This window comes from Nocardioides faecalis (assembly GCF_018388425.1).
Classification (GTDB): domain Bacteria; phylum Actinomycetota; class Actinomycetes; order Propionibacteriales; family Nocardioidaceae; genus Nocardioides; species Nocardioides faecalis.
In genome coordinates this window covers 3692842-3807743 of sequence record NZ_CP074406.1, presented here as the reverse complement: position 1 = coordinate 3807743, position 114902 = coordinate 3692842, and the positions used below count along the sequence as shown (strand labels likewise).

Annotated in this window: 102 protein-coding genes (2 of these 102 only partly in view); 51 read left to right on the top strand and 51 right to left on the bottom strand. The window is 73.3% G+C overall.

All coding sequences use genetic code 11. From position 1 onward, the window contains the following. From KG111_RS17855 to KG111_RS17830, 6 genes are all read right to left on the bottom strand, one after another. Positions 1-865 carry the 5' portion of an AtzH-like domain-containing protein gene (locus KG111_RS17855; protein WP_205291283.1) on the bottom strand. 638 nt of this gene lie to the left of the window's left edge, so only the first 865 of its 1503 coding nucleotides appear in the window; it begins with the start codon at positions 863-865; its stop codon lies beyond the left edge, outside the window. Further along, the gene (locus KG111_RS17850) at positions 865-1950 is read right to left on the bottom strand and encodes an acetamidase/formamidase family protein (protein ID WP_249666215.1); all 1086 of its coding nucleotides are present in this window, start codon (positions 1948-1950) and stop codon (positions 865-867) included. Before KG111_RS17850 ends, KG111_RS17855 begins: the two co-directional genes overlap by 1 nt. A 370-nt stretch (positions 1951-2320) precedes the next feature. Next, complete coding sequence (locus KG111_RS17845; protein ID WP_205291285.1) at positions 2321-3061, bottom strand: ABC transporter permease; 741 nt, start codon at positions 3059-3061, stop codon at positions 2321-2323. Beyond that, positions 3058-3888, bottom strand: a complete 831-nt coding sequence (locus tag KG111_RS17840) for an ABC transporter ATP-binding protein (protein ID WP_205291286.1) — start codon at positions 3886-3888, stop codon at positions 3058-3060. The genes KG111_RS17845 and KG111_RS17840 overlap by 4 nt, the downstream gene beginning before the upstream one ends. After that, positions 3888-5228 carry an NtaA/DmoA family FMN-dependent monooxygenase gene (locus tag KG111_RS17835; RefSeq protein ID WP_205291287.1) on the bottom strand — a complete coding sequence of 447 codons (1341 nt, stop codon included), beginning with the start codon at positions 5226-5228 and terminating at the stop codon, positions 3888-3890. Before KG111_RS17835 ends, KG111_RS17840 begins: the two co-directional genes overlap by 1 nt. Before the next feature lie 105 nt (positions 5229-5333). Beyond that, positions 5334-6431: an ABC transporter substrate-binding protein gene (locus tag KG111_RS17830; RefSeq protein WP_205291288.1), complete on the bottom strand. Its 1098-nt coding sequence runs from the start codon at positions 6429-6431 to the stop codon at positions 5334-5336. Between the two features lie 305 nt (positions 6432-6736). Here KG111_RS17830 and KG111_RS17825 point away from each other — a divergent pair, with 305 nt between their 5' ends. The 10 genes from KG111_RS17825 (at position 6737) to KG111_RS17780 (ending at position 16413) form a co-directional block, all read left to right on the top strand. Next, on the top strand, positions 6737-7522 hold the full coding sequence (locus KG111_RS17825) for a GntR family transcriptional regulator (protein WP_205291289.1): 786 nt from the start codon (positions 6737-6739) through the stop codon (positions 7520-7522). A gap of 93 nt (positions 7523-7615) precedes the next feature. Continuing rightward, positions 7616-8425, top strand: coding sequence for a creatininase family protein (locus tag KG111_RS17820; protein ID WP_205291290.1), 810 nt, complete (start codon positions 7616-7618; stop codon positions 8423-8425). Continuing rightward, positions 8422-9918, top strand: a complete 1497-nt coding sequence (locus KG111_RS17815) for a CocE/NonD family hydrolase (protein WP_205291291.1) — start codon at positions 8422-8424, stop codon at positions 9916-9918. The genes KG111_RS17820 and KG111_RS17815 overlap by 4 nt, the downstream gene beginning before the upstream one ends. Further along, entirely contained in the window at positions 9915-11144 is a 1230-nt protein-coding gene (locus KG111_RS17810) for an amidase (protein ID WP_205291292.1), read from the top strand. The genes KG111_RS17815 and KG111_RS17810 overlap by 4 nt, the downstream gene beginning before the upstream one ends. Next, the gene (locus tag KG111_RS17805; RefSeq protein WP_205291293.1) at positions 11141-11911 is read left to right on the top strand and encodes a cysteine hydrolase family protein; all 771 of its coding nucleotides are present in this window, start codon (positions 11141-11143) and stop codon (positions 11909-11911) included. Before KG111_RS17810 ends, KG111_RS17805 begins: the two co-directional genes overlap by 4 nt. Continuing rightward, a complete protein-coding gene (locus tag KG111_RS17800; RefSeq protein WP_205291294.1) occupies positions 11908-12342 on the top strand; it encodes a cupin domain-containing protein in 435 nt (144 codons plus the stop codon). Before KG111_RS17805 ends, KG111_RS17800 begins: the two co-directional genes overlap by 4 nt. Further along, positions 12339-13001, top strand: a complete 663-nt coding sequence (locus KG111_RS17795) for a pyridoxine/pyridoxamine 5'-phosphate oxidase (RefSeq protein WP_205291295.1) — start codon at positions 12339-12341, stop codon at positions 12999-13001. The genes KG111_RS17800 and KG111_RS17795 overlap by 4 nt, the downstream gene beginning before the upstream one ends. A gap of 60 nt (positions 13002-13061) precedes the next feature. After that, positions 13062-14015, top strand: coding sequence for a PDR/VanB family oxidoreductase (locus KG111_RS17790; RefSeq protein WP_205291296.1), 954 nt, complete (start codon positions 13062-13064; stop codon positions 14013-14015). Positions 14016-14034: 19 nt separating this feature from the next. Next, positions 14035-15366, top strand: a complete 1332-nt coding sequence (locus tag KG111_RS17785) for an FAD-binding oxidoreductase (RefSeq protein ID WP_205291297.1) — start codon at positions 14035-14037, stop codon at positions 15364-15366. 12 nt (positions 15367-15378) lie between these two features. Continuing rightward, a complete protein-coding gene (locus KG111_RS17780) occupies positions 15379-16413 on the top strand; it encodes an aldo/keto reductase (protein WP_205291298.1) in 1035 nt (344 codons plus the stop codon). 62 nt (positions 16414-16475) lie between these two features. Here the strand turns inward: KG111_RS17780 and KG111_RS17775 are convergent, their stop codons facing one another. Both KG111_RS17775 and KG111_RS17770 read right to left on the bottom strand, forming a co-directional pair. Then, the gene (locus KG111_RS17775) at positions 16476-17057 is read right to left on the bottom strand and encodes a dihydrofolate reductase family protein (RefSeq protein WP_205291299.1); all 582 of its coding nucleotides are present in this window, start codon (positions 17055-17057) and stop codon (positions 16476-16478) included. A 174-nt stretch (positions 17058-17231) separates the two neighbouring features. Continuing rightward, positions 17232-17636, bottom strand: a complete 405-nt coding sequence (locus KG111_RS17770) for a VOC family protein (RefSeq protein WP_205291300.1) — start codon at positions 17634-17636, stop codon at positions 17232-17234. A gap of 77 nt (positions 17637-17713) precedes the next feature. Here KG111_RS17770 and KG111_RS17765 point away from each other — a divergent pair, with 77 nt between their 5' ends. From KG111_RS17765 to KG111_RS17755, 3 genes are all read left to right on the top strand, one after another. Then, positions 17714-18427 (top strand): TetR/AcrR family transcriptional regulator, encoded by a 714-nt coding sequence (locus KG111_RS17765; protein WP_205291301.1) that lies wholly within the window; start codon positions 17714-17716, stop codon positions 18425-18427. 229 nt (positions 18428-18656) lie between these two features. Beyond that, on the top strand, positions 18657-19811 hold the full coding sequence (locus KG111_RS17760; RefSeq protein ID WP_249666214.1) for an SGNH/GDSL hydrolase family protein: 1155 nt from the start codon (positions 18657-18659) through the stop codon (positions 19809-19811). 143 nt (positions 19812-19954) lie between these two features. Further along, positions 19955-20989: a DUF2804 domain-containing protein gene (locus KG111_RS17755; protein WP_205291303.1), complete on the top strand. Its 1035-nt coding sequence runs from the start codon at positions 19955-19957 to the stop codon at positions 20987-20989. Here KG111_RS17755 and KG111_RS17750 read toward each other — a convergent pair. Further along, positions 20977-22764, bottom strand: a complete 1788-nt coding sequence (locus KG111_RS17750) for a DUF5671 domain-containing protein (RefSeq protein WP_205291304.1) — start codon at positions 22762-22764, stop codon at positions 20977-20979. The two genes, KG111_RS17755 and KG111_RS17750, sit on opposite strands and share 13 nt — an antisense overlap. Next, the gene (locus KG111_RS17745) at positions 22761-23240 is read right to left on the bottom strand and encodes a hypothetical protein (protein ID WP_205291305.1); all 480 of its coding nucleotides are present in this window, start codon (positions 23238-23240) and stop codon (positions 22761-22763) included. The genes KG111_RS17750 and KG111_RS17745 overlap by 4 nt, the downstream gene beginning before the upstream one ends. Positions 23241-23307: 67 nt before the next feature. On the opposite strand from KG111_RS17745, the gene KG111_RS17740 reads away from it, so the two are divergent. The 3 genes from KG111_RS17740 (at position 23308) to KG111_RS17730 (ending at position 26737) form a co-directional block, all read left to right on the top strand. Beyond that, positions 23308-24180, top strand: coding sequence for an oxygenase MpaB family protein (locus tag KG111_RS17740; protein ID WP_205291306.1), 873 nt, complete (start codon positions 23308-23310; stop codon positions 24178-24180). 167 nt (positions 24181-24347) lie between these two features. After that, positions 24348-25724, top strand: a complete 1377-nt coding sequence (locus KG111_RS17735; RefSeq protein ID WP_213450014.1) for a hemolysin family protein — start codon at positions 24348-24350, stop codon at positions 25722-25724. Beyond that, on the top strand, positions 25721-26737 hold the full coding sequence (locus tag KG111_RS17730; RefSeq protein WP_205291307.1) for a hemolysin family protein: 1017 nt from the start codon (positions 25721-25723) through the stop codon (positions 26735-26737). The genes KG111_RS17735 and KG111_RS17730 overlap by 4 nt, the downstream gene beginning before the upstream one ends. A gap of 6 nt (positions 26738-26743) precedes the next feature. Here KG111_RS17730 and KG111_RS17725 read toward each other — a convergent pair whose 3' ends face one another. The 4 genes from KG111_RS17725 to KG111_RS17710 all read right to left on the bottom strand — a co-directional run bounded on the left by KG111_RS17725 (position 26744) and on the right by KG111_RS17710 (position 31465). Further along, positions 26744-27214, bottom strand: coding sequence for a universal stress protein (locus tag KG111_RS17725; protein ID WP_205291308.1), 471 nt, complete (start codon positions 27212-27214; stop codon positions 26744-26746). Position 27215: 1 nt separating this feature from the next. Further along, entirely contained in the window at positions 27216-28685 is a 1470-nt protein-coding gene (locus KG111_RS17720; RefSeq protein ID WP_205291309.1) for an APC family permease, read from the bottom strand. Positions 28686-28833: 148 nt separating this feature from the next. Continuing rightward, a complete protein-coding gene (locus tag KG111_RS17715) occupies positions 28834-29508 on the bottom strand; it encodes a hypothetical protein (protein WP_205291310.1) in 675 nt (224 codons plus the stop codon). Positions 29509-29665: 157 nt separating this feature from the next. Beyond that, complete coding sequence (locus KG111_RS17710; RefSeq protein WP_205291311.1) at positions 29666-31465, bottom strand: AMP-dependent synthetase/ligase; 1800 nt, start codon at positions 31463-31465, stop codon at positions 29666-29668. A 118-nt stretch (positions 31466-31583) separates the two neighbouring features. On the opposite strand from KG111_RS17710, the gene KG111_RS17705 reads away from it, so the two are divergent. Next, positions 31584-32213 carry a TetR/AcrR family transcriptional regulator gene (locus KG111_RS17705; protein WP_205291312.1) on the top strand — a complete coding sequence of 210 codons (630 nt, stop codon included), beginning with the start codon at positions 31584-31586 and terminating at the stop codon, positions 32211-32213. Positions 32214-32499: 286 nt separating this feature from the next. Further along, complete coding sequence (locus KG111_RS17700) at positions 32500-33969, top strand: MFS transporter (protein ID WP_205291313.1); 1470 nt, start codon at positions 32500-32502, stop codon at positions 33967-33969. A gap of 91 nt (positions 33970-34060) precedes the next feature. On the opposite strand, the gene KG111_RS17695 is transcribed toward KG111_RS17700, so the two are convergent. Next, positions 34061-35899, bottom strand: coding sequence for a sensor domain-containing diguanylate cyclase (locus KG111_RS17695; RefSeq protein ID WP_205291314.1), 1839 nt, complete (start codon positions 35897-35899; stop codon positions 34061-34063). Positions 35900-36118: 219 nt separating this feature from the next. Beyond that, positions 36119-36808, bottom strand: a complete 690-nt coding sequence (leuE, locus tag KG111_RS17690) for a leucine efflux protein LeuE (RefSeq protein ID WP_205291315.1) — start codon at positions 36806-36808, stop codon at positions 36119-36121. Between the two features lie 240 nt (positions 36809-37048). Between leuE and KG111_RS17685 the strand changes: the two genes are divergently transcribed. Beyond that, the gene (locus tag KG111_RS17685) at positions 37049-37675 is read left to right on the top strand and encodes a dihydrofolate reductase family protein (RefSeq protein ID WP_205291316.1); all 627 of its coding nucleotides are present in this window, start codon (positions 37049-37051) and stop codon (positions 37673-37675) included. 74 nt (positions 37676-37749) lie between these two features. Here the strand turns inward: KG111_RS17685 and KG111_RS17680 are convergent, their stop codons facing one another. The 4 genes from KG111_RS17680 to KG111_RS17665 all read right to left on the bottom strand — a co-directional run bounded on the left by KG111_RS17680 (position 37750) and on the right by KG111_RS17665 (position 39977). Then, positions 37750-38163, bottom strand: coding sequence for a VOC family protein (locus tag KG111_RS17680; RefSeq protein ID WP_205291317.1), 414 nt, complete (start codon positions 38161-38163; stop codon positions 37750-37752). 115 nt (positions 38164-38278) lie between these two features. Beyond that, positions 38279-38740 (bottom strand): GNAT family N-acetyltransferase, encoded by a 462-nt coding sequence (locus KG111_RS17675; RefSeq protein WP_205291369.1) that lies wholly within the window; start codon positions 38738-38740, stop codon positions 38279-38281. A gap of 34 nt (positions 38741-38774) precedes the next feature. Next, positions 38775-39458, bottom strand: coding sequence for a TetR/AcrR family transcriptional regulator (locus KG111_RS17670; protein WP_205291318.1), 684 nt, complete (start codon positions 39456-39458; stop codon positions 38775-38777). A 48-nt stretch (positions 39459-39506) separates the two neighbouring features. Beyond that, complete coding sequence (locus KG111_RS17665; RefSeq protein ID WP_205291319.1) at positions 39507-39977, bottom strand: acyl-CoA thioesterase; 471 nt, start codon at positions 39975-39977, stop codon at positions 39507-39509. A gap of 79 nt (positions 39978-40056) precedes the next feature. On the opposite strand from KG111_RS17665, the gene KG111_RS17660 reads away from it, so the two are divergent. Then, positions 40057-40392 carry a 4a-hydroxytetrahydrobiopterin dehydratase gene (locus KG111_RS17660; RefSeq protein ID WP_205291320.1) on the top strand — a complete coding sequence of 112 codons (336 nt, stop codon included), beginning with the start codon at positions 40057-40059 and terminating at the stop codon, positions 40390-40392. Positions 40393-40426: 34 nt separating this feature from the next. Here the strand turns inward: KG111_RS17660 and KG111_RS17655 are convergent, their stop codons facing one another. Further along, a complete protein-coding gene (locus KG111_RS17655) occupies positions 40427-41053 on the bottom strand; it encodes a DUF2238 domain-containing protein (protein ID WP_205291321.1) in 627 nt (208 codons plus the stop codon). Between the two features lie 126 nt (positions 41054-41179). After that, positions 41180-42196, bottom strand: coding sequence for an oxygenase MpaB family protein (locus tag KG111_RS17650; protein ID WP_205291322.1), 1017 nt, complete (start codon positions 42194-42196; stop codon positions 41180-41182). A gap of 80 nt (positions 42197-42276) precedes the next feature. On the opposite strand from KG111_RS17650, the gene KG111_RS17645 reads away from it, so the two are divergent. Continuing rightward, on the top strand, positions 42277-42963 hold the full coding sequence (locus tag KG111_RS17645) for a TetR/AcrR family transcriptional regulator (protein WP_205291323.1): 687 nt from the start codon (positions 42277-42279) through the stop codon (positions 42961-42963). Positions 42964-43057: 94 nt separating this feature from the next. Here KG111_RS17645 and KG111_RS17640 read toward each other — a convergent pair whose 3' ends face one another. From KG111_RS17640 to KG111_RS17630, 3 genes are all read right to left on the bottom strand, one after another. After that, a complete protein-coding gene (locus KG111_RS17640) occupies positions 43058-44098 on the bottom strand; it encodes an LLM class flavin-dependent oxidoreductase (protein WP_205291324.1) in 1041 nt (346 codons plus the stop codon). Beyond that, positions 44091-44486, bottom strand: a complete 396-nt coding sequence (gene trxA / locus KG111_RS17635) for a thioredoxin (protein ID WP_205291325.1) — start codon at positions 44484-44486, stop codon at positions 44091-44093. The genes KG111_RS17640 and trxA overlap by 8 nt, the downstream gene beginning before the upstream one ends. A 128-nt stretch (positions 44487-44614) precedes the next feature. Further along, positions 44615-45454, bottom strand: coding sequence for a glycoside hydrolase family 25 protein (locus KG111_RS17630; RefSeq protein ID WP_205291326.1), 840 nt, complete (start codon positions 45452-45454; stop codon positions 44615-44617). A gap of 119 nt (positions 45455-45573) precedes the next feature. Between KG111_RS17630 and KG111_RS17625 the strand changes: the two genes are divergently transcribed. Next, the gene (locus KG111_RS17625) at positions 45574-46668 is read left to right on the top strand and encodes an NAD-dependent epimerase/dehydratase family protein (protein WP_205291327.1); all 1095 of its coding nucleotides are present in this window, start codon (positions 45574-45576) and stop codon (positions 46666-46668) included. Here the strand turns inward: KG111_RS17625 and KG111_RS17620 are convergent. From KG111_RS17620 to KG111_RS17610, 3 genes are all read right to left on the bottom strand, one after another. After that, complete coding sequence (locus KG111_RS17620) at positions 46628-47863, bottom strand: MFS transporter (protein ID WP_249666213.1); 1236 nt, start codon at positions 47861-47863, stop codon at positions 46628-46630. The genes KG111_RS17625 and KG111_RS17620 overlap by 41 nt on opposite strands. 242 nt (positions 47864-48105) lie before the next feature. Next, complete coding sequence (locus tag KG111_RS17615) at positions 48106-50571, bottom strand: glycoside hydrolase family 65 protein (RefSeq protein ID WP_240195684.1); 2466 nt, start codon at positions 50569-50571, stop codon at positions 48106-48108. A gap of 71 nt (positions 50572-50642) precedes the next feature. Next, the gene (locus KG111_RS17610; protein WP_249666212.1) at positions 50643-51416 is read right to left on the bottom strand and encodes an HAD family hydrolase; all 774 of its coding nucleotides are present in this window, start codon (positions 51414-51416) and stop codon (positions 50643-50645) included. A gap of 203 nt (positions 51417-51619) precedes the next feature. Between KG111_RS17610 and KG111_RS17605 the strand changes: the two genes are divergently transcribed. Further along, entirely contained in the window at positions 51620-52930 is a 1311-nt protein-coding gene (locus tag KG111_RS17605; protein WP_249666211.1) for a cytochrome P450, read from the top strand. 31 nt (positions 52931-52961) lie between these two features. Here KG111_RS17605 and KG111_RS17600 read toward each other — a convergent pair whose 3' ends face one another. Together KG111_RS17600 and KG111_RS17595 are read right to left on the bottom strand one after the other, a co-directional pair. Beyond that, a complete protein-coding gene (locus KG111_RS17600) occupies positions 52962-53765 on the bottom strand; it encodes an ABC transporter permease (RefSeq protein ID WP_205291330.1) in 804 nt (267 codons plus the stop codon). Further along, complete coding sequence (locus tag KG111_RS17595) at positions 53762-54847, bottom strand: ATP-binding cassette domain-containing protein (RefSeq protein ID WP_205291331.1); 1086 nt, start codon at positions 54845-54847, stop codon at positions 53762-53764. Before KG111_RS17595 ends, KG111_RS17600 begins: the two co-directional genes overlap by 4 nt. 156 nt (positions 54848-55003) lie before the next feature. Here KG111_RS17595 and KG111_RS17590 point away from each other — a divergent pair, with 156 nt between their 5' ends. Both KG111_RS17590 and KG111_RS17585 read left to right on the top strand, forming a co-directional pair. Then, positions 55004-55594, top strand: a complete 591-nt coding sequence (locus tag KG111_RS17590; RefSeq protein WP_205291332.1) for a Dps family protein — start codon at positions 55004-55006, stop codon at positions 55592-55594. Between the two features lie 122 nt (positions 55595-55716). Then, positions 55717-56226: a mycothiol transferase gene (locus KG111_RS17585; protein WP_205291333.1), complete on the top strand. Its 510-nt coding sequence runs from the start codon at positions 55717-55719 to the stop codon at positions 56224-56226. Positions 56227-56255: 29 nt separating this feature from the next. Here the strand turns inward: KG111_RS17585 and KG111_RS17580 are convergent, their stop codons facing one another. The 9 genes from KG111_RS17580 to KG111_RS17540 all read right to left on the bottom strand — a co-directional run bounded on the left by KG111_RS17580 (position 56256) and on the right by KG111_RS17540 (position 65608). Continuing rightward, positions 56256-57572, bottom strand: a complete 1317-nt coding sequence (locus KG111_RS17580; protein WP_249666209.1) for an MFS transporter — start codon at positions 57570-57572, stop codon at positions 56256-56258. Between the two features lie 78 nt (positions 57573-57650). Continuing rightward, positions 57651-58919, bottom strand: coding sequence for a sensor histidine kinase (locus tag KG111_RS17575; RefSeq protein ID WP_205291334.1), 1269 nt, complete (start codon positions 58917-58919; stop codon positions 57651-57653). Beyond that, positions 58912-59670: a response regulator transcription factor gene (locus tag KG111_RS17570; protein ID WP_249666208.1), complete on the bottom strand. Its 759-nt coding sequence runs from the start codon at positions 59668-59670 to the stop codon at positions 58912-58914. Before KG111_RS17570 ends, KG111_RS17575 begins: the two co-directional genes overlap by 8 nt. A 31-nt stretch (positions 59671-59701) precedes the next feature. Next, complete coding sequence (locus tag KG111_RS17565) at positions 59702-60061, bottom strand: hypothetical protein (protein WP_205291336.1); 360 nt, start codon at positions 60059-60061, stop codon at positions 59702-59704. Beyond that, a complete protein-coding gene (locus KG111_RS17560) occupies positions 60061-61875 on the bottom strand; it encodes an Ig-like domain-containing protein (RefSeq protein WP_205291337.1) in 1815 nt (604 codons plus the stop codon). The genes KG111_RS17565 and KG111_RS17560 overlap by 1 nt, the downstream gene beginning before the upstream one ends. 17 nt (positions 61876-61892) lie before the next feature. Further along, positions 61893-62753, bottom strand: coding sequence for a signal peptidase I (locus tag KG111_RS17555; RefSeq protein ID WP_205291338.1), 861 nt, complete (start codon positions 62751-62753; stop codon positions 61893-61895). Between the two features lie 75 nt (positions 62754-62828). After that, positions 62829-63353: a M73 family metallopeptidase gene (locus KG111_RS17550; protein ID WP_213450013.1), complete on the bottom strand. Its 525-nt coding sequence runs from the start codon at positions 63351-63353 to the stop codon at positions 62829-62831. A 406-nt stretch (positions 63354-63759) separates the two neighbouring features. After that, a complete protein-coding gene (locus tag KG111_RS17545) occupies positions 63760-64287 on the bottom strand; it encodes a M73 family metallopeptidase (protein WP_213450012.1) in 528 nt (175 codons plus the stop codon). 793 nt (positions 64288-65080) lie between these two features. Further along, positions 65081-65608 carry a M73 family metallopeptidase gene (locus KG111_RS17540; protein WP_213450011.1) on the bottom strand — a complete coding sequence of 176 codons (528 nt, stop codon included), beginning with the start codon at positions 65606-65608 and terminating at the stop codon, positions 65081-65083. Positions 65609-65804: 196 nt separating this feature from the next. Here KG111_RS17540 and KG111_RS17535 point away from each other — a divergent pair, with 196 nt between their 5' ends. The 3 genes from KG111_RS17535 (at position 65805) to KG111_RS17525 (ending at position 70218) form a co-directional block, all read left to right on the top strand. Continuing rightward, positions 65805-67823: a M3 family metallopeptidase gene (locus KG111_RS17535; RefSeq protein ID WP_205293119.1), complete on the top strand. Its 2019-nt coding sequence runs from the start codon at positions 65805-65807 to the stop codon at positions 67821-67823. Positions 67824-67948: 125 nt separating this feature from the next. Next, a complete protein-coding gene (locus tag KG111_RS17530; protein WP_213450010.1) occupies positions 67949-68770 on the top strand; it encodes a PadR family transcriptional regulator in 822 nt (273 codons plus the stop codon). Between the two features lie 104 nt (positions 68771-68874). Further along, positions 68875-70218 carry a hypothetical protein gene (locus tag KG111_RS17525; RefSeq protein ID WP_205290016.1) on the top strand — a complete coding sequence of 448 codons (1344 nt, stop codon included), beginning with the start codon at positions 68875-68877 and terminating at the stop codon, positions 70216-70218. A 61-nt stretch (positions 70219-70279) separates the two neighbouring features. Here the strand turns inward: KG111_RS17525 and KG111_RS17520 are convergent, their stop codons facing one another. The 3 genes from KG111_RS17520 to KG111_RS17510 form a co-directional block, all read right to left on the bottom strand. Further along, positions 70280-71398 (bottom strand): serine/threonine-protein kinase, encoded by a 1119-nt coding sequence (locus KG111_RS17520; protein ID WP_205290015.1) that lies wholly within the window; start codon positions 71396-71398, stop codon positions 70280-70282. Positions 71399-71550: 152 nt separating this feature from the next. Continuing rightward, positions 71551-72093 carry a YceI family protein gene (locus tag KG111_RS17515; RefSeq protein ID WP_205290014.1) on the bottom strand — a complete coding sequence of 181 codons (543 nt, stop codon included), beginning with the start codon at positions 72091-72093 and terminating at the stop codon, positions 71551-71553. A 185-nt stretch (positions 72094-72278) separates the two neighbouring features. Then, positions 72279-73892: an endonuclease/exonuclease/phosphatase family protein gene (locus KG111_RS17510; protein WP_205290013.1), complete on the bottom strand. Its 1614-nt coding sequence runs from the start codon at positions 73890-73892 to the stop codon at positions 72279-72281. A 180-nt stretch (positions 73893-74072) separates the two neighbouring features. Here KG111_RS17510 and KG111_RS17505 point away from each other — a divergent pair, with 180 nt between their 5' ends. The 4 genes from KG111_RS17505 to KG111_RS17490 all read left to right on the top strand — a co-directional run bounded on the left by KG111_RS17505 (position 74073) and on the right by KG111_RS17490 (position 80547). Beyond that, a complete protein-coding gene (locus tag KG111_RS17505) occupies positions 74073-75800 on the top strand; it encodes a DEAD/DEAH box helicase (protein WP_205290012.1) in 1728 nt (575 codons plus the stop codon). 246 nt (positions 75801-76046) lie between these two features. Then, complete coding sequence (locus tag KG111_RS17500) at positions 76047-78116, top strand: penicillin-binding transpeptidase domain-containing protein (protein ID WP_205290011.1); 2070 nt, start codon at positions 76047-76049, stop codon at positions 78114-78116. Positions 78117-78336: 220 nt separating this feature from the next. Continuing rightward, a complete protein-coding gene (locus KG111_RS17495; RefSeq protein WP_205290010.1) occupies positions 78337-79806 on the top strand; it encodes an NAD-dependent succinate-semialdehyde dehydrogenase in 1470 nt (489 codons plus the stop codon). Between the two features lie 78 nt (positions 79807-79884). After that, positions 79885-80547: a pentapeptide repeat-containing protein gene (locus KG111_RS17490; RefSeq protein ID WP_205290009.1), complete on the top strand. Its 663-nt coding sequence runs from the start codon at positions 79885-79887 to the stop codon at positions 80545-80547. Between the two features lie 36 nt (positions 80548-80583). Here the strand turns inward: KG111_RS17490 and KG111_RS17485 are convergent, their stop codons facing one another. The 3 genes from KG111_RS17485 to KG111_RS17475 all read right to left on the bottom strand — a co-directional run bounded on the left by KG111_RS17485 (position 80584) and on the right by KG111_RS17475 (position 83201). After that, positions 80584-81228 (bottom strand): maleylpyruvate isomerase N-terminal domain-containing protein, encoded by a 645-nt coding sequence (locus tag KG111_RS17485; RefSeq protein ID WP_205290008.1) that lies wholly within the window; start codon positions 81226-81228, stop codon positions 80584-80586. Positions 81229-81237: 9 nt separating this feature from the next. Further along, complete coding sequence (locus KG111_RS17480; protein ID WP_205290007.1) at positions 81238-82317, bottom strand: sigma-70 family RNA polymerase sigma factor; 1080 nt, start codon at positions 82315-82317, stop codon at positions 81238-81240. Positions 82318-82436: 119 nt separating this feature from the next. Then, positions 82437-83201 (bottom strand): pirin family protein, encoded by a 765-nt coding sequence (locus tag KG111_RS17475; RefSeq protein WP_205290006.1) that lies wholly within the window; start codon positions 83199-83201, stop codon positions 82437-82439. A gap of 71 nt (positions 83202-83272) precedes the next feature. Here KG111_RS17475 and KG111_RS17470 point away from each other — a divergent pair, with 71 nt between their 5' ends. Together KG111_RS17470 and KG111_RS17465 are read left to right on the top strand one after the other, a co-directional pair. Then, positions 83273-84601, top strand: a complete 1329-nt coding sequence (locus KG111_RS17470) for a glycoside hydrolase family 1 protein (protein WP_249666207.1) — start codon at positions 83273-83275, stop codon at positions 84599-84601. 58 nt (positions 84602-84659) lie between these two features. Beyond that, complete coding sequence (locus tag KG111_RS17465; protein WP_249666206.1) at positions 84660-86039, top strand: GH1 family beta-glucosidase; 1380 nt, start codon at positions 84660-84662, stop codon at positions 86037-86039. Positions 86040-86074: 35 nt separating this feature from the next. Here the strand turns inward: KG111_RS17465 and KG111_RS17460 are convergent, their stop codons facing one another. Further along, positions 86075-87676 (bottom strand): serine/threonine-protein kinase, encoded by a 1602-nt coding sequence (locus KG111_RS17460; RefSeq protein ID WP_205290004.1) that lies wholly within the window; start codon positions 87674-87676, stop codon positions 86075-86077. Between the two features lie 97 nt (positions 87677-87773). On the opposite strand from KG111_RS17460, the gene KG111_RS17455 reads away from it, so the two are divergent. Together KG111_RS17455 and KG111_RS17450 are read left to right on the top strand one after the other, a co-directional pair. Further along, positions 87774-88739: an NADPH:quinone oxidoreductase family protein gene (locus KG111_RS17455; RefSeq protein WP_205290003.1), complete on the top strand. Its 966-nt coding sequence runs from the start codon at positions 87774-87776 to the stop codon at positions 88737-88739. Between the two features lie 150 nt (positions 88740-88889). Then, positions 88890-90851, top strand: coding sequence for a M13 family metallopeptidase (locus KG111_RS17450; RefSeq protein WP_283770577.1), 1962 nt, complete (start codon positions 88890-88892; stop codon positions 90849-90851). A gap of 50 nt (positions 90852-90901) precedes the next feature. On the opposite strand, the gene KG111_RS17445 is transcribed toward KG111_RS17450, so the two are convergent. Next, positions 90902-91696: a hypothetical protein gene (locus KG111_RS17445; RefSeq protein ID WP_205290002.1), complete on the bottom strand. Its 795-nt coding sequence runs from the start codon at positions 91694-91696 to the stop codon at positions 90902-90904. Positions 91697-91850: 154 nt separating this feature from the next. On the opposite strand from KG111_RS17445, the gene KG111_RS17440 reads away from it, so the two are divergent. From KG111_RS17440 to KG111_RS17415, 5 genes are all read left to right on the top strand, one after another. After that, positions 91851-92156 carry a DUF2470 domain-containing protein gene (locus KG111_RS17440; RefSeq protein WP_205290001.1) on the top strand — a complete coding sequence of 102 codons (306 nt, stop codon included), beginning with the start codon at positions 91851-91853 and terminating at the stop codon, positions 92154-92156. 234 nt (positions 92157-92390) lie between these two features. Continuing rightward, entirely contained in the window at positions 92391-94586 is a 2196-nt protein-coding gene (locus KG111_RS17435) for a RecQ family ATP-dependent DNA helicase (protein WP_372440114.1), read from the top strand. Positions 94587-94843: 257 nt separating this feature from the next. Next, positions 94844-96436, top strand: a complete 1593-nt coding sequence (locus tag KG111_RS18385; protein WP_240195207.1) for a hypothetical protein — start codon at positions 94844-94846, stop codon at positions 96434-96436. Positions 96437-96617: 181 nt separating this feature from the next. Continuing rightward, positions 96618-99743, top strand: coding sequence for a DEAD/DEAH box helicase (locus tag KG111_RS18380; RefSeq protein WP_249666205.1), 3126 nt, complete (start codon positions 96618-96620; stop codon positions 99741-99743). Beyond that, a complete protein-coding gene (locus KG111_RS17415) occupies positions 99743-100495 on the top strand; it encodes an SWIM zinc finger family protein (protein WP_205289999.1) in 753 nt (250 codons plus the stop codon). The genes KG111_RS18380 and KG111_RS17415 overlap by 1 nt, the downstream gene beginning before the upstream one ends. 34 nt (positions 100496-100529) lie before the next feature. Here KG111_RS17415 and KG111_RS17410 read toward each other — a convergent pair whose 3' ends face one another. Beyond that, positions 100530-101246: a PaaX family transcriptional regulator C-terminal domain-containing protein gene (locus KG111_RS17410; RefSeq protein ID WP_249666204.1), complete on the bottom strand. Its 717-nt coding sequence runs from the start codon at positions 101244-101246 to the stop codon at positions 100530-100532. Between the two features lie 65 nt (positions 101247-101311). On the opposite strand from KG111_RS17410, the gene KG111_RS17405 reads away from it, so the two are divergent. Then, positions 101312-102949 (top strand): acyl-CoA dehydrogenase family protein, encoded by a 1638-nt coding sequence (locus tag KG111_RS17405; protein WP_205289998.1) that lies wholly within the window; start codon positions 101312-101314, stop codon positions 102947-102949. Between the two features lie 92 nt (positions 102950-103041). Here the strand turns inward: KG111_RS17405 and KG111_RS17400 are convergent, their stop codons facing one another. Then, positions 103042-103662, bottom strand: coding sequence for a hypothetical protein (locus KG111_RS17400; RefSeq protein WP_205289997.1), 621 nt, complete (start codon positions 103660-103662; stop codon positions 103042-103044). Between the two features lie 172 nt (positions 103663-103834). On the opposite strand from KG111_RS17400, the gene KG111_RS17395 reads away from it, so the two are divergent. After that, entirely contained in the window at positions 103835-104569 is a 735-nt protein-coding gene (locus KG111_RS17395) for a hypothetical protein (protein ID WP_205289996.1), read from the top strand. 13 nt (positions 104570-104582) lie between these two features. Here the strand turns inward: KG111_RS17395 and KG111_RS17390 are convergent, their stop codons facing one another. Beyond that, positions 104583-105167, bottom strand: coding sequence for a TetR/AcrR family transcriptional regulator (locus KG111_RS17390; protein WP_205289995.1), 585 nt, complete (start codon positions 105165-105167; stop codon positions 104583-104585). Positions 105168-105279: 112 nt separating this feature from the next. Between KG111_RS17390 and KG111_RS17385 the strand changes: the two genes are divergently transcribed. The 5 genes from KG111_RS17385 to KG111_RS17365 all read left to right on the top strand — a co-directional run bounded on the left by KG111_RS17385 (position 105280) and on the right by KG111_RS17365 (position 112553). After that, on the top strand, positions 105280-106869 hold the full coding sequence (locus KG111_RS17385) for an acyl-CoA carboxylase subunit beta (RefSeq protein ID WP_205289994.1): 1590 nt from the start codon (positions 105280-105282) through the stop codon (positions 106867-106869). Between the two features lie 5 nt (positions 106870-106874). Further along, on the top strand, positions 106875-108776 hold the full coding sequence (locus KG111_RS17380) for an acetyl/propionyl/methylcrotonyl-CoA carboxylase subunit alpha (RefSeq protein WP_205289993.1): 1902 nt from the start codon (positions 106875-106877) through the stop codon (positions 108774-108776). Between the two features lie 205 nt (positions 108777-108981). Continuing rightward, the gene (locus tag KG111_RS17375; RefSeq protein ID WP_240195206.1) at positions 108982-110031 is read left to right on the top strand and encodes a hydroxymethylglutaryl-CoA lyase; all 1050 of its coding nucleotides are present in this window, start codon (positions 108982-108984) and stop codon (positions 110029-110031) included. An 18-nt stretch (positions 110032-110049) separates the two neighbouring features. Continuing rightward, positions 110050-111330: a hypothetical protein gene (locus KG111_RS17370; RefSeq protein WP_205289992.1), complete on the top strand. Its 1281-nt coding sequence runs from the start codon at positions 110050-110052 to the stop codon at positions 111328-111330. Then, the gene (locus tag KG111_RS17365; RefSeq protein ID WP_205289991.1) at positions 111327-112553 is read left to right on the top strand and encodes a hypothetical protein; all 1227 of its coding nucleotides are present in this window, start codon (positions 111327-111329) and stop codon (positions 112551-112553) included. The genes KG111_RS17370 and KG111_RS17365 overlap by 4 nt, the downstream gene beginning before the upstream one ends. Here the strand turns inward: KG111_RS17365 and KG111_RS17360 are convergent. Beyond that, positions 112514-113227, bottom strand: a complete 714-nt coding sequence (locus KG111_RS17360) for an EcsC family protein (protein ID WP_205289990.1) — start codon at positions 113225-113227, stop codon at positions 112514-112516. The two genes, KG111_RS17365 and KG111_RS17360, sit on opposite strands and share 40 nt — an antisense overlap. 98 nt (positions 113228-113325) lie before the next feature. Between KG111_RS17360 and aat the strand changes: the two genes are divergently transcribed. The 3 genes from aat to KG111_RS17345 form a co-directional block, all read left to right on the top strand. Next, positions 113326-114102: a leucyl/phenylalanyl-tRNA--protein transferase gene (gene aat / locus KG111_RS17355; protein ID WP_249666203.1), complete on the top strand. Its 777-nt coding sequence runs from the start codon at positions 113326-113328 to the stop codon at positions 114100-114102. 74 nt (positions 114103-114176) lie between these two features. Then, positions 114177-114611, top strand: a complete 435-nt coding sequence (locus KG111_RS17350) for a hypothetical protein (RefSeq protein ID WP_205289989.1) — start codon at positions 114177-114179, stop codon at positions 114609-114611. A 168-nt stretch (positions 114612-114779) separates the two neighbouring features. After that, on the top strand, positions 114780-114902 hold the beginning of the coding sequence (locus KG111_RS17345) for a hypothetical protein (protein ID WP_205289988.1). 462 nt of this gene lie beyond the right edge of the window; only the first 123 of its 585 coding nucleotides appear in the window; it begins with the start codon at positions 114780-114782; its stop codon lies off the right edge, out of view.

Here is a 114902-nt window from a genome sequence, read left to right as displayed (position 1 = left end):
CGAAGCTGGGGGCGAGGGGGAGCAGCCCGGTGCGGTCCACCAGCCCGTGGGTGGTGCGGATGCCGTGCAGGCCCTGGTAGGCCGACGGCACCCGGATCGAGCCGGCGGTGTCGGTGCCCAGGCCGATGCTGGCGTGGCCCAGGCTCACCGCGGAGGCGGAGCCGCTGCTGGATCCGCCGGGGACCCGCCGGGCGGCGCGCGGGTTGGGCGGGGTGCCGTGGTGCGGGTTGGCGCCGGCGATGCTGTAGGCGAACTCGTCGGTGCGCGCGATGCCGCGCACGTCGGCGCCGCCCGCCAGCAGCTGCCCCAGCACGCTCGCGTGCTGGACCTCGGTCTCCGCCGCAGCCAGCCGCGCCGGGTTGCCGGCCCCGATCGGGTGCCCGGCGACGGCGTACACGTCCTTGACCGCGACCGTCTCCCCGGCCAGCGCTCCGGTGCCGGCGCCGGGCACGAGCGGGTCGCCGACGACGCGCCAGATGCGGGTGTCCAAGGCCGGTGCCGGGGTGCCCACGTGGGCGACCAGCACCTGCCACCGACCGGACTCGGCCTCGCGGCGCCACACCTGGGTCTGCAGCCCGCGCCCGCCGCGCTCGAGCTCGGTCTGCGCCACGACCACGGCGTGGTCGGCGTCGAGGGGACGCACCTCGGTGCCGACCAGGCGGCGCCGAGGCGCCCCGCCGCGGCCGCGGCGGAAGCCGGTGATCTCCTCGTGCCCGACGAGCAGGCCCTCGGCGTCGCCGCGCAGCGTGTCGGCGCCGGGCGCGAACAGGCGCGCCATCGCGTCGAGGTCGTCGTCCATCAGCGCCCGCTCGTAGGCGTGGAACGCCGCCATCAGCCCGTCGGGGGCCTCGTGCTGCCCGGCCATCACAAGCCGCCTGCGTCGGGGAAGTCGCTGCGCCGGATGGCGGCGTGGACGCCCTTGACCACGTCGACGACCTGGGAGATGTGGAAGTCGGTGGCGGCGCTGAGGTAGGCGTAGGCCGCCGGCGCGCTCATCCCGTAGCGCGCCTGCAGCAGCGCGATCGCGGCGCGCACGCAGTTCTGCACCGCGACGTCGAGGTCGGGGTCCATGCCGGTGGGGATGAGCAGCTCGTCGGTGGCGGCCAGCGGACCGACCAGCTCGCCGAACTGCGCCACCGCCTCCTCGCGGGCGAGGACGTCGAACCGGACGGTGGCGCGCAGGCTGGCCTCGAGCGCGGTCAGGCTGACCTCGCCGTCGCCCTGAGCGAAGTGCGGGTCGCCGACGTAGGCCATCGCCCCGTCGACCTGGATCGGCAGGTAGAGGGTGCTGCCGACGGTGAGCATCCGGATGTCGATGTTGCCGCCGTGCGGTCCCGGCGGCACGCTGTGCGGCCGCTCGTCGCCGTCGACCGCGACGCCCATGATCCCCAGGAACGGGGCGAGCGGGAACCGGGCCGGCCCGAGGTGGGCGTGATCGTCGGCGATGGTGACGAACTCGCTGTGCACCGCCGCCCCGTCGAGCGGGTAGGTGTCCGGCAGGGCGCCTTTGGCGTGACGGTTGGAGATCACGCCGTACGGCACCCGGGGGAGGGTCTCGAGGATGGTGATCGCGAGCAGGTCACCGGCCCGGGCGCCGGTGACCTGGATCGGGCGGGAGACCACGTGCGGACCGTCGACGCCGAAGGTCCGCGGCACGTCGGCGGCGGCCAGGGCGATGGCGTCGGTGAGCACCTCCTCGGCGCCGTGCTCGGTGAAGAAGCGCCGCGGGTCGCGACCCTGGTCCTCGAGGATCCCCTCGTGGCTGATCGTGTCGATGGTGACCTCGGTGCCCGGCTCGACGGTCAGCACCGGGGTATCGGTGCCGCAGGGCAGGCGACCCCACAACACGGTGTCGGGCTCGGCGGGCAGGTACGTCGCCGATCGGATCGGCCCGGTGCCGGGCTGCAGTGCCGCGGACCGGGGGGTGCGCGGACTCGTTTGCTGGCTCACCGGCCCAGAGTGCCGAGCCGGAGTTTCTGGTTCGTTGCGGTGGTGGGACATGGGATCACCTGACGGCAGAGGAGGACGATCAGAGTGCCAGGGCGCGGAAGCGGCTGCCATGGAACACGGTGGGTTCCGCGGCACTCGTGGCCAGGGCGTGGACGCGCATGAGGACGAGGTCGTGGTCACCGGCTCCACGTGCTCGAGGAGCGCTGCAACGTGGACGCGGCGGGGACGACGGTGGGGAGGGCGGTGGGGACATCGGTGGGGAGGGCGGTGACGGACGTGCTTCCTCCTGGGTGGGAAGGGTCGGGAAGGGCCGCAGGCGGTGGGGAGCCGCCTGCCCCCGCGCTCGCCGAGGCGGCGCGGGGGCCGGGGGTCACCAGCGGACGGTGAGTCGTTCCACGAGGCCGACGAGCGACATCAGCAGCATCGAGGAGATCGCGGTGACGAGGATCGCGCACCACATCACCGGCAGGTTGATGTTGGCCTGGGCGGTCACGATGAGCGCGCCGAGCCCCTCGGGGGTGCCGAAGAACTCCGAGACGACCGCGCCCACCATCGCGCCGGTGATCGAGACCCGGGCACCGGCGAACAGGTACGGCAGGCTCGAGAGCAGCCGCAGCCGCCAGAACACCTCGGCGCGGGAGGCCGACATCGCGCAGAAGACCTCGTGCGCCTGGTCGTCGATGGCCTGGAAGCCGGTGATGGCGTTGATCAGCATCGGGAAGAACGCCGCGATGGTCGCCGTCGCCAGGTGCGGGCCGTCGCCGAAGCCGAAGGCGACGATGAGGGCCGGTGCGACCGCGACGATCGGCGTGACGTGCAGCATCGTCGCGATCGGCATCACCGCTGAGCGGATCGCCTTGTTCACGCACATGATGCCGAGCGCGAGGGCGATCACCCCGCCGAGCAGGAATCCGAACAGGGCGGTCTTGACCGTGATCCACGCGTTCTCGGTGTACATCCGCGGGTCGTCGCGGACGCTGGCCCACATGTCCTGCAGCGTGGGCAGGACGCTGACCATGTTGGTGGCGACCCACTGCCAGCCGAAGCCGATCAGCAGGATCAGCGCGAGCGGTGCGACGAACCGCGTCGCGATCGACGAGTACGCCTTCATCGCTCTCCCTCCCAGCCGGTGCGCAGCACCTGCTTGACCTCGTCCACCAGTGCCGTGAACTCCGGGGTCCCCGCCAGCTCCGGGCGGTTCTCGCGGGGCAGGGTGATGTCGACGACTCCCTGGATCCGGCCCGGGCGCGGCGTCATGACGACGATCCGGTCCGAGAGCAGCACGGCCTCGTTGACCGAGTGGGTGACGAACACGATCGTCTTGCGGTGCTGCGACCACACCTCGAGCAGACGCAGCTGGAGCGCGTCCTTGGTGAGCTCGTCGAGCGCGGAGAAGGGCTCGTCCATCAGCATCAGCTCCGCGCCCTGGACGAAGCCGCGGGCGATCGAGGCGCGCTGCCGCATGCCGCCGGAGAGCTGGTTGGGCTTGGCGCCGAGGAAGTCGCTGAGGCCGACCTCCCCGAGCAGCTGCACGGGGTCGAGCGGGGTGCGGCTGGTGGTGCCGTTGCGGTCGGGTCGCCGGTTGACCACGTTGGACAGCGAGGCGTTCGCCTTCACGCTGAGCCACGGGAGCAGGGCCGACGACTGCGGGATCCAGGCGATGTTCTTCCGCTTGGAGGCCTCCGCCGGTGAGGTGCCGAAGACCGACACCTCGCCGCTGGTCTCGCGCTCGAGCCCGGCGATGATCCGCAGGACCGTCGACTTGCCGCAGCCCGACGGGCCGAAGAGGGTGACGAACTCACCCGAGCGGATCTCCAGGTCCACCGAGGAGAGCGCCTGGACGGTCGAGCGGCGGGAGCGGAAGACCTTCTCCACGCCGCGGAGCCGGACACCGGTGTCGGTGTCGAGGGGGCCGAGCGCCACCGACGAGGCCGTCATCAGGACACCACGCTCGGCAGGCCGAGGACGTCGCGCAGCGTCTCGCCGGCGTACGCGGTGCGGAAGACGCCCATGCGCTGCAGGTGCGGTACGACGGCGCGGGTGAAGGACTCGAAGGTCCCGGGCATCTCGGTCGGGTCGATCATGAAACCGTCCGCGGCCTCGGCGTCGAACAGCTCGCGCAGCTGCTCGGCGACCTGCTCACCGGTGCCGACGACCTGGGGCGTCAGCCCGCTGGCGCCGAACTTGCGGGCCGCCTCCTCCAGCGTGATCCCGTCGGTGCCGGCGTCGTTGGCCTGGTTGAGCAGCGCCGCGGTGCCGCGGGCACCGGGACCGCCGAGCTGGTCGACGATCGCGGAGACGGCGGTGTCGCGGGGCATGGCGGACAGGTCGATGCCGGTGTGCGCGGAGAGCACCGCCAGGGCGGCGTCGACGGAGACGGTGGAGCGGATGAACTCCTGCTTCTCGCGGGCGATCGCCTCGGTCTCGCCGATGATGGGCTGCACGAGCGCGGCGACCTTGAGGTCGTCGGGGTTGCGGCCGAGCTCGGCGACCTTCGCCCGCATCGCCGCGCGCTGCTTGTGCAGGGCCTCGGGGGTGTGGCCCATCACGAAGATGATCTCGCCCCAGCGGGCACCGAACTCCATGCCGCGGTTGGAGGAGCCGGCCTGCATCAGCACCGGCCGGCCCTGGGCGCTGCGCGGGATCGACAGAGGGCCGCGGACCTTGACGTGCTCGCCCTCGTAGTCGACGTGGTGGACCTTCTCGGGGTCGACGAAGACACCGGTCTGCTTGTCCACGACGACGGCGTCGGCCTCCCACGACGACCACAGACCGGTGACGGCCTCGGTGACCTCGTCGGCGCGGTCGTAGCGCTGGTCGGCGGGCAGGATCGTGTCGCTGCCGAAGTTCTGGGCCTGCACGTCGTTGTGGGAGGTGACGATGTTCCACGCCGCGCGCCCGCCGCTGAGGACGTCCAGGGAGCCCAGGATGCGGGCGATGTGGAACGGAGGCATGAAGGTCGTCGACATGGTGCCGCCGAGGCCGATCCGGCTGGTCGCGGTGGCCATCATCGACAGGACGACCGAGGGCTCGAGCTCCAGAGCACCCTGGGAGCCGCTGCGCAGCGTCTCGTCGAAGCGGTCGCCGAACGTGGCCGGCGTGACGATGCCGTCGGACATGAAGATCATGTCGAACAGGCCCTCCTCGAGGACCTTCGCCGCGTGCATCGGCAACGCCGGGTCCAGCAGGTTCGTCGCGCTGTGCGGGTGCCGCCACATCCCGGTGTAGTGGGCGGTGGGGATCTTGTAGAACCCGATCAGGGTCATCTGGCGTGGCACGGGGACTCCCTCATGTCTCGTGTGGGGTGGTCCGGGGGCGCCGCGGGCGGCGGCACCCCCGGACCGGGGTGGTTCAGGTCGCCGGGCGACCGGGGACTGCGGTGCTCACTCGCCCCAGACGAGCTCGGTGCCCTCGAAGATGGCCTCGACGTAGGAGGCGTCGAACGCCTCGGACAGGTCCGGCATCTCCTTGAGCACGCCGTGCTCGACGTACACCTCGGCCTCGGGCTTCCACTGCTCCTCGCTCTGGAAGCCCAGCGGCGTGCCTTCGGGCTGGCTGGAGCTGATCAGCTCGACCTCGGTCTGCCAGCGCACCTTCGCCAGCTCGACGTCGTAGCTGCCGGGTCCGGTGGCCTTCTCGGCCCAGCCCAGGCCCTTGGTCAGGTTCTCGTCGCTGGCCGAGAGCCACTCGTAGGCCTTGAACGTGGCGCGGAGGAAGTCCTCGACCGCGGTCGGGTTCTTCTCGGCGAACTTCGAGCTGGTGACCAGGTTGTTGAAGCTGCTCTGGACGCCGTACTCCTCGGGCTTCCACTCGGTGACCTCGTGGCCGGCCTTGGCGAGGACCTTGGGCTCGTTGGACTTGTAGGCCTCCAGCGCGTGGACCTTGCCCTGGGCGAGGATCGAGGGGTCGTAGCCGACGGAGACGAACTCGACCTTGTCGGTGTCGACGCCGGCCTTCTCCAGCATGGACAGCAGCGGCGGGTCCTGGTTGCCCTTGTAGCCCACGGTCTTGCCCTCGAGGTCCTTGAGGTCCTTGATGGGCCCGTCGGCGAGCGAGATGTACTCGATCGCCGGCACGTTGCCGTAGGTGGCGACGGAGACCACGTCGGCGCCGGCAGCGACGGCGCTCAGCACGTCGGCGGGACCCCCGAGGGCGGCGAAGGCGGCGCGGCCGGCGCTGACCAGCTGCGGGTTCTGCGCGGTGTCGCCGGGCTGGACCTCGACGTCGAGACACAGGTCGTCGAAGTAGCCGAGCTCCTCGGCGGCGAGGACGTCGAGGATGCTCGCCGTCGCGGCGTACTGGTAGGAGGTGAGGTAGGTGAGCTTGCCGGCCTCGCCGTTGGCGGCGCAGCGCTCGTCGCTGATCACGGAGGAGGAGGTCGGCGCTGCGGACTTCTCCTCCTCGCCGCAGGCGGTCAGGGAGGTGAGGAGGACCCCGGCGCCGAGGACGGCGGCGACGGAGAGACGGGCCTTGGATGCCATGGAGATGACCTTTCAGGTGGCGAGTGTTCGCTCGGAGGACGAGGCATCGGTGACTCGTCACACCTTCGGGACGGCGTGGAGCCGGCATTTCGGGCCAGACGTGGGATGTCTAGGCTCCAAGTGCCGATTGCGGTGCTGTCCTCGAAAGGTGGGACCACTTTCTCGGCTGAAAGTCGCGCCGCAGTTTCCCGTTTGTGAACGGTGCGTGAATCGATCCGGGATTCGTGTTTCGTTTGGCCTGCCGGCCCGGATATTCGATTCAGGGGCCTGTTTGTGGCTTTCGAGTCGTGGCACCATTCCCGACCATGACCGATCCGACCGACCCGATCCGGGCGACCGATCCGATCGATGCCGTGCCCGCGCCGCGTCCCAGCCTTCGCGACATCTGGCAGGCCGCGGTCGGTGCCGACGGCCGGCTGCCTCCCGAGACCGAGCTCGCAGACCTGCTCGGGATGGGCCGCAACTCGGTGCGCGAGGTGCTGATCCGGCTGGAGGCCGAGGGCTACATCGCCCGCCGCCACGGGGCCGGCACCTTCGCCAACCCTGCGGCGATGGACATCGGGGTGCGGATCGACCGGACCATGGAGTTCGCCGAGGTGGTGCGCGGGCTCGGACACGAGGCGCGGGTGGAGCTGCTGGAGGCGGGATGGGTGTCCCCGAGTCCCGACATCGTCGAGAAACTGCAGGTCACAGACGGTTACCTGGTCTACCGGACCTGCAAGCGGTGGCTCGCCGACGGCCATCCGGTGATGTACGCCGAGGACTTCATCCCCGCCCCGCGCAAGGTCGCCGTCGACGCGGCCAAGAGCGTCCTGGTGATCGCCGAGCGGGCCAACGGACACGTCACGGAGTGGGTCTCCTCCCTGGTCGAGGCCCAGGTCGCCGGCGATCGTGCCGACGACCTCGGCGTGGGACGGAGCACCCCGCTGCTGCGTCTCGAGCAGGTCGGCGTGAGCCGGATCGGCACCCGCTGCTGGCTGGCGCGGGAGTACCACAGCGGCTCCGCCGGGCCCCTGCCGCTGCGCTACGGGCTCGTGCGCACGGTGCTGCCGGGAATCGAGGAGACGGTCGACCTCGCGGCGCGCGGCTAGGGATGACGCCGGAAATAGGCCCCGAGACGAAAGAAACTGCGGCGACCGCTCGCCTTAACCATTGAGAAACAAAGTCCTCCTACCTTTCTCGGCATGGAGAAGTCGATCCGGAAGGCCCGATTCCTCGCCGAGATGAGCGGCCCCGCTTGCGGAAGTGCCGCCGCGGAGGGGGATCCGCTCTTCCTGCAGCCCATCGGTGCCGTCGAGCACCATGGCGCCCACCTGCCCCTGGCCACGGACGCGCTGGTCGCGGACGCCGTCGCCGCCCGGCTGGTCACCGAGCGCCCCGACCTCGACGTCGTGGTGATGCCGACGTTGACCTACGGCACCTCCAACGAGCACGTCTGGGCGCCCGGCACCGTCAGCCTGAGCCCGGTCACCCTGCTCGCCGTGCTCGACGACGTCGCGGCCTCCGTACGACGCGCCGGCGGCCGGCGCTTCGCCTTCCTCAACGCCCACGGCGGCAACACCAACCTGCTGCGGGTCGCGATCCGCGAGATCCGGGTCAAGCACGACCTGATGACGTTCCTGGCGCACTGCGACCTGCCGCCGGACAACGGCGGCCCCGCCGGCGACCCCCGCGAGGAGGGGCTGGGCATCCACGGCGGTCTCGGCGAGACCTCGATGATGCTCCACCTCTTCCCCGAGCTCGTCGACCTCTCCCTGGCCGAGCGCCGCATCCCGTCGTGGATCAACGAGTACCGCGCGCTCGGCTTCGAGCAGGGCTCCGAGTACGCCTGGCTCTCCGAGGACATCACCGTCGACGGCGTCATCGGCGACCCCACCCTCGCCACCGCCGAGCACGGCCGAGCGCGCGTTGCGGAGTCGGTGCGCAACGTCGCCGCCGCCGTCGAGGAGATGCTCGTGTTCCGCTTCGGTACCGGCCCCGCGGTGCGGTCGTGACGCCGACGCTCACCACCGTCGGCGTGCCGATGGCGGACGGCACCACCCTGGCCACCGACGTGTGGCTGCCGCCGGCCGAGCAGTTCGGTGGCCCGCGCCCCACCCTGCTGCAGCGCCTGCCCTACGGGCGGGGGTCCGCCTCCGCGATGGTGCTGCCGGCACCGGCGGCCCTCGCCGCGCTCGGCTACGCCGTCGTCGTCCAGGACGTGCGCGGCACCGGCGACTCCGAGGGCGACTTCGTGCCCTTCCACGAGGCCGCCGACGGCGCCGCCACCGTCGAGTGGGCCGCCGCCCAGCCGTTCTCCGACGGCCGGGTCTGCCTCTACGGGTTCTCCTACCAGGGCTACAACCAGCTGCAGACCGCGGCGCTGCGCCCCGCGGGGCTGGTCGCGGTGGCGCCGATGATGGCGCCCACCTCGCCGTACGAGTTCGTGCACGAGGCCGGCGCCCGCAAGTGGGACTTCATGGTCCTGTGGGCCGCCCAGCTGACCCGCCTCGGTGGTGACCCGCAGCGTCGTGCCGGCGACCCGCACGCCGCCGAGGCCGCCGCCGCGATCGGCGCCGAGCCGCCGCAGTGGTACCGCCACTGGGTCGGCAACGACCAGCCCGCGGGGTACTGGGACTCCCTCACCGCGGACCTCGAGGCCATCGACGTACCGGCCTTCACCGTGCTCGGCTACGCCGACGTGTTCGCCTCCGGCACCTGGGCGCTGGCCGGGTGTCTCGACGCCACCGTCGTCTGCGGCCCCTGGGCGCACATGCCGTGGGGCAGCCGCATCGGCGACCTCGAGCTCGGCCCCGAGGCCGGGCCGGCGCCCGCCGTCGAGGGCTTCCTGGCCTTCCTCGACCACGTCTTCGGTGAGGGCCCCGCACCGGCGCGCAGCACCTGGTTCGAGGTCGGCGGCGGATGGCACACCAGCGCCCAGTGGCCCCCGCCCGCCGAGCCGCTCACCCTGCACGGGACGAGCGGCGCGAGCGGCGCCAACAGCCGGCACGGCAGCGGCGCCCTGGTGCCCGAGCCGCCTCAGGCCGCACACCCCGAGTGGTTCGTCGCCGACCCCACCGCACCGGTGCCGGGCGCCAGCGCCGCCTACCCCGACAACGCCGCGCTCGAGGACCGCCGCGACGTGCTGTGCTGGACCACCGGGCCGCAGGACGCCCCGCTGCGTCTGGCCGGCACGCCCGTCGTGAGCGTCGAGGTGAGCACCCCGGCCGCCAGCCTCGATGTGTTCGCCGCGCTGTGCGTGGTCGACGGCGGGGTCTCGCGCCAGGTCAGCGCCGGCGTACGACGTACGACGGGCGGTCGGGTCGAGGTCGGCCTCAGCCCCGTCGGCTGGCGCCTCGAGCCCGGCCAAGTGCTGCGGGTGGAGGTCTCGGCCTCCCGCTTCCCGCGCCACGACCTCAACCCCCAGGGCGCCGACGGGGTGCTGATCGCCCCCGTCACGCTCACGTCCCTCCAGGCCACCCTCCCCGTCGTGAGGCAGGAACCATGAGCCCCAACCCCGCGGACCTCGCCGGTCTCGCCGCCCGGCTGGGCGCGCTGACCACCACCCCCAGCGTGCTCGCCGCCCCGGAGCACGACGGGTCGCCCCACGCCGGCCCCCTGTCCGGCATCGACATCGTCGTCAAGGACCTGATCGACATCGCCGGGCTGCCCACCGGCGGCGGCAACCCCGACCGGTTGGCCGAGGCCACGCCCGCACCGAGGCACGCCGTGGCGGTGCAGCGGCTGCTGGACGCCGGCGCCCGCGTGATCGGCAAGTCCCACACCGACGAGCTGGCGTTCAGCCTGTCCGGCACCAACGTGCACTACGGCACCCCGCTGAACCCCCGCGCCGCCGACCGGGTGCCCGGCGGCTCCTCCAGCGGCTCGGTCTCCGCCGTCGCCGGCGGCCTGGTGCCGTTGGCGCTCGCCACCGACACCGGCGGCTCGATCCGGGTGCCGTCGTCGTACTGCGGCGTCTTCGGGCTGCGCCCCACCCATGGCCGGGTCCCGCTCGACGGCGTCTTGGAGTTCGCCCCCACCTTCGGCACCGTCGGGCTGATCGCGGCCGACGGTCCCCTGCTGCAGACCGGCGGCACCGCCCTGCTCGAGACCACGCCCCGGGCCGCCGACGTCACCACGCTGGTGCTCGCCGAGGACCTGCTCGCGCTCGCCGACCCCGCCGTCGCGGCGGCGGTGGCCTCGGCGACCCAGCCGCTGGCCGAGCGCCTCGGAGCGGACGTCGTCCGCGCCGACCTGACCCGGGGACGGGTGGGGGAGTGGTTCGAGACCTTCCGCAACCGCCAGATGGTCGAGGCCTGGCGCAGCCACGGCACGTGGATCACCGCCCGCGTCCCGCGCTTCGGCCCCGGCATCGAGCAGCGCTTCTGGACCGCGGCACGCACCGACCCCGCCCTCGGCGAGGTGGCTGACGCCGGCCGCGCGCTGGTGCGCGCCGAGATCGACGACCTGCTTCCGCCCGGCGGCGTGCTGGTCCTGCCCTCGGCCGCGACCGTGGCCCCGGAGCTGGACCTCACCGGCCCGGTCAAGGACGACCTGCGGCTCCGCACCATGCAGCTGACCTGCGTCGCCGGGCTGGGCGGGCTGCCCGCCGTCAGCCTCCCGCTCGCCGCCGTCGACGACCTGCCGGTCGGCGTCTGCCTCGTCGGCCGCCCCGGCGACGACGAGCTGCTGCTGGCCATCGCCGCCACCATCACCCCCGAGGAGCACCGATGAAGACACCCGGCACCGTGGGCGCCCACCCCGCCACGGCCTGGCGGATCGACGACGGCGTGGTCGACCTGCGCCGCGGCGCCGGCCGCGAACGAGAGGGCTGGGAGGTCAGCGCCGAGCCACAGTCCCTGGTCCTCGACCCCGCGCGCACCGCACTGGTCGTGGTGGACATGCAGAACGACTTCTGCCACCCCGACGGCTGGCTCGGCTCGATCGGCGTGGACGTCTCCGAGGCCCGGCGGCCCATCGAGCCGCTGCAGCGGCTGCTCGGCCCCTGGCGCGCCACCGGCGCACCGGTGATCTGGCTGAACTGGGGGACCCGGCCCGACCGGGCGAACCTGCCCTCCGGCGTCCTGCACGTCTACGACCCCGACGGCCACAGCACCGGCATCGGCGAGGAGCTCCCCGGCGCCGGCGCGGTGCTGCAGGCCGGCTCCTGGAACGCCGCGGTCGTCGACGAGCTCGAGGTCGCCGCCGGTGACATCAGCATCGACAAGCACCGGATGAGCGGCTTCTGGGACACCCCGCTCGACTCGGTGCTGCGCAACCTCGACGTCACCACGCTGCTGTTCGCCGGGGTCAACGCCGACCAGTGCGTGCTGGCCACCCTCATCGACGCCGCCTGCGCCGGCTACGACGTCGCGATGCTCACCGACTGCTCCGCCACGACCTCCCCGGACTTCTGCTGGGAGGCAACCGTCTACAACGTCAAGCAGTGCTTCGGCTTCGTCGCCGAGAGCACCGCCGTACTGGAAGGAATCACGGCATGAAGCCCTTCGAGACCATCGACCTCGACACGGTCCAGGCCCACCTGATCAGCGCCGGGGACACGGTGAAGCTGGCGCCGCTGGCCGGGCCCGAGAAGGGCATCGACCACTCGGTGTTCCTGGAGATCTGGGAGCCCGGCGGCGCCCAGCCGCCGAACTCGCACTCCGACGAGGTCGAGACCTTCCTCTTCCTGCGCGGCGAGGGCGTCGCCGAGGTGGACGGCGTCGAGGCCCCCGTGAAGTCCGGGCAGTTCCTGGTGCTCGCCCCGGGCACGGTGCACCGGATCAGCAACACCGGCGAGGGCCGCCTCTACGCCATCACGACGATGCTGCCCGACGGCGGCTTCCACAAGCTCGTCACCGACGGGCAGAGCACCACCATCGACGCCGCGGACCTCGACGTCCTGGCGTCCGTCTTCGGAAGCCAGGCATGAGCACCGCGGCGTTCCACCCCGAGATCGACCCGGCGATGAAGTTCCCGTCCACCCCCGAGGGGGTGCCCCCGCTCGACGCCGACGGCGCGCCGGGCAACCCGTTGAACCTGATGCGGCAGTGGATCTCCTACGTCCTCGACATCGGCGCGGTGGAGCCGCTCTACGTCACGCTGGCCACGGCCTCCAAGGACGGCGCGCCCTCCAGCCGCACCGTGCACCTGCTCGACGTCGAGGACGACGCGGTGCGGTTCACCACCAACTTCGGGTCCCGCAAGGGCGTGGAGATGACCGAGACCGGCCGCGCAGCCGTCTCCCTCTACTGGCGCGAGACCGCCCAGTCGATCAACTTCACCGGGGATGTGGTCGTCGCCTCCGACGAGGAGTCCGACGCGCGCTTCGCCGAGGAGCACCGCAAGACCCAGGCCTCGCGGGTCGTCTCCTTCCACGGCCTCGACCTGCGCGACCCGCAGGCGCAGGTCCGCGAGTTCGAGGAGCTCGTCGCCGCGCCGGAGCCCATCGCCCGCCCCGACTACTGGAAGTACTTCCGCATCGTCCCCGACGCGGTGACCTTCTGGGAGGGCCACCCCGAGTCGCTGAACCGCCGCATCCACTACACGCGGACCGACGGCACCTGGCGGCACGGCTGGATCCAGGCCTGAGCCGGCCCCTTCCGACCTCGCTCCGCCTGACGGAGCACGACACCCCCTCAGGAGAGCACCATGCGCACTGGAACCGAACGCGCCCTCGTCGTCCTGGACCGCCAGGAGGCGGCCGAGGACATCGTGCGGATCACCTTCGGTGACCCCGACGGTGGACCGCTGCCGTCCTGGCGCCCCGGGGCCCACGTCTCGCTGCTGCTCCCCGACGACGTGGAGCGTCAGTACTCGCTGTGCGGCGACGACCTGGGACCCAGCACCTGGACCATCGCGGTGCTGCGCGACGAGGCGGGGCGCGGGGGGTCGCGCTGGGTGCACGAGAACCTGCACCCGGGCGCGGTCGTCGAGGCCCGGGGCCCGCTCAACCACTTCGTGCTCGGCAAGGCCGAGCGCTACGAGATGATCGCCGGCGGCATCGGGATCACCCCGCTGCTGCCGATGATCGCGGAGGTCGAGGCCAAGGGCCGGCAGTGGCGGCTCTCGTACGCCGGACGGTCCCGCTCGACCATGGCCTTCGTCGACGAGCTGTGCGAGCGCTACCCCGGCCACATCGAGGTGTACGCCGCCGACGAGGGCCGCCGGCTCGACCTGCCGGGGCTGCTCGGGACCCCGCAACCGGGCACCCAGGTGTACGCCTGCGGCCCCGGCCGACTGATCGACGAGGCCGAGGAGCTGGTCTCCGCCTGGCCCGGCACTGAGCTGCACACCGAGCGGTTCGCACCCCGCGAGCTCTCGGCGCCGGTGCGCGACGAGGCGTTCGACGTCGAGCTCATCTACTCCGGCCAGACGATCACCGTGCAGCCGCACCAGAGCGTCCTCGAGGCCGCCGAGGCGGCCGGCGCGATGGTGGTGGCCTCGTGCCGAGAAGGCACCTGCGGCACCTGCGACACCCCGGTGGTGATGGGGGAGGTCGACCACCGCGACTCGGTGCTCCGTCCCGCCGAGCGCGCCCAGGGCGACCGGATGATGATCTGCGTCTCCCGCGCCGCCTGCTCCCTGTTGTCCCTCGAGCTCTGAGCCGCGAAAGGCCTCCGACATGACCCGACCCGACCTCACCGGCCTCCACGCCGAGCTGATCGAGCTCCTCGGCGAGCGGGGCGTCAGCACCGACCTCGGCACCCGGCAGCGCGCCTCCGTCGACGGCTGCCCGATGTCACCGATCCTCTCCGCCCAGCTGCCCCTCGGCCTCGCCGACCTGGTCGCCTACCCGAGCAGCGCCGAGGAGATCGGCCAGGTCGTCGCCGCGGCGTACCGCCACGACGTACCTGTCACCCCGCGCGGCAAGGGCACCGCCAACTACGGCCAGGGCCTGCCGCTGCACGACGGCCTGGTCCTCGACACCACCCGCGCCCGGCGCGTGCTCGAGGTCGGGGACGGCTGGATCACCGCCGAGGCCGGCGCCGTGATCGCGATGATGGAGGCCGCGGCGCGCCAGAGCGGGCAGGAGCTGCTGATGTACCCCTCCACCGCGCAGTCCACGATCGCCGGATTCCTCTCCGGTGGCTCCGGCGGCACCGGCTCCATCGAGCATGGCACGATCTCCAGCAGCGACTTCGTGCAGGCCCTCGACGTGGTCGAGATGACCGGCAGCCCCGAGCTGGTGCACATCACCGGCGACGACATCCAGACCTACCTGCACACCTACGGCACCGTCGGGATCATCGCCAAGGTCACCGTCAAGCTCGAGCCGCTGCGCGACTGGCGGTGCTTCTACGCCAGCTTCGAGGAGTTCCAGCCCGCCCTCGACCTGATCCGGGTCTTCGGCGACATGGAGCCCTCGCCGCGGCTGATGTCGGCCGACCGGCCGCTGATGGTCAACGCTCTCCCCCTGCACCCCGGCCTGCCGCGCGACCGGGTGAGCCTGCGGGGCATCGTGCGTGCCGACGAGGTCGCCCGGGCCAGCCGCCTGGTCGAGGAGGTCGGCGGCCGCGTGGACGCGGTCATCGACGACGCCCAGGAGATGATCCGGATGTCGATGATGTCGTACAACCACACCATCGAGTGGACCCAGAAGGCCTACCCCGACACCTACTTCCACGTCGAGCTCGTGGGGCAGGCGCTGATCGACCGGGTCGACGAGGTCGAGGCCGTCTACCCCGGCGGCGTGCTGCACATCGAGGCCCAGAAGGACCGCCCGCTCGGCCTGCTGGTCGGCGAGTTCGAGTCCGCGGAGGCCGTCTACGCCGGCTACGAGAAGTACGCCGAGATGGGCGTCTTCGTGCACAGCCCGCACCAGTGGACGGTCGACAACAACCCCGGCCGGGCCATGGCCCGCGCCGCGCGCTCGGACCCCAAGGGCCTGCTCAACCCCGGCAAGCTCGTCGAGGGCGCCGTCGTCAACCAGGTCATGACGACCGACAACAGCTGAGGAGGAACGCCCATGCAGATCCTCAACTCGTACGCGACGCCGTACCACCCGGTCGCCGAGCGGTACGACGCCATGGAGTACCGCAGCCTCGGCCGCTCCGGGCTCAAGATGCCCGCCCTGTCGCTGGGTTTCTGGCACAACTTCGGCGACGACAAGCCGCTGCAGGTCCAGCGCGACATCATGCGCACCGCCTTCGACCACGGCATCACCCACTGGGACCTGGCCAACAACTACGGACCCCCCGCCGGCAGTGCGGAGTCGAACGTCGGCCTGATCTTCGCCCAGGACTTCAAGCACCTGCGCGACGAGCTGCTGATCACCTCCAAGGCGGGCTTCGCGCTGCGCCCGGGCCCGTACGGCGCCTGGGGCTCGAAGAAGTACCTGGTGCACTCGCTCGACCAGACGCTGCTCAAGCTGGGCATCGACTACGTCGACATCTACTACCACCACCTCGACGACCCCGACACCCCGATCGAGGAGACCGCCGAGGCCCTCGCGCTGGCGGTGACCAGCGGCAAGGCGCTCTACGTCGGGGTCTCCAACTACCCCGCCGAACGGCTCCGCGAGATGGCCGCGGCGCTGGCGCAGTGGCGGATCCCGCTGCGTGCCTACCAGGGGCCCTACAGCATGTTCGACCGGGAGATCGAGGAGTCGGTGCTGCCCACCGCCGCCGACCTCGGCGTCGGGACCATCGCCTACTCCCCGCTCCAGCAGGGCCTGCTCACCGACCGCTACCTCGACGGCACCGTGCCCGCGGACTCCCGTGCCGCGCGCGGCAAGTTCCTGCACGAGAAGGCGCTCAGCTCGGCCTACTACGAGCGGGCCACCGCCCTGCAGGGCATCGCCGAGCGGCGCGGCCAGACGCTCGCCCAGCTCGCGCTGACCTGGGTGCTGCGCGACCCCGCCGTCTCCAGCGCCATCATCGGCGCCTCCTCGGTGGAGCAGCTGCGCTCGAACCTCGCCGCGCTCGCCGCCGACCTCAGCGACGACGAGGTCGCCGCGATCGAGCCGTACGCCGTGCACGGCACCGGGGCGCGTACCTGGTGAATCGGCGGACCATCACGGGTGATTCGGCGGTGCGGTAGGGGTGATTCGGCGGTGGGGGTTGGTCAGGGCGCGGGGGAGCGGCGCACGTCGTAGGCGAGGTGCACGACGCCGCAGCCGAAGCGGTGCTCGGTGACCAGGTCCAGTCCCAGCCGCAGGTCGGGTGGCAGCCAGCGGGTGCCGGCGCCGATGACCACCGGGTGGGCGTAGTACTCGACCGCGTCCACGATGCCGGCCCGCAGCGCGTGCGCGGCCAGGGTCGGGCCGCCGAGGGAGACGTCACCGTCGGTTGCGTCGACGTACGCACGGACTGCCGCCGGGTCGAAGGAGCGCTCCAGCCGGGTGTGCTGGGTGGGCACCGAGGTCAGCGTCGTGGAGAAGACGGTCTTGGCCCGTTCGCGCCACACCGCGCCGTACGCGCGCTCCACCTCGGTCACGTCCTCATCGGCCGGGTCGGCGCCGTAGGTCTCCCAGACCCCCATCACCTCGAACAGCCGCCGGCCGTAGAGCTCGGCGACCACCTGCTGGTCGCGCTCGTTGACGTAGGCGTGCACCTCCTCATCGGGTGCGGCCCAGGAGAAGTCGCCGGAGGCGTCCGCGACGAACCCGTCCAGCGACCCGATGGCTGTGTAGACCAGACGTCCCATCCTCGATCCTTCCTGCTGTCCGACCCTGATGGCCTGTTCGACCATGTTGTCGGGACTGACCGGTGCGCCGGCGCGGAATCAGCGGTCGGGGCGACCCGCATCCGGTGCGGTGTCGGCCTCCCACAGCTGCTCGGCCAGCCGGGCGGCCAGCCGGGCGGCCAGCCGGCGCCCAGGTCAGGGGAGGACGTCGGACGGTGGCGGCGCGACCCACTGCACCAGCTGCCACACCAGGCCGTTGGGGTCGGCGAACTGGCAGTAGCGCTCACCCCACGGCTCGCTCTCCGGCGGCGTCACCACGCTCGCCCCGGCCGCGGCGATGCGGGCGAACTCGGCGTCCAGGTCCTCGACCTCCAGGGCGAGCAGCATCCCCTGCCCCGCGGGACCGGCGATGTGGGCGGGCTTGAACGTGCCCAGGCCGACGCGCAGGAAGACCACGTTCCAGGCGATGTCGGGGTGGCGCAGCGAGACGAAGCCGTCGGCGGACATCTCGGCGGCGAAGCCGAAGTGGTCGCACGCGAACGCGGCGGCGGCCTCGACGTCGGGGACGTTGAGGGAGAGGGCGGTGGCGGTGACGTGCATGGCGACTCCTCCTGGATAGGGCGTACAGCGTACAACGTATTGGGTTGTGAAATGATTCCCTCCGGGAGGAGGGCCCGATGCCACGCTCACTGATCGACATGCTCTGGCGCGACCACCCGGCAGCCCCCACCCGGGGGAGTCGCGGCCCGCAGGCACGGCACAGCACCGGCGACGTCGTACGCGTCGCCCTCGCGCTCGCCGACGCCGACGGCCTCGGTGCGATCACCGCCCGCAGCCTCGCCTCGGCGCTCGACGTCTCGACCATGTCGGTCTACACGTACGTGAACAGCCGCGACGACCTGCTCGTCCTGATGGTCGACCAGGCGCACGCCGAGATGGAGCGCACCGACTGGGGCCGGCTCGGCTGGCAGCAGCGGGTACGGCGCCTCGCCGAGCAGAACCTCGCGCTGCACACCCAGCGGCCCTGGCTGCTCGACATCGACGACGAGCGCAGCGCCCTCGGCCCCGGCACCATCGCCAAGTACGACCACGAGCTCGCCGCGCTCGCCCCACTCGACCTCGACGACGTCACCCGCGACGCCGCCCTCGGCTTCGTCCTCGACTTCGCCCGGGCCAGTGCCCGCGCCCGGCGCCCCGGCCCCCGCGCCGGCGAGCTCGCCGAGAACTGGCCGGAGTGGAGCGCCCGGCTGCAGATGTACCTCGGTGACACCCACCCCCTCGCCCGCCGCGTCGGCGCCGCCGCCGGCGCCGCGCTCAACGGCCCCACCAGCACCACCCACGCCTGGGACTTCGGCCTCGAGCGGGTCCTCGCCGCGCTCGCCGACCTGTGAGCAGGGCGCTTGTAACTACGAGTTATGGCCTCTATCAGGGTGGTAGACCACCCGGGTAGAGGCCACAACGCCCGGGTAGATGGCCGACCAGCCCGCCCGACCAGCCCGCCCGACCAGCCCGCCCGACCAGCCCGCCCGACTAGCCCGCCCGACCACTCCACCCAGCGACGCCGACCAGCCCACCCCAACAGGCGCGGCCCGGGTTGCGCGGTCGGACACACTGGCGTCCGTGGACGAGCCGAGCGAGCTGCGCGGGTCCGAGCTGGAGGGCCTGCTGCGCGGGCAGGTCGAGGTCGAGCGGACCGAGCGCGGCCTGCGTCCGCACCGGGTGCCCGCCTGGGCGCGGACCCGCTGCCCCGACCCGCAGCTGCTCGCCGTCGAGGTGCACCCGGCGGGCGTGCGGCTGGCGTTCCGCAGCGCCGCCACGTGGGTCGAGCTGGACGTGGTCGCGCTGAAGCGGGCGTACGTCGGCCTCGACCACCGCTCGGACGGCCGCTACGAGCTCGAGGTCGACGGCACCGTCGTGGCGACCGAGATCGTGCCGGACGGCGACACCGTCGAGATCGACCTCGCCACCGGCACCCAGGACCTGCGCCGCGGCCCCGTCGGCACGCTGCGGTTCACCGACCTGCCGGCGGGCGAGAAGGAGATGCGGCTCTGGCTGCCGCACAACGAGGCCACCGAGCTGGTCGCGCTGCGTGCGGACGCCCCGATCGAGCGGGCCGGGGCGGAGGGACGTCGTACGTGGCTGCACCACGGCAGCTCGCTGAGCCAGGGCTCCGACGCGACGCGGCCCACCGCCACCTGGCCGGTGCTGGCGGCCCGGAAGGCCGGTGTGGAGCTGACCAACCTCGGTCTCGGCGGCAGCGCGCTGCTGGACCCGTTCGTCGCCCGGACCATGCGCGACCTGCCCACCCCGGACCTGATCAGCGTGAAGATGGGCATCAACCTGGTCAACGCTGACCTCATGCGGCGTCGCGCCTTCGGTTCGGCGGTGCACGGCTTCCTCGACACGATCCGCGACGGCCACCCCGACACCCCGCTGGTCCTGATCACCCCGCTGCACTGCCCGATCCACGAGCACACCCCCGGGCCGTCCGCGTTCGACTCCGAGGCGCTGGCCGCCGGTGAGCTGCGGATGATCGCGACCGGCGACCCGGAGCAGGTCCTCGCCGGCAAGCTCACGCTGAGCGTGATCCGCGAGGAGCTCGCGGTCGTCGCCGCGCGCCGGCAGGACCCGCACCTGCGGCTGCTCGACGGCCTCGACCTGTACGGCGCCGCCGACCACGACGCGCACCCGATGCCCGACCGGCTGCACCTGGACGAGGCCGGCCACGCGCTCGTCGGGCAGCGCTTCGCCGACCGGGTGCTCGCGAGCCTCTGACGTCGTACGACGCGAAGGCCCGACTCGGCGGACGGAAAATCACGACTCGGCGCACCGGAACTCACGACTCGGGGGACGGGAACTCGCGAGTCGGGAGACGGAAACTCACGACTCGGGGTGGGGAGGACCCCTAGCCTGCAGCCATGCACGCAGGGGAGCAGGCGGGGGAGCAGGCGGGGGAGCGGGAGATCACGACCCAGGTGTCGCTGACCAGGCCGGACGGCCGGTTGGATCCCGCGGCGGTGGGGTGGACGCGCCGGCCGCTGCACGACACCTCCGGCATCGGGCGCGGCCGGTACGGCCGGGGCCGCAACAAGCGCTGGGAGTACTGGGCGCTCACCACGCCCACCCACGTCGTGGCGCTCACCGTCTCCGACATCGACTACGCCGCGGTGCTCGAGGTCTTCGTGCTCGACCGCACCACCGGGACCTCGTTCGGCCACGACGCGATCGGCCTGCTCGGCCGAGGCGCGGAGCTGCCGCCCACCCTGGGCGCCGGGGCGGTGCGGGCGCGCACCAAGAGCTTTCGCATCGACATCGACGAGGTGGCCGACGGCACCCGGCTGCAGTGCATCTCGCCACGCCTGGAGCTCGACGTCGTCGCCCACCGGCCCGCCGGGCACGAGTGCCTCGGGGTGGTGGTGCCGTGGAGCGAGCGCCTGTTCCAGTACACGGTCAAGGACGTCGGCCGCCCCGCGACCGGGTACCTCGTCGTCGACGGCGCCCCGGTCGCCGTGCCCGACGGCGCGTCGTGGGCGACCCTCGACCACGGCCGCGGCCGGTGGCCGCACGCGATCGAGTGGAACTGGGGCGCCGGTGCCGGCCGCACCCAGGGCCGCACGCTCGGCCTGCAGGTCGGCGGCCGGTGGACCGACGGCACCGGGACGACGGAGAACGCGATCGTCGTCGACGGCCGGCTCAGCAAGATCGCCGCCGAGCTCACCTGGGACTACGACAGCAGCGACTGGCTCGCGCCCTGGCAGGTGTACGGCGACGGGGTCCGGCTGAGGTTCACCCCCGTGCACCTGCGCACCGCCGGCACCGACCTGAAGCTGATCTCTTCGCGCACCCACCAGGCCTTCGGCACGTGGTCGGGCGAGGTCCGCGACGCCGCGGGCACGTGGGTGCCGGTCGCGGACCTCTACGGGTGGGCCGAGGAGGTCCGTCAGCGCTGGTGAGGCTCAGCCCCGACCGTTGACGGAGCCCGACCGGTGACGGGCGGACGCCGGTCGAGCCCGACGGCGCGGAGCTCGCCGTCCTCGGCCAGCAGCAGGACCTCGGGGACCTCCGCCCCGGCGGCGGCCGCGTGCAGGTCCTCGACCGACCACGAGCCGGACAGCCCGCCATCCTCGGCGGCGGGCGTCCCGGCAGCAGTCTCGGTGCGGCTCCACGCCCAGACCTCCCCGCCGGTGCGGCCGGCCAGGTCGCGGGCCAGCGCGGCGTCGCCCACCCCCAGCAGCAGCACGAACCGCGGCCCGGACGCCGCCGCCGTGGGTCGGGTGCGGGTCAGCTCGGCGCTGCGGGAGCGCTCGCCGAGGTACACCGACCAGTGGTAGGCGGCCAGCCCGACCGCGGTGACCAGGATGCCGAGCGGCCAGCGCAGCCGGCGCAGCAGGGCCAGCGCGGAGGTGCCGTCGAGCAGCGCGTCCACCAGCACCCACGCGCCGGCGAGCAGCGCCCCCACGGCGACCAGGGTGGCGAGGCCGAGCAACCCGAACAGGTACAGCCGCCGGGTCGGCGAGGTCAGCTCCGGACCGGCGAGCGTCACGTCCTCCGCGCGGGCCGCGCGCTGTCCCCGGCGCCAGAACCGCCACCACGACGGCCCGCCGACGGCGAGCAGGGTGAGCGCGGCCAGCAGCGTGTTGATCGGCCCCGAGCCCGCCAGCACGTCCGGGTCGGCGATCGCCTCCGCCAGCGCCACCACCACGATCGTGAACCCGGTGGCCGCGGCACCCAGGCCGATGCCGGCCAGCAGGTAGTCACGGACGCGGTCCACCTCGGTGCGCTCGGTCGGGGTCGTCGTACCGAGGACCTGCTGGTGGTAGGCGAGCGAGACCAGGCCCACCACGGCGACGGCCAGGGGAGCGGGGATCGAGTCGAAGTGCCGTGCGGCGTCGCTGCTCGCCGGGTCGCCGAGCACCCACACCAGCACCCGGTAGAGCGCGATGCTGCCGCCCGCCACCGCGAGCAGCAGCCCCAGCCCGGCGCCGGCCAGCAGCACGTGGCACAGCCACAGCACGCCGCGCCGGGTCCGCCACGCGCCCCAGACCCAGTACCGCAGCCACACCGCCGTGCCGAGCGCCAGCGTGAGCGCGCTGGCGCGGGCCGGGTCGCTGGAGCCCGCGAGCGGCGGCTCGTCCAGCCCCAGCCAGATCCGCAGGGCCGCCGCGAGCAGCAGCCCCAGGCCGAGCAGGCCGACGCCGAGCCCGAACAGCGATCCGCCGACCAGGTGCAGCTGCGCCGCGGTCGGGTCGGCGAGGTGGCGGCACAGGCGCCAGTGCACGGCCCAGACCGCGGCCCACACCACCGCTGTCGCCGTGGCGTACGGCGCCGCCGGCCCCAGTCCGCACAGCCAGGCCAGGGCGGGCCGTGCGGCGGCGACGGTGACGACCAGCGCCCCCAGCGCCATCACCACCTGGTACGTCGACCACGCCGCCGCGCGCCGCTCACGCTCGTGGGCGGCCAGCGTGCTCCGCGACCACAGCCCCAGGCCGGCCAGCAGCGGCAGCCCGACCGCCGTGAATGCGACGTCGGATGCCAGCGTGGACCGCGACACCGCCGAGGAGCCGTCCAGCACCATCGTCAGCACGGAGCCGGCGAGCCCGGCCACCCCGGTGGCGGCGACCACGACGAGCAGCGCCAGCAGCAGGTACTGGAAGATCTGCCGCACCACGGGGCCCTCGTCGTGCGTGGGCCGGTCGGCCTCGCGCAGGGCCGTGTTCCGCCCGCTCACCGCCGCGTCCCGCTCGCGGTCCCACGCGCGATCCCGGGTTCGGTCCCGGACTCCGCCTCGCAGTAGTACATCGGCCACGGCGTGCCGGTGAACAGCCAGTGATCGTCGTCGCGACGCAGCTGGAAGACGTGCTGCTCGGTCCACGTGGTCGACAACAGCCCGCCTCCGCGGGAGACGATGCTGACCTCGACCCGGGCGGAGTCGCCGGTCGTCCGCACGTCGCGCAGCGTGACGCGGACGTCCTCGACGTAGGCGTTCTCGAGGTCGGTGACCGAGCACTCGCCGCCGGATGCCAGGTAGACGGCGGCGGCCTCGGGGTCGTCGTCGAGCACCGCGTCGAGGTAGCGCTGCACGCCTTCCTCCGGCGAGCCTGCCGGCGGCTCGGCCCGGCCTGGGGAGGTCAGCACCGTGACCAGGGCGGCGATCACCACGGCACCCACCACCACCGGCAACCACCACGTGGGCACACGAGTCATGCGCCGTACGGTAGCGGCGCCCGCGCGCACCCGGGCGGCGCTTCCGTCCCGGGGCACACTGGCAGACATGACCGAGCGAGGGGTCGAGCGACGGCCGGGCTGGGGCGCGCAGCTGCGCGAGCGGCTGGGCCAGGCCCTGTTCCTGCGCGTCGCCGGGCCTGAGGGCCCCGCGCACGCGGCGCGGATCCACGGCACGCCCGGGCCGCGGTGGTTCCCCGCGGACAGCCCGATCGCCCGGGTGCACGGCGACGCCTCCATGTTCGTCGGCGGCATCCGCGCGCTGCTGCTGCAGAGCATGCACCCGGCCGCGATGCGGGCGGTCTCGGAGCACTCCGGCTTCCGCGGGGACATGTGGGGCCGGCTGCACCGCACCAGCCGGTTCCTGGCGGTCACCACCTTCGGCACCGCCGAGCATGCCCAGCAGGCCGTGGACGCGGTGCGGGCGATCCACGAGCGGGTCACGGGCACGATGCCGGACGGGACGCCGTACGCCGCCGGCGACCCGCACCTGCTCGCCTGGGTGCACGTCGCGGAGATCGACAGCTTCCTGCTGGCCCACCAGACGTACGGCGCACGCCCCCTCGACGCCGCCGAGCAGGACACCTACGTGGCGCAGGCCGCCGAGGTGGCCCGCCGCCTCGGCGTCCTCGACCCGCCCACCACCGTCACCGAGCTGCGCGAGGTGCTGGCCGGCTACCGCGACGAGCTGCGGGCGACACCGGAGGCGCGCGAGGCGGTGCGCTACGTGCTGCTCAAGCCGCCGCTGCCGCTCGCGGCACGGGCGCCGTACGCGGTGCTGGCCGGCGCCGCGATCGGCCTGATGCCCGCCTGGACCCGCCCCGGCCTGCGGTTGCCGTGGCTGCCGGTCACGGAGCGGACCGTGGTGCGCGCCGCCGGCTCCGCCGCAGTCGGCACCATCAGGTGGGCGATGTCACGCTGAGCGGCCCGAGTCCGTCCACGCGCGCGGGAACCGACGGGCAGGGCTGCGTCGTTGTACGACGCGAGCCCGGGCACCGGTCCCGGCCCGAGCCGCAGGAGAAGCACCGCACCGATGGACGACGACGACTCCCCCGGTCAACCTGAGCCGAACCGGGAGGGTGCCGCCTGATGTGGGTCGTCTCCCTCCTGGTGGGCCTGCTGGTGGTCCTGGCCATCACCGCGGTCACCGGTTACTTCGTGGCGCAGGAGTTCGCCTACATGGCGGTCGACCGCTCGCGCCTCAAGGCCAGGGCCGCCGCCGGCGACGCCGGCGCGCGGCGGGCGCTGGCGGTCACCCGGCGCACCTCCTTCATGCTGTCCGGCGCGCAGCTGGGCATCACCGTCACCGCGCTGCTCGTCGGCTACGTCGCCGAGCCGCTGATCGGTGAGGCGCTGGGCGAGGGGCTCGGTGGGGTCGGCGTGCCCACCGGCGTCGGCATCGCCGTCGGCACGCTGCTGGCGCTGCTGTTGTCGACCTTCGTGCAGATGATCTTCGGCGAGCTCTTCCCCAAGAACCTCGCGATCGCGCGCCCCGAGCCCGTCGCGGTCGGCCTGGCGTCCTCCACCACCGCCTACCTGACGGTCTTCGGCTGGTTGATCCGGATCTTCGACCGCGCCTCGAACCTGCTGCTCAAGGCCGTCGGCATGGAGCCGGTGCACGACGTCGAGCACTCCGCCACCCGCCAGGACCTCAGCCACATCGTGGCCGCCTCGCGGGAGTCCGGCAGCCTGCCGGCTGAGCTGTCCGTGCTGCTGGACCGGATGCTCGACTTCCCCGACCAGGACGTGGAGCACGCGATGATCCCGCGCTCGCGGGTCGACGTGGTGCACCCGGCGCTGCCGCTGCGCGCGGTGCGGGAGCTGATGAGCACCGGCCACTCCCGCTACCCGGTGCTCGGCGCCGAGGACGAGCTGCTCGGCGTCGTGCACCTGCAGGACGTGCTCGCCCGCCCCGCCGACGACCCCGGCCACGCCGCGGACGTGCTCCGCCCGGCGCTGCTGGTGCCGACCAGCATGTCGCTGCCCGCGGCACTGGAGACGCTGACCGCCGCCCAGGCGCAGCTGGCCTGCGTGCTCGACGAGTACGGCGGCCTGGCCGGCGTGCTGACCATGGAGGACCTCGCGGAGGAGCTGGTCGGCGAGATCACCGACGAGCACGACGAGGCCGGCCCCGACCTCGTCCGCGACCTCCACGACGACGTCACCGACAGCTGGACGCTGCGCGGCGACGCCCCGCTGGACGAGGTCGCCCGCACCATCGGCCACCCGCTGCCCGCGACCGAGGCCGAGACCCTCGCCGGCCTGGTCATCGAGCTGTACGGCGACCTGCCCGGGCCCGGAGCCAGCGTCGTCGCGGTGCTGCCGATCGACCCGGCGCTGCTGGTCGACGACATCGATGTCGAGCCGCGGCGCCTCGAGCTGCAGGTGCTCGACGTGGAGCGGCACGTGCCGTCCTCCGTGCGTGCCGTGCTCCCGCCCGCCGTGAGCCAGGAGGCGCCGCGATGAGTGAGAACCCGTTGTTCGTCATCACCGTGACCGCCGCGCTGATCGTGCTCAGCGCGCTGTTCGTTGCGGCCGAGTTCGCCGTCCTGGCCGCTCGTCGGCATCGGATCGAGGAGAAGGCGCCGACCAGTCGCTCGGCCCGGGCCGCGCTGCGCTCCTTCAACGAGCTCACCGTGCTGCTCGCCGGCTGCCAGCTCGGCATCACCGCCTGCGCCCTGGCGCTGGGTGCGATCACCAAGCCCGCCGTGCACCATGTGCTGACCCCCGCCTTCGAGGACTGGGGCGTGCCGCTGTGGCTCGCGGACGGCGCCGGGTTCGTGCTCGCGCTGGTCTTCGTCACCTTCCTGCACCTCGTGGTGGGGGAGATGGCCCCGAAGTCGTGGGCCATCGCGCACCCGGAGACGGCGGCGACGGTGCTGGCACTGCCGATGCGTGCGTTCATGTGGGTGACCCGCCCGGTGCTGACGATGCTCAACACCATCGCCAACGCGTGCCTGCGCCGCGTCGGCGTGGAGCCGCAGGACAGCATGGCCACCAGCCAGACCGCCTCGGACCTGCGCGAGCTGGTCGCACACTCCGCCGACGTCGGGGCGTTGGAGTCGGGCTTCTCCTCCCAGATCACCGACGCTCTCGACCTCGCCGAGCTCTCGTTGGGCGACCTGGTGGAAACCGGCCGGGAGCTGGTCACCGTGCCGCTGTCCGCCGACGCCGCGGCCGTGCAGGAGATCGCCCACACCTCGGGTCACCTGCGGATCCTGATCGAGGACGCCGGGACCGTCACCGGGGTGGTGCACGTCCGCGACACCCTCACCGCCGCCGGGTCCCCGACGCCGGGGCTGGCGGAGCTGATGCGGCCCGTGCTGCAGCTCGACGCCTCCGTGCCGGTCTACGAGGCGATCACCACCATGCGCGAGACCCGCAACCACCTGGTGCTGGTCCGCACGGACGCCGGTCCCGGGGTGCTGACCCTGACCGACCTGCTGGCCCGGCTCTTCGGGCAGGTCGAGGCGGCCTGACGCGGGCTACTTCTTGAGGTGGGCGGGCTTGCGCGGCTTGGGCCGTACGACGAGCACGGGGCACGGCGCGTAGTTCTGCACTCGCTGCGCGGTGCTGCCGATGAGGACGGACTCGCTCAGCCCGCGGCCGCCGGCAGCCACGACCACCAGGCCGGCGTCGAGCTGCTTGGCGGCCTTGATGATCTCGTTGGCCGGCGAGCCGCTGCGGATGCGCCGGTGCAGGGCCGGCCCCCAGCCGTCGAACTCCTCAGCCACCTTCCGCACCGCGGCCTCGGCCTCGGCGCGGAAGGAGTGCTCGGGGCCGGTGACCTTGGCGCTGGAGCCGGAGATCTCGTCGGCGAACGCGACCGAGGACAGCGGCCGGATCACCGCGAGCACCGAGACGTCGCTGATCCGGTGCGGGTCGGCGAAGCTCTTGAACGTCCGCGCCGCCTGCAGCGACTGGCGCGACCCGTCGGTCGCCACGATCACGTGCATCTCAGGGCTCCTCCGTCGGCTGGGGCTGCTCGGCCGGTGGTTCGGCCGACTGGTTCGAGGGCTGGTCCGAGGCCTCGGTCGCCGGGCCGGCGGCCCCGCTCCGGCGGCTGCGGATGACCTGCTCGACGAGGAACAGCACGCCGCCGACGGCCAACAGTCCCGCGCACCAGATCACCGAGGTCGGGTCGTCCACGACGACGTACACCAGCAGCATCACGTTGCCCAGCAGGCCGACGTAGAGCAACGGGCGCGGTGCGGTGAAGGTCTGCTCGCTCTCGTCCTGGCCGGTGAGCTTCAGCGCGGCCAGGATCACCAGGAAGTAGATGAACAGCAGCAGCACCACCGTGACGGTCGCCAGCCGGGCGATCAGGTCGATGCCGCCGCCGGCCTCGACCACCAGGGTGCCGATGACCAGCAGGGTGGCCACCACGAGCGCGGAGAAGATCAACCCGACCCACGGGCTGCGCCGGCTCGGGTGCAGCTTGGCGAAGACGCCGGGCACGACGTCCTCGCGGGCCATCCCGTAGAGGATCCGCGGCTGGGTGACCACCGCGACCAGCGTGGTGTTGGTGATCGCGATGCAGGCGATCACGGCGAACAGCGTGGTCATGAACCCCAGCGGGATCGGGATGATGTCGGCCTTGACCACCTCCAGCAGCGCCGCGTCGGAGCCGGCGAGGTCCTTGGCGCCGACCACCAGCGAGGCGGTCATCGCGACCAGCACGTAGATGAACCCGGCCGCGATCATGCCGCCGATCAACGCGCGGGGGAAGTTGCGCTGCGGGTCGATCGTCTCCTCCGCCACGTTCGCGACGTTCTCGAAGCCGGTCATCGCGAAGAACGCCAGCGCCACGCCCCCGACGATCGCGAAGATCGGGGTCGTGGAGGTCTCGAACTCCACCAGCCGGGAGAAGTCCGCGTCGCCCTGGGCGACGTACCAGATGCCGATGACGGTGACGATGATCAGGCCGGAGATCTCCACCAGGGTCATCAGCATGTTGATCACCACCGACTCGGTGATCCCGATGAAGTTGATGATCGACAGCATCAGCAGGAACAACAGCGCCACGAGCAGCCCGGGCGGCACGTCCCACAGCTCGAGGAAGTAGTTGGCGAACCCCACGGCCAGGGAGCCGGCGGCGGCGAAGCTGGCGGAGAGGAACGAGACGGTGACCAGGAAGGCCAGCGGCCGGTTGCCGAACGCCTTGTAGAGGTAGAGCGCGGCGCCGGCGGCCTTGGGGTACTTGGTGGCCAGCTCGGCGTAGGCCAGGCCGGTGATCGCGGCGACCGAGACGCCGACGGCGAAGGCGATCCAGAACGCCCCGCCGACCTCGCCGGCCACCGTCCCGATGAGCACGTAGATGCCTGAGCCCAGCACGTCGCCGAGCACGTAGAAGAACAGCAGCCGGCCGGTGATGCTGCGGTTCAGCTCGACGTCCCCGTCGGCACGATCGGTCGTGGCGTCACTCATCGGGCCTCCGGGGTTCGTGGGATCTGCTCCCGGGAGGTTCCCCATCCTCAGGTTTCCATAAGGTGCGCGTCGCGGCGCGTGTGCTCAGCCGCACCTGGTCGCCCCCTGGTCGCCCCCTGGTCGCCCCCTGGTCGCCCGGACCGGAGGGTCAGGCCTCGGCGGTGACCCGCTCGGCGAGCCGGACCGCGGCGTGGCGCACGAGCGGCGCCTCCTCGGGGTCGCGGACGGCCTCGTGCGGCACCGCGCCGCCGAGCAGCCCGGCCGGCTGAGTGAGCCAGGCCCACACCCGCCAGGGGTCCATCCGCGCGCTCAGCAGCGGCTCGAGCAACGGGCCCAGCTCGGGTCGCAGCTCGCCGTCGTCGGTGAGCTGGAAGGCGGGGATCAAGGTGGCGCCGTCGTGCGGAACCAGCAGCAGGCCGCCGCGCTGGGCGGCCTTGTGCACCGCGAACCGGGTCGCGTTCTCGCTGGCGCCACGGATCGCGGCGAGCCCGGCGTAGTCGAGGCAGGGCTGGGTCAGCAGCGCGGCGCGCACCTGCGCCTGCCGGCGCAGCTGCACCAGCGCCAGCGGCACCGCGTGCTGCGGGTCCTCGCCCTCGGCGTGCAGCAGGTGGTCCAGGGCGGCCAGCTGCTCGGCGCTCATCGGCTGGCCGGTGGCCGGGTCGCGCCACCGTACGACGCCCGCGGCGTCGCGCTCGAAGGTCGGCAGCCCGGCCTCACCGAGGTGCTCGGCCAGGCCGAGGCCCTCCAGCCAGGCGGCGAGCGCCTCGCCGCGTGCCTGCGACTCGGGGTCGTCGACGGAGGCGGCGGCGGCGTGCTCGTGCATGGCTCCAGCCTGCCACCCGGGTGCCGCGGTCGCGCGCCCGGATCCCCGGGCCGATCGCCGGGAGTGGCCGGCACCGGCCTGCTCCCTCCTCAGGCCGGTGCCGGGGTACGACGGTGCCCGGCGCGCGGCAGGACCGCCGCGGCGCCGGGCACGGTGCTCACTTGCGGTAGAGCTCCTCGATCGCTTCGGCGTACTTGTCCGCGATCGGGCGGCGCTTCAGCTTCATCGTGGGGGTGAGCTCGCCGCCGCCGGGCTCCCAGACGTCGGCGAGCACCTTGAACTTCTTGACCTGCTCGACCCGGGCCAGCTTGGCGTTGGCCTGGGCGATGCCGGCCTCCAGCAGCTTCTGCACGCTGGGATCCGCGGCCAGCGCCGCGACCGAGCCGTCGGGCAGACCGTGGGCGGCGGCGTAGGCGGCGCAGGCGTCGGGGTCGAGAGTGAGCAGCGCGCTGACGTACGGCTTGTCGTCGCCGATCGCGACCGCGGTGAGGACCAGCGGGCAGGCGACCTTGATCGCGCCCTCGATGTTGGACGGCGACATGTTCTTGCCGGCCGCGTTGATGATGATCTCCTTCTTGCGGTCCACGATCTTGACGTAGCCCTCGGCGTCGATCGTGGCGATGTCGCCGGTGTGCAGCCAGCCGTCGGCGTCGATCGCCTCGGCGGTCTTCTCCGGCTCGTCGCGGTAGCCCTTCATGACCAGCGGGCCGCGGACCAGCAGCTCGCCGTCGGCGGCCCGCTTGATCTCGGTGCCGCCGGGCAGCACGGTGCCCACGGTGCCGAGCTTGACCTTGCCCGGCGGGTTCACGGTGACCGCACCGCTGGTCTCCGACATGCCCCACATCTCGCAGACCTCGAGGCCGAGGCCCATGATGAAGGCGAGCGCGTCCGGCGAGATCGGTGCGGCGCCGGTGACCGCGATCCGCATCCGGTCGAGGCCGACCTTGGCGCGGACCTTGCTCAGCACCAGCTTGTCGGCCACCACGTGCTGGACCCGCAGCAGCGGTGAGACGGGCTGGCCGGTGGTCCGCGCCTGGGCGACCTTGCCGCCGGTGGCCACCGCCCACTGGGCGAGCTTCGCCTTGAGACCGGTCTCCGCGGCGAGGGTGTTCTCCAGCCCGGCCTTGACCTTGTACCAGATCGCCGGGACCGCGATGTGCACCGTGGGCCGCACCGCCGGCAGCGCGGTGATCAGCGCCTTCGGGTTGTCCACGGTGACGATCTCGATGCCGCGGATCAGGCTGTTGTAGTGGCAGGCGCCGCGGTTGGCGATGTGCGCGTCGGGCAGGTAGGAGATGATCACGTCCTCCGGCCCGGTCGCGAGGTAGGCGTCGAGGGCCGAGAACTCCGCGATCACGTTCGCGTGGGTGCTCTCCACGCCCTTCGGCGGGCCGGTGGTGCCGGAGGTGTAGATGATCGTGGCCAGGTCGCTCGGCTCGACGGCGCGCCAGCTGGCCTCGAAGTCGAAGTCGGGGTCCGGGGTGGCGGCGAGCTCGGCCAGGGTGAGGGTGCCGCTGCGGTCGACGTCCGCGACGGCGGCCGGGTCGGTGGGCTCCAGGCACACGATGTGCTTGACCTGGCCGGTGGTGTCGGCGGTGCGGATCTTGTCCAGGTACTCCGGCTCGCAGATGACCACGGTGTTCTCCGCGTTGGAGAACACGTAGGTGACCTGGTCGGCGGCCAGGGTGTTGTAGACCGAGAACGGGATCGCGCCCAGGTGCAGGACCGCGGTGTCGACGAGGTGGAACTCGGGACGGTTGCCCATCATCAGCGCGACGGTGTCCCCGCGTCGTACGCCGAGGCCGGACAGGCCCGTGGCCAGCGCCTGGACCTGCTCGGCGTACTCGCGCCAGGTGAGGGCCAACCGTCCGGCGTGGTCGCGCAGCGCGACCTTGTCCGGGTGGGCGACACAGGTGCGGGCGAAGGCCTCGCACAGGGTCCGGGGGGTGGCGGTCACGGGAACTCCTCGGGGTCGGGGCTGGAGCGGGGCGCCGGGTTGCGGGTCCGAGAGACGCGGCGGTCATCACCTTATGCGACTATTCCGGTGTAATCCGTCGCACATGTCAAGATGGCACATGCCCAAGCCCGGACCGTCGCTCGCGCGCCTGCTGGAGGTGATCGGCGAGCGGCGGGACCCCCCGACGCCGGCGTCGCAGACGGATGAGCGGATCCTCGACGCCTGCGTGCAGGTGCTCGGCGAGCTCGGTCCCGAGGTCGCCACGATGGACGACGTGGCCCGCGCCTCCGGGATCAACCGCGCCACCCTCTTCCGCCGTTTCGGCGGCAAGGACGCGCTGTTCCAGGCCGCGCTCGCGCGCGAGCTCTACGCGCTGCTGGACCGCCTCGCCGAGGTGTTCCTCACCGTCACCGACCCCACCGAGCAGGTCGTCGAGGGCTTCACGGAGGCGATGAAGCTCGCCACCGAGCACGTCATCTTCCGCGACCCGGCCAGCCGCGCGGTGCTGGTCCGCTGGCTCTCCGAGGACCCGACCCTGCTGCGTCGTACGCACGCCCAGGTGACCACGGTGCTGGCCCGCGGTCCCGGCGCCGACCCCGCTCAGCTGGCCGACGTCTTCCTGCACGTCACCCTCGGCTACCTCGCCGCGCCCAGCGTCGTGTTCGACCTGCGCGACGAGGCGCAGGTCCGCGGCCTGGCCCGCACCCTGCTCGCTCCACTGCTCTCCGCCCCGCCCGTAACGCTCTGACCTCCGCCTCCCAAGCGGATTTGTCGCAATTCCGGGAAACCTCGACGAATTCGCTTGGGAAGCGGACCCGGCCGTAGCCCTCAGGCTGGACGCAGCCAGCGCCGCACAGGCCGACCGAGGTGGCGGACGTCACCGTCGTGGGAACCGTCGTACGACGGGCCCCGGCGGTAGGCTCCGGCACCTGCCCTCGCCGTCGCGAAGGGGTGGTCGGTGCGCCTCGGTGCCGCCGGTCCGAGGCTCGAAACCTCCAGCGTCCCAGTTCGACAGGAGACCTGGAGGTTCCTGCATGTCCGCACCCGCATCCCACGTCACGCCGCCCACGGGGCTCGAGCAACCCGACCCGCGCCGGTGGTGGGCGCTCGCCGTCCTCGGCCTGACCAACCTGGTCGTCGTCCTGGACTCCACGATCGTCGCGATCGCCCTGCCCGCCGCACAGGCCGACCTGGGCATGGCCGACAGCCAGCGGCAGTGGGTGATCACGGCCTACGCCCTGGCCTTCGGGGCGCTGCTGCTGCTCGGTGGCCGGATCGCCGACTACTGGGGCCGCAAGCGCACCTTCATGGTCGGCATGGTCGGCTTCGGCGCCGCCTCGGTGTGGGGCGGCCTGGCACAGTCCGGCGGCGAGCTGATCGCCGCCCGCGCCGTGCAGGGCGCCTTCGCCGCGATGCTCGCCCCCGCCGCGCTGGCGATGCTGACCGTGCTCTTCGCTCGCGGCAAGGAGCGCGACATCGCGTTCGCGGTCTTCGGCATCATCGCAGGCACCGGTGCTGCCTTCGGCCTGCTGCTCGGTGGGATCCTCACCCAGTACGCCGACTGGCGCTGGTGCCTGCTGGTCAACATCTTCTTCGTCGCGATCGGTCTGCTCGGCGGCTGGAAGCTCCTCGTCGAGGCTCGTGCCGAGGGCCGCAACCGCTACGACATCTTCGGCACCGTCACCGTCACCTTGGCACTGGCCTCGCTGGTCTACGGCTTCGCCCGTGCCGAGCACGGCTGGGGCGAGACCGACACGATCGGCTTCCTGGCCGCCGGTGTGGTGCTCCTGGCCGTCTTCGTCCTCTCCCAGACCAGGATCGGCAACCCGCTGCTGCCGCTGCGGGTCGTCCTCCACCCGGTCCGGGCCGCCGCCTTCAGCATCCAGGCCGTCGTGGGCGCCGTGATGATGGGCGCGATGCTCTACCTGACGTTCCACTTCCAGATCGTCTTGGGGATGAGCCCGGTGATGGCCGGCGTCGCCAACATCGCGATGACCGCGGTGATCATGGCGACCGCGCCGGTCTCCACCAAGATGCTCGCCGGCCTCGGCCCGCGCGTGGTCCTCGTGCTCGGCCCGGTCCTCGGCGCCTCCGGCATGTTCTACCTCAGCCGGATCACCCCGGACGGCAGCTACTGGAGCCAGATCCTGCCCGGGCTGGTGCTGCTCGGCCTCGGCCTGTCGCTCATCTTCGTGCCGATGCAGAACCTGGCCCTGGCCGGCGTCGACCCGCACGACGCCGGCGTCGCCTCCGCCCTGGCCAGCGCCTCGCTCAACATCGGCGGCTCCATCGGCATCGCGATCTTCACCGCGCTGTACGCCGGTCGCCTCGAGGACTCGCTCGCCGAGGGCGCGGACATGATGACCGCGTTCACCGACGGCTACAGCATCACCTTCGTCGCCGCCGGCGTCATCCTGTTGATCGGCGCCGTCATCTGCGGTGTCCTGATCCGCGGCTCACGCGAGGACCTCGCCCCCGCCAGCGACATGGTCGTCATGCACTGACACCACGCCCGCGCTCCGGCGAACGGACCCGGGCGTCGGGGCCACGAGCCGCGGCGCCCGGTCCCTGGGGGGACAGGCACGGAGCCGACCGTCAGTCCGGCGCGACCTCGACCCGGTTCCGGCCGGCGTGCTTGGCGGCGTACAGGGCCTGGTCCGCAGCGCCGACGAGCGCCGCGGGCTCCGCGCCGGGCCGCAGCGCGGCCACGCCCGCCGACAGGGTGACCGGCGGGGCGGAGGCCCACGCGAAGCTCGCCTCGACCCGGGCCCGGATCCGCTCGGCGGCCGCCGCCGCCATCTCCGCGGTGCTCTCCGGCAGCAGCACGCACAGCTCCTCGCCGCCGTAGCGGTAGCAGACGTCGATCTCGCGCAGGTCGGCGCTGAGCAGCCCGGCCACGTCCTGCAGAACCTCGTCGCCGCGCTGGTGGCCGTAGACGTCGTTGATCTTCTTGAAGTGGTCCAGGTCGATCATCACCAGCGCCAGCGGGCGGTCGTAGCGGTGCGCCCGCTCCACCTCGGCGAGCAGGTCGGCGTCGAACTGGCGCCGGTTCGCCAGGCCGGTCAGGGCGTCCTTGTGCGACATCTCCTCGACCTCGGCGTGCAGCTGGGCGGCCTGGATCGCGGAGGCGCCCTGCAGCAGCAGGCCGTCGAGCAGGCTGAGGTCGAGCGGCTCGCCCTGCTCGTTCTCGATCTCGACCACGGCCACCACCCGGGCCCCGACCACCATCGGCACCGCGACACCCGTGGTGGTCTCGTCGACCACGCTGAGCCGCTCGTCCAGCGGCAGCGCCCGGCCGTAGCGGGCGGCGCGTCCCACCGCGCCGACGCCGACGTCGACGACCTGCGTGGGGGGCCGCGCGGCGGCCCGCGCGGCGGCCGGTGCCGAGCTCAGGTACAGCACGAGCTCCTTGGCGTGGGAGTCCTGCAGCCACAGCTCCACCCGGGTGGCGTTCGCCAGCTCGCAGACGGCGGAGATCAGCCGCTGGGTGGTGTAGCGCAGGCTCAGCGACTCGGTCAGGTCCCGGCTGAGGTCCAGCACCCGCTGCAGGCGCCGGCCGTGGGCCCGCAGCTCCTCGGTGCGCCGTACGGCGGCGTCCTGGCGCTGCACGATGGCATGGGTCATCTCGTCGACGCCGCTGGCCAGCGCACCGATCTCGATCACACCGGGCGCGGGCGCTGGCTCACCGGTGAAGTCGCCGCGGCGTACCCGGTCCACCCGCTCGGTGACCTGCAGCAGCGGCGCCACGACGAGCCGCCGGAGCCGCTGCTGGGCGCGCACCGTGAGCACGATGGAGGCGAGGGCGAGCAGGACCAGCGTGATGCCGCAGAAGCCGAGGGTGCGCGCGATCTTGCTCTCGGTGGTCTCGATCTCGGCGCGCACCGCGGCCTGCAGCGCCTGGTCGCGCTGCCGGTAGGGGTCGAACAGGTTCTTGCCGGCTTGCAGGTAGACCGCCGTCTCGCGGGCGGTGACCACCCCGTCGTCGTCGGTGTCTGCCACGGACTCCCAGTCGCCGCTGGCGGCGGGCACCGCCCACTGCTTCTGCCACGCCTGCTGGGCGGTGATCGTGGCGATGGCGAGTCCGATCAGCTCGGGCTGGCCGCTGAGCGCCGCGGAGAGCCGCTGCTCGTGCACGACCAGCTCGGCGGCGCCCGTCCAGTAGGGCTCGAGGAACTCCTCCTCGCCGCTGGCGAGGTAGCCGCGCACGCCGGTCTCCTGGTCGAGCATCGCGTCGTGGGCGTCGCGGATCGTGCGCTGCGCCTGCCGTAGCTCGGCGAGCTGTGGCTGCAGCTGCTGGGTCAGGAACATCAGCAGCCCCACGACCAACGCCAGGGAGAGCAGCCCGGACACCAGCCCGGGCAGGTTGGCGCGGCCGACGAGCCGGCGCAGCCCGCGGGGTCGCGAAGGCTCGGTGCGCCGCAACGCTGTCCCCATGTCCGCTCCAGTTGTCAGGTGCCACTGACACCGGGCAGGGCGCGCTGCACCTGCCGCGGTGTGCAACGCCGGGCCCCCGCACGCGATGTCGCGGTCCCAACCTAGTGGGCCCGCTGCGGGGGCGTCACAGGACCTGCCGATCCGCTCCGGTGCCGTTGGGGCCGCCGGGGGCCGCCGGGGGCCGCCGGGGGTCGGTGGGGGGCCGTACGGCGCGTGGCGTCACGCCGAGGACAGCGACAGCTTGACCGCGAAGCCGAGGAAGACGGCGCCCACCGCCGACGTCGCGACCGCCGAGACGGCCTTGCGCCGTCGGAAGGCCGCCGCCAGGCGGGTGCCGGCGAAGATCAGCACGCTCAGGTACAGCAGCGAGCATGCCTGCGCGAACGCGCCGAGCACCAGGAACGACACCGCGGGGTGCGCGTAGGCGGGGTCGACGAACTGCACGAAGAACGCGACGAAGAACAGGATCGCCTTCGGGTTGAGCAGGCTGATCAGCAGCGCGCGCCGGTAGGGCCGCTCGGCCCGCGCGCTGGGCTGGGCGCTGGCGTCGGCGGTGGCCGGCAGCTCCGCGGTGACCTGCTCGACGGTCTCCACCACGCCGCGGCGGCTGCGCCACATCTCCAGCGCACCGCGCAGCATCGCGTAGGCCAGGAACCCCAGGTAGCCGGCACCCACCCACTTCACCACCGCGAACGCGGCGTCGTTGGCCTGCAGCAACGACGCCACCCCGGCCGCCGACAGCGTCATCAGCACCGCGTCCCCGGTCAGCACGCCGCCTGCCGCAGCGAACCCGGCCCGCGTGCTGCGCCGCGCCGCCACCGACAGCACGTACAACGAGTTCGGTCCCGGCAGCAGCACGATGAGCACGACGCCGATGAGGTACGTCGACAGGTCGGTGATGCCCAGCACGGGCGCGATCCTCCCACCTCCGGCTCCCGTTCCGGTCCCGATCCCCCCGGATGTGACGGCCCCGACGTGCGAGCCTTGCCCGCCGTCGAATCCCCTCCCGTGGTCCGTCGAATCCCCCGTCGTGGTCCGTCGAATCCCCCGTCGCGGTCCGCCGAGTCGCCCGTCGTGGTCCGCCGAGTCACCTGGGGTGGGCCGAGGTGGGGCCGATGAGTCCGCACCGCTGCGGCGGTCAGTACCTTTATGGACCCACCCGTGCGCGTCACCGCCGACATCGGCGTCACCCTCGACGGCTTCGGCGCCGGGCCTCGTCAGTGCCTGGAGCGCCCGTTCGGCGACCTGGACCAGGCGCCGTTGCACGCGTGGATGTTCGACCGTGCCGACGAGAGCCCGGAGGAGATCGCCGGCATCCTCGAGGCCAAGGCCTACGTGATGGGGCGCAACATGTTCAGCCCCGACCGCGGGCCGTGGGACCTGTCCTGGCGGGGCTGGTGGGGCGAGGAGCCGCCGTACCGGGCCCCGGTCTTCGTGCTCACTCACCATCCGCGTCCGCCGCTGGAGATGACCGGCGGTACGACGTTCCACTTCGTCACCGACGGCCTCGACTCCGCGCTGCAGCAGGCCCGCGCGGCGGCCGGGGACGGCACGGTCGCGATCGCGGGTGGTGCCACCACGATCAACGCCGCGCTCGCCGCGGGCGTGATCGACGAGCTGCGGCTGCACGTGGCGCCGTACTCCTCCGGGCTGGCCGTCGGCGCGGTACCGCACGGCGGATCCCGGCTGTTCGACGACGTGCCCGTGCTCGGCCTGGTGCCGGTCTCGGCGCGGAGCACGCCGCACGTCACCCACCTGACCTACCGGCGCCCCTGAGCGTCCCGGGCGTCCCGGGCGTCCCGGGGCGTCCCGGGGCGTCCCGGGCGTCCCGGAGGGCTGACCTCAGCCGGTCAGGGTGCGTCCTGCGGCGGCGGGCACAGGCAGAACGGGTGCCCGTCGGGGTCGATCATCACCACCCACGCCCCCTCGCCGCTCTGCGTCGGCGCCACGGTGGCGCCCAGCGCACGGGCGTGCTCGAGGGCCGCGTCGAGGTCGTCGACCCGCAGGTCCAGGTGGAACTGCTGCGGGTGTTCGGCGGAGGGCCACTGCGGCGGCGTGTAGTCGGCGACGCCCTGGAAGTTGAGCGTGACACCGAGCAGGTCGGCCGAGGCGTAGCCGTACTCCGGGTAGACGCCGGTGACCTCGCCGCCGGCCAGGTCGGCGTAGAACTGGGCCAGGCGAGCGGCGTCCGGGGTGTCGAGGGTGATGGCGACGAGGCCGGTCACCGGGCTCGTGGGGGAGGTGCCAGGGGTGGGATCGGTCATCACGTCAGTGTTCCCCCCGAACGGGCGTCGCGCCAGGCCCATGCGCGCAGCGTCAGGCCGCGCCCTGCGGCGGCGGGCACAGGCAGAACGGGTGCCCGTCGAGGTCGGTGCCGGCTCAGAGCTCGCGCCGGTAGCTCAGCATCCGGTAGTCGGCGCCGGGCTCGACGTTGGTGAAGCCGTGCCGCTCGTAGAACCGGCGGGCGTCGGCGTCCACCTCGTCGACGTTGATGTGCATCTCGATGCCGCTGCGCGCCCGCACCTGTGCCAGCGCGGTCTCGAGCAGCAGCGTGCCGGTGCCCTCGCCCCGCAGGTCGGGGCGCACGTAGAGCTCCTCGAGCTGTGCCAGCGGCCCGTCGCCGTACGGCGTGGGGCGCAGCGTCAGGAAGGCGAAGCCGATCGGGGCGGCCTCCACGGCCCGCTCGGCGAGCACGACGAGCACGTCGTCGCCGGCCAGCAGGGTGGTGAACCTGCGGGAGAGGTCGGCGAGGGTCGGGCTGGGGGCGTCGAACTCGGCATTGAACTCGTGCAGCAGCGCCGCGACCTGCTCGGCGTCGCCGACCGTGGCGAGCCGGGCGATCGTCGGCGGGGACGCGGGCGTGCTCACGGAGTGCTCACCAGGGGCTCGCAGGTCGGCCGAAGAGCACGCGGACGGTGTGCAGCAGCCGCGGCTCGTCGTACCGCTCGGGGTCGGCCAGCACCAGCCTGCCGAGCTGCTCGAGGGCGGCGACCAGGGCGTGGGAGAGCACCTCGGGGTCGATCACGGCGCCGCCGTCCTCGTCGCTGCCTCCGCTGGTCTCCCTGCCCGCCCCTTCTCTCTCGGCCTGCTCCTTCTCGGCGCGGGCGGTGAGGAGCTGCTCGAACACCGAGCGCAGCTGCTCGCGGTCGGCGGCGATGCGGTCGAGCACCGCGTCCGGCACGTGCGGTCCGGGGCACAGCATCGCCCGCCACAGGACGGGGTCGTCGAGGACCATCCGGTGCAGCGCGGGTGCCGCGCGCTCCATCACGGCGGCGAGGTCGTCACGCTCGGGTGCGTCGAGGTCGAGGGCGGCGTAGAGCTGGTTCATCGAGCGTCGTTGCTGGCGATCGATCAGGGCGAGCAGCAGCGCTCCGAAGCCGTCGTAGCTGCGGTAGACGAACGGCTGGCCGACCCCGGCCTCCTTGGCGATCGTCTCGATGTTCAGCGCCTCGAAGCCGTCGCGGTCGATGATGCGCAGCGCCGCGTCGAGCAGCTCCTCGCGCCGGTCCTGCAGGGCGCGCACGTCGGCGACACGGCGCCTGCGGATCGGACGGGGCACGCACCCACTGTAGGGCGGCCCGGCACAGACGTGCCGCGCCGCGGCCCGTCAGCGGCCCGGGCGCTCCCGCAGGTCCACCGGTTCCCCGAGGTACGACGCCAGGGTGGCCCGGACCTCCTCGGAGATCGGCCAGGAGCGGCCGGCCGTGGTGTCCCAGAAGACGACCGTCGACTCGGCGACGATCGCGGGCGGGTGGTCGGCGTCGACGCGCAGCTCGTAGCCGACGGTGAACGACGAGCCGCCGATGTGGCTCACCCAGATCCGCACCAGGAACGGTTGGTAGGCCACGAACCGCATCTCGGAGTGGTAGTCGATGCGTTGGGCGCCGACGAGCTCGGCCACCCCGGACGGCACGTCACGGAACAGGCCGGGCCGGTCGCTGCCGGGCAGGGGCGCGAACCGGAAGAACAGCAGCCGCGCCTCGTCGAGGACCCGCAGTGCCTCCACGTTGTCGACGTGCCCGCCGAGGTTGACGTCGCGCACCCGCGCCTGGATCTCGCACTCGAAGACCTCACCCACGCCGAGGATCCTCTCAACCGGTGCGTTCGTGCGGTGCGTCGCCCTTGGCGTTCGGCCCCAAGCCCCCTAGCGTCTGGGAATGGCGTACGTCGTGGTGAGTGGTGACGAGTTCCTCTCCGCCTCAGGACTGGGGGACTGGCGGGTCGTGGCCGGGCAGGCCCACGCGCTGTTCCGCACCCGTGACTTCGCGACCGGGCTGCGGCTGGTCGCGGAGATCGGCCGGATCGCCGAGGCGGCCGACCACCACCCGGACGTGAACCTGCGCTACGGCGTCGTGGAGGTCCGGGTCTCCACCCACGACACGCAGTCGCTGACCACCGTCGACATCGCGCTGGCCCGGGCGATCTCCGCTGCCGCCCGTGACCTCGGGGTGAAGGCGGAGCCGTCGTCGGTGCGGGCGTGGGATGGCCGCTGAGGCAGCGTCGAGGTGACGCTGCGCCCCGAACCGCTCAGCGTCCGAGCTGGGGCGCGACCTCGCGCAGCTGGCCGAAGCGCCACAGCGAGTGGATCGCCAGCGCCGCGAACACGGAGCCGGCCACGCCGAGGCCGAGGTCGCTGAGGGTGTCGGCGTAGGCGAAGGCACGCTCGGCGTGGCCGTTGATGAAGGCGAAGTACTCCGCGACCTCCCAGGCGATCGCGCCGGTGGCGCCGACCGCCAGGGCGCGCTCCACGAGCCGCACCCGGGGCGTGGTGTGGTGCAGCGTCAGCAGGATGACCGCCGCGGCCAGCAGGCCGGTGTTGGCGAAGTGCATGAAGTCGTCGAACCAGACGATCTGGTCGTAGAGGTCCATCCGGTTGCCGAGGATGTCGGTGAAGCAGGTCAGCGTGACCAGCATGTCGGGGACCCACGGGAAGGAGGCCCGCTCCTTCCACGCCAGCAGCCAGATCAGCGGGATGGTGAAGGACGCCAGCGGGTAGCCGATCGCGCGGGCCTCGGCGGCCTTGTCGCGCAGGTTCGAGCCGTCGGGGTCGACGAGGGCCAGCAGGAGCAGCCCGACGAGCATGCCCTTGGCGGCGACGTCGAGGCCGCGGACGACGACCGGGGTGGGGTAGCGGACGGCGGCGACATCGCTCATCGTCGTCCCCTTCGCCCCGTGGCCGGTCCGGGCGGGGCCGTCTCGGCGCCGCCTGCGGGCGCGTTCGTGCGCCCGTCCCCCGGCCGCGATCCTCTCATGTACGGCGCCCCGCGCCTCGATCGGCCGTTAGTCGGGTGCGGCGAACGACGTGAGCTGCGGCTTGGCGTAGAGCGCCCGCAGGCGCTCGTAGCGGAACCGGTTGTAGGCCAGCGGCTCGAGCAGCAGCCACTTCGGCAGCCGGTGCCGACCGAGGCGGATGAGCGCGGTGTAGAGGTCGAGCTCGCGCTGCAGCCGCGGCGTCCAGGTGATGCCGAGCAGCTCGCGCATCCGCGGGTGCGCGGCGCCCGCGGCGCAGACCCGCGCCGGCCGGCTCAGCGCCGGCGTCGCCGCCCGCCACAGCGGCGTGATGAGGCGGTGCAGCCAGCGGGGGCCGATCAGGGTGGGCACCGGCAGCGCGTCGAACGTCTGGTTCGCCCACTGCAGGAACTCGTTGTCGGCGAGCTTCGTGGTCGCGACCTGTTCGTAGTACGCCTCCATCTCGGCGACCGTGCGGGGCACCGCGGCGGCGTCGCTGGGCAGGTCGGAGGCGCTGAGGTGCAGCGCGGTGCGGTAGACGACCTCGCGCTGCTCGTCGTCGAGGTCGCGGCCGTAGGTGGTCACGTAGCCGGTGTAGAAGATCAGCAGGCTGCTGGTGCCCACCCACTTCCACACGGCGGGGTTGAGCGCGCTGTAGCGCTCCCCGGAGAAGTGGCCCTTGCCCTTGCCGTGCACCCCGGCGTGCAGGTTCTTCAACCGCTCCGCGGTCGCGTGGCGGTCGACGTCGTCGCCGAACAGCAGCAGCGGGCCCCACAGGTAGCTGCGCAACCCGCGGTTGGTGAAGTTCTCCGCGAACCGGCCGGTGGCGTCCACCGCGGCGGCGACCTCGCGGTAGGCGACCTGGTCGAGCGCGAGGCGGCCGAACAGGCCGAACGTCAGGGGCATCCCCATCCACCAGCGCACGTCGGCGGCGAGCTCGTGGTGCGGCTGCGAGGGGTGCCACGGCGGCACCTCGGGCGTGCCTGCTGCGGCCGGTGCGGCTGGTACGGCGTCGCGGCCCGTGCTGGGACTGGCGCTGGGACTGGGACTGGGGCTGGTGAGCGTCATCGGGGAGCATCCTTGAACGGTCAACACGTGTTGTCAGATCCCATGAACGCATCTGAGAACGCCTGTGTCAAGATGTTTGGGTGCAGCAGGAGCGGACCACGGACAGCACCCGCCGCTACCGCGGCCAGGCCCCCGAGGAGCGGGTCGCGGAGCGGCGCGCCCGGCTGCTCGCCGCCGGCCTGGAGCTGTTCGGCACCCGCGGCGTCGCCGGTACGACGGTGCGGGCCGTCGTGGAGGACTCCGGGCTCGCGGCCCGCTACTTCTACGAGTCCTTCGCCGGGATCGAGGCGCTGGAGCGGGCCGTCTTCGACGAGATCGCCAGCGAGGCCGCCACCCGAGCCCTGGGCGCCCTGGCCGCGGCCGGTGCAGAGGCGTCGCGGCGCGAGCGGATCCGGGCGGTGCTGGCCGAGATGGTCGACCTGATGCTCGAGGACCCCCGCAAGGGTCGGATCGCGCTCATCGAGTCCGTCAGCTCCCCGGCGCTCGGCCCCCGGGTGCTCGCCGAGAGCCGCCGCTTCGCCGGCCTGCTCGCGGTCACCGCCGCGCACGGCGACCCGGCCGTCGCCGACCCCGACGCGCTCGCGGAGACGATCGGGGCGCGGGTGCGGATGGTCGCCCGGTTCCTCATCGGCGGCGTGGCGCACACCCTGGGTGCGGTGCTGCAGGGTGACATCGCCGTCGAGCGCGAGGAGGTCGTCGATGCCCTCGTCGACGTGTTCGACGTCGTCGACGCCCAGCTCATCGCCGGGACCGGCGCCCGGCCCTGACCCGGCCCTGGTCGACGTGGGTGGTCGACGTGGGTGGTCGACGTGGGTGGGTCGACGTGGGTGGTCGACGTGGGTGGGCGACCGGGTCAGGCGGTCAGGCCTCTTCGGCGAGGAGCTCGCGCACCCGCGGGATGACCGCCTTGCCGTAGAGCTCGATGCACCGCATCAGGTGCTCGTGCGGCAGCGGCCCGTTGGAGTACTTCAGGTCGAAGCGGTCCAGGCCCAGGGTGCGCGCGGTGTCGGCGATCTTGCGGGCCACGGTCTCCGGGGAGCCGACGAACAGCGCACCGGTCTCCACCTCGGCGTCGTACTGCGCCCGGGTGACCGGCCCCCAGCCGCGCTCGGCCCCGATCCGGTCCCGGTTGGCCTTGAAGTGCGGGAACAGCAGCTCGCGCGCCTCGCCGTCGGTGTCGGCCACGAAGCCCGGGGAGTGCACGCCGATCGGCAGCGGCGGCTTCCCGAGCTCGGTCAGGGCGCGGCGGTAGAGGTCGGCGTACGGCGCGAACCGGGCCGGCTCGCCGCCGATGATCGCCAGCATGAGCCCGAAGCCGTACTGCGCGGCCCGGACCACCGACTCCGGGGAGCCGCCGACGCCGATCCAGGTCGGGATCGAGCCGCGGTCGGTGTGCGGGAAGATCCGGGCGGCGCGCAGCGGTGGCCGCAGCCGGCCGGCGTCCCAGGTCACCGTGCCCTCGCCCTGCAGCGCGGCCCACAGGTCGAGCTTCTCGCTGAACAGCTGCTCGTAGTGGGCCAGGTCGTAGCCGAAGAGCGGGAAGGACTCGGTGAACGAGCCGCGGCCCAGCGTCACCTCGACCCGACCACCGGCCAGGGCGTCGAGGGTCGCGAACCGCTCGTAGAGGCGCACCGGGTCGTCGGAGCTGAGCACGGTCACCGCGGTGCCCAGGACGATCCGCTCGGTGCGGGCGGCGATCGCGGCCAGGACCACGTCGGGTGCGGAGATCGCGAAGTCGTCGCGGTGGTGCTCGCCGAGCCCGATCGCGTCCACGCCGACCGTGTCGGCCAGGACGGCCTGCTCGACGACGTCGCGCAGCACCTGGGCATGGCTCAGCGGCGCGCCGGACGCATCGGCGGTGACGTCGCCGAAGGTGTCCAGCCCGAGCTGGAGCTCAGCCACGCTGGTCGGCGGTGCCAGCCTGGCCGGCGTCGGCCTGGCCGGCGCTCTCCGCGATCGCGGCGTCCACGTCGAGCTCGCGCACGGCGTTGATCAGCTGGTCCAGTGCCTGCGCGGGCAGGGCACCGGCCTGGGAGAACACCAGGTGGCCCTTCTTGAACGCCATCAGCGTCGGGATCGAGCTGATCTGCGCGGCACCCGCGAGGTCCTGCTCCTCCTCGGTGTTCACCGAGCCGAAGACCAGGTCCGCGTTCTGCTGCGCTGCCGCCTCGTAGATCGGGGCGAAGTTGCGGCACGGGCCGCACCACGACGCCCAGAAGTCGACGAGCACGATCTCGTTCTCGAGGATGGTCTGCTCGAAGTTGCCGGAGGTCAGGTCCACGGTGGGCATGTGGGTGCAACGACCCGAGGGTGCCTGATGTTCCCCTCCGATCTGCGCGGGCTCCGCGCCCCAAGAGAATTCGTCGAGAATCCGCCGAGATCCGACAAATCTGCTTGGGAGGCGGAGCGTACGACGGCTCAGCCGGTGCGGCGCAGGTTCAGGTCCACCCCGCCGGCGATGCCCGGCACGGTGCCGCGGTCGTCGTACTGCCACACCTGCCAGGGCCGCCGCGGCTCGCGGTCACCGAGCCGGCGCACCCACTGCGGGTGGTCGGCCAGGTCGCCGGCGAAGCCGAAGCGCTCCTCCAGCTCGGGGTAGAGGTAGACCACCGTGCGGGTGCCGGTGTGGGCGTCGACGACCGCCAGGAACTCGCGCACCTCGGCCAGCAGCTCCGCCCGGGGTGGCGGGGTCGCGCAGCTGCCGGCCAGCTCCAGGTCGAGCGCCGGTGCCAGCTGTCGCACCGGGTCGTGCTTGCCGAGGACGTCGATGAAGTGCCGGGCCTGGGCGGTGCCGTCGGTGCAGAGCTGGAAGTAGTGGTAGCCGCCGACCACCAGCCCGCGGGCGGTGGCCGCGCGGCGGTTCTCGGCGAAGCGGGGGTCGACGAACCGGGTGCCCTCGCTGGCCTTGAGGTAGGCGAACTCGATGCCGGCCCCCGCCACCTGCCGCCAGTCGATCGGGCCCTGGTGGTGCGAGGCGTCGATCCCGGTCTGCTCGGTCTGCTCGGCGGGGGCCTGGCCGGTGGTGGTCTGGTCGGTGGTGGTCTGGTCGGTGGGCGACGGTCGGGGGGCGTCGGCCGAGCTGGGCGCGGTCGTCGGAGACGTGCTCGGAGTGGCGCTCGGCGATCCCGTCGGCGAGGCCGGCGAGGACGGGGAGCCGGTGGCCGAGCTGCTCGCGGTGGTCGGTCCGGGTGCGGACTCGTCTGCGCCGCAGCCGGCGAGGAGCAGGGGTACGGCGAGCGCCACGACGGTCGCGAGCATGCGGCAGCGGTGTCCCACGCGGTCAGCCAACCATGCCCGTACCCGCCCGCTACCGGCTGTCCGCAGGCCGCAGGCCCGGCGACCCTTGCGGAAGTCGGGTCGCCGGGTTCAGATGGGCCATGCGCATCCTGGTCTTGGGCGGCAACAGGTTCCTGTCCCGTGCGGTGGCCGCCGAGGCCGTGGCGGCCGGGCACGAGGTCATCTGCGTCAACCGCGGCCGCTCCGGCACGGTGCCCACCGGTGTCGAGCACCTGCGCTGGGACCGCGACGAGCCGGCCCCCGCCGACCTGGTCCAGCGGCTGGCCGACCGCCCACCCGACGCAGTGGTCGACGTCGCCCGGCGGCCCTCCCACGTGCGGCGCGCGCTGGACGCCGTACCGCCGGCGCACTGGGTCTTCGTCTCCACCATCTCCGTCTACGCCGACGATGCCGACGCCGGCGGCCCGGGGGTGGGGACGCTGCTGGAGCCGGTCGTCGACGACCTGGACCCGATGAGCAGCCCGGAGGCGTACGGCGCGATGAAGGTCGCCTGCGAGCAGCTGGTGCACGAGGCGGTGCCGGGCGCGGTGGTGCTGCGGCCCGGGCTGATCGTGGGGCCCGGCGACCCGAGCGGCCGGTTCGCGTACTGGGCGTGGCGCTCGGCGCACGACGGCGAGGTCCTGGCGCCGGGTCGGCCCGAGGACCTGGTGCAGGTCGTCGACGTGCGCGACCTCGCCACCTGGATCGTCGCCCTGGCCGAGCGGGGCCCCGTCACCACCCCCGTGGCGGAATCGGGGGACCCCGGGGAGCCGGGAACGCCGACCGTGTACGACGCCGTCGGCCCGGTGACCACGTTCGGCGACCTGTTCGCCGCGGCCCTGCCGGACGCTCGCCCGGTGTGGGTCGACCACGACTTCCTGCTCGCCGAGGGCGTGGCGAGCTGGGCCGGCCCCCGGGGCATCCCGCTGTGGCTTCCCCGGCCCTCCTACGACGGCATGATGTCCCACGACGCCGCGCCGGCCACGGCGGCGGGACTGGTGTCGCGCCCGCTGGCAGACACGGTGCGCGACACGCGGGCGTGGTTGGCCGCCGACCCGGCGGCCCGGATCGACGGCATCACCGCCGAGCGGGAGGCCGAGCTGCTCCGCCGGTGGCGGGTGCAGGAGGGCGGTTCGCCGGAGCCGCCGGTCGCGCTCAGCCGACTGGCCGCTCCCCGCCCACCGGCACCGCGCTGATCGCGACCAGCGGGAACACCGCGGCGAGGGCGAACGTGGCGCCGTAGCCCCAGGCCGTGATGGACAGTCCCGCCAGCGGGGGGACCGCGACGGCGGCGAGGTGTTGGGCGGTGTTCTGCAGGCCCATCGCACGCCCCGACCAGAACGGCCCGGCCCGCTCGGCGATGGCGGTGAACGCGAGACCGTTGTCGGCGACGGTCAGCGCCGAGGCCGCCACCAGCAGCAGCACCGACACGGCGGTCAGCAGGGTCGATCCCTCCGCCAGCGCCGCGGCGCCGCCGAGCAGCGCCATGCAGACACCGGCGAGCACGGCGACCGCACGCATCGGCCGCATCCGCGACCCCATCGCGTCCGAGAGCCAGCCCGCCCCGATCCGGGCCGCGGCGCCGGCCACCTGGGTGGCGGCCACGGTCAGCCCGGCCAGGCCCGGGGACCAGTCCAGCCCTTCGACCAGCCAGGTCAGGCCGAACGTCCAGACCAGGAACTGCGGCACCACCAGCAGCACCGAGGAGCTGTGGATCCGCAGCAGGAAGGAGTCGGCGCGGTACGGGTTGACCACGGCGCGCCGCTCCCCGGCCGCGGGACGCGGCGGGTCGAGCACGGTCAGCGCCACCCCCGCCGTGGCCAGCACGGTCGCGGCGGTGGGCACCCACAGCGCCGGGCCGATGCCGTGGCTGTGCGCGACGACGGCGACGGTGGCCGCGGCCAACCCGACGCCGAGTGGCTGCCCGGTCTGCCGGATGCCCATCGCCACGCCGCGCCGCTGCGCGGGGAACCAGCCGACCACGACCCGCCCGGACGCCGAGTTCGTGGCGGCGGCGCCGACCCCGGCGAGCGCCAACGCACCCGCCAGGGCCGCGGGCGAGCTGGTCAGCGTGGCGAGCAGGCCGCCGAGGCCGGCGATGCCCAACCCGCCGAGGAGCGCGAACCGCTCGCCGCGCCGGTCCACGACCAGCCCCCAGAGCACCAGGGTGCACATCATCCCGGCCATCGCCGCGGAGGAGACCAGCCCGGCCGCGGCCAGGCTCAGCCCGTTGCCGCCCTCGGCGACCGGGCGGTGCAGCTGCGGGATGAGGAACGACGGCGCGGCCACCATCGCCGCCGTCGAGGCCTGCGCCACCGTCCCGGCCGCCAGCATCGCCCAGCGCCGGGCGTCGCTCACCTCCCGCGCGGCAGCGGGACGAAGTTCGGTCACGGTTCCAGTGAACGCCCCGAGCGGTGCCACCCACGCCGCGTCTCACCCCGGGATCGTATGACGTCGGTTGCACGCGCCCGGGCCGTCGCGCAGGTCGTGTGGCGCGGCGCGCGCCGTACGTCGTACGCCTCAGGCGTCACGGGGGCGGAGGTTTCCTGGCGGGATTGGGGGTTGTAACCCCCGATCCGCGCAGGAATCCCCGGTCGACCGGGGATTCCTGCACCCAGCCCGCTCGACCCCGCTCACTCCCCGCTGGGCACGATGGCGGAGATGACGGTGCCGTCGGAGCGCCGGGTGCCGGCGGGGTACTTCGGCTGGCCGCTCAGGCGCGGCCCCTGGTCCTTGAGCGCGACGGTGACGGGCTTGCCGGGCGCGACGGTGACGAGCTCGTCGCGCACGTCGAAGGTGATCGCCCGGTCACCGTCCTCGACCAACAGCTCGAGCTCGCTGGCGCGCACGGTGACGCGGACCCGGGTGCCGCGCAGGGTGAGCCGGTAGACGAGGCTCTCCCACGCCTCGGGCAGCCGCGGGTCGATGCGCCACTGCCGCTTGCCGGCGCCGGAGCCGATGTCGCGGAAGCCGCCGAACCCGGCGACCAGTGCGCTCCACACCCCGCCGGTGGACGCGACGTGCACGCCCTCGGCGGTGTTGGAGTGCCGGTCGGCGAGGTCGACGTACAGGGCGGCGTTGAAGTAGCGCAGCGCGAGCTCGTGGTAGCCGACCTCGGCGGCGATGATCGACTGCACCGTCGCCGACAGCGTGGAGTCGCCGGTGGTGATCGGGTCGTAGTACTCGAAGTCGGCCTTCTTCTGCTCCGCCGTGAACTCATCGCCCTGCAGGTAGAGCGCGAGCACGACGTCGGCCTGCTTGAGCACCTGGAACCGGTAGATCACCAGCGGGTGGTAGTTCAGCAGCAGCGGCCGCTTCTCCAGCGGCGTGTTCCGCAGGTCCCACATCTCCCGCTCGAGGAAGTCGACGTCCTGGGGGTGGATGCCGAGGTGCTCGTCGAAGGGGATGAGCATGCCGGCGGCACAGTTCTCCCACTCGGTCGGCTCATCCGGCGTCAGGCCGGTACGACGCACCAGGTCGGCGTACGCCTCGGGGAAGTTCAGCGCCAGCTCCCGCACCGCCCGCGCGGCCCGGCGCAGGTTGAACCGGGCGAGCACGTTCGTGTACAGGTTGTCGTCCACCACGGCGGTGTACTCGTCGGGCCCGGTGACGCCGTGGATGTGGAAGGTGCGCTGGGTCTCGTCGCGCCAGAACCCCAGGTCGGCCCACAGTCGCGCGGTCTCCACGAAGATGTCGATCGCCTCGTGGGCCAGGAAGTCGTCGTCCCCGGTGGCGCCGAGGTACTGGCTCAGCGCGTAGGAGATGTCGGCGTCGATGTGGTACTGCGCGGTGCCGGCGGCGTAGTACGCCGACGCCTCGTGGCCGTTGATGGTGCGCCACGGGAACAGGGCGCCCTTCTGCGACAGCTCGCGTGCTCGGGTGCGGGCGTACTCGAGCAGCGTGTAGCGGAACCGCAGCGCGTTGCGCGCCGCCCACGGCAGCGTGTAGGTCAGGAACGGCAGGACGTAGATCTCGGTGTCCCAGAAGTAGTGGCCGCCGTACCCGGACCCGGTCACCCCCTTGGCCGCGATGCCCTGGCCCTCGGCGCGGGCGGAGGCCTGCAGGATCGAGAAGAGGTTCCACCGGATGGCCTGCTGCAGGTCGGGATGGCCAGGCACCTCGACGTCGGAGCGCGCCCAGAACTGGTCGAGCCAGGCGCGCTGGGCGTCGTACTGTGCCTCGACGCCCTCCTCCCAGGTGCGGTCCAGCGTGCGCTCGCAGCGGTCGATGAGCTCGCGGGCCGGGATCGTGTTCGCGGTGTGGAAGGCGACCAGCTTGGTCAGCCGCACGGTGGTGCCCGGCTCGCCCGCGATCCGGTAGATGACCTTGGCGAGGTCGTCCTCGGAGTCCACGGTCATCGAGTACGGCGCGTCGGTCTCCAGGTGGTGGTCGGCGACCACGCCCAGGGTCATCTGGCTCTCGCTGGTGCGGTAGCCGAGCTTGAGCCGGCCGGTCGCGGGGTCGGCGTGGTGCAGCTGCGGCTCCAGCACGCGGTGGTCGAACGAGGCGGCCTGGCGGGGGTCGGTGGTGCCGCCGCCGAGGCCGGCCTGGCGCGGCTTGTGCTCGTCGCTGTCCTGGCGGTTCATCAGCTGCGAGGAGATGATCAGGGAGGCGCCGTGGTCGAGCAGGGTCACCTCGAACGTCATCACCGCGAGGTGGCGCTGGGCCAGCGGCACCATCCGCAGGCTCCGGACCCGGACCCGCTTGCCGGCCGGGGTGCGCCACTCCAGGTCCCGTTCGAGGACCCCGCTGCGGAAGTCCAGCACCCGCTCGTAGGCGCGCATGTCGGCGATCGAGACCTGCAGCGGCTCGTCGTCGACGTAGAGCCGGATCACCTTGGGGTCGGGCGCGTTGACGATGGTCTGGCCGACCCGGGCAAAACCGTAGGCCTCCTCGGCGTGCGAGATCGGCCAGGTCTCGTGGAAGCCGTTGATGAAGGTGCCGTCGAGGTGGGCGTCGCGGCTCTCGGAGTAGTTGCCGCGCAGGCCGAGGTAGCCGTTGCCGACGGCGAACAGCGACTCGGTGATGCCCAGGTCCGTGCCGTCGAAGCGGGTCTCGACCAGGCGCCACGGGTCGACGGGGAACCGGGTGCGGTCCATCGGGTCCTCGTGGGCCGGTGGCGGCTGGTCCGGCGGACCCTGGTTGCTGTGGTCCTCGGGCAGGTCGGCGGTCATCGGGCTCCTCCGTCGATCAGCTCGGCCAGGTCGGTGACGACGAGGTCGGCGCCCGCCGCCTGCAGCGGCGCCTCGCCGGCGCCGCGGTCCACCCCGATCACCAGGCCGAAGTCGCCGGCCCGCCCTGCGGCGACACCGCTGACGGCGTCCTCCAGCACGACGGAGGTGGCATTGGTGGCGCCGAGCTCGGCGGCGGCGTGGGCGTAGGTGTCCGGGGCGGGCTTGCCCGCCAGCCCGAGGTCGGTGGCCAGGGCACCGCTCAGGACGAAGGCGAACCGGTCGGCCAGCCCTGCGGCCCGCAGCACGTCGGGCGCGTTGCGGGAGGAGGAGACCACCGCCATCGGCACGCCCAGCGCGCCGAGCTCGTCGAGCAGCGCCACGGAGCCGGGGTAGGCGGTGACGCCCTCGGTGGCGAGCACCTCGGTCACGACGTCGTTCTTGCGGTTGCCCAGACCGCACACCGTGAGTGCGTCCGGCGGGTCCTCCGGCGTGCCCTCCGGCAGGATGATGCCGCGCGAGGCGAGGAAGCTGCGCACCCCGTCGTAGCGCGGCTTGCCGTCGACGTAGTCGAAGTAGTCCTGGTCGGTGTACGGCGGGTAGGTCACGCCCTCGGCCGCGGCGTGCTCGGCGAGGAACGCGGAGAACATCGCCCGCCAGGCGTGCATGTGGACCACGGCGGTCGGCGTCAGCACGCCGTCCAGGTCGAAGAGCACCGCCCTCCAACGGGTCCAGTCCACCAGGGGCTCGTGAGCAGGCGTGGTCGCAGACACTTGTTCAGGCTAGCCCTGTCTCGGTGCCGGGGGTGTTGCTCGCCGGTGACGGATTGCCGCGCAGCGCGACACGCACGGGCCCTCAGGGTGCCATCTCAGGGTGGGGCCAGGGTCCGAGGATGGGCGCACCGGCCCACGAGGGCGCCAGGTTCTGGTGGAATAGCGCCATGCAGCTCCCTGCCTTACCCCGTGCGCTCGGACGCGTGGCCACCCCGGTGCTCGGTCCGGTCAAGCAGCGCGCGGGGGTGTGGCTGCTCAATCGCACGATGCGCAACGGCATCGACCTGCGCAAGCTGCGGTTCCTGCCGGACGCCTTCACGGTCCCGCTCAAGCGCGACGGGCTGGACCCGTTGCCCACCGTGATGCGGATGCAGACCGACGCCCCGGTCAAGAAGCTCGCCGACCTCTTCGGGCGCGGTGTGTGGCTGGTGACCGGGTACGACGAGGCCCGCCAGGTGCTGGCCGGCGGCGCCGAGGTCTGGTCCAACGACCTCGGCCAGTTCGTCTCCCAGGAGGGCCGCTCGGCGGAGGAGCAGATCGGCGGGCTCGGGATGACCGACCCGCCGCTGCACACCCAGCTGCGTCGCTACCTCACCCCCGAGTTCACGATGCGCCGCCTGGCCCGGTTGCAGCCCGGCATCGAGGCGATCGTCGCGCAGCGCCTGGACGCGATGGAGGCCGCCGGCGCGAACGGGCGAGCGGTGGACATGGTCGCCGAGTTCGCCTTCGCGGTGCCCTTCGACGTCATCTGCGACCTGCTCGGCCTGCCGGTCAACGACCGCGCCCGGTTCCTCGAGCTCGGGGTCGCCCGGTTCGACCTCAGCGAGGGCGGTGCGGGCGTCTTCGGCGCCGCCGCGCACACCCGCGAGTTCCTCATCAACGCGGTGCGCGAGCAGCGCGACAACCCCGGCGACGGCCTGATCGGTGCGCTGTTGAAGGCGCACGGCGACGAGCTCGACGACGTCACCCTCGGCGGCATCGCCGACGGCGTGTTCCTCGGCGGCTATGAGACCTCGGCCAGCATGCTGGCGCTGGGCACCTACCTGATCGCCACCACCCCGAAGGCCGGCGAGATGCTGCGCTCGGACCCCGAGTCGGTGGACAAGGTGGTCGAGGAGCTGCTGCGCCACCTGTGCGTCGTCCAGCTCGCCTTCCTGCGCTTCGCCAAGCGTGACGTCGTCGTCGGTGACGTGCTGGTCAAGGAGGGCGACGCGGTCGCCGTGTCGCTCATGGCCGCCAACCGGGACCCGAGCCTGGGCGAGGGCCTCGGTGAGTTCGACCCGACGCGCGAGCCCACCCGGCACCTGGCGTTCGGCTGGGGCATGCACCGCTGCGTCGGCGCCGAGCTGGCCCGCATGGAGCTGCGCACGGCGCTGCGGATGCTCGCCGAGCGGTTCCCCGACCTGCGCATGGCCGCCGACATCGACGACCTCGACTTCCGCAAGCTCTCCATCGTGTACGGCGTGGAGTCGTTGCCGGTGCACCTCGGCGAGCGGCAGCCCGCATCCGCCTGAGCCCCTCGGCTGAGCATCCAGGGGCGGGGTGCTACTTGCTGCCCGCCCGCGCGTACTGCCGGATCGCCAGCGGGGCGAACACGACGAGGACGATGAGCACCCAGATCAGGGTGTAGAGCACCGGGTGCTGCAGCGACCACACGTCGGGCGGCACCTGGCCGCCGGTGTTGCCGAACAGCTCACGGCTGGCCTGGGTGAGCGCGGAGACCGGGTTCCACTCCACGAAGGTGCGCAGCACCCCGCTGAAGGACTCCGCCGGCACGAACGCGTTGGAGACGAACGTCAGCGGCATGATCACGATGAACGAGGCGTTGTTGATCACCTCGACGCTGGGCACCAGCAGGCCGACCAGGCCCATCACCCAGCTGATCGCGTAGGCGAAGACCAGCAGCAGCGCGAGCCCGGCGAGCGCCTCGAGCGCGCCGTCGCGGATCCGCCAGCCCACCAGCAGCCCGGTCAGGCCCATGATCAGCAGCGAGAGAACGTTGTAGACGACGTCGGAGGTGGTCCGCCCGATCAGCACCGCGGAGCGGGCCATCGGCAGCGAGCGGAACCGGTCGATGATGCCCTTCTGCATGTCCTCGGCGATGCCCGCGCCGGTGAAGGTCGCCCCGAACACCACCGTCTGGGCGAAGATCCCGCAGACCAGCCACTCCTTGTAGTCCACCGCCCCGGGCGGGGAGATCGCTCCGCCGAAGACGTAGGCGAACAGCAGCACGAACAGGATCGGGCTGATCAGCACGAACACGAGCACCTCGGGCACCCGCTTGATCTTGATGACGTTGCGCTGGGCGATGACCCAGCCGTCGCTCAGGGCCTGCAGTGCGCCGTTCATCGCGCGATCTCGCTCTCGGTGTGGCTGTCGGTGTGGCTGTCGGTGTGGCTGTCGGTGTGAGTCTCGGTTCGGGTGTCGGTGGGGTGGCGGGCGTCGTTCGCGGGCTCGTTCTCCTCGGACCCGGTCTCCGTGCTGTCCGAGCCGTGGCCGGTCAGGGTGAGGAACACGTCGTCCAGGGTCGGGCGGCGCAGCCCGGCGTCGAGCACGGCGACCCCGTCACGCTCGAAGTCCTGCAGCACGCGCAGGAGTGCGCTCGTGCCGGCGGTCACCGCCGCGGTCAGGTCCCGGCCGTTCTCCCCGACCTGGACCTCGCCGACGGCGACCTGCCCCAGTGCGCGGACGGCGGCCTCGCGGTGTGCGGCGTCGGCGAGCACGACCTCGATCCGCTCGCCGCCGATCTGGGACTTCAGCTGGTCGGCGGTGCCGGTCGCGATCGCCTTGCCGGCGTCGATGACGATGATGTTGTCGGCCAGCCGGTCGGCCTCCTCCAGGTACTGCGTGGTGAGCAGCAGGGTGGCGCCGGCGCCGACGAGCTCCCGGATCACCGACCACATCTGCTGCCGGCTGCGCGGGTCGAGGCCGGTGGTGGGCTCGTCGAGGACCAGCACCGGCGGCTCGGCGACGAGCGCACCGGCCAGGTCGAGGCGCCGGCGCATGCCGCCGGAGTAGGTCTTGGCGGGCCGGTCCGCGGCGTCGGAGAGGTCGAAGCGCTCGAGCAGCTCGCGCGCTCGCTCCCGTGAGCGGCGCCGGCCCAGGTGGTAGAGCCGGCCCACCATCACCAGGTTCTCGTAGCCGGTCAGGTGCTCGTCGACCGCCGCGTACTGCCCCGACATCCCGATCCGTGCCCGGGCGGCCGCCGGGTCGGCCAGCACGTCGACGCCGGCGACCCGGGCGGTGCCGTCGTCGGGCACCAGCAGGGTGGTCAGGCAGCGCACCGCCGTGGTCTTGCCCGCGCCGTTCGGGCCGAGCAGCGCCAGCACCCGGCCCTCCGGGACCTCGAGGTCCAGGCCGTCCAGGGCCGTCACGTCGCCGTACCGCTTGGTCAGGCCGTGGGCACTGATCATCGACTCCGTCGTGTTCATCGCCGTCCCTTCGTCCGGGGCGGGACCCGTGGGGCGAGCCCCGTTCTTGTCCACGGTAGGGACCGGCGCCGACACCGGGACTCATCGTTGCCGAGGACCGTCCGCCAAGGTAGGCAAGGCTTACTTGTCTGGAACGGTTCAAGAGAAGGTGGCACGATGGTGGGAATCGGCCCCGACCGGGCCCGTATTCATCTAGCGAAGGGAGCACCACCCGTGGCCACCACCGCGACCCGACACCGCACCGAGCAGCACGTCTCGCACCCCGCCTTCGTCGCCGACGAGCAGTTCGCCGGCCACCTGCAGCAGCTGCTGGTCGACCTCAACGACCTCGCCCTGCAGGGCAAGCAGGCGCACTGGAACATCGTCGGCACCAACTTCCGCGACCTGCACCTGCAGCTCGACGAGATCGTCGACGCCGCCCGCGCGTTCTCCGACGAGGTCGCCGAGCGGATGCGCGCGGTCTACGTGATCCCCGACGGCTCCTCGGCCCGGATCGCCGCGCAGACCAGCCTGCCGCCGTTCCCCACCGGCGAGGTCGACACCGGTGCCGCGATCGACGCCATCGTCGCCTCCATGTACGCCGTGTCCGGCACCGCCCGGCGCATCCACGACGACATCGACGCCGCCGACCCGACCACCGCGGACCTGCTGCACACGATCATCGAGCGGATCGAGCAGCTCGCCTGGCTCACCGACGCCGAGCGCCGCGCCCCCGGCACCTCCGTGCCCCAGGCCATCCAGGCCTGAGCCGGTCCGGCGGGCCGCACTTGTAACTACGAGTTATGGCTACTACCAGGGTGGTATACCGCCCGGGTAGTAGCCATAACTCGTAGTTACAAGCGTTCGCGGGTACGACGTACGTTGGCCGCATGACTCCTGCCGAGCTGCTCAGCGATGCCCTCGGACGCGTCCTCGGGGACGTGGAGGCGGTGCTCGAGGACGTGCCGGACCACCTGCTCACGGAGCGCCCCACGCGGGACGCGAACACCATCGCGTGGCTGGTGTGGCACCTGACGCGGGTGCAGGACGACCACGTCGCCGGGGTGGCCGGCAGCGAGCAGGTGTGGACCGCGCAGGGGTTCGCGGACCGGTTCGCGCTGCCGCCGTCGGTGGGTGACGTGACGGAGATCGGCTACGGCCACACCAGCGCCCAGGTGGGTGCGGTGCGGGCACCGGCGCCGCTGCTCGCGGAGTACTACCGCGCCACCCACGAGCGCAGCCTGGAGTACCTCGCCACCCTGTCGGGCGAGGACCTCGACCGGGTGGTCGACACCCGGTGGGACCCGCCGGTCACCCTCGGGGTGCGGCTGGTGAGCGTCATCAACGACTGCACCCAGCACGTGGGCCAGGCGGCGTACCTGCGCGGGCTGCTCGCCTAGCCGTCGCCTAGCCGTCGCCTAGCCGTCGCCTAGCCCGCAGATGCGTGCGGCCGTCGGCCGGCGGCCGTGACCCGGTACCGCACGAACGACGGCACGGCGAGCGCGGCGACGACGGTGAGCACCACGACCAGGACGCCGCCGCCGGTGGCCGCGACCGCGGTGCCGACCATCGCGGCGGTGGCGCCGTGCGCCACGTCGGCCAGGCGGGGGCCGCCGGCGACGACCACGATGAAGATGCCCTGCAGCCGGCCGCGGACCTGGTCGTCGGCGGCGGCGAGCAGCATCGAGGAGCGGAACGCGGCCGAGGCCATGTCCGCGGCGCCGCCGACCACCAGCATCAGCACGGCCGCCGCCAGCCACCAGTGCGCGGCGCCGACGTCGCCGCCGGCGAGGTGGTCGGCGCCGAGGACGGTCAGGCCGAAGCCGGTCATCGCCACGCCCCACACCACGATGCACCAGATCACCGCGAGCCCCTGGCGTCGTACCCGGGAGACCCAGCCGGAGAAGACGCCGCCGATCACCGCACCGGCGGGGATGCCCGCGAACAGCAGCGCGAACGCCAGCCCGCCCTCCTCGGGGCCGAGGAAGGTGGTGTGCGCGATCTCGGGGAACAGCGCGCGCGGCATCCCGAACAGCATCGCGATGATGTCGACGACGAAGGACATCATCAGCACCGGCTGGGTGCGCAGGTAGGCGATGCCCTCGACCACCGAGCGCAGCCCGGGCGTGCCGCCCACCGCGCCCAGCACCGGCAGCGCCGGCAGCCGCACCACCGCCCACAGCGTGGCCAGCAGGAAGACGGCGTCGATGCCGTAGAGCCAGGCGAAGCCGGTGAACGGGATCAGCACCCCGGCCAGCAGCGGACCGCCGATCGCGCCGGCCTGCATCACGGTCATGTTCAGCGAGTTCGCCGCCGGCAGCAGCTCGTCGTCGAGCAGCCGCGGCAGGATGGCGGTGCGGGTGGGCTGGTTGACCGCGAAGAACGCCTGTTGTACCGCGAACAGCACGAGCAGGAGCCACACGTCGCCGACGTCGAACGCCGCCTGGGCCCAGAACAGCGTGGCGGTGCCGATCAGCCCCGTGGTGGTGACCAGCAGCAGCGTGCGCCGGTCGAAGTGGTCGGCGAGCGCACCGCCCCACAGCCCGAAGACGACCAGCGGCACGAGGCCGAAGACGCCGGTCAGGCCGACGTACGCCGACGAGCCGGTCTCCGCGTAGATCTGCGCCGGCACGGCCACCACCGACAGCTGGGCACCGATGACGGTGATGATGTTGGCCGACCACAGCCGCCGGAAGTGGGGGTTCTGCAACGGCCGGGTGTCGGCCAGCATCCCCCGCAGACTCACCGGGCAAGGTTACGGAAGGCCGTCTCGGCCGGGTTCCCCGGCTCCGCGGCTCCGGCTCGGTCCGACGGCGGAGCCGCGTCAGCGCTTCTGCTTGCGCCGCTCCAGCCGGTGCGGCAGCCACAGCACGAGCCTCGTGGTGGGGGACTCGGTGGCGAGGGAGAGGTGGCCGCCGAGCTCCTCGGCGAGCTCGGTCGCCACCGACAGGCCGAGCCCGTTGCCGCCGGAGCCGATCCGGCTGCTGACTCCGCGCTGGAAGATCTCCGGCCCGATCCGGCGCTCGCCCTCGTCGGCGACGATGGCCTCCAGGTGGGTCCGGGCGTCACGGGTCGTGACGGTCACTGTGCCCTGCCCGTGCATCCGGGCGTTGTCGACCAGCACGTCGAGGATCTGGGTCACCGGCCCCGGTGCGACCCGGGTGAGCACGTCGGCCTCCGAGCGGACGACGAGGTCGCGGCCCTCGGCCTTCAGCGCGGCGCGCCACCGTCCGGCGTTGGCGTCGACCAGCTCGGCGAGGTCGGTGGTCGCCTGTGCGTTGAGCCGGCGGCTGCGGGCCAGGTTCAGCAGGTCGTCGATGGACCCGCTGAGCCGGTCGAGCTCGGCGATCCCGCGCTCGAGCTCGGCGCGGACCTCGGGTGCGGTCTCGGGCCACAGGGTGAGGTCCTCGAGGCTGAGCCGCAGCGCGGTGATCGGGGTGCGCAGCTGGTGGGAGGCGTTGGCGGCGAACTCGCGCTCGCGGCGGATGAGGCCGTCGAGCCGCAGGCCGGCCTGCTGCAGCGCCTCGCCGATCGCCACCGCCTCGCGCACCCCCCGATCGGGCACCTCCAAGGTGGTCAGCCTCCCCCGGCCGAGCAGTTCCGCGGCCTCGGCGAGCTGCCGGAACGGCCGCGCGGTGCGGCTGCCGATGACGTAGGCGCTCGCGGCGGCCACCAGCGCCAGGACGAGACCGAGCAGGACCAGCGGCACCACCTCGTCCTGTACCGCCTCGCTGACCACGGCCCGGTCCCGGGTGAGGACGAGCGTGCGGCCGTCGCCCAGGTTGCGCTTGACGACCAGGGACTTCTCCGGGTCGGGCTCGAGCCGGCCCGCGGTGGTGCGGGTGCCGTCCGCGGCGACGTACGACGCCCCGTCCTGCGCGTCCAGGGCGGAGGCGAGCAGCTCGGTGTCGACCTCGCGACCGGCTCCCTCCCGTGAGGTGATCCGCGAGATCAGGAACCGGGCCGAGCGCTCCACCTCCCCGAGCTCCTGGTCGCTGATCCGGTCGGCGGCCACATAGGCGCGGGGCACCGCGAACGCGGCGATCACGGTCAGCGTCAGGCCGACCAGGATGGCGATGAAGCGCTCACGCATCGGCGGGGCGGTCCTCCAGTCGGAACCCGACGCCGCGCACGGTGGCCAGCACCACGGGCGCATCGGCGTCGACCAGCTTCTGGCGCAGCCGGCCGATCGTGGCGTCGAGGGTCTTGGTGGAGCCGAACCAGTTCTCGTCCCAGATCTCCGCCATCAGCGTCTCCCGGGTCACCACCGCGCCGCGCTTGACGTCGAGGCGCTCGAGGACGTCGTACTCCTTGGCGGTCAGCGCCAGCTCTGTGGCGCCGAGCCAGGCGCGCCGGGCGTCGCGGTCCACGCGCAGCCCGCTGCCGGAGGTCGCCGCGTCCGCCGTCGGGTCCGGGGCGGCGCTGGGCGTGTTGACCGGCGCGGCGGTCTCGGCAGTCGCGGGCACGGTGACGCGGGCGGTACGGCGCAGCAGCGCCCGCGCCCGGGCCAACAGCTCCGACAGGCTGAACGGCTTGGACAGGTAGTCGTCGGCGCCCACGTCGAGTCCGACCACTCGGTCCAGCTCGCCGCCGCGGGCGGTGAGGATCATGATCCCCGCCTCGTAGCCGTCGGCACGGAAGCGGCGGCACACGTCGAGACCGTCCATGTCGGGCAGTCCGAGGTCGAGCAGGAGCAGGTCGATGGGAACGCCGCCGGTGAGCGCGGCGATCGCGGCGGCCCCGTCTGGGGCGCGGGTCACGTCGTACCCCTCGCGCTCGAGGGCGCGGATCAGCGGTGCGGCAATGGCGTCGTCGTCCTCGACCAGGAGCAGGTGTGCGGGCACGTCGCGAGCATAGTTGGCGAGGGGTTGATGCTCAGTGCGCCGCGCGCAGCCTGGCATCGAGCGCGAGAAGTCCCAGCACGGCCGCGCCGGCGGCGATCGCCAGGTAGGACAGCAGGTCCGCCGGCGTCGCCTCGGCGCCGGGCAGGCCGACCGTCACCGCGAGGAGGGCGACGAGCAGCTGCAGCACGGCGAGCACGACAGCGACCAGCCGGGACTCGAAGCGGTTGTCGCGCAGCATCGTGGCGGCGGTCAACGCCCCCAGCGCGCCCAGGGCGAGCGCCGTCCACGCCAGCGCGCCGTCCAGGGTGGCGCTGCGCACGAGCAGAGCCACCGTGAGCACACCGGTGGCGACCGCGGCGGCCCGCGACGCCCAGGTGTGCGGGACCCGCATCAGAAGTCCTTGCCTCGCCCGGCCTGCGAGCTGTCCACCTCGCTGCGGGACAGGGCGACCCCGGCGAGAGAGCGCACCGCGGTGGAGGGGACCCAGGTGAGCGCGGAGGTGCTCAGGTCGGGGGTACGCAGCTCGCCGGTGAGCAGGTCGCCGACCCGGACGGTGACGACGGTGTGGGACCGGCCGTCGGTGCCGGTGACGGTCTCCGCGGTCATCGTGGCCGACAGCGTGGCGGGCCGGGCGAGCCCGGGAAGGCCCTCCAGGTAGTTGCGGTTGGAGGTGACCCGGCCGAGGTTCACCGCGGCGCTCGGGCGGCTGACGGCGAAGTGGGTGCCGTCGAACAGGCCGGCGTCGGTGAGGTTCAGCGACACCTCGATCGCGGCGCCGTCCCAGCCGGCGCTGACCGTGGTGAGGTCGACCCGGCGGCTGAACGTGTAGATGAGGGTGTCGCCGTTGTCGACGTAGGCCGCCCGACCGCCGTTGGTGGTGGTGATGTCGGTGCCGCGGAAGGCCGTCGTGGTGTTGTCGACGCGACGGGCGGCGACGATGGCCGAGGTGGCGCTCTGGCCGTTGACGTCGGTGACGTGGGCCCGCAGGTCGTAGCTGCCGTCGGAGCCGGCGGGGGTGTTCCACGCACAGGTCCAGGGGGCGGCGGTGCGGGTGCAGAGCGGGGTGAACTTGCTGGAGCCGGCGTTCGCGCGCTCGATGACCACCGAGGCGATGCCGGCGCTGGCGGCCGGGGTGGCGACCAGCGTGACTGTGCCCTCGAGGACGGCGCCGGGGTCGGCGAGCGAGATCGACCGGGTGGTGTTGTCCACCAGGCGCGGACCGACGACGGCCGAGGTGGTGGTGTTGCCGGCGACGTCGGTGGCCACGGCCCGGAAGAAGTGGTTGCCGTAGGCCAGCGCGGCGGTGGCGAAGCTGCAGGAGAACGGCGCGGCACTCGCGGTGCACGCCTCGCTGTAGGAACCGGTCGCGCTGGTGGCGACCTGGTAGACGACCTTCGCGACGCCGGTGTGGGCGTCGGCGTACTTGCCGGACAGGGTGACGCTGCCCTTCAGCGTCTCGGCCGGCACGGTGAAGGTGGCGGTCGGGGCGGTGTTGTCGACGTGCACGTCGACGACGCGCGGCGAGGTGAGCGTGTGGGTGCCGGAGGTGGCGACGGCCCGCAGGTCGTAGCGGCCGCTGGCGGTGCCGGGGGTGCTCCAGGTGCAGCCGAACGGGGCGGACAGGTTGCTGCAGCCGGCCAGCGTCGTCCAGGTGTTGGTGCCGGTGGAGGCGGCCTGGATGCTCACCTTCCAGCCCAGGTCGGTGGCGGGGCTGATCGCGGCGCTCAGCGCCACCGCGCCGCGGACCACGTCGCCCGGGTCGACGAGCGAGACGCCGGCGGTGTTGATGACCGTCGTGCGCACGACCTCGGAGGTGGCGGTGTTGCCGGCACGGTCGGTGGCCGTGGCCCGCAGGTCGACCGCGCCGTCGGCACCGGCGGCGGTCTTCCACGAGCACGAGTACGGCGCGGCGGTCGCGGTGCACAGCAGGGTCCAGGCGCCGCCTGCGCGGCGGGTCTCGATGCGGACCGAGGCGACCCCGGAGCGGGCGTCGGTGGCGGTGGCGCGAACGGTGACCGTCTCGCGGACGGCGGCGCCGGGCGAGGTGATCGCGACGGTCGGGGGCGTCCAGTCGGAGGCGGCGGTGACGGTCGAGACGTTCTGCGATGCGGAGACGAAGGTGGCCGACGAGCTGCCGGTGACGCCCAGGCCGATCACCGTGGCCACGAGGGCCAGGACGATCAGGGTGGCGGCGCGGCGGGTCATCGGGGTGCCTCTCGGGTTCAGCGGATGTGCATGAGGTCCCGGGACCGGGCTTCCTCGACAAGGGGAACGTTACGGAGCTGCGCGCCACCGGAGATCTGCAGAAGTTCCACAGAACAGACACAGTTCGTAACCGTCGTCTTGCCGTGCCGGACCCGGCGGCCCGCGCCGGCTCGACGCTGCTCGCCCGCCCGGCGGCGGTCGCCGGTGCGACGCGCCGCGGAGCGGCGGTCCTGCTTGGCCTTGCGGGCGTCCTGCTCGGCCTGGCGGGCGGCGAGCGTCGCGGCCTTCTCGGCGGCCTTCTCGGCGGCGGCGCGCTCGGCCTCGAGCTTGGCCGCGGCACGGATGGAGGGGCGCAGCGCCCCCAGCAGCTCGACGAGGCTCATCAGGGCGATCAGGCCGGCGGGGATGCCGATCGACAGCATCCGGATCTCCCGGTCGGCCATGGCGATCAGCACCCAGCCCACGTGCGGCACGGCGGCCCGGACGACCGGCTGGGTGTCGGCGGTGAGCGAGAACTTCCACGGGTCGGGGTCCGGGTTCGCGTCGCCCTGGGTGATGAGCACCTGGCGGCCGTTCTCGTCGGAGCCCATCTCGACGATCCGGTGGGTGACCAGGGTCTGCACGCCGCTGTCCGGCGGCGGCAGGTAGGTGATGATGTCACCGACCGCGAGCTCCTCCACCGGGACCGGCTCCTCGAAGACCAGCGAGCCCTTCTCGAAGGTGCCGGACATGGAGCCGCCGGTGATCACGTAGCGCTCGTAGCCGAACGCCGACGGGACGATGTAGGCCAGCGGGATCAGCACCAGCACGAGCAGCACGAGGTTGCCCAGGGCGCTGCCGGTACGTCGCAGGGCGCTGCGCTTCTGCTTCTCGGCCATGGTGCTTGCTCCTCGGGCTCGTCGGCGGTGGGATGCGGGGTGGGGACGGTGCGGGGTGACGGGGAGGTCAGGCGGTCACTGGTTGGTGGTCTCACCGGTGAGCTGGACGGCGTCCCAGGTGTACGCGGCGCTGGCGGACTTGCCCTGGTCGTCGTTGCTGGTGGCCTGGTCGAGCGTCACGCTGAAGGTGTACGTGTGGGCGTCGCCGGCTGCCCAGGTGCCGAGGGTCTTCTTGGCGCCGTCGACGAGGCCGCCGAAGGTGCCGTCGTAGATGACGGTCTTGGTGGTGGTGTCCGTGATCGACAGGCTGAGGTTGTCGCCGGTGAACCCGTTGGTGGAGGAGACCTCGGTGAGGGAGAAGTTGGCGGGCAGGGTGCCGGTGTTGGTCAGCTCCAGGGTGCCGTTGACGGTGTCGCCGGGCTTGATGTCCTTGAGCTCGAAGATGGCCTTGTCGGCCTTGGAGTTGAGCTGGGTCAGGGTGCCGGCGGTGACCGAGCTGATGGTGTTGCTCGAGGTCGAGGTGAAGCTGGCGCCGGAGCCGACCGCGATGGCGCCGGCGGCGACGAGGGTGGCGAGGGGGACGAGGATCTTCTTCTGCATGGCGTGCTCCCGGTCTTCGGTGGTGTGGAGCGGTGGTTTCCGCTGATGGGTCAACCCTCCCAATCCGCACTCCACAGAAGCTCCACGCGAGATCCACGGACCAGCCACATGTGCACCACAGCTGCCGCCTTCGCAACGGCGGGTTCCCACGGAGCGACACGCGTCTGCCCGACGCACAGCCGCCCGGCAGGCTCTCGGGAAGATGCCGAAAAGCCCGTCGAGCCCCACCGCTCCTCCGGCCCGGGTGGGCGGTGGAGGCGGGTGGGGCTCGCGGGCTTCCGGACGGCTCGGGGAAACCACCGGAGGTTGATGGCCGTCCCGGGCAGGCATGGCGCGGCTGCCTGAGACGGCTGCTCGAGGGTCGGCGACGTCGCGCGTCGCCGGACGTGCTCGGCTGTTCAGGCGGTCACTGGTTGGTGGTCTCACCGGTGAGCTGGACGGCGTCCCACTTGTAGACGGCGTTGGCGGTCTTGCCCTGCTCGTCGTTGCCGGCCTCGGCGTCGAGGGCGACGGTGAAGGTGTAGGTGTGGGTCTCGCCGGCTGCCCAGGTGCCGAGGGTCTTCTTGAGGCCGTCCTCGAGGCCGCCGAAGGTGCCGTCGTAGACGGGGGTGGCGGCGTCCTTGGCGTCCGTGATGGTCAGCGTGAGCTCGTCGCCGGTGAACCCGTTGGTGGAGGAGACCTCGGTGAGGGAGAAGTTGGCGGGCAGGGTGCCGGTGTTGGTCAGCTCCAGGGTGCCGTTGACGGTGTCGCCGGGCTTGATGTCCTTGAGCTCGAAGATGGCCTTGTCGGCCTTGGAGTTGTGCTGGGTCAGGGTGCCGGCGGTGACCGAGCTGATGGTGTTGCTCGAGGTCGAGGTGAAGCTGGCGCCGGAGCCGACCGCGATGGCGCCGGCGGCGACGAGGGTGGCGAGGGGGACGAGGATCTTCTTCTGCATGGCGTGCTCCCGGTCTTCGGTGGTGTGAGCGGTGGTTTCCGCTGATGGGTCAACCCTCCCAATCCGCGCTCCACAGGCGTCCCACACGGAAGCCACGCCCCGGCCACGTTCTGGAACTGTTCTCCCCGGGATGGAACCGCTCGGGGTCCGCCGGCGTCAGAAGGGCATGTTCGGTCGAGCCGTCCTGGCCACCGCCGTCCTGTCGTCCGTGACGCTGACGACCGCTTGCGGCAGTGACGTCCGGACCTCGCCTGGCGACTCCGATGTGGTCCGACCCGGGGCGTCAGGGAAGCCGGCCGAGCAGCACTTCTCGCGCGCGGGAGTGACCGTCACCATTCCGCGGGACTGCGATCCGACAGCGGTCTCTCCAGACCGTTGCTCCGGTCTCGAGTCACTGGAGGTTGCAGCCATCGGGCCGCTGGATGATCTCGTTCGCCCTGGCATCTATCGGCACGAGGACGGCTGGATGGGTCTGCGGGTGATCGGGGCGTCGTACGTCTTCGCCACCTCGCAGCTGCGGCCGATCCTCGTCGAGGTCCTCGACTCCGCCACGGCTGAGTGAGGACTCCACGGGCCGAGAAGCCTGAGGGGCCGAGAAACCAGACGAGCCCCACCCCTCGGCGCACCCGGTGGGTGTGCAGGAGGGATGGGGCTCGTAGGCCTCCGAGGGCGTCTCGGGGTGACCGCCGGAGGTTGATGGCCGTCCCGGGCAGGCATGGCGCGGCTGCCTGAGACGGCTGCTCGAGGGTCGGTGACGTCGCGCGTCGCCGGACGTGCTCGCCTGTTCAGGCGGTCACTGGTTGGTGGTCTCGCCGGTGAGCTGGACGGCGTCCCACTTGTAGACGGCGTTGGCGGTCTTGCCCTGCTCGTCGTTGCCGGCCTCGGCGTCGAGGGCGACGGTGAAGGTGTAGGTGTGGGTCTCGCCGGCTGCCCAGGTGCCGAGGGTCTTCTTGAGGCCGTCCTCGAGGCCGCCGAAGGTGCCGTCGTAGACGGGGGTGGCGGCGTTCTTGGCGTCCGTGATGGTCAGCGTGAGCTCGTCGCCGGTGAACCCGTTGGTGGAGGAGACCTCGGTGAGGGAGAAGTTGGCGGGCAGGGTGCCGGTGTTGGTCAGCTCCAGGGTGCCGTTGACGGTGTCGCCGGGCTTGATGTCCTTGAGCTCGAAGATGGCCTTGTCGGCCTTGGAGTTGTGCTGGGTCAGGGTGCCGGCGGTGACCGAGCTGATGGTGTTGCTCGAGGTCGAGGTGAAGCTGGCGCCGGAGCCGACCGCGATGGCGCCGGCGGCGACGAGGGTGGCGAGGGGGACGAGGATCTTCTTCTGCATGGCGTGCTCCCGGTCTTCGGTGGTGTGAGCGGTGGTTTCCGCTGATGGGTCAACCCTCCCAATCCGCGCTCCACAGGCGTCCCACACGGAAGCCACGTCCCGGCCACATGTGCGCCACACGTGGCCACCCGAGCCGACGGAATCTCCACGACCTGACACGACGTCGAAATTCGCTGCCCCGACCTACGCTGGAAGGGTGACGAATGCTCCCCTGACGTTGCCGTCCCTCACCGACGCCTGGACCGCATGGACCCGCGAGCGGGCCACCTCCGAGCTCGCCCGGGCCGAGGCGCTCGTCGAAGGGCTCCGCACCGCCCCGCCGACCGACGCCGTGGCGGTGCTGCGGCAGTGGGACCGGGCCTGCGGACACCTCGGCAACGCCGCCGCGATCGGCTCGCTGCTGGGCAACGTGCACCCCTCCGAGGAGGTGCGGCGCCTCGCCGACTCCGCCGAGCAGGACGCCCACCGGGTCGCCACCCGCTGGAGCCTGGACCGCGCTCTGTACGACGTCTTCGCCGGTCTCGACGAGGAGCAGGTCGCGGGCGACCCGGCGGCGTCGCGGCTGCTGGAGAAGGTGCGCGCCGACTTCCGCCGCTCGGGGGTGGACCAGGACGACGCTTCCCGCGAGCGGATCAGCGCGGTGCGGGAGCGGATCACCGAGCTCGACCAGGAGTTCAGCCGGGTGATCCGGGACGACGTACGCACCATCCGGGTGGCGCCCGAGCAGCTCGCCGGGCTGCCGCAGGACTGGCTGGCCGAGCACCCGGCCGACGAGGACGGCCTGGTCACCGTGACCACCGACTACCCCGACGCCGTGCCGGTGCGGATGTTCGCCCACGACCGCGACGTGCGCCGCGACATCGCGATCGCCTCCAACGAGCGGGGCTGGCCGCAGACCGAGCCGCTGCTCACCGAGCTCTTCGCCCTGCGCCACGAGCTGGCGACGCTGGTCGGCTACTGCGACTGGCCCTCCTACGACGCCGACGTGAAGATGGTCGGCAAGGGCAGCAACATCCCGGAGTTCATCGACAAGATCGCCGAGGCGGCCGAGGTCCCGATGCGCCGCGACCTCGACCAGCTCCTGGCGCGCTACCGGCGCGACTTCCCCGACGCCGAGGCCGTGCCCGGCTACGACTACAACTACTACGCCGAGCTGGTCCGCTCCGAGGCCTACGACGTCGACTCCCAGCGGGTGCGCAGCTACTTCGACTTCGCCCGCGTGCGCGAGGGCCTGCTCGAGGTCACCGGCCGGCTCTTCGGGCTGCGCTACGACCGGGTGGACGTGCCGACCTGGCACGAGGACGTCAGCGTGTACGACGTCTTCGCCGCCGACACGGCCGCCGACACGGCCGGCGACCCTGCCGACGGAGGCACGGGCGGGCTGCCCGCGGGCCGGCTGGGCCGCATCTACCTCGACCTGCACCCGCGCAGCGGCAAGTACAAGCACGCCGCCCAGTTCACCCTCACCGACGGGGTGGCCGGCGAGCAGCTGCCCGAGGGGGTGCTTGTCTGCAACTTCTCCCGCGGTCTGATGGAGCACGACCACGTCGTGACCCTGTTCCACGAGTTCGGCCACCTGCTGCACCACGTGCTCGCCGGGCACGGTGACTGGTACCGCTTCGCCGGGGTGGCCACCGAGTGGGACTTCGTCGAGGCGCCGAGCCAGATGTTGGAGGAGTGGGCCTGGCACGCCGACGTGCTGCGTCTCTTCGCCGTCGACGCCTCCGGGGAGCCCATCCCGGCCGAGCTGGTGGCCGCGATGCGCGCGGCCGACGACTACGGCAAGGGCATCTACGCCCGCACCCAGATGTTCTACGCCGCGATGTCCTACTGGTTCCACGCCGACCGGGTGCTGGTCGACCGCGGCGAGGCCGCCCCGGACCTGACCGAGCGGATGATCGAGCTGCAGGGCCGCTACGGCGCGCTGCCCTACCTCGAGGGCACCCACATGTTCGCCAGCTTCGGCCACCTCGGCGGCTACAGCTCGGGCTACTACACCTACATGTGGTCGCTGGTGATCGCCAAGGACATGTTCGCCGCCTTCGACCCCGACGGTGCCGGCGACCTGCTGGCGCCCTCGGTGCTCGAGGTCGCGCGCCGCTACCGTGACGCCGTGCTGGTGCCCGGCGGCTCCGCGGACGCCGCCGACCTGGTCGCGAACTTCCTGGGCCGGCCGTTCTCGTTCGACACCTACGCCGCCTGGCTCGCGCGCTGAGGCGAGGGGCCTTGCGTCGAGGGGAGGACGCGCTTACGGTAGCGATATATCGCGAAACGTCACGAGCGGAACGCGATATCCCTGACACTCGGGCCCACCGGCCCTCGGCAACCACGGAGGTCCCCATGGGACGCCACTTCGACAACGATGCAAGCAGCTTCGACCACGAGCAGTACGACGCCGGCCGCGACTTCTCCGGACACGGTCCCCGTGGCGGCGGACGCCGCCGGCAGCGCGGTGGGTTCGGCCCCGGCCCGGGCGGGTGGGCGCAGTGGGGCGACCCCGGCTCCGGTGGCCACCGCGGCCGCGGCCCGGGCGGCCCCGGTGCTCCGGTGCCGCCGCCGTGGCTCGCCGGCCTCTTCGGGATGGGCCGCCCCGAGCGTGGCCGCGGGCCGCGGGTGCGCCGCGGCGACGTGCGCTCCGCGATCCTGGACGTGCTGCGCGAGGCCGGCGAGGGCGAGGAGTCGCCGAACGGCTACCAGGTGATCCAGCGGATCACCGAGCGCAGCGGCGGCGTGTGGAAGCCGAGCCCCGGCTCGGTCTACCCCACCGTCCAGCAGCTGCAGGACGAGGAGCTCGTCGAGCTCGACGAGGCCCGCGGCCGCCGTGCGCTGCGGCTGACCGCCCGTGGCGCCCGCTGGTGCGCCGAGCACGCCGACGAGCTCGCCGCGGTCTGGGCGCCGTTCGACCGGCCGGGCGCCGGCGCGGGCGAGGGAGCCCCGGGCTCCGGCGGGCACGCCGACCTCAAGTCCGAGATCGGGCAGGTGATGTCCGCGGTGTGGCAGATCGTCTCCGCGGGCTCCGAGACGCAGCGCGCCGCCGCGGTCGACGTGCTCGTCGAGGCCCGCCGCGGCCTCTACGGGATCCTCGCCGACGGCCCGAACCCCGGCGGCGCCGAGGACGAGGAGCCCGAGGAGCTCGACGATACCGACGGCACGGACCGCTGAACCGGGCACGCCACCTGGCACGGCACGGGCGGCGAGGGCGGCTTTTTCCGGATCGCGGCGGACATCGTCCGGATGCTGTGGACCGGCACCTTAGGCTGCGTGCCGTGCGCCCTCGTCGATCGACCCTTCCCGTCGCCGGTGCCGGCTGCCTGGCCTGGCTCGCGCTGAGCATCGCCCCCGGCCTGGCCCCCGGTCTCGCCGCCGCGCCGTCCGCCTCGGTGGACCTCGGCGGCACCGCCGTGCCAGGCGGGGCCAGCACCAACCCGGCGGAGCCCACGACACTGACCGCGGGACTGTGGTCGGCGACAGTCTCGGCGCAGTACCCGCAGCACTTCACCTACGCCCGGCGGGTCAAGGACAGCGTCGTGCACGTGGGCGTGCTCGGCGCCCCCCAGTCGACGGACTCCGACGCGCTGAGCGTCAAGGTCGGCGTGCGCACCCCCGAGAGCACCTCGCTCACCTCGTGCGGCAGTGCCAGCGACACCAGCGAGTACGTCGTGCCGCACGCGGTCCTGGGCGCCCGGGTCGCCGCCGGCGCGGGCGACGGCTCGTCGGCCGAGTCCTGCCGCGGTTCCGACGAGCTGCAGATCGAGGTCGGGCGCGGCTCGACCTCCAACCCCGCCGAGATGCCCTACGTCATCAAGATCGTGGAGGAGGCGCCGCTCACCGACCCCGGCGGCACCGAGCCCGACGAGGAGCCGTCGTACGACGTGCCCGAGCCGCGGGCCGCGACCGAGCGCCCCGGCGCGGCCTCGCTGGCGAAGGCGCCGAAGCTGGACGCCCGCTCGGGGCCGGTGACCGTGACCACCACGCTCACCGAGGGTACCGAGCAGCTGTGGCGGGTGCCGCTGACCTGGGGCGACCTGCCGGTGGTCCGCGTGGATGTGCCGGCCGCGACCGGCGCCGACGCCGAGACGTTCAGCTACAGCGGCCCCGACCTCAGCGTGCACCTCATCGACCCGATGCGCGGGCGGTTCCGCCACGTCGACACCGAGCGCGAGCACTCCGCCACCGGACAGTACGTGGCCGACGAGGAGGGCGAGGGCCAGCAGCTGGTCGCCGCCGGCTACCCGGTGCGTCCCGCGAACGGGCTGCTGCCCGGCGACTACTGGGTGTCGGTGGCCCTCGAGGCCGCACCCGAGGACCGCGACCCGGTCGACGTCACCGTCGAGCTGACCGCGCAGGTCGTGGCGGGCGGTGCGGACGAGCCGTCGTACCAGCAGGCGGTGCTGTCGCAGGAGCAGGACGCGGTGCCCGACGGCTACTCCTCGGCCAAGCCGTTCCTGGTCGGGGAGGAGACGTTCGCCGCGGTCGCCTCCGGCAACCCTGTCGTCGTCGTGGACGAGGCCGAGGACTGGCTCTCGGCGCGCCGCGGGGCCGGCCTCGGCGTCGCCGCGCTCAGCGTCGCCTGCCTCGCCGGCGGCCTGGTCCGGCTGCGCCGCGCCTAGCCGGCATCACGCCTGGCCCCAGCCCGGCTGAGCGGGTCGAGCGGGACCGAGCGGTCCCGCCTCAGCCCAGCAGCAGCAGGAGCGCGACGAGCAGGCCGAGCACGCCCGCCCCGAGCAGCACGTAGGCGTCGACCGGACGAGCGGAGCGCTGCGGCGCCGGGTGCTCGAGCCGGGTGGGCGGGGCCGGCGGGGGCGGCAGAACGGAGGTGCCGATCGCGGCCGTGGGCGCCGTGGCGCCCGGCGGCGGAGGCGGCGGCGGGTACGACGTCGTGCGCTGCCCCGCCGTGGGCGCCGGTCCCGGTGCCGGGCCCGGTGCCGGAGAGGGGCTCGCGGCGTCGGCGAACTCGTCGGGCACCGTGATGTCGTCGGCCAGCGCGGGGTCGTCCCACCGCGCCACCAGCTCCTGCAGCGCGGGGTGGGTGCGCAGCTCCGCGGCGCTGGGTCGCTTCACCGGGTCCGGGGTGGTCGCCGCGGCGACCACCTCCAGGATCGCGTCGTGCGCGGCGTCACCGGTGCGCAGGCCGGCGACGTCGATCCTCGGGGGCGCACCGTCGCTGGGCGGGCGCTGCCCGGTGAGCAGCTCGAGCGCCACCACGCCGAGGGCGTAGACGTCGGCGCTGGGGTCGGGGTCGGCGCCGGCGAACTGCTCCGGCGACATGTAGCCCGGGGTGCCGATGACCATCGCGACGTGGGTCAGCCGCGGCTCGTCGCTGGGCACCGCGATCCCGAAGTCGGTCAGCCGCAGGTGCGGCCTCCCGCTGCCGGTGGGCTCCAGCATCAGGTTCCCGGGCTTGATGTCACGGTGCACGATGCCGGCGGCGTGCACGGCAGCGAGCGCCTGGAGCGTCTGGTCCAGCAGCACCGCGATCCAGCGCGGCGGCAGCCGGCCGCCGTTGCGCCGGGCCAGGCCGGAGACCGACCCGCCGCGCACGAGCGGCATGGTGAACAGCACCCGGTCGTCGACGCCGGCCCAGGACTGCGGCGTCACCACGTGGGTGTGGTCGATGCGCATGGACTGCTCGCGCACGAAGCGCAGCAGCATCGCGGCGTCGGTCTGGCGCAGCAGCTTGGCCGCCTTCACCACCCCGTCGGTGCGGTCGTGGACCCGCCACACCGTGCCCATGCCGCCGCTCGCGATCGGGTCGAGCAGCTCGTAGCGTCCCGCGAAGACCTCGCCCATGGCAGGTGAGCCTAGCCATCACCCGTGGCGTTCGTGGCGCCTGGACGCCGACACCCCGGCGAGCGGTGCTCGCCGGGGTGCTTCGGCCGGGTGGGGATCCGCGGGGCGGGGCCGGCCGGGGACGGGTGCGAGGACCCGTGGGCGGGGGAGGCTCAGGCGTTCTTGATGGCCGAGATGTCGAGCTCGAGCTTGATCTTGTCCGAGACGAGGACGCCGCCGGTCTCGAGCGCGGCGTTCCAGGTCAGGCCCCAGTCCTTGCGGTTGAGGGTGACCTCGCCCTCGAAGCCCACGCGGACGTTGCCGAACGGGTCCTTGGCCGAGCCGTTCTCGGTGAACTCGATGGTGACGGGCTTGGTGACGCCCTTGATGGTCAGGTCGCCGGTGATCGCCCAGCCGTCGTCGGACTTGGCGACGTCGGTGGAGACGAAGGTCCACTCGGGGTACTGCTTGGCGTCGAAGAAGTCGGCGGAGACCAGGTGGCCGTCGCGGTCCTCGCTGCCGGTGCTCACGCTGGCGGGGTCGATGGTCACGGTGACCGAGGAGGCCGAGGGGTTGGCGGCGTCCACGTGCGCGGTGGCGCTCCAGCTGCCGAACTGGCCGCGGACCTTGGTCACGACCGCGTGGCGGGCCACGAAACCGAGCCGGCTGTGCGAGGTGTCGAGGGTGTAGTCGCCGGTGATGTCGATGTCGCTCATGGTTTCTCCTCTGGAGGGGTGGGCCGCGCCTGGTTGGTTGAATGCTCAACATCCATGGAATGCTGGTGACATGTCAACCATTCCTTGAGCAGACGTGACCTGGATCACACCTGCTCGCGCCCATGGCGAGACGCGGGCCCCGCCCGGCGGAGGCGGAGGTGGTCACGCACCCGCCGGGCGGCCGCTCAGCGGGGCAGCAGGACGGAGGCGCGCAGGGCGCTGTGGTCGGAGAGCAACGCGGAGTAGCGGCCACCCGACATGGGCTCCACGATCCGCCAGCTCGCCACGTGCGCCCGGGCGGGCACGACGACCTTGTCCAGGTGGTTGCCCCAGCGGGTGGAGGTGCGCGGCACCTCGCTCCAGCCGTTGAAGCTGTTCTGGTACGGCGTGGACTCGTAGCGCGCGGCCACGTCGAAGGCGTCGTGGAAGCCGTTGCGCTCGAACCGCTCCCGCGGGCCGTCGTAGGCGGCCTGGCGGTGGGAGTTGAAGTCGCCGGCCATCACCACCGGCGGCGCCCCGCCGGGGTGGGTGGACGGCGGGTACGCCGCCGCGATGGCGGCGAGCAGCTGCTCGGTCTGCGCGTAGCGGCCCTGGTCGTAGACCGCGCCCGAGGCGTGCGTCAGGTGCACCGAGGCCACCACCACGTGCTGCCCGGTGGCGTTGTGGACCAGCTCGACCCAGCACACGCCGTGGTACTCGCTCAGCCCGTTGACCGCCGCGAACCGGATGCCGTCGGCGGTGCCCGGCACCACGGTGTAGGTCGCCGCCCGCACGAACAGCGACTGGTTGCGCCACTGGCTGGCCTCGGGGTCGCCGCCGTCGTCGTCGCGGCCGTAGCCGTCGCCGACCTGGCAGCCCTTCACGTAGCCCTCCAGGCCGTCGGCGGACTCCAGGTAGGACGTCGCCCGGGTGCCCTCCTGGATCGCGACCACGTCGACGTCCATGCCCAGGATCCGGTCGCGGACCGCCACGCGGCGGGCACTCCAGGCACGCCCCGCCTTCGTGCAGGCGCTGCTGCACACGTTGAACGTGGCCACGTCGAGGCGGTACGACGCCGCCGGCACCGCGCGGGAGGCGGGCATCGTGAACTTGCAGCCCTGCGGGCTGTGGGTGCTGACGCCGTACTTGCTGCGCGCGCGCACCTGGAAGCACGTCACCTTGCCCGGGCGCAGGCCGGTGATCACCCGGGTCTGCACCGCCGTGGAGCGGGCGGCGACCTTGAGGGTGCTGCGCTGCGGGTCGGTCAGCACGTTGCCGCCGCCCGGCGCCCAAGTCAGCTCGTAGCTGGTGGCCCCGGGCGTGCGCGGCCAGTTCAAGGTGATCGCGGAGGAGGTCGGGCTGCTCAGCTGCTGGGTGGTCACCCACAGCCGGGCCGGGCGGACCAGGCGTGGCGTCGTACGGCACACCCGCTTGGACAGCTTGCCCAGCTTGCGGCCGGAGACGCCGCGGACCCGGACGCAGTAGCGCACCCCGGGCCGCAGGTTGCGCAGCACCAGCTTGCGGCCCTTGAGATTGATCCGCTGTGCCTTGCGCATCGCGGTGTTGGTGGCCACGTAGACGCGGTAGCGCTTGGCGTTGCGCGACTTGCTCCACCGGGTGGTCAAGGTGGCGACGTCGCCCTTGACCCGCGGGCTGCCGACCTTGAGGACCTTCACCTTGGCGGGTCTCGCCTTGCGTGGTGCGGCCGCGGCCTCGTTGCCCGGCGCGGTGCTCAGCACCGCGGTCAGCATCGTTCCCAGCAGCGCTGCCACCAGCAGCGCCACGGCGGTCCGGCGGGGGCGTGGAGCGCTCGCCCTCATCGCGGACACCTCCCTCGAGTTGGTGTGCGGCACGCGCGTGCGGTCCGGGCGCACCCTACGTGGCGCCGCTGCGCTGGAGAAGTCATCGGTTCCGCCGCAGGCGCCGATGTCGCGTGCGTGACTCAACGCACCGCGACCACGATCGCGGGTGACACGGCTCACGGGCATAGGCTTGGCCGCGTGAGTGAGCCTGCAGACCACGAGACCGTGACCTTCGCCGACCTCGGGCTCGGTGACCGGATCCTCAAGGCACTGTCGGACGTCGGCTACGAGTCGCCGTCCGCCATCCAGGCCGAGACCATCCCGCACCTGCTCGAGGGTCGCGACGTGATGGGCCTGGCGCAGACCGGTACCGGCAAGACCGCGGCGTTCGCGCTGCCCATCCTGGACCGCCTCGACCTGTCCCAGAAGACGCCGCAGGCGCTCGTGCTCGCGCCCACCCGTGAGCTGGCGCTGCAGGTCTGCGAGGCGTTCGAGAAGTACGCCGCCAACCTGCGCGGCGTCAGCGTGCTGCCCGTCTACGGCGGCCAGGGCTACGGCGTCCAGCTCTCCGCCCTGCGCCGCGGCGTGCACGTCGTGGTCGGCACCCCGGGCCGGATCATGGACCACCTCGACAAGGGCACCCTCGACCTCTCCAAGCTGCGCTTCCTGGTGCTCGACGAGGCCGACGAGATGCTCAACATGGGTTTTGCCGAGGACGTCGAGACGATCCTCGCCGACACCCCTGAGGACAAGCAGGTCGCGCTGTTCTCCGCGACCATGCCGCGCCAGATCAAGTCGCTGTCGGCGAAGTACCTCAACGACCCCGTCTCGATCTCCATCGAGCGCAAGACCCGCACCGCCGAGAACATCACCCAGCGCTACCTGGTGGTCAGCTACCCGCAGAAGGTGGACGCGCTGACCCGGATCCTCGAGGTCGAGAACTTCGAGGGCATGATCGTCTTCGTCCGGACCAAGTCCGAGACCGAGACGCTGGCCGAGAAGCTGCGGGCGCGCGGCTACAGCGCCGCCGCGATCTCCGGCGACGTGCAGCAGACCCAGCGCGAGCGCACCGTCAACCAGCTCAAGTCGGGCAAGCTCGACATCCTGGTGGCCACCGACGTCGCCGCCCGCGGCCTCGACGTGGAGCGGATCAGCCACGTCGTCAACTACGACATCCCCACCGACACCGAGGCCTACGTGCACCGGATCGGGCGCACCGGCCGCGCCGGGCGCAGCGGTGACGCCATCTCGTTCATCACCCCGCGCGAGCGCTACCTGCTCAAGCACATCGAGAAGGCCACCCGCTCCACCCTGCAGCAGATGCAGCTGCCCAGCGTGGAGGCGGTCAACGAGACCCGGCTGACCCGCTTCGACGACCAGATCACCGAGGCGCTGTCGTCGCCGAGCATCGAGTTCTTCCGCGAGGTGGTCAGCCACTACGTCCGCGAGCACGACGTCCCCGAGCTCGACGTCGCCGCGGCGCTGGCGATCGTGATGCAGGGCGACACCCCGCTGCTGCTCGACCCCGAGGAGGAGCGGCGGCGCGAGCGTGCCGAGCGCCGCGAGCGGCCCGAGCGCCCCGAGCGGGGTGCCCGCGGCGAGCGCGGCGCAGGCGGCGAGCGTGGCCCGCGGCGCGAGCGGACCGGGCCGGCGGCCGGCCTGGCGTCGTACAAGATCCAGGTGGGCAAGCGGCACCGCGTCGAGCCCCGCCAGATCGTCGGCGCCCTGGCCAACGAGGGTGGCCTGGACCGTCGCGACTTCGGCCGGATCACCATCCGCCCCGACTACTCCGTGGTCGAGCTGCCCGCCGACCTGTCGTCGGAGACCTTCGAGCGGCTCAAGAACACCCGGATCAGCGGCAAGCTGATCGAGCTGGCCAAGGACTCCGGCCCGCCCCAGGGCGGCGCCCGCCGTCCCCGCGACTGACCTTCGGTCCTGGGTCGGTCGAGCCCGGCCACGGCGGCGTGGCCGGGCTCGCCCTCGCGTGGGCGACGAGCGTGTGACGTCATGAAGGCATGAGGTCACGTACGGGCGAGGCGCTCACCCAGCACCTCGCCGCCCACGCCCCGCACGACTGAGCCCAGTCGAGTCCCGCCGGCCCTGCCGGACCGCGGGTGCCGCGGGTGCCGCGGCTGCCGGAGGTGGCGGGCGGACCTGATAGAACCGGGTGCCATGCGGCGGATCTCGGCTCCCTCCCACCTGCTCGGCCTGGTGCTGGCGCTCACCGCCGGCGCGCTGGTCGCCTGCGACAGCCAGGGCAGCGAGGAGGACGCCGCGCAGGCGCTGGCCGAGCAGCTCGTCGGGGCGCTCACGGCGCACACCGCCCCGCCCGAGCCCGCGGCGACCTCGGACTCCGCGGTGGCCGAGGCGTCTCCCGCGGCCCCGTCGGAGTCCCTGTCGGAGCCGGAGTCCGAGTCGGAGGCCAGCAGTCCGCTCGCCGACGTGCCGTTCGTCGACGCCGAGGGGAAGCCGGTGGAGTCCTCCGCGGTGACCGAGGAGGTCGACGAGGTGCTGGCCGGCATGGACGGGTTGGTGCCGACGGTGGAGCTCGCCGGCGGCGTCCGCCTCGCCGGCGACGAGGACGACGGGGGCGACGGTGGTGACGAAGCGGAGCGCACCGCCGCCGCGACCCTGACCTGGAGCTGGCCGGACACCGACGAGGGCGCCTGGCGCTACGACGCCGACGTCTCCCTGGTCCGCTCCGGCCAGGGCTGGGCCGTGACCTGGGAGCGCGCCCTGCTCGAGCCCGGCCTGGAGCCGGGCGACGTGCTGGACGCGGTCACCCAGCCGGCCGACCGCGGCGACATCACCGGTGCCGGCGGCGAGGTGCTGGTGACCGAGCGGCGCGTCGTACGCATCGGCATCGACCGCAGCAAGGTCAGCGCCGCCGCCGCCCCGACCTCCGCCCGCCGCCTGGCGCGGCTCGCCGACCTCGACGCCGACCGCTACGCCACGGCGGTGAAGGCCGCCGGGCCGCGCGCGTTCGTGGAGGCGATCACCTACCGCGACGGCGAGGTGCCGGCGCGGGTCGAGGCGGCGATCTCGACCGTGCCCGGGGTCGCCGGCGTGGTCGACGACGTACCGCTGGCCCCCAGCCGCGACTTCGCCGCACCCATCCTCGGCCGGGTCGGTCCGGTGACCGCCGAGATGGTGGAGAAGGATCCGCAGACCTACCGGCCCGGCCAGCTCGCCGGCCTCTCCGGCGTGCAGTCCCGCTACGACGAGCAGCTGCGCGGACGCGACGGCCGGATCGTCTACGCGGTGCCCGAGGACGGCGCCGAGAAGCGCCGCACGCTCTACGAGCGGGAGCCTGAGGCCGGCCGACCGCTGGCGCTGACCCTCGACCGCAACCTGCAGGCACTCGCCGAGAAGGTGCTCTCCGCCACCGGGCCGGCGAGCGCGCTGGTCGCCGTACGGCCCAGCGACGGAGCGATCCTGGCCGCAGCCAACGACGCCGGCACCGACGGGCGCAACGACGCCACCTTCGGCCGGTTCGCGCCCGGGTCCACGTTCAAGATCGTCACCGCGCTGGCCCTGAGCCGTGCCGGCCTCGAGCCCTCCTCGCCGGTGCGCTGCACCCCGACGATCACGGTCGACGGCAAACGGTTCAAGAACTACTCCGACTACCCGGCCTCCGCGCTCGGGCGGATCACGCTCGCCGAGGCGTTCGCCCAGTCCTGCAACACCGCTCTGATCGGTGAGCGTGAGCGGATCGGGAAGAACGACCTCGCCGAGGCCGCAGCCAGCCTGGGGCTCGGCATCGACCACGACCTCGGCTTCCCCGCCTTCTTCGGCGAGGTGCCGGACGCCGCGTCGGACACCGAGGCGGCCGCCGCCCTGATCGGGCAGGGCAAGATTCTCGCCTCGCCGATGGCGATGGCGACCGTCATGGCCAGCGTGCAGGCGGGGCGCACCGTCGTCCCCCGGTTGGTGGACCAGGTCGACGTGTCGGTGCCGGCCGCGGCGAAGCCGCTGAGTGACGACGAGGCCGCCACGCTGCGACAGCTCACCCGCGGGGTGGTCACCGAGGGCAGCGGCCGGGTCCTCGCGGGCGTGCCGGGCGGGGCGGTGCGGGCCAAGACCGGCACCGCGGAGTACGCCGAGGAGGGCGCGATCCGCACCCACGCCTGGATGGTCGCGGCCCGCGACGACCTCGCCGTCGCCGTCTTCGTGCGCACCGGGAAGTCGGGCTCGGCCACCGCCGGCCCGCTGCTGCGCGGCTTCCTCTACGGCGCTCCCTGAGCAGTCGGGCGACACTGGCTCCCCGTGGGATCGGGACCAAGGTCCCGCTTCTGTTCGACCTCCGGACCATCGCTCCGGGGCTCCTTTCATCGCCCTTGGCCGGGGGGTATGCTCGGTCTCAGTCGATCTTCGGAGGGAGCACCGAATCGACTTGAGCCCCTCGTTGACCCCATGCAATGAGGGGCTCGCTCCGTTTTCCGATCGGTGCAAGCATGGCTCCATGAGCCCCGCCGAGCGTCTCCTCGACCTGCTTCCCGCCGATCGTCGCCAGCTCCTCATCGGCGGCGCGTGGCGACCCTCCGGCTCCGGTGAGCGGATCGACGTGGTGGACCCGGCGGACGGCAGCGTGCTGACCGACGTCGCCGACGGCACCCTCGACGACGCGCGCGCCGCCCTCGACGCGGCCGTCGGCGTCCAGCGCGAGTGGGCGGCCACCGCGCCCCGCGAGCGCGGGGAGATCCTGCGCCGCGCGTTCGAGGACGTCGTCGCCCGCACCGAGGACCTGGCGCTGGTGATGAGCCTGGAGATGGGCAAGCCGCTGGCCGAGTCCCGAGGCGAGGTCACGTACGGCGCGGAGTTCCTGCGCTGGTTCTCCGAGGAGGCCGTGCGCGTCCACGGTCGCTGGATGCACAACCCGGCCGGCGGCAGCCGGCTGCTCACCGTGCGCAAGCCCGTCGGACCCTGCCTGTTCATCACGCCCTGGAACTTCCCGCTGGCGATGGGCACCCGCAAGATCGGCCCCGCCGTCGCCGCCGGCTGCACGATGGTCGTGAAGCCCGCGAAGCAGACGCCGCTGACGATGCTGCTGCTCGCCGACATCCTGCAGCAGGCCGGTCTGCCCGACGGCGTGCTCAACGTCGTCACCACCAGCGACTCCGGTGGGCTCAGCAGCACCCTGCAGGCCGACCCCCGACTCCGGAAGGTGAGCTTCACCGGCTCCACCGCGATCGGCCGGCGGATCATGGAGCAGGCCGCTCCGCGGCTGCAGCGGGTCTCCATGGAGCTCGGCGGCAACGCGCCGTTCCTGGTCTTCGCCGACGCCGACCTCGACGCCGCGGTCGACGGCGCGATGCTGGCCAAGATGCGCAACATGGGCGAGGCCTGCACCTCGGCCAACCGGTTCCTGGTGGAGGAGTCCGTGGCCGAGGAGTTCGGTGCCCGGCTCGCCGAGCGGATGGGCTCCCTGCGGGTGGGGCGCGGCACCGACGACGGCACCGAGGTCGGCCCGCTGATCGACGCCGCGGCCCGCGAGTCGGTCGCCGGACTGGTCGACGACGCGCTCTCCCGCGGCGCGCGGGCGCTCACCGGCGCCCAGGCCGCCGAGGGCGCGGGCTACTTCTACCCGCCGACCGTGCTGGTCGACGTGCCGACGGACGCCGACGTGGTCACCAACGAGATCTTCGGCCCCGTCGCCCCGATCACGACCTTCCGCACCGAGGAGGAGGCCATCGAGCTGGCCAACTCCAGCGAGTACGGCCTGGCCGCCTACGCCTATACCCGCGACCTGGCTCGCACCCTGCGGCTGGCCGAGCAGCTGGAGACCGGGATGCTCGGCATCAACTCCGGCATCGTGTCCAACCCCGCGGCCCCCTTCGGCGGCGTCAAGGCCAGCGGTTTCGGCCGCGAGGGCGGGTTCGAGGGCATCGAGGAGTACCTCGACACGACGTACGTCGCACTCCCGGCGCCCTGAGCGAGGGCCCAGCGGACGGTGACCCAGCGCCCGCCTAGGGTGGCGCGGTCCTTTCCCGGTCCACCCTGAGGAGCCCTTGTGCCGCCTGCCCGATCCGCCACCCGACCGCCGCGGATCGGCGCGCTGCGCCTCGGCACCCTGGCCGACGGCGACACCGGCCTGCTCCGGCCCGGCGCGGACCTTGAAGGCCTGCGCTACGACGCCCTCGACGTCGCCGGGCTGAGCCTGGCCGGCGCCCGCCTGGACGGCGTGCACCTGACCGGCCTCGCCGCCGACGAGACCGACCTCTCGGGTGCCCGGCTGATGGAGGTCCGCCTGGAGCGGGTCGTGCTGCCGGTGGTGCGTGCCGAGCGCGGCCAGTGGCGCGACGTCGAGGTCGTCGGACGTCTGGGTTCGGTGGAGGCGTGGGAGGCGCGGTGGCGCTCGGTGCACCTCGTCGGCTGCAAGATCGACTACCTCAACCTGCGCGGTGCCGAGCTCCTCGACGTCGAGCTCACCGACTGCGTCGTCGGCGAGCTCGACGCCTCGCAGGCGACCCTGCAGCGGGTCCGGCTGCGCGAGACCCGCGTCGAGCGCCTCGACGTGCGCGGCGCCCGGCTCACCGACCTCGACCTGCGCCACGCGGGGCTCGGCGACATCGACGGCCTGCTCGACCTGCGCGGCGCGACGCTGAGGCCCGAGCAGCTGCTCGACCTGGCCCCGCTGCTCGCCGCCGAGCTGGGGTTGCGGATCGAGCCGTAGCGCTCCGCTCGGCCACCGCAGCCGGGCCGGCGAGGGTCAGGGACGCTGCGCCGGATCCCGGCCGAGCGCGGCCACCAGCCGCACCGCCGTCGGCGCGTCGTCCGGCACCGGCACCGGAGCCGCGAACGCCCCCGGCGCGCTGCCCGCCACCCGCCGCGCCTCCGGCAGCAGCAGGACCGCCAGCGGCTCGGGCAACGCCAGCCGGGCCCGGGCTGCGCTCATGCTCGGGCCGAGGACCGGGGTGATCGCCACGCCGATGTCCCAGGCGTGCACGGCGACCTCCAGCGCGGCGATCCGGGCGACCAGGGCCGCTCCGATCCGGCGCTCGCCCACGGTCACCGGCGCCGCGCCCACCTCCAGCCAGGCCCGGACCAGGCCGCCGCCCTTGACCTGCAGCCGGCGCAGCCGCGCGGGCGTCGTACCGCCGCAGCCAGGTGCCGGGCTCAGCCGGACCCGGCCGGTCGCGGCCTCGGTGAAGGCGTCGAGGGAGTCCTCGACGTGGCCGAGGAGGTCGTCGAGGGACCAGGCCGCGCACGGGGTGGGCAGGTCGCCGCGCCGCTCCGGCAGGTCGGCGCCGTCGGTCTCCAACGCGGCGGCGAGCACCGCCAGCAGGTAGTCGATCGCCCGTTGCAGCACGTCCAGGCCTGCGACCAGCCCCGACGGCGCCGCGGAGGCGGACATCGGAGTGGACTACGGCGTCGGTGTGGTGGCGGTGCCCGGTCCGGGTGGGACCGGCACGAAGTCGGCGGGCAGGCGCGGCGGCAGGCCGAACTTCGCGAACAGGCGCATGTCGAAGAACGCCGTCACGTGCTCCACCCGCTGGTCCGCCCCGCTGCCCCTCAGCTGCAGCACCTGCAGCTGGAACGGCTCGAAGTCGCCCTCGGGGGTGCGCATGTAGAGCCCGAACGCCGGCTGGCCGTTGGCCCACGTCGGCAGCATCGGCATGTCCTGCAGCCCGCCGGGGCACTTGGTGCCGACGAGCTGCCCGATCGCCTCGGCGCCGCGGTAGTGGTTGAGGAACGGCGGCATGTCCCAGGTGGCGTCGTACGTCAGCAGCGCGACGATCCGGTCGATGTCCTTGCGCCAGAACGCCTCGAGGTAGGCGTCGAGCAGCTGCTGCTGCGCCGGCTCCAGCGACGGCCGCACCGTGTCCGGGGTCAGGCCGCGGGCGGCGAGCTGGGCGTGGGCACGCTGCAGCGCGGAGTTCACCGCCGCCGTGGTGGTCTCCAGCGTCTCGGCGGTCTCCGCGGCCGACCAGCGCAGCACGTCGCGCAGGATCAGCACCGCCCGCTGCCGCGCCGGCAGGTGCTGCAGCGCGGCGACGAAGGCCAGCCGGATGGTGTCGCGGTCCGCGACCTCGGTGGCGGTGTCGGGCACCGGCTCCAGCCACGGCACCTCGTCGTCGGTGATCAGCTCGTCTCTCGGCGCGGAGTCGGCGGTGCCCAGCCCCGTGGGCAACGGGCGCCGTGGCTTCGCCTCCAGGTCGGAGAGGCACACGTTGGTGGCGATCCGGTAGAGCCAGGTCCGCACCGACGAGCGGCCCTGGAACGTCGCCGAGGAGCGCCACGCCCGCAGCAGCGTCTCCTGCACCAGGTCCTCGGCCTCGTGCAGCGAGCCGCTCATCCGGTAGCAGTGCGCCATCAGCTCGCGCTGGTAGCGATCGGTCAGGGTGTCGAAGTCGGCCAGCTCCTCGCTGCCCGGCACCACCGACGGCTCCCCGGCCGCATCGCTGCGCCGCTCCGTCGCCCGCTCGGTCACCATGCTTCCCATCGTCGCTCCTGCCGTCCTGCCAGTGTGTCGGATACAGGTGGACCGGCGCGAGGGGTCGGACTCATCGAATCTCACCGATCCGCCCCGGTCGGTGCCGACGGCGACGCGCTCGCGGGACCTCAGGGCGCGGTGGGCTCGGCGGGCTCGGTGGACTCGGTGGACTCGGTGGACTCGGTGAAGGACCAGATGAGGATCTCGGTGGGCACGGCCGCGGTGACGACTGCGCCGGAGGTGTCGGACAGGCAGAACGCATCGCCCGCGGCGACCGGCTCGGCGAGCGAGGAGCGCACCAGCCCGCCCGTGGTGACGAAGGCGTGCACCTTCGCCGCGTCCGGCAACGTCAGCGTCTCGCCGGCGCCGAGCCGGGCCACGTCCAGCGCGGCGCCCCGCACGGCCACCGACAGCGGCCCGCCCTCGCCGACGGCCCGGACCGGGCCGGCGCCGGGTACGGCGAGCGCGTCCAGCGAGGCGGTGGCGTGCCGGGGCCCGGGGCTGGTCTCGGCGTCAGGATCGGCGTCGGGATCGGGCGTCAGCCACACCTGGATGAACCGGGTCGGCTCCGCACCGGCGACCTCGGAGTGCCGCACCCCGGCGCCGGTGGACAGCACGCCACACTCGCCGGTGCGCAGGGTGGTGGAGGCGCCGGTGCCGTCGGTGTGCACGAGGCTGCCGGAGACGACCCAGCTGACGATCTCCAGGCCCTCGTGCGGGTGGTCCTCGAAACCGGTGCCCGGGCCGAGCAGGTGGTCGTCGTGGCACACCATCGGACCGAACGCGAGGCGCTCGGGGTCGTAGTGCGGGCCGAAGGAGAAGGCGTGCCGGGTCAGCCGGCCCTGGGTGCGCTCGGTGAACCTGTCCGAACCCCTGCGGATCTCTGCACTCACATGTCAGATTGTGCCGTGTGCACCCCGACCAGCTAGCAGCACGGTTTCCCCCGGGATTCCGGTTCGGCACCGTGAGCGGTGCGGCGCAGATCGAGGGTGCGGTCAGCGAGGACGGCCGGGGTCCGAGCGTGCTGGACACCTTCGCCGCGCAACCGGGGCGGGTCGCCGACGGCAGCAGCCCGGCGACGGCGTGCGACCACTACCACCGCTACCCCGAGGACGTGGCGCTGCTGCAGCGGCTCGGGGCTCCCGGCTACCGGTTCTCCATCTCCTGGAGCCGCATCCAGCCGACCGGCCGGGGACCGCTCAACGCCGCCGGCCTGGACTTCTACGACCGGCTCGTCGACTCGCTGCTCGCCGCCGGGCTGTCCCCGATGGCGACCCTGCTGCACGGCGACCTGCCTCAGGGCCTGGAGGACGACGGGGGCTGGTTGAACCGGGAGACGGCCGAGCGGTTCGGCGAGCACGCTGCCGTCGTCGCCGCCCGCCTGGGCGACCGCGTCGACTCCTGGGTGCCGGTGGCCGAGCCTGCGGTGTGCGCCTACATGGGCTACGCCCTCGGCGAGCGGGCGCCCGGGCGCCGGCTGCTCTTCGACGGCCTGCCCGCCGCCTACCACCTGCTGCTGGGTCACGGGCGCGCCGTGGCCGCGCTGCGGGCGGCCGGGGCCGTCGAGGTGGGCTGCGCCAACAACCACGCCCCGGTGTGGCCGGCCTCCGACGACCCCGCAGACGTGGGCGCGACGAAGCTGTTCGACGCGCTGTGGAACGGGTTGTTCCTGGAGATGATGGTGCTCGGCCGGCCACCGCGCGACGTGGCGCCGCTGTTCGACGACCTGATCCGGCCCGGCGACCTCATGGCGATCCGCCAGCCGCTGGACTTCTACGGCATCAACTACTACTCCCCGCTGCGGGTCGGCGCGGCCCCCGAGGAGCTCGCCGGCCCCGAGGACGAGGACATGCCCTTCGAGTTCCTCGAGGTGCTCGGCCGGCCGGTGACCGAGGCCGGCTGGGCGGTCGTGCCGGAGGCGCTGCAGGAGTGGTTGATCATGACCCGGGCGCGCTACCGGGCCGCGCTGCCCCCGCTGATGATCACCGAGTCCGGTGCCGCCTACGCCACCCCGCCGGGACCGGGCGGCAGGATCGACGACGGCGCCCGGATCGAGTACCTGCAGGCCCACCTGGACGCGGTCGCCGCCGCGATCAAGGCCGGCGTCGACGTGCGCGGGTTCTACCTGTGGTCGCTGCTGGACAACTGGGAGGGCATAGCCGGCTTCGGGATGCACTACGGCCTCGTCGCCGTCGACCCCCGCACCCAGGTGCGCACCCCGAAGACGTCGTTCGGCTGGTACCACGACCTCGTCGCCGCACACCGCGCCGCGCACCCCGAGCTCGCGGAGTAGACCGCCGGCCGGGCCACCGGCACGCCGACGGTCCGCGGGCACGTGACACGCTGACCCCGTGCAGGACCCCGTGCAGGACCCCGACGTCACCGCCGACGCCGAGCTCGTTCGGCGGCTCCCGTCCGGCTTCCGGTTCGGCACCAGCACGGCGTCGTACCAGATCGAGGGCGCGACCGAGGTCGACGGCCGCGGGCCGTCGGTGTGGGACACCTTCACCGCGCAGCCGGGTCATGTCATCGACGGCTCGTCGGGGGCGAGGGCCTGCGACCACTACCACCGCTACCCCGAGGACGTGGCCCTGATGAGGCGGCTCGGGGCGCCGGGCTACCGCTTCTCCATCGCCTGGCCGCGGGTGCAGCCGAGCGGCCGCGGCCCGGTGAACGCCGCCGGCCTGGACTTCTACGACCGGCTCGTCGACGAGCTGTGCGCCGCCGGGATCCGGCCGATGGCGACGCTGTTCCACTGGGACCTGCCCCAGGCGCTGGAGGACGACGGCGGGTGGCTGAACCGGGGCACCGTCGACCACTTCGCCGAGTACGCCGCCGCGGTGGCGCAGCGCCTCGGCGACCGCGTCGCCGACTGGGTGCCGGTCAACGAGCCCAACGTGGTGACGCTGATGGGCTACGCGGTGCCGCTGCACGCGCCGGGCCGGTCGCTGATGTTCGACGCGCTGGTCGCCGGCCACCACCAGCTGCTCGCCCACGGCCGCGCCGCGATCGCGCTGCGGGCCGCGGGCGCGGTGAGCGTGGGCTGCGCCAACAACCACGCCCCGATCTGGCCGGCCAGCGACGACCCCGCCGACGTGGGCGCAGCCAAGCTGTTCGACATGGTGTGGAACGCGCAGTACCTCGACGCCATGCTGCTGGGGCGCTACCCCGACGACCTGCGCGCGCTGCTCGGCGACGCGGTGCACGACGGCGACCTGGCCACGATCCGCCAGCCGCTCGACTTCTACGGCGTCAACTACTACAACCCGATGCGGATCGGGGCCGCCGCAGAGGACGCCGAGCTGTCGTTCGAGTTCCGCGAGGTGCTGGGGCACCCGGTCACCGACTTCGGTTGGCCGGTGGTGCCCGAGGCGCTGCGGGAGTGGCTGATCCTGCTCCGCGCCCGGCTGCGTGCGGCGGTGCCGCCGATCGTGGTCACCGAGTCGGGATGCGCCTACAACATGGGTCCCGACACGGACGGGGTCGTCGACGACGCCCCCCGCATCGCCTACCACCGTGCCCACCTGCGGGCGATCGCCGAGGCTGTCGAGCGCGGCGTCGACGTGCGCGGCTACTACGCCTGGTCGCTCCTCGACAACTTCGAGTGGGCGGAGGGCTACACCCAGCGGTTCGGCCTGGTCCACGTCGACTTCGAGACCCAGGTGCGCACCCCGAAGCGCTCCTTCGACTGGTACGCCGCCCTCATCGCGGCACACCGCGACCGCGGCTGAGCCCAGCTGCCGAGGTCAGCGCTGAGCCCCGCGGCTCAGCCGGTCACCACCCCGAGCTGGCGGCGCACCACGCCGAGCGCGGCCTGGGCGCTGCCCGCGGCACTCGCCGCGCGAGAGTGCTCCTCGATCAGCTCGTGGCGGGTCTGGTCCACCCGCTGCTCGGTGGCCTCGAGCGTGCTGGCCAGGTCCGAGGTGCGCTGCTGGCGACGGTGGAACATCCACCCCAGCAGCCCGCCGCCGCCGAGCAGCAGCACCACGCCGATCCCGACCAGGCCGGGCAGCAGGAGCCCGAGCACCGTGAGCACCGCGCCGAGCGCCGCCAGGCCGATGCCGGTGGGCTGCATCCACGCGCCGATCGGGTGGCGGCGCAGCACCGACTCGGTGACCGGTCCGCGCCACTCACCCACCGGCCCCGCGGTGCCCACCCGGATCGAGGCACCGCCGCCGACGGCGTTCACGTCCTTGGTCGCCTCGGGGGCGGCCGCAGCCCGGCGGCCCAGGTCCTCGGCGAGGCGGCCCAGTGTCGGAGCCAGCACCCGCAGGGCGACGTCGCTGACCGGGGAGCCCGGGCCGGCGGCCAGGTCCTCGAGCACCAGCTGCGTCACGTCCCCGGCCGGCTCGGTGTAGGTGGAGGTCATCGACGCGGCCCGTTCGTCGAGGAAGCCGAGGTCGGCGCGCACGGCCACCATCCGCTGCAGGATGTCGCCCTCGGCGGGCGAGCCCTCGTCGACCAGCGAGCGCAGGCAGTCGGCCTCCGGGTCCTCCGGGGGGAGGTCGGCAGGGTCGCTCGGCGCCACCGGATCGGCGTCGAGGTCGGCGCCGAGGAAGCTCGCCACCACACCGCCCCTGGCGGCGCTGCGCGGCTGGGGCGCCGTGTCGGTGCCGTGGGTCAGCAGCGTGCGCAGGGCGTCCAGCTCGGCGGCGGCCTTCTCCGCGGGCAGCGCCTTGGACGAGGTGGCGGCGCGCTTCGACAGCCAGTCGGTGACCCGGGCCTCGATCGCCACCGGGTCGGACTCCACCACCCGGCGCAGCGCGGTGACCAGCTGGCCGGGCGCGTCGACGTCCGCCGGGGCGAGCCGGCCCTCGGCCACGGCCAGCCAGATCCTGCGCTGCGCGGTGGCGATCGTCGTACCGTCGGGCAACACCGCGGCCAGGTCGGCGGGGGCCCACCGCGGGTCCCGGGTCTGGGCGGCCAGCAGGCAGCCGAACAGGGCGGCGCGGACCGGGTCGCGGCGCCGTGCCTCGGCAAGGAGCTCCTCGCCACCGGCCTCCCCGCGGGCGATGCTCGCCACCCCCCGCGCGGCCGCGGCCAGCCAGTAGCCGGGGACGTCGCCCGGCTCGGCCACGCCGCGCAGCGCCGCACCGCCGGTGACGATCACGGTCGCCACCACCTCGCGGGCGTAGCGGCGCAGCGCCGCCGCGTCCGCGTGCTGGCCCAGCTCGGCCCGGATGTCCTCGTGCTCCACCAGCGCCACGAACGCGCGGGTCAACCGGTCGATCTGGCTCTGCAGGTCGCCCTGCTGGCGGCGCATGTGCTCGGCCAGCCGGCTGCGGGCGCGCCGCTCGGCGTCGAGCCGCTCCTCGGCCTCCTCGATGCGGCGGTTCTGCTGCCAGTCGGTCCAGTAGTTGTTGCTCACGCGTGGTTTCCTCCAGCTCGCTGCCGGCCTGCGTCCTGCCCCGAGACCGGCGGAGCAAACGCGTGAGCCACGCCACACCGCCCGCTAGCCTCACGCCATGCGTGCACTCCAGGTCCTCGACACCACCGGCCCCGCCGACATCGCCGTCCAGGAGGTGCCGGACCCCACTCCGGCCGAGCACGAGGTGCTGGTCGAGGTGCACACGGTGGGCGTCTCGTTCCCCGACCTGTTGCTCAGCAAGGGCCAGTACCAGCTCAAGCCCACCCCGCCGTTCACCGTCGGCGTCGACTTCGCCGGCACCGTGGTCTCCGGGCCCGGGTTCGCCCCCGGACAGCGGGTCGCCGGCGTCGGCGGCTACGGCGGCGCCGCCGAGCTGGTGACCGGTACGACGGAGAACCTGTTCGCCCTGCCCGACGAGATCACCTTCGACGAGGCCGTGGCGCTGCCGATGAACTACCTCACCGCGCTGTTCGCCCTCGACGAGCGCGGCGGGCTGCAGCCCGGGGAGACGGTGCTCGTGCACGGCGCGGCCGGCGGCGTCGGCACCGCCACGCTGCAGGTCGCCAAGGGCCTCGGCGCCCGCACGATCGCGGTGGTGAGCACCGACGAGAAGGCCGACTTCGCCCGCCGCGCCGGCGCCGACGAGGTGATCCGCGTCGAGGGCTTCAAGGACGCCGCCCGCGCGCTGACCGGTGGCAAGGGCGTCGACGTCGTCCTCGACGTCGTCGGCGGCTCGCTGTTCCTCGACTCCCTGCGCTCCCTGGCCCCGCAGGGCCGGGTGCTCGTCGTCGGCTTCGCCGCCGGCGAGGGCATCCCCGAGGTCAAGGTGAACCGGCTGCTGCTCAACAACACCGACGTCCGCGGCGTCGGCTGGGGCGAGTACGCCTTCTCCCACCCCGGCTACATGGCGCGCCAGTGGGAGCAGATCGTGCCCATGATCACCGCCGGCATCGTCAAGCCGCCCGTCGGCAAGGTGTACCCGATGGAGCAGTTCGGGCAGGCCCTCATCGACATGGACAACCGCGCCACGTTGGGGAAGTCCGTCGTGCGGCTGCGGGGGTGAGGGGGCGTCGGAATCCCCGGTCGACCGGGGATTCCTGCGCTGTTCGGGGGTTGCAACCCCCCGAACCGCAAGGAAACCTCCGCCTGCCCCGCCCACCGGCCCCGTCCCCGGCCCCGTCTGGGGCTCGGTCGGGTCCTCTACTCTCGGTGCGTGAGCATCCTCGACGACGCCCGCCCGGGCATGGACCTCGACACCCGCCCCCAGGACGACCTGTTCGGCCACGTCAACGGCACGTGGCTGCGTGAGGCCGAGATCCCCTCCGACCGTTCCAGCTGGGGCCCGTTCGTGCAGCTCGCCGATGCCGCGGAGCAGCACGTCAAGGAGATCATCACCGAGCTCGCCGCTTCGGGTGCCGCGGAGGGCGTGGACGGTGAGGACGCCCGCAAGATCGCCGATCTCTACAACTCCTTCATGGACACCGAGGCCGTCGCGGCCGCCGGCCTGGAGCCGGTGCGCCCCCAGCTCGCCGCAGCCGCCGCGCTGCGCGACGTCCGCGACCTGGCCGCGTTCCTCGGCGAGTTCGAGCGGATCGGCGGCTACGGCCTGTTCGGCTCCTACGTCAGCACCGACGACCGCGCCTCCGACCGCTACCTGTTCCACGTCGTGCAGGGCGGCCTCGGCCTGCCTGACGAGTCCTACTACCGCGACGAGAAGTTCGCCGAGATCCGCCAGGCCTACCTGGCCTATCTCGAGCGGCTGCTGGCCCTCGGTGAGCACCCCGACCCCGCCGGTGCCGCGCGCCGGGTGCTCGAGCTCGACACCCGCCTCGCGCAGGGGCACTGGGAGCGCGCCGAGACCCGCGACGTGCAGAAGACCTACAACCTGCTGAGTGGTGAGCAGCTCAAGGAGCTGTGCCCGGCCTTCGACTGGGACGCCTACATCACCAACCTGGGCGGCCGGGTCAGCGGTGAGCACGCCACGCTGGCGGAGGTCATCGTGCGGCAGCCGTCGTACCTGGCGCACCTGTCGACGGTGCTGGAGGAGACCGGGATCGAGACGTGGCGCGACTGGTTCGCCTCCCGCGTGCTGCGCTCCGCGGCGCCGTACCTGGCCGACGACTTCGTCGAGACCAACTTCGACTTCTACGGCCGCACCCTGTCCGGCACCCCGGAGCTGCGGGCGCGGTGGAAGCGGGCGGTCTCCTTCGTCGAGGGCGCGATGGGTGAGGCGGTGGGCAAGGAGTACGTCGCCCGGCACTTCCCGCCGAGCTCGAAGGCGATGATGGACGACCTGGTCGCCAACCTGCTCGAGGCCTACCGGGTCTCCATCTCCGAGCTGGACTGGATGACCGAGGAGACCAAGCAGCGCGCCTACGAGAAGCTCGCGACGTTCCGGCCCAAGATCGGCTACCCGGAGGAGTTCCGCGACTACTCCGCGCTCGTGGTCGTGCCCGACGACCTGGTCGCCAACGCCCAGGCCGCCGCCGCCTTCGAGACCGACCGGCAGCTGGCCAAGATCGGCTCGCCGGTGGACCGCGACGAGTGGTTCATGCTGCCGCAGACCGTCAACGCCTACTACAACCCCGGCACCAACGAGATCTGCTTCCCCGCGGGCATCCTGCAGAAGCCGTTCTTCGCCCCCGACGCCCACCCGGCCGAAAACTACGGCGGCATCGGCGCGGTGATCGGCCACGAGGTCGGCCACGGCTTCGACGACCAGGGTGCGCAGTACGACGGCGAGGGCAACCTCAACGACTGGTGGACCACCGACGACAAGGCCGCGTTCGAGGTGAAGTCCAAGGCGCTCATCGCGCAGTACGACGGCTTCTCCCCGCGCAACCTGCCCGGGGAGCACGTCAACGGCGCCCTCACCGTCGGCGAGAACATCGGCGACCTCGGCGGGCTGACCATCGCCCACACGGCCTACCTGATCTCCTGCGGCGGGCAGGCGTCGGTGGAGGACCGCCGCAGGCTGTTCCTCAACTGGGCCTTCGTGTGGCGCACGAAGCGTCGCGAGGAGCAGGAGCGGCAGTACCTGACCATCGACCCGCACTCGCCGCCGGAGTTCCGCGCCAACATCGCGCGCAACCTCGACGAGTTCCACGAGGTCTTCGAGACCGCGCCCGGCGACGGCCTGTGGCTCGACCCGGCCGACCGGGTCCGGATCTGGTGACGCGCACCCGGCGCTGAGGGGTCTGCCCCGTACGACGGCTCAGCCGGGGTTCAGCGGGTTCGACCGGTGAGGGTGCGCAGCACCCCGCTGACCTGGCTGCGGACAGCCGCGGAGGCACGTCGTACGGGGGACAGGACTCCGTCCACCACCGCCCGCACGGCGCGGCGCACCATCCGGGCCGGGGCCACCACGACCGCCCGCCACACCGCGCGCAGGGCGTGCCCGATCGGCGTGAGCACGTGGCGGTACAGCTGCACGAAGGGCCAGGCCAGCACCCGGCCCACGAAGCGCAGCACCCGGCCCGCCGCGTGCCAGGCCCACGTCACCACGCTCCACACCGCGGCGAGGACACCCCCCAGCGCCCGGACGACGGGAGCCAGCAACCAGCGCCACAGCGTCATGAACACCAGCGCCACGGCCGAGACGAGGAGCGCCCCGAGCGGTACCAGCACCAGGCGCCACAGCGTCACGAACGGCCACGCCGCACCGCGACCGAGGAACGTCGCCACCGCCCAGAGCACCGTGCCGATCGCGGCGAGCACCGGCCGCAGCGCCGAGCGCCACAGCCACGCGAACGGGGCACCGAGCAGCCGCAGCACGCCCCCCAGCAGCCGGCCCAGCGCCGCCAGCACCCGGTCCAGCACCCGGCCGACCGCGCACAGCGCCTCCCACACCAACCGGACCGGCAGCACCACTACCAGGGCCACCGCGCGCACGGGCCACAGCAGCCACCCGGCGGGCTCGGTCTGCGGCCGCTCGGCGGGGTGTGGTGCGGCGGGGGACTGTGCAGCGGGCTCGGGGTGCGGCTGCTCGGGAGGCTCGTAGGAGGGGAACGGCACGGTCATGGTCGCGGCATCCTGCCCCGGTGATCCGCGGCTCAATCCAGCACCGAGTCAGCACCGAGTCAGCACCGAGCCAGCGCCGAGCCCGACCGGCCGCCCCGCCGCGCCGGCGTGCGTCGGGGTGCGGTCGTTTCGTCGTACCGGGCAGGATGCGCTCATGACGCACACCTTCGACCCCGCCGTCGTCGAGGCCGTGATGGCCCACATGAACGGTGACCACCTCGAGGACAACCTGCTGATCGTCCGCGCCAACGGTGCCCCCGAGGCCACCGCCGCGTCGATGAGCGGCGCGGACGGTGAGGCCGGCACCTGGACCGTGATGGGTCCGGAGGGTCCGCTCGGCGAGCGTCGCGTGCCGTGGCCGGGCGGCCCGATCACCGAGCGCGGGGAGATCCGCCGCGAGGTGGTGGCGCTGTACGACGCCGCCTGCCGCACCCTCGGCGTGGAGCCGCGCGAGCACTGAGCTTCGGCACCGGCCAGTCGTCGTGGACGTGGCGCTGCTGACTACCCCTGCGGACCTGGCGTGGGACAAATAGAAGCAGCGGCTGGTGTCTCGGGTCACCAGCCGCTGCACCAAGAAATATACGACCTCGGTGCGGCCGTGTCTCGGAGCGCTCGCGGGTCGGACGATTCTTTACCTTCTTTCCACGCTGCGAGGGCAGGGCGGCGGCGACCCAGCCCGTGAGGCGCGTCGTGGGTGGCTGGTAGACACGGGGCCATGAGCACCGGCCCCACCGTCTCCTCCGACGTCGCCGCGGGCCGCGCCCGCGCCGAGCAGCACCTCCAGGCGCTGGTCGGCAACCCCGAGGCGCGGCTGTACGACGACCAGTGGGCCGCGATCTCCGCGCTGGTCCACGACCGGCGCCGCGCGCTGGTGGTGCAGCGCACCGGCTGGGGAAAGTCGGCGGTCTACTTCGTGGCCACGCTGCTGCTGCGCGAGCAGGGCGCCGGCCCGACGGTGATCATCTCGCCGCTGCTGGCGCTGATGCGCAACCAGATCGCCGCCGCCGAGCGCGCCGGCATCCGCGCGGTCACGGTGAACTCGACCAACCTGGAGCAGTGGGACTCCGCGCACGCCGCGATCGCGGCCGGCGAGGTCGACGTGCTGCTGGTGAGCCCGGAGCGGCTGAACAACCCCGGGTTCCGCGACGAGGTGCTGCCGCGGCTGGCCGCGACCTGCGGGCTGCTGGTGGTCGACGAGGCGCACTGCATCTCCGACTGGGGCCACGACTTCCGGCCCGACTACCGCCGCATCCGCACGCTGCTGGCCGAGCTGCCGACCGGGATCCCGGTGCTGGCCACCACCGCCACCGCCAACCAGCGGGTCACCGACGACGTGGCCGACCAGCTGGTCTCGCCCGGCGGCGGCCTGGCCGACGTGCTGGTGCTGCGCGGCACCCTGGACCGCGCGTCGTTGCGGTTGGGCGTCGTACGGCTGCGCACCGCCGAGCAACGGCTGGCCTGGTTGGCCGACCACCTCGCCGAGCAGCCCGGCAGCGGGATCGTCTACTGCCTGACGGTCGCGGCCACCCAGGAGGTCGCGGACTACCTGCGCTCGCGCGGGCACCGGGTCGCGGCGTACTCCGGGCAGACCGAGCAGACGGAGCGGCTCGCGCTGGAGCAGGCGCTGATCGACGGCGAGGTGAAGGCGCTGATCGCCACCAGCGCGCTGGGGATGGGCTTCGACGCCTCGCTCGGGTTCGTGGTCAACCTGGGGGCACCGAGCAGCCCGGTGGCCTACTACCAGCAGGTCGGCCGTGCCGGCCGCGGCACGAACCTGCCACCCGAGGGTGCCTCGGTGGTGCTGCTGCCGGCGCCGGAGGACCGTGACATCTGGGCGTACTTCTCCTCGCTGGCCTTCCCGCGCGAGGAGCTGGTGCGCGAGACGCTGGCCGCGCTCGCCGAGCACGGCGGCGTGATGAGCACCGCCGCGCTGGAGCCGCGGGTGGACCTCTCCCGCAACCGGCTGGAGACGATGCTCAAGGTGCTCGACGTCGACGGCGCGGTGCGCCGGGTGCGCGGCGGCTGGGAGGCGACCGGACGGGAGTGGTCCTACGACGCCGAGCGGTACGCGCGGGTCGCCGCGTCGCGGGCCGCCGAGCAGCAGGCGATGCTGGAGTACCTGGACACCGACGAGTGCCGGATGCGGTTCCTGCGCCGCCAGCTCGACGACCCCGAGGTCCTCGCCGACCCCGACTGGCGGTGTGGGCGCTGCGACAACTGCGGTGGCCTGACCCTGTCCACCGAGGTCTCCACCGCCGCCGTCGAGGAGGCCGCCGACCGGCTCGCCCGCCCCGGTGTCCCGATCGAGCCCCGCAAGCTGTGGCCCACCGGCCTGCCCGCGATCGGCGTGGAGCTGTCCGGCAAGATCCGCCAGCCCGCCGAGACCGGCCGCGCCGTCGCCCGGCTGACCGACCTCGGTCACGGCGCCGCGCTGCGCGGGCTGTTCGCCCACGACCCCGCCTCACCCACCGGCGTCACCGACGGGCCCGTCCCCGACGGCCTGGCCCGAGCGATGGTCGCGATGCTCGCCGACTGGCGCCCGCAGGTCGACGTGATGGTCGTCGCCGAGTCCGAGCGCCGCCCGCAGCTGGTCGCCGACCTCGCGCACGGGCTGTCCCGCTACCTCGGCCTGCCCGTCGTCGGCCGGTGGGCGATCGCCGACCCCGGCGTCGGCCCCGACCGCGGTGCCACCAACTCCGCCCAGCGCGTCGCCGCCGTCACCCGGCGCTGCGCGCTGCGCCTCGACGCCCCCGACGCCGTCCGCGGCGCCCGGGTGCTGCTCGTCGACGACCGCGTCGTCACCGGCTGGTCCAACACCCTCGCCGCCGCGGCCCTGCACGACGCTGGCGCCGCTGCCGTCGTACCGCTCGTGCTGGGGTTGTCGGGCTGAGCCCGCAGGGTGCAGGAATCCCCGGTCGACCGGGGATTCCTGCGCTTTCGGGGGTTGCAACCCCCGAAAAGCGCCAGGAAACCACCGGCCGTGTGACGGGTGGGGTCACGGACCCGGCGGCACGGCGTACGACGCGGTAGCCGACGCGTGGGCTCGAAGCGGACGGACGGCTGGGCACCGTACGACGGGTGGTGGCCCGTGGCGGCGGGCCGCCGACGTCCCCCGATCGGCCCACGCCCGCGCCTACATTGGCGACCATGACCGACGACGCTCCACGCCCCGGCACCCCGAACCCTGAGGACGCACCGCCGCCGCCCCCGCCCCCGCCGCCGGGAGAGGGCACCGTGATCCGGCCCCGCGACCCGGAGCCCGCGCCCGACGCCGGCCAGCCCGCCGCCGGCTCCGGTCACCCCGGCTCCGGTCAGCCCGGCTCCGGTCAGCCCGGCTCCGGTCAGCCCGGCTCCGGTCAGCCCGGCTCCGGTCAGCCCGGCTCCGGTCAGCCCGGCTCCGGTCAGCCCGCGGACGCCTCCGGTGAGCCGGTGGACCCCTCCGACCCGGCCTCGGTGCCGCCCCCGGCCGCCGAGCCCGCCACCGACCCCGCCACCGACCCCACCGCAGACCCCGCCCGGCCGCGCCCCGTGGGCACCCCGGCCACCTCGGGCCCCGCGTCGGGCGACCAGCACCGCGACCCCGCCGCCACGAGCGTGCTGCCCGCGTCCGGCGCAGGCCACGGCGACCGCCCCGGTGACCGCACGAGCGACGGCACCGGCGACGGGACGGGCGGCGTCGCCACCCCGGTCCGCGCCCGCCGCGCCGGTCCGACCGCCGCGCTGGTCGCCGTCGGTACCGGCCTGCTCGGCGCGGCCGCCGCGATCGCCGCGGTGCGCAGCCGGGCCGACGGCGACCTGGACTGGTCGAACTTCATCGTGGGCTGCGGCGCGGCCGCGATCCTGCTCGGGGCCGCGGTGCTCGGTGCGTTCCTCGCCCGGCGCCGGGTCGGCGGCCGGGCCCGGGAGGAGGTCGTGACCTGGCCCGGCGTCGTGGGGATCGTCGCCGGCGTGGTGATGCTCAACGTCGGCGTCGACGTCTCCGAGGACTGGATGGGCTACCTCAGCGGAGCGCTCGTGGTGGCCCTCGCCGCACTCGGGTATCTGGCGACCCGACGCGCCGCGTTCCTCGTCCTCGCGATCGGCGGTCTCGCGCTGATCTACGGCCTGGCCTTCGACGACCTCCTCGCCGACAGAGTGGGCGACACCAACCCGGGGGTCGTCCTCGCCGCCCTCGTGGGCGTCTTCGTCATCGTCGTCACCGCCGTGGGCTGGCTGTTCCCGGGCCGCTCGGTCGTCGGCGTCGCGGTCGGCGTGGCCGGCCTGGTCACCTACGTCGGCATCATGGCCGCCTTCCTCCTCACCCGCCTGATCTCGGAGTTCTTCAGCGGCCTGTTCGGCGACGTCTTCGGGGACCTGGGCCCCGGCCTCGAAGCCGGCGGTGGGCTCGGGGCGGGCGGCGAGTCGACCCCGCTCCCCGCCCTCGGCGCCGACGACGGCGGCATGCTCGGCTTCGCCGACTCCGACGTGTGGTGGGTGCTGGCCTTCGCCGCCGTCCTCACCGTGCTGTGGGCGCTGGCCGCCGCGCTGAGCGGCAGCTCCGGCTTCACGATCGCCGCGATCGCGATGCCCGCGATCCTGGTGCCGCTGGCCACCGCGGCCCTCGCCGTGGCGCACCCGACGTGGTGGGGCGCCGTCCTCGCCGCCGCCGGCGGGGTGCTGCTCCTCGGGGCGGTCCTGCTGTCCCGGATCCGTGCCCGTCGCCAGGCCGACCCCGCGCCGTACGACGCCGCACCGGCCTGACCCGACCCGAGCTCCAAGCATCGGCCCCAGCATCGGCCCAGCCATCGGCGCGGTCCCGGCGAGCATGTCTCGCCGGGGCCGCGCCGGTCGTCGTCTGGGACCCGTCGGGAGGGGGCGCTAGCGTGGTGCGGCCCCGCGCAGCCGGGGCGCAGACGACGGGCGGCAAGGGCAGGAGAACGGCGTGGGCTTCGTCCCGGTGAGCGGACCGGCGACCTTCCGGCCGGGGACTCCGCCGCAGGCCGGCCAGGTCGAGTTCACCGACGGCCGACCCGGGGGGCGGCGGGTCGCCCTCGGCGTACGTGCCGCGCTGCCGGTGCTCAGCCGGGCACGGAGCGCCCCCGACACCCATCCCAGTGTCGCGCTGCTCGGCGGCGCGGTCCTGATCGCGCTGCGCCTGGTCGCGGCCGGCAAGGTCGCCCCCACCGCCGACGGCTGGCGGGTGCACGGCCTGGACGAGCGCGACGAGGACGCCGTACGACGCCTCGCCGAGGCCCGCTCCTACGACGACCTGCCGCCGGCTGCCGCCGAGGAGACCGTCCGCGCGCTGCTCGACGCGGTCGCCGACGCCATGTCCCGCGCCGCACCCCGGCCCGCGCCCACCGACCCCGCCTCGTCGGCCGCGCCCGCCACGCCGGGCCGCCCCGGACCGACCCACCCCACGCAGGCCGGACCCACGCAGGCCGGACCCACGCAAGCCGGACCGGACAAGCCCGGATCCGGGAAGGCCGGTCGCGACCCGGACGCGTTCACCGAGCGGGTGCGCCGCCGGCTCGCCGAGCGCCTGGCCCGCGAGCAGGCCGCCGGCACCCGGCCCGCCAGCACGGACCCCGCCGCCCCCGCCGACCTCACTGCCGGGGCCGGCCAGCCAGAGGAGCGTGGACGCCGGCTGCCGGAGCTGGTCCGGATCTCGCTGCGGGTGGAGGCCGACGAGGAGGAGCTCGTCGCCGGCGCGGTGCGGATCGTGCTGCAGGTGCACGACGAGCGCGACCCGCTGCACGTCGCCGACGCCGCACTGCTGTGGACCGCCGGACCCGCCGAGCACGGCTTCGGTGGCCGCTCCCGAGTGCACGCCAGCATCGCGCTGCGCGCCGCCGCCGACGCGTGGCCGGTGCTGGAGCGCCTGCTCGCGCTCGCCGTACCGGACCAGCTCACCCTCGACGCAGACGAGATCACGAGCCTGCTCGAGCACGTCGGTGCGCTGCGCGCGGCCGGGGTCGACGTGCACTGGCCGCGCTCGCTCGGCCCCGAGCTGACCACCCGTGCCGTGCTGGATGTGCGCACCGGCCTCGTCGACAAGGCGGGCAAGGGCCGCGGCAAGGTCGAGCGCGATCTCGAGCCGGCGCTGCAGGAGAGCCCGTTCTCCGCGCAGGGACTGTTCGCATTCTCCTGGCAGGTGGCACTGCACGGGGAGCCGTTGACGGAGGAGGAGATGGCGGAGCTGGCCGGCGCGGCCAGCCCGATCGTCAAGCTCCGCGGGCAGTGGACCGTCGTCGACCCCGCGGTCGCCCGGCGCGCCCGCAAGCGACTGATCCGCCGCGCCAGCGGCCCGCAGGCCCTGGCCGCCGCCCTGACCGGCGTCACCGAGCTGCCCGCCGACCCCAACGCCGAGCACGGCACCGACCCCGGCGCCGAGTCCGGCAGCGACTCCGCGAGCGCCCCGGTGATCGTCGGCGCCAGCCTGCTGAAGGTCCGCGAGCGGGTGCTGGCCGCCGCCACCCGCGACCCGCTGCCCGCGCCCGCCGGCCTGGCGGCGACGCTGCGCGACTACCAGCGCCACGGCCTGACCTGGCTGGCCGACCTCACCGGCCTGGGCCTGGGCGCCTGCCTGGCCGACGACATGGGCCTGGGCAAGACGATCACCCTGATCTCGCTGCACCTGCACCGCGCCGTGAGCGGGCTGTCGCAGGGCCGGCCGACCCTCGTGGTCTGCCCGGCCAGCCTGCTCGGCAACTGGGAGAGCGAGATCCAGAAGTTCGCCCCCGGTGTGCCCGTGCGCCGCTTCCACGGCGGGGCGCGGTCGCTGGAAGGGCTGCACCTGCGCAGGGTGGCCGAGGACGGGGACGCCGAGGGCGGGGACGCCGAGGGTGGCGCGGCCGAGGACGCACCGGTGGAGGAGATCCTGCCGATCGAGACCGGCACGGGCGGTGGGTTCGTGCTGACGACGTACGGCACGCTGCGCCGCGACGTCGCCACCCTGGCCGCGATCGACTGGGACCTCGTGGTCGCCGACGAGGCCCAGCACGTGAAGAACTCACGCACCTCCACCGCCCGCGCGCTGCGGCAGGTCCCCAGCCGCGCCCGGGTGGCGCTGACCGGCACGCCGGTGGAGAACGACCTCACCGAGCTGTGGTCGATCCTCGACTGGTGCGTGCCGGGTCTGCTCGGCAGCCGGCAGGCGTTCCGTCGGGTGTGGGCGGCCCCGATCGAGTCCGGCGCCGAGCCGACGAAGGCCCGCCAGTTCGCGGACCTGATCGGCCCGTTCCTGCTGCGCCGCCGCAAGTCCGACCCCGGCATCGCGCCCGAGCTGCCGCCCAAGACCGAGACCGACCACCTGCTCGGCCTGACCCGGGAGCAGGTGGTGCTCTACGAGGCGTTCGTCAAGGACACCATGGAGCGCATCGAGCGCGCCGACGAGGACTCGCGGCGCGGCCTGGTGCTCGCCCTGCTCACCGGCCTGAAGCAGATCTGCAACCACCCCGCGCAGTTCCTCAAGCAGTCCGGCGCGGTCCGGCTCACCGGCCGCTCGGAGAAGCTGGAGCTGCTCGACGAGCTGCTCGCCACCGTGCTCGCCGAGGACGGCGCGGTCCTGGTCTTCACCCAGTACGTCGCCATGGCCCGCCTGATCGAGCAGCATCTCGCCGCGACCGGCGTGCGGCACCAGCTGCTGCACGGCGGCACCCCGGTGGCCGCGCGCGAGGAGATGGTGCGCCGGTTCCAGGCCGCCGACGGCTCGGGGGTGAGCGTCTTCCTGCTCTCGCTGAAGGCCGGCGGCACGGGACTGAACCTGACCCGCGCCGACCACGTCGTGCACTTCGACCGCTGGTGGAACCCCGCGGTGGAGGAGCAGGCCACCGACCGCGCCTACCGGATCGGGCAGACCAAGCCGGTCCAGGTGCACCGGATGGTCACCCGCGGCACCATCGAGGAGCGCGTCGCCGGGCTGCTGGACCGCAAGCGGCAGCTCGCCGACGCCGTGCTGGCCCGCGGCGACGCCGCGCTCACCGAGCTCAGCAACGAGGAGCTGCGGGACCTCGTCACCCTGCGTGCCGAGGCCCGCCGGACCGCCCTGCTCAGCGAGACCGACTGATGCGCACCACCTATGCCCGCCTGGCCGCGCCGCGGCGCGGCGTACGCACCTGGTGGGGCAAGGCCTGGCTGCGGGCGGTGGAGGAGGCGGCCTACTCCGAGGCCGAGCTGAAGCCCGGCAAGGCCGCTGCGCGCCGCGGCGACGTCGGCGGCATCACCGTCGACAGTGGCACCCTGCTCGCCGCGGTCCGCGACGGCGACGACGCCTGGACCGTCGAGGTGGTGGTCCCGGTCCTCGACGACGACGCCCGCCGCGCCCTGGTGGAGGTGGTCGCCGCGGAGTCCGGGCGGATCGCCGACCTGCTCGCGGGGGACCTGCCGCACGACCTCGTGGAGCACCTCGAGGAGGTCGGTGTCGAGCTGCTGCCGTACGGCGCCGAGCTGGCCGCGACCTGCACCTGCGCGCACTACCTCGACCCCTGCCCGCACGCCGTCGCCGTATTGGTGCAGACCGGCTGGCTGGTGGAGGAGGACCCATTGGTCCTGATGGCGGTGCGCGGCCTGGACCGCGAGGCGCTGCTCGGCGAGCTGCACGCCCGGACCCTGCCCGCCGGCCGGCCCGACCTCGAACCAGACCTGGGCCCGGACCCGGATCTCGCGCCGGGGCCGGCGGACCTCGCCGACGACGTCGAGATCGCGGTGGACGCCGCCCTGCGCGCCCGCGCGCTGCTCGAGGACCTCGCGGACCTGGAGGACCTCGACGCCGGGGACGCCGGGGACGCCGGGGACGCCGGGGACGCCGGGGACGGCTGACGAGGAGGACTGAGCTCGCCGCGAGGGCCGGGCCTCAGCGTCCGATGGCCAGCGCCCGCAGCTCGTCCTGGTAGGCGGCGTACGCCTCCCGCATCTGCTGCGCCGGCCAGTCCGCGGGCAGCAGCGCGCGTGGCAGCAGCGGGTCGGTGGCCAGGTGCCGGACCAGGGCGGCCGCCGCGGCCAGGCGCAGCGCCGGGTCGTGCCGGGCGGCGAGGTGGGCGAGCAGGTCGCGGCCGGTGGCGGCCCAGCCGGTGAGGTCCCACAGCCCGGCGGCGAGGGTGCGCGGGTCGGCGTCGGGGGTGGCCAGCGCCGTGGCGAGCACCGGGTCGTCGGCGTAGCCGCGCGGGCGGCGCAGGTTGGCCGGGCGCAGCCACACGCCTTCGCGCAGCTCCGCGAGCCGGTAGGAGGCCAGCCGGTCCCGCAGCGCCGCCCGTTCCGCTCCGGGGCGCCCGGTGACCACGACGACCGCGACCTCCCAGGTGCCGTCCCACTCCCGCTCCGCGTCGAGCACCGCCTCGTCCTGGCGACGCTGCCGGGCGGCGAGGCGCTCGCCGAGCAGGTAGTCGCCGTCCTCGCGGCGCAGGTCGCCGGCGGCCACCGCGCGGGTGAGCGCGACCCGGGCGGTGGGGGCCGGGACCGCGAAGTGGGCCGCGGCGCGGACCAGCGCCGCGGCGCTCATCCGGTCCGGGTGGGAGCCCAGCAGCAGGCTGAGCACCACCGAGCGCGCGGACAGCGGGGTCGGTTCCGGCACGTCCCGAGCCTACCGCCGTGCTACATCCATGGACACGACTGTCGACAGATGCGTAATGTCGCTTCATGGCTGCCGAGACCCACGAGGTGTTCAACCAGGTGCCGCCGCTGCTCGGCCACGACACCGCCGCGGACCCGGCACTGCTCGAGGGCGTCGCGCGCGAGGGCGCGGCCTGGGCGCTGCCCGAGATCCACGACGTCGGCCGCCTCGCCGGCACCGCCGAGGCGATCGAGTGGGGCCGCCTCGCCGAGCGCACCCCGCCGGTGCTGTACACCCACGACCGCTACGGCCGGCGCCTCGACGAGGTGGAGTACACCGCGTCGTACCACCGGTTGATGGAGACCGCGGTGAGCCACGGCATCCACGCCGCGCCGTGGGCCGACGACCGGCCCGGCGCCCACGTCGCCCGCGCGGCGAAGTTCTACGCCTGGAACGTCGACGCCGGGCACGGCTGCCCGATCTCGATGACGTACGCCGTCATCCCCGCGCTGCGTGCGAACCCGGAGCTGGCGTCGCGGTTCGAGCCGCTGCTGACCAACCGGGCCTACGACCCCGGCCTGCGCGACCCGGAGACCAAGGCAGGGCTCATCGCCGGCATGTCGATGACCGAGAAGCAGGGCGGCTCCGACGTCCGCGCCAACACCACCACCGCCACCCCGCTGCCCGGGGAGCCGGGCACCTACCGACTCGTCGGGCACAAGTGGTTCACCTCCGCGCCGATGTCGGACCTGTTCCTCACCCTCGCCCAGGCGCCCGGCGGGCTGTCCTGCTTCCTGCTGCCCCGGGTGCTGCCCGGCGGGGAGCGCAACGGGATCCGGTTCCAGCGGCTCAAGGACAAGCTGGGCAACCGGTCGAACGCGTCCTCGGAGATCGAGTACCACGACGCGATCGGCTACCTCGTCGGCGAGGAGGGCCGCGGGGTGCGGACCATCGTGGAGATGGTCAACCAGACCCGGCTCGACTGCGTGATCGGCAGCGCCTCGGGCATGCGCTCCGCGCTCGTCCAGGCCACCCACCACGCCCAGCACCGCTCCGCCTTCGGCAAGCGCCTGATCGAGGCGCCCCTGATGCGCAACGTGCTGGCCGACCTGGCTCTGGAGTCCGAGGCCGCGACCACGGCGATGCTGCGGCTCAGCGGCGCCAACGACCGGGCCGTGCACGGCGACGGCGCCGAGGCCGCCGTACGACGTCTCGCGCTGGCCGCGACGAAGTACTACGTGTGCAAGCGGGGGCCGGCGGTGGCCGCCGAGGCGCTGGAGTGCCTGGGCGGCAACGGCTACATCGAGGACTTCGACCTGGCCCGGATCTACCGCGAGCTGCCGCTGCTGTCGATCTGGGAGGGCTCCGGCAACGTCGCCGCCCTGGACGCGTTGCGGGCGATCGGCCGGGAGCCGCAGACCCTGGACGCGTTCTTCGCCGAGGCCGAGCTCGCCGCCGGCGCCGATGTCCGGTACGACGACGCGCTGGCCGAGCTCAAGAAGGAGCTGACCGACGTCGCGGACCTCGAGGTGCGCGCACGGCGGGTCGTGGAGCAGATCGCGGTCGTCTTCCAGGCCGGGCTGCTGCTGCGCCACGCCCCCTCGGCCGTGGCCGACGCCTTCTGCGCCACCCGGCTCTCCCGGGACTGGGGCAGCGCGTTCGGCACCCTGCCCGCCGGGGTGGACCTCGAGGTGATCCTGCAGCGCGCGTCCCCCGGCTTCTGACGCTCCGCTTCCCAAGCGAATTTGTCCGGATTCGGCCGATTCTCGACGAATTCTCTTGGGAAGCGGAGCGCAGCGGACGCAGTACCCCGGCCTCAGTCGTCGTTGCCGGCGTCGGGGATGCCTTCGCCGGGCACGGAGAGGGTGAGGCTTCCGCTCAGGAACGTCGCGTAGGCGGCGACGGCGGCGGCGTTCTCGCCGTCGTAGTCGATGATCACGCTTCCCCAGCCGTAGACCGGGATCGCCTGCGCCGTACGCACGACCGAACCCCGCGGGTCACGCAGCTCGCAGTCCGTCTCGCCCTGCTCGAACACCTGGTCGTCCTCGGCGCGGGACTCGAGCATCTCGCAGGCGCCGGCGATCTCGTGGGTCATCGCTGTGCGCAGTGCCGCTCCGTCGTCGCCGCCGAGGGAGACGAGCCGCAGCTCGAGGGTGAGGTCGGAGCCCAGGTACGTCCCCTGCATCGAGCACGTCGCCAGAGCCCGGTCGTCGTCCTGGGTGGTCTGTGCCGTCGGCGAGCCCAGGGCCAAGTCCTTCGCCAAGCCGGCGGGGACCACCGAGCACAGGTCCTCCGGCAGCGCAGAGACCGGGATCGTCTCTGGTGCCTCGTCCTCGCTGGCGCACCCCGCGGCGAGCAGCGACGCCGCCACGAGCACGCCGATCGAGCAGCCGGTGGTGGTCCGACGGGGCGCGGTCCTGCGGGTGGTGGCGAGCACGCGAGCAGGCTGCCCGACGCCGGCGTGGTCGCAAACCCCCGTTTCGGATGCGCCGTCGCGGGCACCGTCGGGGATGTCAGCGGCTGCGGTGGGACAGCCTCGACGGACCCGGCGGGACAGGGTCAGGGGCACCCCGCGCACCGATCAGGCGAGACTGCGCGGGAGAGTGAGGATGACGCACCTGGACCCGGAGGGCGAGCGCCTGCTGCGGCGGCTCGCCGACGAGCGACCGGACGCGTACGGCGACGTGGAGCCGGCGACCGGTGAGGACAGCGACGCGACGATCAGCCTGACGATCGACGCAGCGAAGCGGATCATCGAGGCGCGCGTGCTCGACGCAGACCGGGTACGTCGTCCCGCCGCCTTCGTCGCCGCGCTGCGCGACGCATTCGTCGCCGCTGACGGCGACCGGCTCTTCAACGTGCTGGTGAGCAGCGGCGACGTCCCCGACTGGATCGCGCGCGCCGACGGGGCCGCCGACGACACGCCGCGCCGGCGCGGACGCCTCGACCTCCTCAGCTCCGGGACCGCCATCCCGCAGCGCAGCTCGTCGGCCGGCGGCCACCTCAGCGTGCAGCGCTCCGAGCGAGGCGACCTCATCGACGTGGACGTCGACGCCGACTGGCTCGCCGCTGCCGAGCCTGAGGAGCTGGAGGTCGCCATCGTGGCCGCCACCCGCTACGCGTTCTCCACGATCCGGCTGGTCGGCGCCGAGGAGACCCGCGACGACGCCACGAACGGTGCGACCGACGAGACGCCGAACCGCATCGGGATCCGCGACGAGCTCGCCGAGGCCCGCGGCCGGCGCCGGCAGAACGCGCAGCACGGCCGCACCGTCGAGGGGGCTCGGGGCGAGCCCGACCTGTCCGGCCGTGCGGGCCAGCCCCACGACCCCTCCGACAACTGAGGCTCGCGCTCGGTCAGGACCCCGTCACGCCCAGCGCCGCCAGCGCCATCGAGGCGAGCAGCTCGCGGAGCCGGTCGTCGGGGATGTCGTGCCCGGCGCGCGGGGTGGAGTTGAGCAGCCCGAAGGCCGCCTGCGCCGCGGCCCGGGCGGACGGAGTGTCCAGGTCGCCGCGCAGCAGCTGCAGCTGCTCGGCCCACAGGGCGACGTACTCGCGCTGCAACAGGCGTACGGCGTCGCGGGCCTCGGCGGGCAGCGACTCCCAGTCGCGGTCCTGCACGACGATCAACGGCCGGTGGGAGAGCGCGAACTCGACGTGCCAGTCCACCAGCCCGCGCAGCGCCGCGGCCGGGTCCCCGGCGCCGGCGGCCACCCGCTGCCGCCCGACGGCGAGCAGCCGCTCGCTGATCGAGGTCAGCATCTCGGCGAGCATCGCCTGCTTGGAGGGGAAGTGCTTGTAGAGCGCGGGCCCGGAGATGCCGCAGGCGGCGCCGAGGTCGGCGACCGAGACGCCGTGGAAGCCGCGGGCCGCGAACAGCTCGGCTGCGGTGGCCAGGATCTGCTCGCGCCGGCTGGGCGCGCTCGCCGGGGACTCGGTCACCCCGCGAGGTTAACGCTTGCTCACCCGAGCGCGATCTGGAGCGGCGCCGCTGGCGCACCGCTGTGGCACGCCACCCGTTGCCCGGTTGGTTAATGATCGCTAACCTCCCCTTGTGGCCGAGAACAGCGAACCCACCCTCGCCGAGCTGACCGACGAGCTGCGCCGACGGCTCGCCCGGGTCCGCCAGGGCGGCAGCGAGAGCGCCCGCGCCAAGCACACCGGCCGCGGCAAGCTGCTCGCCCGCGAGCGCATCGACCGCCTCCTCGACCCCGGCAGCCCGTTCCTGGAGATCGCGCCGCTGGCGGCGTACGGCATGTACGGCAAGCCCGGCACCGAGGAGTCGCAGGTGCACGCGGTGCCCTCGGCCGGTGTCGTTGCCGGCATCGGCGTGGTGCAGGGCCGGCACTGCATGGTGGTCGCCAACGACGCCACCGTGAAGGGCGGCACCTACTACCCGATGACGGTCAAGAAGCACCTGCGGGCGCAGACGATCGCCGCGGAGCACCGGCTGCCGTGCGTCTACCTCGTCGACTCCGGCGGCGCGTTCCTGCCGATGCAGGACGACGTCTTCCCCGACCGCGAGCACTTCGGCCGGATCTTCTTCAACCAGGCCAACATGTCCGCCCGCGGGATCCCGCAGCTGGCCGCGGTGATGGGCTCGTGCACCGCCGGCGGCGCCTACGTGCCGGCGATGTCGGACGAGACCGTCATCGTCCGCGAGCAGGGCACCATCTTCCTCGGCGGCCCGCCGCTGGTGAAGGCCGCGACCGGCGAGGTGGTGAGTGCCGAGGAGCTCGGCGGCGGCGACGTGCACGCCCGGCGCTCCGGCGTCGTGGACCACCTCGCCGAGGACGACGACCACGCGCTGGCGATCCTGCGCGACATCGTCGACACCCTGCCCGCGCCCACCGACCCGCTCGACCCCGCCGCCCGCGCGGCCGTCGAGGAGCCGCTGGAGGCACCTGACACGCTGCTCGACGTGGTGCCGGCCAGCTCGCGCACGCCGTACGACGTGCGCGAGGTGATCCGCCGCATCGTCGACGGCAGCCGGTTCAGCGAGTTCAAGCAGCTCTACGGCGAGACGCTGGTGTGCGCCTTCGCCCGCATCCACGGCCACCAGGTCGGCATCGTGGCCAACAACGGCATCCTGTTCTCGGAGTCCTCGCTCAAGGGCGCGCACTTCGTGGAGCTGTGCAACGCCCGCGGCATCCCGCTGCTGTTCCTGCAGAACATCTCCGGGTTCATGGTCGGGCGCGAGTACGAGAACGGCGGCATCGCCCGCGACGGCGCCAAGCTGGTCACCGCCGTGGCCTGCTCGGTGGTGCCGAAGCTGACCGTGGTGATCGGCGGCTCCTTCGGTGCCGGCAATTACGGCATGTGTGGGCGCGCCTACGACCCCCGCTTCCTGTGGATGTGGCCCAACGCCAAGATCTCGGTGATGGGCGGCGAGCAGGCCGCCAACGTGCTGGCCACCGTCGCCGGCCTCGAGGACTCACCCGAGGCCGAGGCGTTCAAGGCCCCCATCCGCGCCCAGTACGACGAGCAGGGCTCGGCCTACTACGCCTCCGCCCGGCTGTGGGACGACGGCATCATCGACCCCGCGGACACCCGTCGCGTGGTCGGCATGGCCCTCGAGCTCGCCGCCGCCACCCCACCCACCCGACCCGGCCCCGAGCCGTCGTACGGCATCTTCCGGATGTGAGCGCCATGGCCAGCGAACTGCCCTCGATCACCACCCTGCTCGTCGCCAACCGCGGCGAGATCGCGCTGCGGGTGATGCGCACCGCCGCCCGGCTCGGGATCCGTACCGTCGCGATCCACACCGACCTCGACGCTGACGCACCGCACGTGCGCGCCGCGGACACCGCCGAGCCGGTGGCCTCCTACCTCGACGTCGCCGCGGTGGTCGACGCCGCGCGGCGGGCCGGCGCCGACGCGGTGCACCCCGGCTACGGCTTCCTCTCCGAGCGGGCCGCCTTCGCCGACGCGCTGGCCGAGGCCGGGATCACCCTGGTCGGGCCCAGCCCGGACGTGATGGAGCTGATGGGCCGCAAGGACGCCGCCCGCGAGGTGGCGCTCGCCGCCGGCGTGCCGGTCGTGCCGTCGTACCCGCTGGCCGAGGACGGCCAGGTCGGAGAGGACGGCGAGGTCGTCGACATCGACTTCCCGGTGCTGGTCAAGGCCGCCGCCGGCGGTGGCGGCAAGGGCATGCGGGTGGTCCGCTCCGCCGGCGAGATGACCGAGGCGGTGGCCGCCGCGCGGCGCGAGGCGCTGGGGGCGTTCGGCGACGACACCATGCTGGTGGAGAAGTACGTCGAGCGGGGGCGCCACATCGAGGTGCAGGTCCTCGGCGACACCCACGGCACCGTGCTGCACCTGGGCGAGCGGGACTGCTCCACCCAGCGCCGGCACCAGAAGGTGCTGGAGGAGGCGCCCGCGCCGACCCTGGACGACGCCACCCGCAAGGAGATCCTCGCCGCGGGCGTCGAGCTGGCCGCGCACGTGGGCTACACCGGCGCCGGCACCGTGGAGTTCCTGCTGGACGAGGACTCAGGCGAGTTCTACTTCCTGGAGATGAACACCCGGCTGCAGGTCGAGCACCCGGTCACCGAGGCGATCACCGGCCTGGACCTGGTCGAGCTGCAGCTGCGGGTCGCTGCCGGGGATCCGGTGGGCCTGAGCCAGGACGACGTCACCTTCACCGGCCACGCCATCGAGGCGCGGGTCTACGCCGAGGACTCCTTCGCCGGCTTCCTGCCCCAGGCCGGCACCGCCACCCACGTGGTGTGGCCCGACGGCGTCCGGGTCGACCACGCGCTCGAGCCCGGGCAGGTGGTCTCCACCGCCTACGACCCGATGCTGGGCAAGGTGATCGCGCACGGCGCCGACCGCGAGGAGGCCCGCGACGAGCTGCTCACCGCCCTCGACGCCACCGCGATCTTCGGGCTCACCACCAACACCGGGTTCCTGCGCGCGCTGGTGTCCTCCGAGGAGTTCGCGGAGGCGGCCATCGACACCGCCTGGCTGGACCGCCACGAGGTGCCGGCACCCGGCGACGAGGCGGCCCGGGCGCTGGCCGGGATCCTGCTGCGCCGCGACCTGGACGCCACCGCGCCCGGACCCTGGCGGCCCGACGGCTTCCGCATCGCCGGCGAGCCCGGCCCGCTGCTGCAGCACGGCCGCGACCTGTCGCACCACGGTTGGTCGGCGGTCGGCGAGGCGGATCTGCACGCCCCCGGGGTGCAGCGGGTCGGCTCCCTGCGCCACGGCGAGGGCCTCGTGCTGCGCGAGCGGCACCGCACCGAGGTGGTCTGGCACGGGCAGCGGTTCGTGCTCTCCGAGCCCGACCGCACCCGTTCCGGCGCCGCGGCCGGCGACGGTGCGGTGACGGCCCCGATGCCCGGCACCGTGCTCGACGTACGGGTCGCCGTCGGCGACGCCGTCACCGAGGGCCAGGTGCTCGGCGTGCTGGAGGCGATGAAGATGGAGCTGGCGCTGAAGGCGCCGTACGACGGCGTCCTCGCCGCCGTCGACGCCACCCCCGGGGCGCAGGTGCCGCTCGGCGCCCCCCTGTTCTCCGTCGACCCCACCCCGAGCGCCGAGTTGTGAGTTCCCGTCCCCCGAGTTGTGAGTTCCGGACCCCCGAGAGGGGACCTTCCGTCCGTCGAGTCGTGAGTTCTCGTCGCCCGAGTGCGCACTTCTCGTCGTACGACGAAAGCTCATGTCTCGATGGACGGAAACCCACGACTCGGGGGACGCAAACTCCCAACTCGGGGGACGGAAAGTCACGACTCGGCGCACAAGGAGCACCCCGATGACCGACCAGCCCGCCCAGACCCATCAGACCCAGACCCAGACCCAGACCCAGACCCAGACCCAGACGCAGACCGACACCGAGCCCGCCACCACGGCCCCCCGCAGCCTGCCGATGGTGGTGCCGCAGCCGGGGCCGCCGGAGCGGGTGACGATCTACGAGGTCGGGCCCCGCGACGGGCTGCAGAACGAGAAGGCGCTCGTGCCGGTCGAGGTGAAGGCGGAGTTCGTGCGCCGGCTGCTGGCCGCCGGGCTGCCGGTGGTGGAGGCCACCAGCTTCGTGCACCCCAAGTGGGTGCCACAGCTGGCCGACGCCGCGGAGCTGATGAGCACCCTGGTGGCCGACCTGGGCGACCTCGCGCGGAACCTGCCGGTGCTGGTGCCCAACGAGCGCGGCCTGGACCGCGCGGTGGCCCTCGACCTGCGCCACGTCGCGGTGTTCGCCTCAGCCACCGAGACGTTCGCGGCACGCAACCTCAACCGCACCCTCGAGACGCAGCTCGACATGTTCGCGCCCACCGTCGCCCGGGCGCTGGAGGCGGGCATGGACGTGCGCGGCTACGTGTCGATGTGCTTCGGCGACCCCTGGGAGGGCCCGGTACCGCTGCAGCAGGTCGTCGCGGTCGGCACCCGGCTGCTGGACCTCGGGGTCGGCCAGCTCAGCCTCGGCGACACGATCGGCGTGGCCACGCCCGGGCACGTGCAGGCGCTGGTCGCGGCGTTCACCGCCGCCGGCGTGCCCCTCGACCGGCTCGCCCTGCACTTCCACGACACCTACGGTCAGGCGCTGGCCAACGTGCACGCCGGGCTCGCCGCCGGCGTCACCACGTACGACGCCTCGGCCGGCGGTCTCGGCGGCTGCCCCTACGCCAGGAGCGCCACCGGGAACCTGGCCACGGAGGACCTGGTGTGGTTCCTGACCGGCCTGGGCATCGAGCACGGCGTGGACCTCGACGCGGTCGTGGCCACCAGCGACTGGATGGCCGAGCAGCTGGGTCGGCCGAGCCCGTCGGCGGTGGTGCGGGCACTCCTTGACGGGGCCGCTGAGTGAGGCGGATACGGTGAGCCCATGAGTGGCGGACGTGCCTGGGGCTGGGTGGCCGCGCTGCGGTCCGGCTCGACGGTCGGCTGGCAGACCTGGCGGGCCCAGGGTGCCGACGCGGAGCCGTTCGAGATCGGCGCGCCGGGTGGTTCCGGCGCCCGGTCGAGCACCCAGTCGAGCACCTCGTCGCCCACCCTGCCCGGCGCCCAGCAGCTGGCCCTGCTGCGCGCGGTGAACACCGCCGCCGCCAGCACCGGCCGCACCGTGCCGCGGGCCACCGCCGACCGGGTGCTGGCCGCCGGCGTCTCGGGCCGCGGCCGCGGCGACCTGCCGCTGCTGGGGGCCGACGAGGAGGCCGAGGCCTCCCGGTTCGGGCTGCGTCCCGTCGACCCCGACACGCTGCCGGCCGGCGAGCTGCTGCGGGTGGCGGCCGGGATGATCGCCGACGACGTCGCGGCCACCGACCCCACCCGCACCGAGGGCGGCCGCCCGGTCCGTCCCGGTCGCCCCCGCATCCGGCCCGCGGGCCGCGCCCAGCAGGTGCTGCGCCGCCTGCTGGAGGCACGGCGGCCCGGGACGCCGTACGTGGTCCTGGGGCCGCAGTGGCGCTGTGAGGCGGTGCGTGCCGGGTTGGTCGCGGCGGGCCGTCCGCCGGGTGGCCGGCGCCCGGTGGCGTACCTGCTGCTCGACGACCTCGGCACCGTGCTCAGCCAGGCCTGGACCGCCCGCAGCTTCGACCAGGGCGGGCTGACCTGGGGCGAGTTCCTCAACACCTTCGTCGGCTCCGGACGGGTGCCGCCGCGCGCGGACCTGACCCGGATGGCCCGCGCCGCGGCCCAGCGGTACGGCGCCGAGCAGGTCCGGCTCGTCATCGACCCGGCCGCACTGGCCGCCGAGCTCGGTGTGGCCGCGCTCGCCGAGCCGCCGCACCTGGGCGCGAACGCCGTCGACCTGGTCCGCCGCGTGGGGGAGCCGTTGGGGATCCTGGTGCCGCCGGAGCGCCGGCCGGAGCTGCTGCGCGCCACCTTGCTGCCCCGGCTCTCCGGGCTGGGCGGACCCACCCCGACGGTGCCGGAACGGCACCGTCCCTGGCTGGCCACCCAGGCCGAGCGGACCCACCACGACCTGAGCGCCGCCGGTTACCCGGTGCTCGGCGACCTCGACCGGCTGCTGGTCGTGCCCGAGCCGGGCGCGCCGGTGCGGCCCACGGAGACCGCGGTGATGCAGCTCGCGGTGGACCTGCTGCTCGACCCCGTCGGCGGTTCCGGTGGTCGCGAGGGCCCCGGGCGTCCCGGGGCGGGCACGTGAGCCGCCGGGTCCTGCTCCACGTCGGCACGCCGAAGACCGGCACGTCGTACCTGCAGGACGTGCTGTTCTCCAACCGTGAGCTGCTGCTGACCCACGGGATCAGCTATCCCGCGGACCGCTTCGACGCCCACTTCCTCGCCGCCCTCGACCTGATGCGGCTGCGCTGGGGCGGGTTGGAGATGGAGGCGGTCGGCGCGTGGGACCGGCTCGCCGCGCAGGTGCGCGAGCACGACGGCACCTCGATCATCAGCCACGAGATCCTCGCCACCGCCTCGCGCACCCAGGTCGCCCGCGCCCTGGAGTCGCTGGGCCACCGCGCCGACGGCACGGGTGCGGAGGTGCACCTGGTGATCTCCGCCCGCGACCTGGTCCGCCAGATCCCCGCGGAGTGGCAGGAGAACGTCAAGCACCGCGAGTCGTTCCGCTACGCCCGCTTCCTCAAGCTCATCGCCGACCCGGAGCGCGACAGCCGGGTGGGTGCGTGGTTCTGGGCGGCGCAGGAGGTGCCGGACATCCTGGCCCGCTGGGGCGCCACCATCCCTGCCGAGCGCATCCACGTCGTCACCGTGCCCAGACCCGGCGGCCCCCCGGACCTGCTGTGGCAGCGCTTCCAGAAGGCGTTCGGCCTGACCGACATCGACCTGGCCGCGGTCACCGAGCGCACCAACCCCAGCCTCGGCGTGCCGGAGTCCGCGCTGGTGCGGCGGATCAACAAGGTCGCCAGCCGGGACCTGGCGCCGGCCAGCTACCGGCCGCTGGTGCGCGAGCTGCTCGCGCACCGCACGCTGTCGCAGCGCACCGACTCGCCGCGCCTGAGCCTGCCGCCGGAGGCCTACCCCTGGGTCGCGGAGCTGGAGGAGGCGTGGATCGCCGAGCTCGCCGGCAAGGGGTACGACGTCGTCGGTGACCTCGCCGACCTGCGCGGCACGCCGCCGGACCCCGCCCGCTGGGTCGACCCGGACAAGCCGCCGGAGCGTCAGGTGGCCTCCGCCGCGGTCGACGCGATCCGCGCCCTGCTGCTCGAGGCGGCATCCCGCGGCCGGGAGATCGACGAGCTGCGCGAGCAGCTCACCGAGGCCCGGGCCGAGCTGGACCGGTTGCACACGCCGCGCCGGGTGCGGGCGGCGGAGTGGACCGTCGACCAGCTCGAGGCGCGTGCCGGCGGGCGGCGTCTGCTCGAGGCCTACCGCCGCGCCAAGGGCAGCAGCTCGGCGTCGGCGTAGCGGCCGACCCGCCAGGTGGCCCAGCCGTCGGACACCGCGCCGACCGCGCCGCCGACGAGCGGCACCCGCTTGCCCACGGTGGTCACGGCCCGCTTGCCGACCACCCGGGCGATGAGCTCGCCGGCCAGCAGCGACGACACGTGGCGGTCCAGGGTGGGATCGTGCGCCGGGGCGGTGGCGATGGCCATCGGCGGCGCGGGCAGCTTCTTGTCCTTGACCAGCTTGCGGACCCCCTCGTCTCCCAGCAGGGTGACCAGGACGGCGTTGCGCACCCGCGGGTCGGCGAGGTCGTAGCCGCGCAGGTGCGCGATCCCGGCCACCATCCGGCACTGGATGAGCGCGAGCCCGGTGATGCTGGCCGGCGCGACGAAGGCGGCGGTGACCAGCCCACCGAGGTTGGTGGTCAACCCCTCGGCGCTCGCGTAGGCGGTGTGGTTCTGGATCAGCTCGCGCACCGCTCGGTCGACGTCGTGGCGCTGCTCGCGCAGCTGCGCCTCGGCGGCCTGGGCGGCCGGGGCGAGCGGCCCGATGCCGGCGATGGCCCGGTGCAGCGCCTCGCGGACGAAGGAGTGGGTGAGCCCCGGCGCGGCCTGGGTGACCTTCGGCGCCAGCTGCCGCGCCGCCTGCCCCACCAGGCCCCGGCGGAGGCCGGAGAGCTTGCGTGAGCCTGCCATGCCCTGATCCTAGGCAGCCTCCGGCAACCGGGGCCGACGTCCTAGGGTTGGTGGTGACGGGTGGACCGTGGAGGCGATCCGTCGCGGAAAGGATCCCAGTGCCCGTCGAGCCGCCGCCCAGCCCGTGGGCATTTCCGACCCGGGAGGACCTGGCCGCGCTGCCTGCCCTGGGCCGCGACGGCCTCTTCGACGACCTCGAGGAGGAGATCGACGGCCCTGAGGGCCCCGACGCGCTCGACGACGGCACCCAGGACGCCAGCGACCTGATCGGGGTCGGCGCCGACCTCGCTCCGGGCACCCTGCTGGCGGCGTACCGCACCGGGCTGTTCCCGATGCCCGAGGGACGCCGCTCGATCGGCTGGTGGAGCCCCGCGCGGCGCGGGGTGCTGCACCTCGAGGAGCTGCGGGTCTCCCGCTCGCTGCGCCGCTCCGCGCGGGACTTCGAGATCCGCATCGACACCGCCTTCGACGCCGTCGTGGCCGCCTGCGGCGACCCGCGCCGCCCGCACGGCTGGATCGACTCCCGGATCGCCCAGGCGTACGGCGACCTGCACCGGCTCGGCTGGGCGCACTCGGTGGAGACGTGGCGCGACGGCCAGCTGGTGGGTGGCCTGTACGGCGTCGGCATCGGCGGGCTGTTCGCGGGGGAGTCGATGTTCCACCACATGCGCGACGCCTCGAAGGTGGCGCTGCTGGCTCTCGTCGAAGGGCTGCGCGCGGACCCCGCGGGTGCGGCCGGGCGCCGGCTGATCGACGTGCAGTGGGCCACCCCGCACCTGTGCAGCCTGGGGGTGCGGGAGATCTCGCGCGCCGACTACGTGACCCGGCTGCCGGCGCTCCTCGCCGCGCCGGAGGCTGAGATCTGGGGCGGTTGAGGACCGAGGTCCCTAGTCTGTCCTGCGACCACGCCGGGCTCGGGCGCGGCGCACGACTGACGAAAGGCTCATCCATGACCTCCCTGAAGCGTCCCTTCGCCGTGCTCGGCGCGACCGCGCTGCTCTCGCTCGGCCTCACCGCGTGCGGCGGCTACCCCACCGACGCCTCGGCGAAGGACTTCTGCGGAAGCGTCCAGGACGTCTTCGACGCCACGATCGCCGTCGAGGGCGAGGAGCCGACGAAGAAGGAGTGGGAGAAGATCCAGAAGGCCTACGAGGACCTCGGCGAGACCGGGACGCCGAAGAACATCGGCGAGGACGAGCGCGAGGGCTTCGAGGTCGTCGTCGACGCCATCACCGACCTCGACTACGACGAGGCGAAGAAGTCGTTCGGGGACGAGGACGGCGAGGACGGCATCCCCGGCGTCTCCAAGGACGACGACAAGAAGGCCGACAAGTTCTTCGAGTACCTCACCACCGAGTGCTCCGACGAGCTCGGCGGCGAGTGAGACCTGCGGCCTGAACGTGCCGCCCGGTGGCCGGTCCCGCGACGCGGGGCCGGCCACCGGCGTTGGGGGACTCTCCTGCTCGACCGCGCATACTTCACGCCGCATCGGGGGAGAGAGGGAGAGGTTCGCGCGGTTGCGCGCGTGCCCCGACGAGAGGAAGAGACCCCGATGAGGATCACCCGCCCGCTGGCCGCCCTCGGCTCTGCCGCACTGCTCAGCCTCGCGCTGACCGCCTGCGGTGGTGACGCGCCAGCCGACGCCTCGGTGAAGGACTACTGCGCCGCGGTGCAG

Coding starts and splice junctions, on each gene's coding strand:
- KG111_RS17685 (WP_205291316.1), top strand. CDS start 37,049: ATGGACCCACCCGTGCGCGTCACCGCCGACATCGGCGTCACCCTCGAC.
- KG111_RS17350 (WP_205289989.1), top strand. CDS start 114,177: ATGACCTCCCTGAAGCGTCCCTTCGCCGTGCTCGGCGCGACCGCGCTG.
- KG111_RS17840 (WP_205291286.1), bottom strand. CDS start 3,888: ATGACGGCCTCGTCGGTGGCGCTCGGCCCCCTCGACACCGACACCGGT.
- KG111_RS17455 (WP_205290003.1), top strand. CDS start 87,774: ATGCGTGCACTCCAGGTCCTCGACACCACCGGCCCCGCCGACATCGCC.
- KG111_RS17680 (WP_205291317.1), bottom strand. CDS start 38,163: ATGACCGATCCCACCCCTGGCACCTCCCCCACGAGCCCGGTGACCGGC.
- KG111_RS17515 (WP_205290014.1), bottom strand. CDS start 72,093: ATGAGCGACATCGACATCACCGGCGACTACACCCTCGACACCTCGCAC.
- KG111_RS17695 (WP_205291314.1), bottom strand. CDS start 35,899: ATGGGGACAGCGTTGCGGCGCACCGAGCCTTCGCGACCCCGCGGGCTG.
- KG111_RS17485 (WP_205290008.1), bottom strand. CDS start 81,228: ATGTCCGCCTCCGCGGCGCCGTCGGGGCTGGTCGCAGGCCTGGACGTG.
- KG111_RS17625 (WP_205291327.1), top strand. CDS start 45,574: ATGCGCATCCTGGTCTTGGGCGGCAACAGGTTCCTGTCCCGTGCGGTG.
- KG111_RS17790 (WP_205291296.1), top strand. CDS start 13,062: ATGCGCACTGGAACCGAACGCGCCCTCGTCGTCCTGGACCGCCAGGAG.
- KG111_RS17765 (WP_205291301.1), top strand. CDS start 17,714: ATGCCACGCTCACTGATCGACATGCTCTGGCGCGACCACCCGGCAGCC.
- KG111_RS17825 (WP_205291289.1), top strand. CDS start 6,737: ATGACCGATCCGACCGACCCGATCCGGGCGACCGATCCGATCGATGCC.
- KG111_RS17360 (WP_205289990.1), bottom strand. CDS start 113,227: ATGGCAGGCTCACGCAAGCTCTCCGGCCTCCGCCGGGGCCTGGTGGGG.
- KG111_RS17845 (WP_205291285.1), bottom strand. CDS start 3,061: ATGAAGGCGTACTCGTCGATCGCGACGCGGTTCGTCGCACCGCTCGCG.
- KG111_RS17575 (WP_205291334.1), bottom strand. CDS start 58,919: ATGCGTGAGCGCTTCATCGCCATCCTGGTCGGCCTGACGCTGACCGTG.
- KG111_RS17440 (WP_205290001.1), top strand. CDS start 91,851: ATGACGCACACCTTCGACCCCGCCGTCGTCGAGGCCGTGATGGCCCAC.
- KG111_RS17520 (WP_205290015.1), bottom strand. CDS start 71,398: ATGGGCGAGGTCTTCGCGGGACGCTACGAGCTGCTCGACCCGATCGCG.
- KG111_RS17630 (WP_205291326.1), bottom strand. CDS start 45,454: ATGCTCGCGACCGTCGTGGCGCTCGCCGTACCCCTGCTCCTCGCCGGC.
- KG111_RS17600 (WP_205291330.1), bottom strand. CDS start 53,765: ATGAACGGCGCACTGCAGGCCCTGAGCGACGGCTGGGTCATCGCCCAG.
- KG111_RS17700 (WP_205291313.1), top strand. CDS start 32,500: ATGTCCGCACCCGCATCCCACGTCACGCCGCCCACGGGGCTCGAGCAA.
- KG111_RS17740 (WP_205291306.1), top strand. CDS start 23,308: ATGACCGAGCGAGGGGTCGAGCGACGGCCGGGCTGGGGCGCGCAGCTG.
- KG111_RS17655 (WP_205291321.1), bottom strand. CDS start 41,053: ATGAGCGATGTCGCCGCCGTCCGCTACCCCACCCCGGTCGTCGTCCGC.
- KG111_RS17370 (WP_205289992.1), top strand. CDS start 110,050: ATGAGTGGCGGACGTGCCTGGGGCTGGGTGGCCGCGCTGCGGTCCGGC.
- KG111_RS17405 (WP_205289998.1), top strand. CDS start 101,312: ATGGCTGCCGAGACCCACGAGGTGTTCAACCAGGTGCCGCCGCTGCTC.
- KG111_RS17805 (WP_205291293.1), top strand. CDS start 11,141: ATGAAGACACCCGGCACCGTGGGCGCCCACCCCGCCACGGCCTGGCGG.
- KG111_RS17660 (WP_205291320.1), top strand. CDS start 40,057: ATGGCGTACGTCGTGGTGAGTGGTGACGAGTTCCTCTCCGCCTCAGGA.
- KG111_RS17380 (WP_205289993.1), top strand. CDS start 106,875: ATGGCCAGCGAACTGCCCTCGATCACCACCCTGCTCGTCGCCAACCGC.
- KG111_RS17555 (WP_205291338.1), bottom strand. CDS start 62,753: ATGGCCGAGAAGCAGAAGCGCAGCGCCCTGCGACGTACCGGCAGCGCC.
- KG111_RS17375 (WP_240195206.1), top strand. CDS start 108,982: ATGACCGACCAGCCCGCCCAGACCCATCAGACCCAGACCCAGACCCAG.
- KG111_RS17480 (WP_205290007.1), bottom strand. CDS start 82,317: ATGGGAAGCATGGTGACCGAGCGGGCGACGGAGCGGCGCAGCGATGCG.
- KG111_RS17510 (WP_205290013.1), bottom strand. CDS start 73,892: ATGAGGGCGAGCGCTCCACGCCCCCGCCGGACCGCCGTGGCGCTGCTG.
- KG111_RS17585 (WP_205291333.1), top strand. CDS start 55,717: ATGACTCCTGCCGAGCTGCTCAGCGATGCCCTCGGACGCGTCCTCGGG.
- KG111_RS17795 (WP_205291295.1), top strand. CDS start 12,339: ATGAGCACCGCGGCGTTCCACCCCGAGATCGACCCGGCGATGAAGTTC.
- KG111_RS17820 (WP_205291290.1), top strand. CDS start 7,616: ATGGAGAAGTCGATCCGGAAGGCCCGATTCCTCGCCGAGATGAGCGGC.
- KG111_RS17785 (WP_205291297.1), top strand. CDS start 14,035: ATGACCCGACCCGACCTCACCGGCCTCCACGCCGAGCTGATCGAGCTC.
- KG111_RS17745 (WP_205291305.1), bottom strand. CDS start 23,240: ATGACTCGTGTGCCCACGTGGTGGTTGCCGGTGGTGGTGGGTGCCGTG.
- KG111_RS17500 (WP_205290011.1), top strand. CDS start 76,047: ATGCGGCGGATCTCGGCTCCCTCCCACCTGCTCGGCCTGGTGCTGGCG.
- KG111_RS17560 (WP_205291337.1), bottom strand. CDS start 61,875: ATGACCCGCCGCGCCGCCACCCTGATCGTCCTGGCCCTCGTGGCCACG.
- KG111_RS17445 (WP_205290002.1), bottom strand. CDS start 91,696: ATGACCGTGCCGTTCCCCTCCTACGAGCCTCCCGAGCAGCCGCACCCC.
- KG111_RS17780 (WP_205291298.1), top strand. CDS start 15,379: ATGCAGATCCTCAACTCGTACGCGACGCCGTACCACCCGGTCGCCGAG.
- KG111_RS17545 (WP_213450012.1), bottom strand. CDS start 64,287: ATGCAGAAGAAGATCCTCGTCCCCCTCGCCACCCTCGTCGCCGCCGGC.
- KG111_RS17705 (WP_205291312.1), top strand. CDS start 31,584: ATGCCCAAGCCCGGACCGTCGCTCGCGCGCCTGCTGGAGGTGATCGGC.
- KG111_RS17540 (WP_213450011.1), bottom strand. CDS start 65,608: ATGCAGAAGAAGATCCTCGTCCCCCTCGCCACCCTCGTCGCCGCCGGC.
- KG111_RS17495 (WP_205290010.1), top strand. CDS start 78,337: ATGAGCCCCGCCGAGCGTCTCCTCGACCTGCTTCCCGCCGATCGTCGC.
- KG111_RS17615 (WP_240195684.1), bottom strand. CDS start 50,571: ATGGACCGCACCCGGTTCCCCGTCGACCCGTGGCGCCTGGTCGAGACC.
- KG111_RS17650 (WP_205291322.1), bottom strand. CDS start 42,196: ATGACGCTCACCAGCCCCAGTCCCAGTCCCAGCGCCAGTCCCAGCACG.
- KG111_RS17770 (WP_205291300.1), bottom strand. CDS start 17,636: ATGCACGTCACCGCCACCGCCCTCTCCCTCAACGTCCCCGACGTCGAG.
- KG111_RS18385 (WP_240195207.1), top strand. CDS start 94,844: ATGACCGACGACGCTCCACGCCCCGGCACCCCGAACCCTGAGGACGCA.
- KG111_RS17755 (WP_205291303.1), top strand. CDS start 19,955: ATGCACGCAGGGGAGCAGGCGGGGGAGCAGGCGGGGGAGCGGGAGATC.
- KG111_RS17530 (WP_213450010.1), top strand. CDS start 67,949: ATGGGACGCCACTTCGACAACGATGCAAGCAGCTTCGACCACGAGCAG.
- KG111_RS17395 (WP_205289996.1), top strand. CDS start 103,835: ATGACGCACCTGGACCCGGAGGGCGAGCGCCTGCTGCGGCGGCTCGCC.
- KG111_RS17725 (WP_205291308.1), bottom strand. CDS start 27,214: ATGCACGTGATCGTGGCGACCGACGGGTCGCGCCAGTCGCTGCAGGCG.
- KG111_RS17810 (WP_205291292.1), top strand. CDS start 9,915: ATGAGCCCCAACCCCGCGGACCTCGCCGGTCTCGCCGCCCGGCTGGGC.
- KG111_RS17730 (WP_205291307.1), top strand. CDS start 25,721: ATGAGTGAGAACCCGTTGTTCGTCATCACCGTGACCGCCGCGCTGATC.
- KG111_RS17715 (WP_205291310.1), bottom strand. CDS start 29,508: ATGCACGAGCACGCCGCCGCCGCCTCCGTCGACGACCCCGAGTCGCAG.
- KG111_RS17590 (WP_205291332.1), top strand. CDS start 55,004: ATGGTGGGAATCGGCCCCGACCGGGCCCGTATTCATCTAGCGAAGGGA.
- KG111_RS17550 (WP_213450013.1), bottom strand. CDS start 63,353: ATGCAGAAGAAGATCCTCGTCCCCCTCGCCACCCTCGTCGCCGCCGGC.
- KG111_RS17775 (WP_205291299.1), bottom strand. CDS start 17,057: ATGGGACGTCTGGTCTACACAGCCATCGGGTCGCTGGACGGGTTCGTC.
- KG111_RS17415 (WP_205289999.1), top strand. CDS start 99,743: ATGCGCACCACCTATGCCCGCCTGGCCGCGCCGCGGCGCGGCGTACGC.
- KG111_RS17595 (WP_205291331.1), bottom strand. CDS start 54,847: ATGAACACGACGGAGTCGATGATCAGTGCCCACGGCCTGACCAAGCGG.
- KG111_RS17565 (WP_205291336.1), bottom strand. CDS start 60,061: ATGCGGGTCCCGCACACCTGGGCGTCGCGGGCCGCCGCGGTCGCCACC.
- KG111_RS17720 (WP_205291309.1), bottom strand. CDS start 28,685: ATGAGTGACGCCACGACCGATCGTGCCGACGGGGACGTCGAGCTGAAC.
- KG111_RS17800 (WP_205291294.1), top strand. CDS start 11,908: ATGAAGCCCTTCGAGACCATCGACCTCGACACGGTCCAGGCCCACCTG.
- KG111_RS17830 (WP_205291288.1), bottom strand. CDS start 6,431: ATGGCATCCAAGGCCCGTCTCTCCGTCGCCGCCGTCCTCGGCGCCGGG.
- trxA (WP_205291325.1), bottom strand. CDS start 44,486: ATGCCCACCGTGGACCTGACCTCCGGCAACTTCGAGCAGACCATCCTC.
- KG111_RS17735 (WP_213450014.1), top strand. CDS start 24,348: ATGTGGGTCGTCTCCCTCCTGGTGGGCCTGCTGGTGGTCCTGGCCATC.